Here is a 112,745-nt window from a genome sequence, read left to right on the forward strand (position 1 = left end):
TCGTTGAGGGCGTCGATCGCCGCCGCAAGCTTCGCCCGGTCCAGGTTGATCGACTTCGGGTACGTCTCCAGCATTGGCATCGTGGTGCTCGGCATTGAGGAATCCTTTCGTCGGGTTCCCTCGGCCCTACCCGAAGTCTCGCCCCGCACACGTCCGAGCACGGCCGGATGATCGTCAGGCCCGGGACGGACCGGCGGCCCGGTCGACCAGAGCCTGGGCCACGTCACGGACCTTGCGGTTGGAGTCCTGCGAAACCTTCGCCAGGATTGCGAACGCCTCGGCGGGGCCGCAGCGCCGCTCGGCCATGATGATGCCCTTGGCCTGCTCGATGACCGCCCGGTTGGCCATCGCCTCGCGCATCTGCCGGGCGAGGTTCGCGGTGCTGTCGTAGAGCTGGGCGTTGGACAGGGCAACCGCGGCGTAGGCGGCGAACGTCTCCAGCACCGTCACTGTGTCGTCGTCGAAGGCCTCGGGCGTGTGCGCGTAGACGTTGAGCGCTCCGACGACAGCCTCCTGGATCGGCAGGCCGATCGACACCGAACTGCCCAGGCCCTGCTTCCGTCCGCGGTCTGCCCACTCGGGCCACCGGTCCTCGGTGGAGAGATCGGGGACGGACACGACATCGCCGCTGGCGGCGGCGTCCAGGCACGGGCCCCGGCCCTGGGCGTACTGCCGCTCGTCCATCTCCCGGGCCACCTCGCTGGTGAAGGCAGCCGTATGCCCGACCCCACCACGAATCAACGTGACCGACACCTCCACCGGCATGGGCAGGACGCGTTTCGCGAGCTCGGCGACCCGTTGAAGGACCTCGTCGAGGTCGACTTCGGAGAGCTTGATGCTCCCGAGTTCGGCGAATGCGTTGGCAGGGTCCGACGGCAGGCGGGGCATGGGCACCAGATCCTCGGGGCCGGCGCACCTGCCCGGCAGCGGAGCCAAGGGGCGCGCGGATGGCAGCACACGCTTAGGCGGGCTGCTGCACAGACCCACTGGGGCAGACCTGGGACCCACGCCAATTTCTTGACGCCGGCTCGCCCCGCCCCATTCAGGGGCACGGGCTACAGAGTTTTCACCCTACTCCCCTGCCGTGGGACGTGCCGCGACGACGTTTTGCGTGGACGAGAGCGGCTCGCGAAGAGCTGAGCGGGCTCAGACGGGCCCCAGCAACGCGGCCAGCGCTTCGTCGCCCTGACCGAGCTGCGCTCCACCCGCCGGTGGCGCGACCAGGAAGCGTCGGCAGCCGTCGAGTTCCACGTACCGGTCGGGGCCGGCGGCGCCGTCCAGCGGGCGCAGCACCGCGAAGCGCGACGCCGGGGTCTGACACTCGGCCACCGCCCGGCGGTTGGCCAGCCCACGGAGCACGCCCGCCTGGCGCTCGGCCGGCAGCGGCCCGCCGTACACGAAATCGCCTGCCGGCTTGCCGCCACCCTGTTGCGACGCGGGCACCTGGTAGACGCAGAGGCGCAGCGGCCCGGCGGCCGCAGACGTGGCCGGCGCGGGTGGCCCGGGCCGTCCGTTGCTGGTCTCCACCCACACCATGTCCGCCCACCGTTGCGCGCATCCGGCGGCCTCGGCCGCCGGGGATTCGACCTGCCCGACGGTACGGGTGTCCACAGTGGTCCAGGACAGCCCGGCGAGCGCGTCGCTCACCTCGGCGCGCGGCCTGCCGCAGACGTTTGTCGGCAGGTACGGCCGCAGCCAGCGCCCCCGGTCGTCGAGCAGTGCCAGCCAGGGTGGGATGACCATGTCGAGGGTGCAGGCGATCTCCCCGTCGGCCTGCTCGTTGGGCAGGCGCAGTGCGGCGAGCAGCGGTGCGATCTCCTCGGCGCGTCGCTCCGTGGCGGTCTGCTCCTGGCCTCCGTTGACGCCCGGCCGGATCTCCCGCCCGCAGAGCACGGCGGCGACCGGGGTGAACGCGGGGTCGATGCGCCCGATCTTCGGCTCGGGCGCGGTCGGTGTCGGCGTCGCCGTGTTCGGCACCGACAACACCGCACCGGCCTGTGGTGCCGCCGTGGCGCAGGAGGTCCACGAGTCGACGATCTGCGCCGGGCCGGGCTCCTCGGCCGTGCCCGGCCCGGTGGTCGTGCCACCGCAGCCACCCAGCGCCATGCCGAGCAGTGCGAACGCCAGTACGGTCCGGGACGAGCGCATCCGGCTCACCACCTCTCCACCCGAGGATGGGACGGCCCACGGCCGCAACCGGTTCCCGCCAGGACACCTGACAGACGCGCGTGGATCACGCCCGAGCCGCCGCTGCGACGGCGCGCTGCGGCGTGATCCGGGCGACCGGCGGGGACGCCGTCAACCGGGTGCGACGTGCCCGGCGGCATGATGACCGGATGGCACATCTGGGACTCGTCGCGCTGGTGGTCAGGGAGTACGACGAGGCGATCGACTTCTACGTCGGCGACCTCGGTTTCGAGTTGGTGGAGGACACCGCCCGACCTGACGGTTCGCGATGGGTGGTGGTCCGCCCGGCGGGCGCCCGGGAGACGGCGTTGCTGCTGGCCAGGGCGAGCACCGCCGAGCAGCACGCCCGGGTTGGCGACCAGACCGGCGGCCGGGTCGGGTTGTTCCTGTACACCGAGGACTTCGCCCGGGACCACGCCCGGATGGTGGCCGCCGGGGTGCGTTTCCTGGAGGAACCACGCCACGAGGCGTACGGCTTTGTCGCGGTCTTCGCCGATCTCTACGGCAACCGGTGGGACCTACTCCAACCCCGCAACGCAGAGTGACACATTAGCGACACTCTGCGCACAACGGGGTCAACGTTCGACACCAGCCATGCTATTGTCCGATGTCGATCTCTACCGCACGGACCCGGACCGGGTCGTTGTCGGAAGGACACTTCCCGATGCCGGCCGTTGCCGCCCCGCCCGTGCCGCCGCCCACGCTGGACAATCCGGCCGGCGGCGCATTCGGCCTCATCTTCACCACGCTGCCGGCGCTGCTGCGGCTGACCTGCGGGTTGGTCGGCGCGTCGGTGGCCCTGTCGGTGCAGACCCCGCCGGTCGAGCCAGCCGTGTTGCTGCCCGGCGTCGCCGCGCTGACCGGCTGGTCGCACTGGTACGCGCACCGCGCGTTGCGCCACGGGATCACACCCAGCCTGGTCGCCGGTGACGTCGCGGTCACCGCGGTGACCTGCCTGCTCATCCCCGTCATGGTGGCACCCGGGGTCCTGCCCGGTGAGGGCAGTTGGATCGCCGTGCTGGCCAGCACCACGGTGATCAACACCCAGGCCACCGCCCCGGCGCGCTGGTCCATCCCGGCCGGCCTGCTCGTCGTCGCCACGTACGTGACCGGCGCGCAGTCGGCCGGCAATCCCACCGAGGCTCGGGCGCACGCGGCCACCCTGTTGGTGCAGACCGCCTGCACGGCGATGATGACGGCGGTGATGCGTCGACGGCTCGGCCGTGCGGACCGCGCCTTCGTCGAGCATCAATTGTTGACCCGGGAGGCGTTGGTTGCGCGAACCGCCCGCGAGGCGGAACGTCAGCAGAATCGCGACCTGCACGACACGGTGCTCGGCACCTTGACCATGGTCGGGCTGGGCGCGGTGTCCGGGCCCTCGACCGCCTTCCGCGACCGGTGTGCCGCCGACCTGCGTACTCTCGTCGCGCACACCGACGTCGGCCCGGTGGCCGGTGACGGCCCGGTGCCGCTGGACGGGCGGTTGCGGTTGGTGGCGGCCCGCCTGCCCGAGCTTCCGGCGCACCTTGACCTGGAGTCGTGTGCGGTCCCGTCCGGGGTTGCCGACGCCATCGGCGAGAGCGCCTACGCGGCGATGTCCAACGTGGTCCGTCACGCCCCGGGCGCGCGGGCCACGCTGCGGCTGAAACGGGACGCGATCGGCGTCGTGGTCGAGGTCGTCGACGACGGCCCCGGCTTCGACCCGGCCACCGTCCCACCCCACCGGTACGGGTTACGCGAGTCGATCGGCGGCCGGATGGCGGCGGTCGGCGGTCGGGCCGACGTGCACTCGGCACCCGGCACCGGCACCCGGATCCGACTGGAGTGGCCTGGTGTCGGCTGACCTCGGTGCGCCAGCGCACACCATCGGCGCACCGCAGGCACCGGACCGGACCAGCCTGCCGGCCCCCCGGGAGCCGGTCTCCGCCGAGGGGCTAGCCGCGCCGGCGGCCGTCGCGCAGGCCTCCGACCGGGGTGCCCGGATCGCCGCCGTCGCCATCGCGCTGGCCTGGCACGTCGCGATCGGGCTGCCGGCGGTGTGGTCCGCCCGCGCGGAGTTCGCCGCGCCGGTGGTGGTGCTCGGCGGGTGGGCGCTGGTCGCGGTGACCGGCGCGGTGGCCGGGATACGGCTGCTGCGCGGCTCACCGCTGCCGCCGTGGCCGTTGGCCGCGCTGCTGCTCGCCGTCGACGCGGCCGTCTTCGCAGCGGTCGGTGAGCGGCAGTTGTTCGCCGCGGCCAACTGGGTGTGGGGCACGCTCGGCTGGTTCTTCGTGCTGGCCCTGTGGGGTCGGCGGGTCGTGGGGCTGATCGCGCTGCTGACCACGCACGCGTTGATCGCGCTGGTCGCCGTGCTCGGGCACGGTCCCGACCCGGTCGACGTGGCCCGCTACGTGATGTACGTCTACGGCACGTTCTCGCTGCCGGTGGCGGTGTTCGTGGGCAGCGCGACGATCGTCTCGCTGGCGCGGGAACGCGCCGCCGTCTCGGCCGCCGGCCATACTATGGCGGCGGAGCGCGACGCCGCGGAGCGTGGCCTCCGCGACCGTCGGGACCGGCTCGCCCTGGTCAGCTCGGCGGCCGGGCGGGTGCTCGGGGAGTTGGCCGCCGGTCAGGCCGACCCCAACGACCCGGAGGTGCAGCGCCGCAGCGTGCTGGCCGCCGCCCGGCTACGCCGCCTGATCGCCGAGTCGGACGACGTGCCCGACCCACTGCTGCACGAGTTGCGGGCCGCCGCCGACCTGGCGGAACGCAACGGCCTACCGATCGACCTGGTCACCATCGGGACCCCGCCACCGCTGCCGGTGGAGATCCGACGCCGGCTGGCCGACCCGCTCACCGGCACCCTCGCCGACGCCGAGGGCTGGGCCCGGCTGACAGTGGTCTCCGGCCCGGACGAGGTGGTGGTCAGCCTGGTCACGCCGGACCGGGAGGGGCCGGAGGCGACCGGTCCGCCACCCGGGGAGTACGACGACGGGCAGGTGCAGCACCTCTACGAACGGGACGGGAACATCAGATGGGCGCAGACCCGGTGGCAGCGATGACCGGCGAACGGCCGATCGGTGTGGCGATCGTCGACGACCATCCCGTCGTGGTCGAGGGGGTCCGCGCCTGGCTCGCCACCGAGCCGCGGCTGACCGTGCTGGCCACCGGCGACGACCCGGACGAGGTGCTGCGGGTGGCGCCGGACGCCGACGTCGTCCTGCTCGACCTGAGGCTGCACGGGCGGATGGCGTTGGACAAGTTGGCCGAGCTGAGCACCGCCGGGCGTCGGGTGGTGGTCTATTCGGAGCACACCGACCCGCAGACCATGCTCGCCGCGCTCGACGCCGGGGCGGTGGCGTTCCTGGCCAAGCACGAGGGGCGGGAGCACTGCGTGGCGACCGTGCTGGCCGCCGCGAGCGACCGCCCGTACGTGCCGCCGGCGCTGGCCGGAGCCATGGTCGGCGACCCGCGACCGGACCGGCCGATGCTGTCCGACAAGGAACGTGAGGCGCTGCTGCTCTGGTTCCAGTCGATGTCCAAGGCGTCGGTGGCGCGCCGGATGCGGATCAGCGAGCACACGGTGAAGCAGTACGTCGACCGTGCTCGGATCAAGTACACCCGGGCGGGGCGGCCGGCCGCCACAAAGGCGGCACTACTCGCCCGCGCGATCGAGGACGGCCTCGTCCGCCCGGAGGAGATCGGCATCTACCGGTCACACGCGGCGCACGACCGGCCGACCCCCTAACAGGCGTCATGACAGCGGCCCGGCGATCCGACAGGCTTCACCACACAGCCAGCTGATCGGGAGGTCGTGACGATGCACGCCGACGCGTCCCCCTTTTTCATCGGTCCGCACCGGTTCGACGCCCCGGACGACGAAGTGGGGCCGACCCTGGACCGCCGTTACAACCTGCGTCCGGTACATGGTGAACGGGTCCTCGCCCGCCACCGTCTGCTGGTCGCGGGCTACCTGCTCGGGCCGAGCGAGACACGGCGCCGTTGGCAGCTACCCGAGCCCGTCGCGGTGACCGTCACCGACCAGCGGATCTGCTGGGTGGGCATCGGCTCCCACCTGTCGCTGGTCGCCGACGACCTGCCCCGAACGCGGCCATCCGCACGGCTGAGCGGCCTGATGAGTGGGCAGATCCGGTGGCAGTGGCCGTCCCGGTTGGAGCTGCCGGTCGCCGAGGAGGACGAGCCGTCGCAGCTGCTGATCGTCTGCGACGCGTTGCGCACCATTCAACAGCCGGCGTTGGCCCTCGGCGGTCCGGCGGGAGAGGTCGTGGCGTTGGCCCGGCAGGTCCGCCGGGCGGTCGCCACGTTCCGGCTCACCCGACCTGAACTGGTCGACCTGTCAGCTCAGGAGCGCGACGTGCTGCTGTTGCGGGCCGGCCCCGCCCTGCTCGCCGGGGCCACCCGGGTCACGCTGCCCGGCTCGTTGCCGGTGGAGTTCCACTCCCGGGACGACTACTACCGCTCGGGGCCGGAGCCGAGCTCGTGGCGCGGGCTCGCAGGCGGCGCAGCATCCGGGCATCGCTGAAGCCGACGGTCCGCGCAGCGGCTTCCACTGTGGTGCCGTGGCCGATCAGGTGCTCGGCACGTTCCACCCGCAGCACCTGCTGGTAGCCGAGCGGGGTGAGCCCGGTGGCCGCGCGGAACAGCCGGGTCAGCGTCCGTTCCGCAAGGCCGCCGGCAGCCGCCAGCTCGGCCAGTGGCAGCGTCTCGGCGTACCGGCTGTCGATCAGATCCTGCACCCGGTGCACCGAGTCGGACAGATGTGAACGGTGCCGCATCATCGCGCTGGCCTGCTGCTCGTGCCCGTTGCGGCGGGCGTAGACGACCAGCGTGCGGGCGATCTTCGCGGCGGTCGACGGGCCATGCCGGGTGGCCACCAGGTGCAACGCCACGTCGATGCCACTGGCGATGCCGGCCGAGGTGACCACCCGGTCGTCGACCACGTACAGGACGTCGCGGATGACCTGGGCCGCCGGGTGCCGGCGGGCCAGGTCGTCCTGCACCTCGTGGTGGGTGGTGCAACGTCGACCGTCGAGCAGCCCGGCCCGCCCGAGGGCGTATGCCCCGGCGCAGATGCTGGCCACCGTGCCACCGGCGCGATGGTGCTCGGCCAGCCGCCGCAGGTCGCCGGGCGACACCGGCCCTTGCGGCCCGTGCGCCGCCGGCCGCCAACCGGGCACGATGACCAGGTCGTCCGGGGCCAGCTCGGGCCACCGGGTGTCGGCGACCAGGGGTACGCCCTGCACCGTGGTCACCTGCTCCCGCTCGGCGACGTAGTGCAGTCGGTAGTCGAGACCGAGGTCGGCGGCGCTGGAGAAGACCTGGGCCGGCCCGGCGAGGTCCAGCAGGTGCAGCTGCGGGACCAGCAGGAAGACGACCCGGGTCATCGCGTCAGCTCCGGGTGCCGGCGAGGGCCGCGCCGGTCACCTCGTCCACGGTGCAGATGGTCGCGAAGCGGCCAGCCAGCGCGTACTCGGTGCGGGTGACGATTTCCTCGTTGGTGAGGGTGCGCGGGTCTGCCAGGATCTCCGCCACCGTGGCGGTCTCCGGCAGGTCCCGGTGTGGGATGGGGAAGGTCAGCGTGGCGTCGGTGACGAACGTCATCCGGTAGCCGAGGTCGGAGCCGACCCGGGCGGTGGTCTCCACGCACTGCTCCGTGCGGATGCCGCAGACGGTGATGTCCTGGATGCCCGCCTGGGTGAGCACCTGCTGGAGGTTCGTGGTGGTGAACGCGTTGTGCGCGGTCTTGACCAGCGTCGGCTCACCCTCGACCGGGACCAGCCCGTCGATCAGCTGCACGTGCCCGAGGCTGGGGTCGAACAACCCACCGGTGCCCGGCTCGGAGTGCAGGACCCAGACCACCTGGTCGCCGCGCTCGCGGGCCGCGGCGACCAGTCGTTCGACCTGGCGCACCAGGTCGGGGTTGGAGCCGTACGCCCAGATCGGGCGCTGACGGAAGGACTCCTGGACGTCGATCACGACGAGTGCTGCTCTGCTCATGCTCCGATCCTGACCGGATGAGGACCGCGCCGGCAGACACCATCACGCCCGGGTGCGGAACGATCCGGCCACGTCGGCGTCAGGCGCTGGGGGTGCGCTGCTCGGCGGCGGCGTCCAGAACGGCGGCCTCCTCCGGCGTGGGCGCGCTGCCGCCCAGGTGCGCGGGCAGCCACCAGGTGTCGTCCGGGCCGGCCGGGGCGTCCGGGTAGTCCCTCTGGGCCCGGTCGACGAGCGCGCTGAGCCGGGTGGTCAGCTCCTCGGCCAGCACGTTCGGGTCCGGGAAGTCCGCCGGGTTGATCGGCTCGCCGACCAGGATGGTGATCGGGGTGTGCCGGCGGGTGAGCGTGCGCGGGCGGCCCTTGGTCCAGAGCCGTTGGGTGCCCCACACCGCGACCGGCAGCACCGGCACCTTCGCCGAGCGGGCCATCCGGACCGTGCCGCTCTTGAGCTCCTTCACGGTGAACGACCGGCTGATCGTCCCCTCGGGGAAGACACCGACGACCTCGCCACGCTTGAGCGCGTCCACAGCGGCCCGGAACGAGGCAGCGCCGGCCTGCCGGTCGACCGGAATGTGCTTCATCCCGCGCATCAACGGGCCGCCGATCCGGTCCGCGAAGACCGACTGCTTGGCCATGAACCGGACCAGCCGTCCCGAGGGGTTCGCGCCCAGGCCGGCGAAGATGAAGTCGAGGTAGCTCACGTGGTTGCTGGCCAGCACCGCCCCGCCGGTGCGGGGTACGTGGTGGGCGCCCTCGATGGTGATCTTCAGGTCGAGAAGGCGGAACGCCGTCTTGGCGGCGGCGATAACGGGCGGGTACACGAGCTCCGGCATCCGCAGAATCTACCCTGCCAGCCTGTGGTTCGGCTGGGTGGTGACCGGCGGCGACGCGGGTTGCGCGCCGCCGCCGCCGGTTCGTCGGCCGATCGCTCAGTCGGCGAGCTTGTCCAGGTCCAGCCGGCCCCGGGCAAACGCGTCCACCCGGCCCCAGCGACCCGGGATGTCCAGCACCTCGATCCGCCCCATGCCCACCGGCAGCCGTGGCTCGACCGTCAGGTGACCCTCGTGTGGCTCCAGACCGAGCATGGTCCGCAGCAGCAGCAGCGGGGTGCCGGTCGACCAGGCCTGCGGGCTGCACGCCGTCGGATACTCCACCGGGAACTTGGTCAGCTCCCGGGGATAGCCGCCGAACGCCTCCGGCAACCGGCCGTCGAAGTACGTGGCCGCGTCCAGGATGCCGTTGGCGATGGTGGCGGCCTCCTCGGCAAAACCGTACCGGCGCAGACCCCAGGCGATGAAGGAGTTGTCGAACGGCCAGATCGTGCCGTTGTGGTAGCCGATCGGGTTGTACCGGGCCTCCCCCTCGGCGAGGGTGCGCACTCCCCAGCCGGAGAAGAGCCGCGGCCCCACCAGGTGGGCGGCCAGCTTCTCCGCCCGCTCGGGTTCGACGATCCCGCTCCACAGCAGGTGGCCGATGTTCGAGCTGAGGATGTCGCACTGGCGACCGTCCGGGTCCAGGGCCAGGGCGTAGAACTCGCCGTCGTCCACCCACCAGTCCCGGTTGAACCGCTCCTTCAGGGCTGCCGCCTCCCGCTCCAACTGGTCGGCGAACTCCGGGTCATCCCAGAACTCGCGGGCCATCCGGGCCCCGCGGACCTTCGCGTCGTACGCGTACCCCTGCACCTCGCAGGTGGCCCGCGGGAACGGCGGCAGGGTGCCATCGCGGTAGGAGATCGAGTCCCAGGAGTCCTTCCAGCACTGGTTCTCCAGGCCGGTGTCGGTGTTGCGCCGCTCGTACCAGATGTAGCCGCTGCCGACCAGGTCGGCGTAGTTGTCGATCCACTTCAGCGCCGCCCGGGACTCCCGCTCCAACTCCTTGACCAGCGCGACGTCCCCGGTCCACCGCTCGTACTCGTCGAGCAGCACGACGAACAGCGGCGTCGCGTCCACCGAGCCGTAGTACGGCGAGTGGGGTTGCTCCTCGAAGGCCGCGGTCTCGCCGTAACGCATCTCGTGCAGGATGCGCCCCGGGTCCTCGTCCCGGAAGTCGTCGAACCGGCTGCCCTGCAGGGAGGCCAGGATGCGCAGGGTCGTCTTCGACAACTGCGGGGTGAACGGCAGCGTCTGGAGGCAGGTGAGGATGCTGTCCCGGCCGAACATGGTCATGAACCAGGGCAGGCCGGCCGCCGGCAGAGTGGCGCCGCCCAGCGACAGCGGCGAGAAGCGCAGCGCCGCCAGGTCGATCAGGCTGCGCCGGTACGTGGCGGCCACTCGGCCGTGCTCACTGTTGACCTTCGGAGCGTCGGCGATCCACTGCTCCAGGTCGTGCTGGAGGGCGAGCCGCTCGTTGCCGTGCACCCGCAGCCCGAACCGCAGGTCCCGGCCGCCCGGGCCGACGGCGTGCGTCTTGACGTCGATCGAGGCTTCCCACTGCTCGTTGGGCTCCAGGTGCACCGTGTACGCGAAGCCCTTGCTGTCGTATCGGGGAGACATCGACGAGGAGATGACCGTCTCGCGTTGGAAGTTGCCCCTTCGGTATCCCAACCGCAGCCGGTCCGACTCGACCTCGGTGAAGATCTCGCCCTTCTTGTTCACGATCTCGTCCTTGACCTGGAACAGGTCGGCGAAGTCCGACGCCGCGTCCATCCGGACTTCCAGGTCGACCGGCTTCTCGTCGTGGTTGAGGATGGTGAGCTGCTCGCAGAAGCTGCCACCCACCGCGCGCTCGCGGATGATCGACAACTTCGCGTCCACGTAGTGCGTGGCCATCCCCGGGACGAGGAAGAACCGCGACTCGAAGTACTGGAGGTCGTCGAAGGAGAGCGAGTTCAGCCGCTCACCGTTGACGGTCAGCACCCAGGTCGACAGGAACCGGGTGTCGATGGAGAACAGCCCGGTCGGCTCGCTCGGTGTCGCCTCGATGTCACCGGTGTCCTCGCAGACGACGAACGTGTTGCCGTCCAGGATCCGGATCGTGTTGCTCTGCCCCATCAGTCCGCCTCCCCCACGAAACGCCGACGAGGTCCACGGGCGTCCGGGGAACCTGGGAAGATCCGCTCCACCTGTACGACGAGACGAGCGTCCCCGGACACCGTCATGTCCCCGCGCAACAGCGCGGCCAGGCCGTGTTCGCGGCCCGAGGCGATGTCGTCGAAGAGCACCGGGCTCGTCCCGATGACCGTGTCGGCCTCCTGGTCCTCCTGACTCACGTCCAGCCGGCCGTGGTCGATCCTCAGCAGCCAGTGCCGGGTCTGCGCCCCCTCGTGCAGGTCGATACGCACTGTCCCGGAGGTCTTGGCCAGCAGGGGTTCGTACCCCCGCCGGTCCAGGTCCTCGAAGAACCTCGTGGTCGCGTCCACCATCGGGTCCACTCCTCCCAGTTGCCGGGCCCGGGGTCCCATTCACCGCGCTCGCGTCGCGCGGCCGGCCGGCGTTGCACGTCCCCGCCCGGGTCCCCGCCGGTTCCCCGGTCAACCTCGCCCGGATCGGGTGAGCCGCCGGGCGGTGTCGGACCAGCGCGGTAGCGTCCCGGACGGGACGTGCGGGACGGGAGGCACATGACCGGGCAGACACCACCACAGGTCGACCGGCGGCAGGTGCTCGCCTACCGGGCGGCGGCCCAGCAGCTCGACCGCTCCGGCGGCCCTCGTCCGGGCGACCTGGCCGTTCTGGCTCTCGGCGTGCAGGACACGCCCTACGGCAGCGCCCGGCAGGCACTGGCGGCGCGCGGCGCGCCCGGGCCGGACGACCGCCTGGAGCTGGTCTGGTCGATGCGCGGCGCCCCGCACCTGCACCGCCGGGCCGAGTTGCCGGCGCTGGCCGCGGCGATCTGGCCGCTCAGCGACGCCGACGCCACCCGCCGCATCCCGGGCCAGATCGGCGCGGGTGCACGGCTCGGGCTGGCCGCCTTCCGGGCCACGGCCGAGGCGTTCCAGTCGGTGGTCACCACCGAGTTGGAGCGCGGCGTGGTGAGCCGTGCCGTCTCCGACCGGGTGCCCAGCGAGCTGACCTACGACTGCCGGGTGTGCCAGGCCCGGCACATCTCCGGTGCGGTCTTTCAACAGGCCGGGCTCGCCGGTGGGGTGCGCCTCGTGGTGTCCGGCCGCGCCGCCCGGCTCGCCCCACTGCCCGAGCGCACCGACCCGCCCACCGCCGCCGCGCACACCGCCGAGCTGGTCACGACATACCTGCGGCTGCTCGGCCCGGCCACCCCGGCCGACGCCGCCGGCTTCCTCGGCTCCTCGACGACTGAGCTGCGTCGGGCCTGGCCGACGGGCCTGGTCGAGGTGCGGGTCGACGGGCGACCCGCCTGGCTGCCGGCAGACGCGGTCGAGGCGCTGACCAACGCGCCGCCGCCCCGGCTGGTGCGCCTGCTGCCGCCGGGCGATCCGTTCCTCGCTGGTCGCGATCGTGACCTGCTGGTGCCCGAACGCGAGCACCAGAAGCAACTGTGGCGAGCCATCGGCAATCCGGGTGCGCTGCTGGTGGACGGGGAGGTGACCGGCACCTGGCGGGCACGGCAGGCCGGAAAGAAGCGACTGGAGCTGACCGTCACCCCGTGGTCCCCGCTGTCCGCCCGCGTCCGACGCGACGTCGACGCCGAGGCCGCGACGGTGGCCGCCGCTCGTGGGGTCACCGACGTGCGGCTCCAGTTCGACCAGTCCTGATCCCTCGATCTGGTCCCCGACACCGCAGCGCCGGCCCTCCCCCGAGGGAGAGAGCCGGCGCGCCCGCGGCGGACGGTCAGTTGTTTGGATCGTCGGCGCTGATGTCCGCGAGCACCGACTGCGGTTCACGCTCGACCGCGAGGTCACCCATCGAGATCAGGCCGACAAGACGCCCGTCGTCGATCACCGGGAGCCGGCGTACGGCGTACGTACGCATCAGGTCAGCGGCGGCCACCACGTCGTCGTACTGGCTCACCGTGATCACGTCGCGGGTGGTGATCTGGTTGAGCTGCGTCGAGCCCGGGTCCATGTTCTCCGCGACACCTCGGACCGTGATGTCCCGGTCCGTGACGATGCCGACCACGCTGTCGCCGTCGGTCACCACCACATCGCCAATCGCGCTGTCACGCATCTCCTGCGCGGCGGCGATGAGCGTGTCGTTGCCGTCCATCGTCACCAACCGGGTCGTCATGAACTCTCCGACCGTTGTCATGGTGCTCCCCTCTCGGTGTCGGCACGGCCCGTCTACCCGCCGCCCGGGACGGGGTAACGCCGACGGCTCGCCGGGCTATCCGTGGGGGTGCCGCAAACGCCGCAGTTCGTAGAATCCACTGCAGGTCACTGTGTAGAACATCGGCAACAGAAGGAAGATCACCAGCGCGAACAGCGGGCTGGCCAGGTATCCGACGAGAATCGCCAGCGCGTACCCCAGCAGGCCGACTGCGGCCCGCGCCCGTTCGGTCGGGAAGAGCTGCTGCTGCCTATCGTGGGCGGATGACGACGGGCGAGCAGGAGTTGCGGGAGTTGGTCGCCGGCTGCGCCTGGCTCACCCGGGCACTGACAGTGGTGCGTGACTCCGGGCTGCCGGACGCCTGGATCGGCGCGGGCGCCCTGCGCGACCTGGTCTGGGGCGAGCGGTACGGCGACGGGTTCGACCCGGCGACGGTCCGGGACGTGGACGTGGTCTTCTTCGACCCGACGAGGCTGACCCGCGACGACGACCACCGCGCCACCGCCCGCCTGACGGCGGCGTGGCCCGACCCGCCGTGGCAGGCACGCAACCAGGCGGCGGTGCACACCTGGTACGCGGCGAGGTTCGGCGGCGACCCGATCGAGCCGTACCGCAGCGTGGCCGAGGCGGTGGCCACCTGGCCGGAGTACGCGACGGCGGTGGTCGTCCGGCTGGACCCGGCCGACCGCCTGGAGGTCTGCGCCCCGTACGGTCTGGCGGATCTGCTGGGCGGGGTCTGGCGGCACAACCCGGCCCGGGTGGACGTGGCCCGATCCCGGCAGCGGTTGACCCGGCACCGACCCGCGCAGCGCTGGCCCGGGGTGACCGTGATCGAACCGGGCTGACCGGCAGCGACGGCGCGTCAGCCCCGGGGCGGCATCCCGTAGATGCGCTCCACGTGCAGGCGCAGCACCAGCCGCGCCTCGTCGACCATGGCCTGACGGTATTCGTCCCAGTCGGGGTGGTCGCCGCGCAGCCCTCGGTAGAGCGCCACCAACTCCTCGACGGTCTCGTCGCCGGGCTCGGCGGCCGGCGCGGTCAGCTCGGCGCGGCACTCGACCACCGCGTACGCCCAGCCGTCCTCGCTGCCGACGTGGAAGCTGGCCCGGGGGTCCCGGCGCAGGTTGGCGGTCTTGGCCCGGCCGCCGGTGACCGAGACCCGGATCAGGCCGGCGTCGCGGTCGAAGGAGTAGACCACTGTGGACAGCTGTGGCCGCCCGTCCCGCTTGATCGTGGCGAGGACGCCCATCGAGCGCCCGGCGACCAGATCGGTCAACGCCTGCTGGACGCGGTCATCCGGCACGGTTCCTCCAGGTGGGACGATCGATCGGCTTCGCCCCATCCAAGCACGACCGGCGGGTCGTCGCAGGAGGCTGCCAGGAACGGGACCGGGCCCCCGCCGACGTGCGGCGAGGGCCCGGTGACGGCGACGGTCAGCGGCGTTCGGCGGCGACCAGCTCGGCGATCTGCACCGCGTTCAGCGCGGCGCCCTTACGCAGGTTGTCGTTGGAGCAGAACAGGGCCAGCCCGTAATCAGCGGTCTCGTCGGCGCGGATCCGACCCACGTACGTCGGGTCCTGGCCGGCGGCCTGCAACGGCGTCGGCACGTCGGTCAGCGCCACACCGGGCGCGTCGGCCAGCAGCTCGTGTGCGCGCTGCGGGGTGAGCGGCCGGGCGAACCGGGCGTTGATCTGCAACGAGTGACCGGTGAAGACCGGCACCCGGACGCAGGTGCCGGACACCTTCAGGTCGGGGATTTCGAGGATCTTGCGGCTCTCGTTGCGCAGCTTCTGCTCCTCGTCGGTCTCGAACGAGCCGTCGTCGACGATCGAGCCGGCCAGCGGGAGCACGTTGAAGGCGATTGGCTGGGTGAACGAGCGCGGCGCGGGAAACTCCACGGCCGAGCCGTCGAAGGCCAGCCCCGCGGCGTGCTCGGCGACCTTGCGGACCTGCTCGTCCAGCTCGGCGACGCCGGCCAGCCCGGCACCGGAGACCGCCTGGTACGTGGAGACGACCAGGCCGATCAGACCAGCCTCGGCGTGCAGCGGGCGCAGCACCGGCATCGCGGCCATCGTGGTGCAGTTGGGGTTGGCGATGATGCCCTTCGGGCGGTCGAGGGCCGCGTGCGGGTTGACCTCGGCGACCACCAGCGGCACCTGCGGGTCCATCCGGAACGCCGAGGAGTTGTCGATCACCACGGCACCGGCCTCGGCGACCCGGGGTGCCAGCTCCCGTGCCGTGCCCTTACCGGCCGAGAAGAGCACGATGTCCAGGCCGGAGTAGTCCGCGGTCGCGGCGTCCTCGACTGTCACCTCACCGTCGCGCCACGGCAGCGTCCGCCCGGCCGACCGCGCCGAGGCGAACAACCGCACCTGCTCCGCCGGGAACTTCCGTTCCGCCAGCACCTGCCGCATCACGCCACCGACCTGGCCGGTGGACCCCACAATGCCGATCCTCATGCCCGCGAGGCTACCCAGCCCACCACCGCAACCGGGAGCCCTTTCCCACGCCCCAGTCCCGCATCACACCCACCGACCCCAAAACCCCCATCCCCGGAGCGCCCCACCACCCCTCGGTTCTGTCCCCCGTGATCAAGAGGTTTGCGTCAGAAATCGCGCTTGGGTTGACGCAAATCTCTTGATCGACGGCGTGAGAGGACAGGTGGGGGTGGGGGGTGGGGTGGGGCAGGAGGCGCGGGGTCAGGGGTTGGTGATGGTGATGAGGTCGCCCAGGGCTGCTGCATTCAGGTCGTCGCGGATGACCGCGGCGTCGCCTTCGATGACCAGGGTCAGCGCGTCCGGGTGCAGGTGGGTGGCCGCCGCTGCGGAGACCTGGTCCACGTCGGCCGCGAGCAGCGACTCCCGCAGACGGGCGTGGTAGTCGTCCGGCAGGTCGTGCACCACCAGCGTGGTCAACGCGGAGGCGATCGCCCGGGGGCTCTGCAACTCGACGGAGAGCTGCCCCGCCCGCCAGGACCGCGCCACCTCCAGCTCGTCCTCGGTGACCCCGCTGGCCTGGGTACGGGTGATCTCGCCGACCGCCTCGACCAGGGCCGGCGCGGTGACCGCCGTCTGCACGCCGGAGCTGACCGCGAACCGCCCGAACCGCCGGGACGACGCGAAGTCGCCCCGGATGCCGTACGTGTAACCGTGCACCTCGCGCAGCAGGTGGTTGAGCCGGGAGGTGAACGCCCCGCCGAGCACCGTGCCGGCGAGCGTCATCGGCACGTGGTCGGGGTGTGCCCGGTGCGGCGACGGGTGACCCAGTCGCAGCGTCGACTGCACCGAGCCGGGACGGTCCACCAGGATGATCCGCCGGCCGGTGTGCAGCGGCACGTCGAGCGGGCCGCCCCGCTCGGCCGGGCCGCCGCCGGTGCCGGCGAACGCCGCGGCGGCGAGCGCGTCCAGGTCGATCCGGTCCAGGTCACCGGCGACGATCAGGGTGCCGGGGCGCAGGAACCACTCGGAGTGGAAGACCGTGACGTCCTCCACGTCCAACCCGGCGACCGAGTCCGGGTCGCCGTGCATCGGCCGTCCCCAGCGGTTCTCCGCGCCGAACAGGTCCGCGCGCAGCGCGGCGTCGGCGCGCGGGCCCGGGTTGGCCCAGTCCATCCGGAGTGCGGTCGCCTCGTCGTCGCGGACCCGGCGCACATCGGCGGGGTCCAGCTTGGGCGTCCGCACCGCCTCGGCGAGCAGCTCCACGGCCGCGCTGAGCCGGTCCACCGGGATCACCACGCTGGCCTGGAACGAGTCCCAGTCCAGCCCGGTCATCAACGCGGTGCCGAGCCCCTCGACGGCGAGGGCGTACGCGGCGGCGTCCCGTTGCGCGGTCCCCTCCTCCAACGCCTTGGCCAGCACGCCGGACAGGCCCTCCTTGCCGACCGGCTCCTGGCCCGCGCCCACGTCGAGCAGCAGCAGCGCCACGGCGAGGTTCTGCCCGGGCAGGTGCGCGGCGACGACCTGGCCGCCGGCCACCGTGCGGCGGACCACCGGCGGAAACCGGTACGGGCGTGCGGCGCCCGGGCCGGGACGGTCGGCGATCAGCGTCATGAGGTCTCCTCGGGCAGGTAGGTCAGGACCACCCGGTCGGTGGCGAGCACCTCGGCGGCGGCCTCGGCGATCTGCTCGGCGGTCACCGCGAGCAGGCCCGGCAACTGGTCGGCGATGCGGGCCGGGTCGCCGAACTGCGTGGCGTACCGGCCGAGCAGATCCGCGCGACCGTCCACGGTGGACAGCTGACGCCACCACCCGGTGCTGAGCAGCGCCTTGGCCCGGTCCAGCTCCGCGGCGGTGACCGGCACGGTGGCCAGCTCGTCGACGACCTCGGCCAGCCCTTCGGCGAGCCGCTCGGCGCTCACTCCGGGGCGGGCGGTGGCGGTGGCGATCAGCGGCGCCGGGGCGTGCGCGAGGTCCACCCCGTACGCCCCGACCAGGTCCGGCTGGGCGATCCGCTCACCGTCGGCGAGCCGCTGGTAGAGCCGGCTGCCCCGACCGCTGCCGAGGATGGTGGCGAGCACGGTGATCACGTTGTAGCCGGGGGTGCCGAACGGGTAGCTGCGGTGGGCGATGTACACCCGGGGCGCCGGCACATCGGCGCTCACCGACTCGACGGCCGTCTGCCCGGTGGCCGGGACACTGCGGCCATCCGTGGCCGACGGGATGTCGTCGCGCGCGGGAAGGGCACCGAAATACTTGTCGGCCAGTGCGAACACATCCGAGGCGGTTGCGTCGCCGACCACGGTGAGCACCGCGTTGTTGGGCGCGTAGTAGGTCTGGTGGAACGCCTGGAAGGTGGCGAGGTCGGCGGCGTTCAGGTCGGCCATCGAGCCGATCGTCGCGTGATGGTACGGGTGCCCCGGCGGGTAGAGCAGAGGCAGCAACCGCAGCCAGGCGTCCCCGTACGGGACGTTCTCGTAGCGCTGCCGGCGCTCGTTCTTGACCACGTCGCGCTGGTTGTCCAGCGTCTCCTGGGTGAGCGCCGGGACCAGGCCGCCCATCCGGTCGGCCTCCAGCCAGAGAGCAAGCTCCAGGTGCTCGGCCGGCACCGTCTCGAAGTAGTTGGTCCGGTCCGGATTGGTGGTGGCGTTGAGCGAGCCGCCGGAGCCCTGGATCAGCTTCATGTGCTCGGTCTTCGCCACGTTCACCGAACCCTCGAACATCAGGTGCTCGAAGAGATGGGCGAAGCCGGTCTGCCCGGCCGGTTCGTGCCGGGAGCCGACGTCGTACCAGAGGTTGACGGCCACGGCCGGCGCCGTGCGGTCCTCACTCACCACCACGCGCAGGCCGTTGTCCAGTCGGGACGTCTCGATGGGCCAGGGGTAACCGCTGTCGGGCATGCCCCGACGCTATCCGATCTCACGGGCGGAAAGGTGACGTGCGGTCGGTCGGCGAGCCGACCCGCCGCATCGGTTCCGCCGCGCGGGGTAACGGAGGGGCATGACCGTCACCCCGCCCCCGTCCGCCGGCTGGGCCGCCACCGCCGTCGAACGCGCCAGCGCCGCGCTCGGCCGGCGGCGCCACGGCCGGCTGCTGCATCCGGCCGGTCACTCTTTCGCCGGCGAGACGATGATCTGGGGTACGCCCGGACCACCCATCGGTGTCGGTCTGCTGGACGAGCCCGGCCGGTACCGGGCCACCGTCCGGATCTCCAAGGGCACGCCGACGCCCGGCAGTTGGCCGGACGTGCTGGGTCTCGCGCTGCGCCTGCACCGGGACGGCGAGCGCCCTTTCGACCTGCTGGTCAGTTCCAGCGGCGCGGCCCCGCTGCTGCGCAACCTGCCGCTGCCCCGACGCCGCTTCACCGGGACGTACACCACGATCATGTGTTACCGCGTGGGCCGTCGCCGGATCTGGCTGGCCGCGCTGGCCGACCCCGACTCGGTCGGCCTGGGGCGCAGCCTGAGCACGGTGACCGCCGCGACCCGGGCGGACACGCCGCGTCTGGTGCTCGCGGTCGCGTCCGCCGTGGGGTCGTGGCGGCCGGTGGGGCAGGTCAGCTTCGGTGCGCAGCTCAGCGCCGAGGAGGACGCCGCGCTCGCGTTCGACCCGGTGCGCAACCTGCCACCCGAGCTGCGGGTGGCAGGTCCGCTGGCCTGGCTGCGCGAGCAGACCTACCGGGGGTCACGCCGGGCACGTGGTGCGGCAGCTCAGTCCGGCGGCTCGACCGCGACCACCGTCTGATCCGAGGTACGACGTTCCAGCACGGTGTCCGGGGCCGCGTTCTGGTCCGCCTCGCGGATGTCCGACTCGGCGAGGATCGCCTCCGCCTGCGCCTCCGGGTCGTCGCTGCCCACTGCCTCCTCCTCGGGCAGGAGGTGGTGGGCGCGGGACTCCACCCGGTCCTGATCGCTCTGCTCGTTGGTCATGGCACCCCTGTTACCCCGACCTCGTCCCCGGCACGCTGCCTCCGCCCCGCATCTTGGGACGACGGCCGGAGGTTCCCGCCCGGTCGGGTACGCTGGCCCGGTGACGCGTTCCTATCGATGGTTTAGGCAGCCGGCTCGCACGCCGGTGACTTCACCATGAACTGACGTCACCACGGACCGAGCCGGCTGGGCAGGAGCTGTCGTTCCTGCCCTTTTGCGTACGAGCAGCCGGCTCGTCCCGGGCACCGGCCCCGGGCACGGTCGGCGGAAGGATGCCCACCGTGACGACCCCGGAGACCAATCGGGTCAGCGATCAGCGGATCGACCGTGTCGTGCCGTTGACCACGCCCGCCCTCCTGCACCACGAGTTACCCCTGGACGCCCCGCTCGCCTCGGCCGTGCTGACCGGCCGCCGCGCGGTGGGTCGGGTGCTCGACCGCGAGGACGACCGCCTGCTGGTGGTGGTCGGCCCCTGCTCGGTGCACGATCCAGCCGCAGCCCTCGACTACGCCGAGCGTCTGCGCCGTGCCGCCGACCGGGTGGCTGACGACCTGCTGATCGTCATGCGGGTCTACTTCGAGAAGCCGCGCTCCACCGTCGGCTGGAAGGGCCTGATCAACGACCCGGGCCTGGACGGCAGTGGGGACGTCAACACCGGCCTACGGCTGGCCCGGGCGCTGCTGCTCGACGTGCTGCGTCTCGGCCTGCCGGTGGGCTGCGAGTTCCTCGACCCGATCACCCCGCAGTACATCGCGGACACGGTGGCCTGGGGCGCGATCGGTGCCCGCACCGTGGAGAGCCAGGTGCACCGGCAGCTCGCCTCCGGCCTGTCCATGCCGATCGGCATGAAGAACCGCCCCGACGGCAGCATCGGCACGGCCGTGGACGCGATCCGCGCTGCCGGGGTGCCGCACGTCTTCCCCGGCATCGACTTCTCCGGCACCCCGGCGATCATGCACACCCGGGGGAACACGGATGGGCACCTGGTGCTGCGCGGCGGCGGCGGCCGGCCCAACTACGACGCCGAGTCGGTCGCCGGCGCGCTCGACCTGCTGCGCGCAGCCGACCTGCCGGAGCGGCTGGTGATCGACGCCAGTCACGCCAACAGCGGCAAGGACCACCGCAACCAGCCGAAGGTCGCCGCGGACGTGGCCGCCCAACTGGCTGCCGGCCAGCGTGGGATCACCGGTGTGATGCTGGAGTCGTTCCTGCTGCCGGGCCGGCAGGAGCTCGACCCGACCCGGGAGCTGGAGTACGGCCGCTCGGTCACCGACGCCTGCCTCGGTTGGGACGACACCGCCGAGGTGCTCGACCACCTGGCCTCCGCCGTGCGGGCCCGCAGGGCCACCCTGCCGACGACGGTGTGACGGCTGCCACCCGAGGGCACGGAACACCGGCGGGGGTCGGCTCGTTGACAGGGGTGTCGGTGTGTCCAGTGTCCCCGGGCCTCACCTAAATAGCCTTCGCGGAATACCGTCCGGCTGGAGCCGCGTAGTGCCACTCGCCGAGAGGCGACCTGCACACCGACACCAGCGCCGCCCCCGACCCACAAGGTCGGGGGCGGCGCTGTCTGTGGGCGGGCCACCAGAGCCACGGGTGCGACAGGCCCCCGGCGTTACGTTTGACCGATTCCGCCCCGGGTAGCTGATCGAGGTGACCGACGACGCATCCGTGTCCGGCGAGCCGGACACCCGGGCCCTCGACGACCTGCTCGACGACATCTACCGGGCGCAGGAGCGGGTCACCCAGGCCGAGATCTACCGCCGGGCGGTGGCTGCCGAGCTTCCGCCGGACCTGCTCGCCCGCATCGACGCGCTGCCCGAGGGCGAGTACGCGGTGGACGAAGCCAGCGACCTGCTGGGCGGTTCGATCGGGTGAGCGACCGGAGAAGGGACACCGACATGACCGACCGCAAGGACCACGACGAGGAAATGCCGGCGCTGGGTCAGCCGCCGAAGGGCAGGGACACCACGCCTGAGCCCGACTTCGCCAACGAACACGACCGCACCGCCGTGGACCGGGACATCATCACCGGGGCGGACGAGGACGAACGGGAGCCGGAGTCGCCGCACGGCTGGTCCGGCATGCAGCGCTGAGACGTACGACATTCGACAGCGGGGGCCGGCATGCGCCGGCCCCCGCTGTCGTTGTCCTCGACTGCTCAGTCGTCGTCGTGCCCACCCTCGGCGGCCTGCTGCGCCGTCGCGTACGCCATCTGGAGGAAGTCGGACGCGGCGACCGCCGTCAGGGCGGTGGCAACCAGCCGGGTCAGCCGGGGCGCGAGCACAAGGCCGCCGGTCAGCCCGGTGGCCACCCAGACCGCCAGGCAGAACGGGCAGCTCAGCAACTCGCCGATCGCGTGCCGGGTCGGGCTGCCCGAGTCGCGGACCTGCTCCATCACCTCGCCGCTGCCGATCGGGCGGTCGTAACGGGTGAACGGCGCCCGCAGGGGGCTGGTCACCGCGTCCTTGGACAGCAGCCGGCTCAACTTGTGCGTGGCGATGGAGAGCAGCACCACGTCGGACGGGGCGGGACGCTCCGGCACCGGGCGACCGGTCACCTTGACCAGACCAGCGAGAGCGCCCGTCACCCCGGCGTAGGCGCCCATCGCCACCAGATAGCCGCCGAGCGGTCGGTGTTCGTGCGGCGCGTACGCCCGGCGCAACCGCGCCGCCTTTTGTCGCAGGCCAGTGTCGCTCACCCGGTCTCCTCAGATGTGTCGTGGTGGTACGGGAGTGGTGTCCCGCGTGGCCGGCTCAGCCGGCCTGGAGGTTGTCGGCGACCTCGCGTGCCAGGTTGGTGAGCGCTTCGTCGGCCAACTGGTCCGGGCCCGCCCCTCCCGAGCCGTCGGCCAGGTCGAGCTGGATCCGGGCGCCGCCGGAATCCGCGGCCTCAACCCGGATCTCGGCGGACCAGTCGTCGCCGTCGCCGTCACCCCAGCGGGCCCGCAACTCCTCGCCATTGATCTCGGCGGCGGGGCTGCCGTCGCCGCGCAGCGGCTCCGGCAGCCAGGCCGAGGCGCGGTCGGGGTCGGTGGCCGTGTTGAAGACCACCTCGGGTGGCGCGGACATGCCGCGCACGGCGCGCGCCGGCATCAGGCGTCCCGCAGGCGGCTGGGGTCGACCTCCCGGCCCGGGTGGCGGGCCAGGTACTCGGTCTCGAGCTCCGCCGTGCGTCGCAGGTGGTTGGCGAGCGCGGAGTCCGACGCGTGCCGCAGGGTGTCGAGGCGGGTGCGGTGCAGGCTGTGCATCTCGCGGATCAGATCCTCGTCGGTCAACTCCGTCGGGTCGATGCCGGGCAGATCGCCGTCGAGACCCGTGGAGCCGGCCGGGTCGGCGAGGTCGTCGCCGGCCCACTCGGGCACCCGCTGCTCCGGGCTCATATCGCTGCTGCCGCTGGACGCAAAGCCGTCCTCACGTACCGATCCGGTCATGATCGCCCCCCTTGATCTCGTTTGGGCTGGCGTCTAGACGATTGCCCAGGCGCGGGAACGCCAAACCCGCGTCAGCTACGACACGGTGTCGGAGACCGGCGCCGTCCCCGGTACCCTCGATGCCATGAGGCGGCTCTGGACCCCGGCGTGGATCGCGCGCCACGTGGCCATGGTCGTGCTGACCGTGGGTTTCCTCGGGCTGGGTTGGTGGCAGGTCAGCCGAGCCGCGGCCGGCAACAGCCTGAGCTGGGGGTACGCGGTCGAGTGGCCGATCTTCGCCGGCTTCGTGGTCTACGTGTGGTGGCGCGAGGTGAAGCTGGCCCGCAACCGGGCGGCGGAGGCCGACGCGCCACCGGCGGACCCGGCTGTCGCGCCGGAGCCGGCTGTCACCACGGGTTCCCGCCCGGCGGTGCGCCGACCGGTGCGGGTCTCCCGGGTGCCGGTCAGCGACGATGCCGTCCAGGACAACGACCTGGCCGCCTACAACCACTACCTGTCATGGTTGAACGCCAATCCGGGCGCCCGGCCCGGTGACTATCCCGGCTGAGCCGGGCTCGGAAGGACGGACGACGGTGGGCGCTGCCCTTACCCGGTACCGCGTGATCGCCTGGATCGTGGGCGTGGTGCTGATCATGCTGGTCGTGATCGGCATGCCCCTGAAGTACATGTTCGACAACGCGGTGGTGGTCGAGACGATCGGGCCGGCGCACGGCTTCCTCTACATGATCTATCTGGTGGCCGCGTTCGACCTGAGCCGCCGCGCGGACTGGCCGCTGAAGCGGATGCTCCTCGTGATGCTGGCCGGCACTGTGCCGTTCGTCTCGTTCTACGCCGAGCGCCGGGTCAGCTCCTGGCTGGCCGCGCCGCAGGAGCAGCGGGCTCCGGAGCCGGTCGCCCGCTGAGTGGCCGCTGGGCCGACGCCACCTCGGCGCCGGCCCACCGCCGTCAGGTCAACGACTGGGTCGCCACGGGTCGGCCGAGGCGAGCGGATCGACCCAGCCGCCGTACCGGTTGACTTCCCGGGCCCGTAACAGTGCCCGCGTGACCTGGCCGAACTGCCGTTCGTCGTCGGCGGTGAACAGCAGCATCTCCGTTCCCCGGTACCACCCCCACAGCTCGTAGGGCGGTGGGCGCCAGCGATCGCCCACCAGGGCGAGCGCGGCCGGAAGCAGGAACACCGCACCCAGGATGAGGTACGCCCCGGCGGTCAGGCGGTGCAGACCTCCGGTGAAGCCGAGCAACAGCCCGACACCGCCGAGCATGCTGGCGGTGATGACCACGGCCCGCACGGCGATCCGGTCGTGCGGGCCCCGGGTGGTCCGCAGATGGGTCAGGTCGGCGACCTGGTAGCTGGTTCGACCGGCGGTGAACCGGTCGACGGTCACGATGATGCCGGGCCGTGCGTACAGCAGGGTCGACCGGGCGCCCGGCACCGTTCGCGGCGGCGTCGTTCCTGCGCCTTCACGATTCACGGTTCCTCCCGCGGGGGACGGTTGGCCGAGATGACCCGCTGAATGACATCGCTACCGGTCGACGGGATTCCCGGCTCCGTTCACATTGTGTTGGGAGAACGCCAGCCGGCCTGGGCATTTGCGGACTCTCGACAGCTCCCCCAACCGCAGGACATCGCCGAGAAACAGCATCCATTTCAGGTTTTATCGGTTATGGGGGGCGGGTCTCCGGCGGCATACGCCCGGAACGACGAAAGTCATATTTCCGTCATTTAGGCACCAAAAGGGCGGTACGCCCTCCCCCTGTCAGGCGTCAACAGTCACGATGACGCCACCCACCGCAGGGGTACGACGGGCCACTTCGCCAACATTCGCCCCTGCTTCAACTGCGAGCAACATCCGTCCCGGGTTAGGTTGGGCGAGCCGGTCCGGCCCAGTGCCGTCCGCCCGGGTGGCCCCGGCCGGTGTCGCCGAGGGCATCAGCAGCCCCGGCGGCCGTGGGAGAGGGGCCTTCCGCTCTTGTCATCCCTGAGAAACCTGCTGCGCACCGTGGCGCTGGCCGGCATGTCGGCCGCGCTGATCGCCCCGACGGCGGTGGCTCGCGCCGAGCCGTCCCCCGCCGACCTGACCCGCCGGATCGAGACGTCCTCGACCGAGTTGGAACGGGTCGTCGAGTCGTACAACAAGCTGCGTGAGGAGATCAAGACCAACGAGGCCGCGGTGGCCCGATTACAGGACCGCATCGGCCCACTCGAAGAGCAGGCCAAGCAGAGCCAGGCCGACGTGGCCAAACTGGCCAGCACCGCGTACAAGACCGGCGGCCTGCGGACCGCGGACGCCCTGCTGCGCGCCGAGGGTGCCACCGCACTGCTGGACCGCCTCGGCACGCTCGACCAACTGACCCGCCAGCGGCAGGAGAGCATCTCCGGCTACACCGCTGACCAGCGGCGGCTGCTCGACGAGAAGTCCCGCCTGGACGCGACACTCACCCGGCAGGCCGCACAGGCCCGTGAGCTCGCGGCGGGCAAGAAGCAGATCGAGCAGGACCTGGCCAGACTGTACGAGCTGCGCGAGCAGGCGTACGGGGCTGCCACCGAGCGACCCGAACCCAAGGCCGCGGTGACCGAGGCCAGGAACGTGCCCGCGGTGGCAGGTGACGCTGGCGCCGCGGTGCGCTACGCGTTCGGCGCGCTGGGCAAGCCGTACGTCTGGGCAGCCGACGGGCCCAACGGCTACGACTGTTCCGGGCTCACCTCGGCGGCCTGGCGGGCGGCCGGAAAGTCGCTGCCACACAACACCCGGATGCAGTGGAGTGCCGTCGCGCACATCGGCCGGGGCGACCTACGCCCAGGCGACCTGGTGTTCTACAGCGGGCTCGGGCATGTCGCCCTCTACGTGGGCGACGGCCAGGTGATCGACGCGCCGAGCGCCGGTCGCAACGTGCTCAAGCGGGGCATGAACATGATGCCCATCCAGGGCTACGGTCGGGTCCGCTAGGCAGACGAATACGGCGAACGGCCGGCGTCCCCCTATCGGACGCCGGCCGTTCGCCGTAATTACTACCAGGTCAGGCTGCCTGGAGCCCCTCGGCCCGAGCCAGCTCACGCAGCCGACCGAGAGCCTGGATCTCCAACTGTCGGATCCGCTCGCGGGAGAGCGAGAACCGGGAAGCGACCTCGGTGAGCGAGTGCTCCCGGCCGTCCTCCAGGCCGTAGCGGGCCCGCATGATGCCCGCCGACCGGTCGTCGAGGTGGTTGAGCAGGCCCTCGATGCGCTGCCGCTCCAGACCGCTGAGGACGATGTCCTCCGGCGACGGCGCGTCACTGTCGGCGACCAGGTCGCCGAGCTTGGTGTCACCGTCGTCGCCCACCGGGGTGTCCAGCGAGACGGTGTCCTGCGACCAGCGGCGAAGCTCGTTGACCCGCTCGACGGTGACGCCGAGGGCGGCGGCGATCTGCTCCGGCTCCGGGTCGGCGCCCAGCTCACGGGTCAGCTGCCGGGCCACGTTGCGCATCCGGTTGACGTCCTCCACCAGGTGCACCGGCAGACGGACAGTGCGCTCCTGCTGGGCGATCGCCCGGCTGATCGCCTGGCGAATCCACCAGGTCGCGTAGGTGGAGAACTTGTAACCACGCTCATAGTCGAACTTCTCGACCGCCCGGACCAGGCCGGTGTTGCCCTCCTGGATCAGGTCCAGCATGGGCATGCCCGAGCGCACGTAGCGGCGGGCGATCGATACGACCAGTCGGAGGTTGGCGCGGATGAAGAGGTCCTTCGCCCGCTCTCCCTCGACGACCAGCCACTCCAGGTCGGCCCGGTCGACACCGGCGGGGAGGGCGTCCTCACCGAGCAGGTGCTCGGCGTAGAGGCCCGCCTCGATCGCCTTGGAGAGATCGACCTCCTTGGCGGCGTCCAGCAGTGGCGTCCGGGAGATCTCGTGCAGGTAGACGCCGACCAGGTCGCGCTCCTCGGCAACCTCGTCGGTTCGCATGCCGATGTTCTTGTCCACGTTGCCCACGGTCCCCTCGCTCGCGCCGGTTGCCCGGTTCCTTGCCATTCCCCACGTCCGTCAGCCCCTGGTAACTTCTGCTGTGCCCATCGGTGCTGACACCTACACAACAGATGAGACGTGTCGGGGATTCCGTCTCGTGAGTCGAAAGTGTCACGAATGCCTGAGTAGTAGCTGAGAGCACGGTCCATGTTTGCTGTCAGGACCCCGTCTGGCGGCTCTACGCTGGGCGCCACGCACGGGTCACCGACCATGGCAACACCGCCGGCCCGGGGGCACAGCGACCCGGGTCACCACCCTGCTGCGATCCTGGTCACTGGCTGATACGCACCGGCGGACCGGTCGGTTCATCCATCGGGAGTGTTATTACCCCCCGGCCTGATGAACAATCCGAAGCCCGGTTCGCTTCCCGGTGGGCCGGGCGGGGTCAGGAGGCGAGCAGGGCGAGGGCGCCGCGGACCTGGTCGGCGGAGCGGGCCAGTGCGGCTCGGGCGGCGTCCACCTCGGCGCCGGACACCAGGGAGACGAGCGCCGTCTTCAGGTCACCGTCGGCGGCGGAGAGGGCCTGCTGGGAGACCTGCTCGGAGCAGCCGGTGGCCTCGACCAGAATCGAGATCATTCGTCCCCGGAGCTTCGCATTGGTGGCGACCATATCGATCATGAGGTTCGAGTAGACCCGGCCCAGACGCACCATGACGGCGGTCGAGAACGTGTTGAGTACCAACTTCTGTGCGGTGCCCGCCTTCATCCGGGTCGACCCGGTCACCACCTCGGGTCCGGTGTCCACCCCGATGAACACGTCGACCGAGCGAGCGGCCTCCGCCTCCGGATTGGCGCAGAGCAGCACCGTCGAAGCACCCTTGGCCCGGGCCGAGGCGAGCGCCCCGAGGACGTACGGGGTGCGTCCGCTGGCCGCCAGACCGACCACCAGGTCACCGGCGCGCACACAACCGGCCGCCTCGACCGCGCCGCCCCGCTCGTCGTCCTCGGCGTCCTCCACGGCCCGCCACATGGCGTCCGGGCCACCGGCGAGGTGGGAGCAGAACCAGTGCCGGGGCGAGTTGAAGGTGGGCGCCAGCTCGGCCGCGTCGAGCACTCCCAGGCGGCCGGACGTGCCGGCGCCGAAGTAGTGCACCCGGTGACCGCCGCGCAGGGCCGCAACCGCCAGGTCGACGGTGGTGGCGATCTCGTCGAGCACCGCTGCGACCGCGGCCGGCACCCGCCGGTCCGCCTCGTTGATCACGGTGAGGACGTCCCGGGTCGACATCAGGTCGAGGTCGACGCTGAGCGGGTTGCGCCGCTCGGTGGGCGCACCCACCCGGACCGTCGGGCGGGCGGGCGGTGCTGGCACGTCCTCGTCCGGCTCCACCGCACCTGCCGTCATGCCCGCCTCCGGTTGGCACCCACCCGGTGCGACTGGACCGCCTCGGCGGTCGCCTCCAGTGCCTTGCGTGCCCGGGCCCGGTTGCGGGCGGCCACCCCCACGAAGAGGCAGTCGACGACGGTGAGCTGGGCCAGTCGGCTGGCCGTCGCGCCGGAGCGGTAGGTGGTTTCGCGGGCCGCCGTGGTCAACACGAAGTCCGCGACGTCGGTGATCGGCGAACGCGGGAAGTTGGTCAGTGCCACGGTGACGGCACCCCGGGTGCGGGCCTGCTCCAGCACCTCGATCACGTCGGAGGTGGTGCCGGTGTGCGAGATGCCGATCGCCACGTCGCCCCGGCCGAGGAGGGCGGCCGAGGTCAACGCGGTGTGCACGTCCGGGAAGTAGAAGGCGATCCGGCCGATGCGGTGCAGCTTCTGCTGGAAGTCGGAGGCGACGAAGCCGCTGGCGCCGGCGCCGTAGATGTCGATCCGACCGGCGCCACTGATCGCCTCGACCACCTGCTCACAGACGGCGGGGTCGAGCTGCTCGGCGGTCTCCTCGACCGCTCGGGCGTCGTTGAACGCGATGGTGGCGATGATCTGGGCGAGGTCGGCGCCGGGCGGGATGTCACCACCGACCACCCGGGCGTCCGGCGGCTCGATCCGGCGAGCGGCCTCGGCGGCGAGGCGGATGCGCAGTTGCGGGTAACCGTCCATGCCCACCGAACGGCAGAACCGGATGACGGTCGCCTCGGATGTCTCCGCTGCGGTGGCGAGGTCGGTGATGGTCCGCCGGGCCGCAGCGGCCGGATCGGACACGACCAGTCGGGCAACCCGCTGCTCGGCGGGCGACAGCGACGGCAACAGCCCGCTGATGTGGACGATCAGCCCACCGGGCTCCTGACTCGCAGAAATCTTCGGACTCTTCGCCACGGGTGAAACTTACTTTCACCAAGCGTGAGCGTCAACTATGACTGTCCGGTAGGGAAAGTGTCGGCTGCCGGGATCACCGGTCCCGCACAGCCTGCCACTCCCGCAGGACCACCGCCTCATCCGCCGGGTCGAGACCACCCTGCCGTACGGCGGCCGGCTGCGCTGCCATCCAGGACGCGGTCGCCCGAACGGTGTCAGGCAACGGACGGACCGCCAGCCCGGCGTCCAGAGCCGGTCGGGCGTCGCGGTCCATCAGGCCGCCGGACTCCGGCAGTCGCACCCACAGCGGCAGCGCCCGCTCCCCCGACCACTCGCGAACGTCGTGGGACGCCAGGAAATCCTGATCCACCCAGGTCAGGACGGGCTCCGGTGCGTCCAGCCCGGCCGCTATCCCGGCCAGCAGGTCCGCCCGTGTCATCGCCGACCCGATGCCGTCGTACGTGCCGCTGAGGCGGGTGCCGGCGGCGTGCAGCAACCAACCCGCCAGATCGGCGACGTCCACGAACTGCACCCGGTCGGTCGGCTGCCCGGGCGCGAGAACCTCTCCGCCGGCCGACAGGCGCCGCACCCAGTACGGAAAGCGGTCGCTCGGATCCTCGGCACCGACGATCAGGCCCGCTCGGCAGATGAACGAGCGGTCCACGCCCACCCGCTCCCGGACCGCCTGCTCGATGCTCACCTTGCACTCGCCGTACCAACGGTGGTCCGGGCCGACCGGACCGTCCACGTCCGCCGGGGCGGCCGGCAGCACCGGTGCGTCCGCGGCGGTCTGGCCGGGGGTGGTGTTGTCCGCGTACACCGAGATCGTCGACACGAAGGACCAGTGGCCCACCTGGTCGGCAAGCGCGGAGAGCGCGTGCCGCGCGTGACTGACCTGGCGGGTCACGTCGACCACGGCGTCGAAGCCGTCGTCGGCGAGCGGCACCAGGGCGTCCGGGTCGTCGCGGTCGACCGGCACGAACCGGACCCCAGCCGGCACGACGCCGGAGACGCCCCGGGCCGCGCAGGTCACGTCGTGGCCCTGGTCGAGGGCGAGCTGCGCCACCGCCCGACCGAGGAACCGGGTGCCACCGAGAATGAGGATCCGCATCCGCCGATCCTGCGCCGCCGGTAGGCGGTTCGGCCAGCCACTCTGCTCTGGGCAGAGCGTCGGCTGTGGAGCACCGGCAGGCGCCGGCCGGACGGGACGCTAGCGTGAGGCGCATGGCGGAGCGCAGCGTGTTGGTGACCGGAGGGGCTGGCGGGCTCGGCGGGGCGGCCGTCGCCGCGTTCGTCGAGGCGGGCTGGCGGGTGGTCGTACCGGAGCGGGAAGCCCGGCCCGGGTCGGAGCCGGCAGCGGGGGTGCTCCGGCTGGTCGCGGACCTCAGCGACCCGGCGGGCGCGACGCGGGCGGTCGAGGCCGCCGCCGGCGACCCGGCGGCGCCCCTGCGGGCCGTGGTCAACCTCGTCGGCGGGTACGCCAGCGAAGGTCTGGTGCACGAGACCCCGATCGAGGTCTTCGAGCGGATGCTCACCGTCAACCTGCGGCCCACCTACCTGGTCACCCAGGCCGCGTTGCCGCATCTGGTGGCGGCCGGTGGTGGCGCGGTGGTGTGCGTCTCGGCCCGCGCGGCGGTCGCCCCGTTCGCCGGCGCGGCCGGTTACGTGACGGCCAAGGCCGGGGTGCTGGCCTTCGCTAACGCGGTCGCGGTGGAATACCGGCCCCGCAACGTCCGCTGCAACACCGTTCTGCCCAGCGTCATCGACACCCCGGCCAACCGGGCCGCCCAGCCCGACGCCGACCACTCCCGTTGGGTCGCGCCGGCCGAGATCGCATCGGTGATCCGTTTCCTCGCGTCGGAGGAGTCGGCCCCGACCAGCGGTGCCACCGTTCCGGTCTACGGGCGGGCCTGAGTCACCAGCGGGGGCACCTCACCGGGTGCCGCCCTGGAAGGCGCTGGCAGCCAGGTCTCCAGGTGCGCCTGGATCTGCTCGGTGACCTCCTCGGCCGTGCGGCCCGCGTCCACCAGCACGAAACTCGGGTATTCGGGCAGGGCCCGGTAGGCGGTGTCCGCCGCGGTCAGCCAGCCCATCGTCTCGTGGTCGGTGCCGCGTTCCTCGATGCGCCGGTACGCCTCCGCCGGGTCCACGGCCAGCAGGAAGGTCACCTGCGGCGTCGGAAAGAGCCGGTAGCCGGCCCGTGCGAACCGTTCCCAGCGTTGCCCACCGTGGGCCCGGATGCTCGCGTACTGGCAGGCCGAGTAACGGTCCATCACCGCCGTCCGGCCGGTGAGCAGACAGCTGATCAGGGCTACGGCGATGGCGAGCCAGCGCAGCACGGACTCCACCGCCAGCACACCGTCGCGCCCGACCAGCCGCTGGGCGTCGGGCCGCCCGAGCCGGTTGGCGAGCCGGCCGAGCCAACGACGGCCGCTGGCGTTGCGGCGGTATTTCGCGGGGCGGCCGGCCGCGTTCAGCGCGTCGGCCAGTCGGTGAGCCTGAGTGGTCTTGCCCGAGCCGTCGATGCCGATGAGGGCGACAGTGCGCAACCGGGCCCTGCGTCGTCGCATCCCCGATGATCTGGCCACCCTCGACAGGTTATCCGACCCGCGCACCCGACCCGTGAGGTATGTGATGGTTTGTCCCTGTTGACACCCGACCGGGACACCCGCAGGTGTGGCCGACCGGAATGCCGGGTACCGGAGTTCGTATCCAACCGCCGGTCCACCAACACGACGACGGGAGAACCAGATGGCTGAGCGCGGAGACGAGAGTCTGGTGCACACCCTCAAGAAGGTCGCCGCCGTGCTCAAGCAGTCCGAGATCCCGTTCGCCCTGGGCGGCAGCTTCGCCGTCTACGCCCACGGGGGCCACTCCAGCGAGCACGACGTCGACTTCCTGATCCGGGAGGTCGACGTGGAGAAGGCACTGGAGGCCCTGGTCGCCGCCGGGTTCGTCGCCGAGCGCCCCCCGGAGGACTGGCTGGTCAAGGTCTTCGACGACGGCCGGATGGTGGATCTGATCCACCGGCCGATCGAGACACCGGTGACGGAGGAGACGTTCGCCGACACGGTCATCCGGCCGGTGGACGCGATCCAGATGCCGGTCCTGTCCGCCTCCCAGCTGATGGTGCACAAACTGCTCAGCTTCTCCCAGCACTACTGCGACTTCGCCCGCGGCCTGCCGCTGGCCCGCTCCCTGCGGGAGCAGATCGACTGGGAGCGGGTACGCAAGGAGACGGAGCACTCGCCGTACGCCGAGGCGTTCCTGGTGCTGCTGGACCGGCTGGAGGTGGTGCCGGCCGCCGGCACCCCGACCGGAGAGGGGACATCGTGACCCACCAACGCGACATTGGCGCCGGGCCACCGGACGAGTACGTCGAGGCGGAGATCCAACGGCTCCTCGCCGAGGACCCCGCCGTCGCCGAACAGGGGATCACCGTGGTGCGGCGGGAACGCGCCATCGTGCTCTACGGCGAGGTGGAGAGCCCACACCGACGCGAGGAGATCCTGCGCCGGGTGTCCGAGCGCTTCCCGGACGTCCCGATCACCAGCGACATCGGGGTGATCCGCGTCGAGGCGCCCACGGAGATCGAGCAACTGCCCTGAGGGAGGTTCCATGGTGATCCGGATCGCCGCCGTGGGCGACGTACATCTGGACGAGGACGTGGTCGGTCGGTTCCGTCCCGCGTTGGAGGAGTTGCCGGAGTGCGCCGACGTGCTGCTGCTGGCCGGGGACCTGACCCGGCACGGCACCGAGGCCGAGGCGCGCTGCGTGGCGGAGGAGTTCGGTGGGTTGGCCGTGCCGGTGGTGACCGTGCTGGGCAACCACGACCACCAGTGTGACCAGGTGCCGCAGGTGGTGAAGGTCCTCGAGGACGCGGGCATCACCGTGCTGGAAGGCAACGGCGTCGTGCTGGACTGCGCCGGCGGTCGGCTCGGCATCGCCGGCGTCAAGGGCTTCGGCGGCGGGTTCGCCGGGCGGTGCGCCAGCGACTTCGGCGAGCCGGAGATGAAGGCGTTCGTCCGGACCACCAACGAGAGCGCCGAGGCTCTCGGCACGGCGCTCCGTTCGCTGGACTGCGACATGCTGGTCGCGCTCACCCACTACTCCCCGGTGCCGGACACGCTGGCCGGTGAACCGTTGGAGATCTACCCGTTCCTCGGCTCGTACCAGTTGGGGCAGGCGATCGACTCGGCGCCCACGGCGCTGGCCCTGCACGGGCACGCGCACGCCGGCACCGAGCGCGGCACGACCCCCGGCGGCGTACGCGTCCGCAACGTCGCGCACCCGGTGATCAAGCAGGCGTACAGCGTCTTCCACGTCGGCGATCAACTCGACACCGACCAGGTTTCCCCGATCGGCCAGTCGGGTAGTCAGACGTCATGGAGCTGATTCTCTGGATTCTCGCAGTCGTACTCGTGGTCGCCGGCATCCTCGCGCTGTTCCGCCGGCAGATCCTGTGGGGCATCGTCCTCATCGTTGTCGGGCTGTTGGTCGGCCCGGGTGGTGTCAGCATCTTCAATTAGCGTGCGTACCTCCTAAAAAACCGGGACCCGCCGGGGTCGCCGCGACCGGAGCTCCGTCCTCCCGACAGGAGCACCGGCCGGGGCGATCCCGGCGCTTTCTTGTGGGCGCTCCCACGCTGTGATGGCGGCGCTGTACCGGACGCCCTACCGGCGGTTTGACCTGACGCTGGATGGAAATTATCTCGACCATGGAGACATCTCAGGACGCTCCGAGGACCTCCGGCCGGCGGCGGTGGTGGGCTCTCGTGGGCTTCGCGGCGGCCGTCTTCGTCGCGGCCGCGATCGGCGGTCTGGGGGTGCAGGGCACCACCGGCGAGTACGCGAGCCTCCAGCAGCCCAGCTGGGCACCGCCCTCATGGCTGTTCGGCCCGGTCTGGTCGCTGCTCTACGCACTGATCGCGGTGGCCGGCTGGCTGGTGTGGCAGCGGGTCGGCTTCGGCCCCGCACTCTGGGCGTGGACCGCCCAACTGGTGCTCAACGCCATCTGGACCCCGCTGTTCTTCGGCGCGGGGCAGTATGGGCTGGCGTTCGCCGAGATCGTGGTGATGTGGTTGGCGATCGGGCTCACCGTGGTGCTGTTCGCCCGGGTGTCACGGGTGGCGACGGCGCTGCTGCTGCCCTACTGGGCCTGGGTCACCTTCGCCGCCGCCCTGAACCTGTCGATCTGGCAGCTGAACTCCTGACCTGACCGGTCCCCGACGGCGGCGCCCGCCGGGGACCGTGGCCATCCCCGGGTCAGCAGCGGGGCACGCCGGGGATGTATCCGTCGGACCCGGTGTACACGTACGCGTCGGCGATGAACCGACCGCTGCCGATCCGGTCCCAGATCGAGCTGGTGCCGTACGTGCCGGTGACCGTGGTGCCGCTGGTCTGGCAGGCGATGGTCACCCGCGTGCCGTCGGCGACAGTGCCCACCGAGGCGTACCCGGTGCCGGGACCGGAGCGGACGGTCAGCGGGGTGCCGCTGGTGTCGACAGTGCCGTTGCCGCCGCCCGAGGAGCACCCGTTGTTGCTGGTGTAGGTCTTGGTGCCCCAGTACAGGGCGAGGGTGCCGTTGAAGCGCACCTTGATGTCGGCGCCGTCGAGGCGCTGCTCGTAGTGCAGGTGCGGGCCGGTCGACCCGCCCGTGGTGCCGACCCAGCCGAGCACCTTGCCGTAGCCGACCGTCTGCCCGACGGAGACGTTGAAGCCGTTGAGGTGGGCGTAGTAGGTGCTGTAACCGCCCCCGTGGTTGATCCGGACGTATTTGCCGTAGCTGGTGCCACCGAGGTCGGTCACGCGGTCGACGGTGCCGGGCGCGCTCGCCACCACCGGGTCGCCCTGATCGTCGGTGCGGTTGAAGTCGACGGCGTTCGCCGGGCTGTGACCCGATCGGGTCTGCCCGGACCAGGACTGGCCGCACGGGAACGGCACCTTGAAGGTCGGCGCGGCCAGCGCCGGGCTGGCCGGCGCCAGGACTCCTCCGACGAGCACACCCGCCACCAGCAGGCTGATCCACCGCTTTCGCATACAGCTCCTCCTATGTTGAAAACCTTCGATGGGGTGGCCCTAGCCTGACAGATATCGCCAATCTTCGAAAGAGTCGGGGATCCGCCCCGGGAGCGCGCCCACGAGGCAGCTCGCAGGTTTCCGGATTGTTACTCGCTCGTGTCTGACAGGGGGTGGACCGGACCGGATGCAAGCGCTTACATGTGTGCACGCCCAATCGGACCGGCGACGGGTCACCAGCACGACCGCGCCGGCTAGGAAGGAGGACGGCATGGCGGTCTTTACCAGACCACGCCAGGCCTTCGTGATCGCCGGCGTACTCGGGCTGGCGCTCAGCGCCACCGCCTGCGGTACCGGCGACGACAAGAAGAGCAACAACGCGGGCTCCGCGGAGTGCGCCGCATACGACAAGTACGAGGGCCACGACGGCAAGAAGGTCTCGATCTACGCGTCCATCCGTGACGCCGAGGCGGACCTGCTCGAGCGCTCCTGGTCGGACTTCACCAAGTGCACCGGCATCGAGATCGACTACGAGGGCAGCGGCGAGTTCGAGGCGCAGCTCCCGGTCCGGGTCGACGGCGGCAACGCCCCCGACATCGCCTTCGTGCCGCAGCCCGGCCTCGTGAAGCGTTTCGCGGACGCCGGCAAGCTGAAGTCCCTGAGCGCCGACACCAAGGCCCTCGCCGAGCAGAACATGCCGGCCGACTGGCTGAAGTACGGCACCGTCAACGGGACGCTCTACGGCGTGCCGCTCGGCGCCAACGTGAAGTCCTTCGTCTGGTACTCGCCGAAGACGTTCAAGGAGAAGGGCTGGGAGGTTCCGACCACCTGGGACCAGCTCATCGCCCTGAGCGACAAGATCGCCGCCAGTGGCATGAAGCCGTGGTGCGCGGGCGTCGAGTCCGGTGACGCCACCGGCTGGCCGGCCACCGACTGGATCGAAGACGTGATCCTGCGGACCCAGGGCCCCGAGGTCTACGACCAGTGGACCACCCACGGGATCCCGTTCAACGACCCGAAGATCGTCGACGCGGTCGACCGCGCCGGCACCATCCTCAAGAACGACAAGTACATGAACGGCGGCTTCGGCGGCGTCAAGAGCATCACCACCACCTCCTTCCAGGAGGCGGGCGTGCCGGTCACCAACGGCAAGTGCGCGATGCACCGGCAGGCGTCGTTCTACGCCAACCAGTTCCCCGAGGGCACCAAGGTGGCTCAGGACGGCGACGCGTTCGCCTTCTACTTCCCGGCCATCGACCCCGCCAAGGGCAAGCCGGTGCTGGGCGCGGGCGAGTTCGTCGTCGGCTACGCCGACCGTCCCGAGGTCCAGGCGGTGCAGACCTACCTGGCTTCGGCCGAGTACGTCAACAGCCGCGCGAAGCTCGGCAACTGGGTCACGGCGAACAACAAGCTGGACATCGCCAACGTGGCCAGCCCGATCGACAAGCTCTCCGTCCAGATCCTCCAGGACAAGAGCGGCACCTTCCGCTTCGACGGTTCCGACCTGATGCCGGCAGCCGTCGGCGCGGGAACGTTCTGGAAGGGCATGGTCGAGTGGCTGAACGGCAAGGCGACCGCCCCGGTGCTCCAGGGCATCGAGAGCAGCTGGCCTAAGTGATCCCGGCGGTGGCCCGGCCCGTGACCGCGGGCCGGGCCACCGACTGCGGTGGACCCGAGAGGGAGGGTTGATGGAGTTCGACTTCGCCGATCAGCAGCCGAAGCTCCTCATGCTGATGTACGGGCTGGTCGCCTTCGTCGTGGTGGTGGGCGGTCTGCTCCTGCTGCTCGACGTGGTGCCGGCCTGGTTCGCCCGGCGACGGGAGGCACAACTCGTCGCCGCCTCGGCGAGTGGAGCTCCACTCCCCCGCCGAACCAAGCCGCGGGAAGGGCTCTTCGCGCTCTTCTTCCTGCTGCCGACGCTGCTGCTGCTCACCATCGGCCTGGTCGTGCCGGCCATCCGCACCACGATGCTCTCCCTGATGGACGGGAGCAGCACCAACTGGGTGGGGCTGCGCAACTACGGCTGGATGTTCTCCGACGACTCGATCGTCCGGGTCCTGATCAACACGTTGATCTGGGTGCTCCTGGTCCCCCTGGTGGCGACCGGGTTCGGCCTCATCTACGCCGTACTCGTGGACAAGGCCCGGTTCGAGTCCGTGGCCAAGTCACTGATCTTCCTGCCCATGGCCATCTCCTTCGTGGGCGCCAGCATCATCTGGAAGTTCGTCTACGCCTACCGTGGTGAGGGCGACCAGATCGGCCTGCTCAACCAGATCGTGGTCAGCCTCGGCGGCGAGCCCAAGCAGTGGCTGCTCGAATCGCCCCTGAACACGCTGCTGCTGATCGTCATCATGGTCTGGATCCAGGCAGGTTTCGCCATGGTGGTGCTCTCCGCCGCGATCAAGGCGATCCCCGGCGACATCGTGGAGGCCGCCCGGCTCGACGGGGTCAGCCCGTGGCAGATGTTCTGGCAGATCACCATGCCGAGCATCCGGCCGGCGCTGATCGTCGTGGTGGTGACCCTCACGATCGCCACGCTCAAGGTCTTCGACATCGTCCGGACCTCGACCAACGGCAACTACGACACCAGCGTGATCGCCAGCGAGATGTACAACCAGGCGTTCCGGTACGGTCAGAACGGGCAGGGCTCCGCGCTCGCGGTCTTCCTCTTCATCCTGGTCATCCCGGTCGTGATCTACCAGATCCGCAACCTCCGTCAACAGCGGGAGGGCTGAGATGACGACCGCAACGCCAACTGTCGCCGCCGGCACCCAGAAGACCGACGGCACCCCGACCACCACTGCCGGACGGGTCCGCAAGCGGCTGAACAGCCGCACCGCCACCCTCGTCTCGGTCATCATCGCGGTGGTCTGGACCATTCCGACCTTCGGCCTGCTCGTGTCCTCGCTCCGACCGGAAGACGAGATCAAGACCACCGGCTGGTGGACGGCCTTCACCAACCCGCAGTTCACGTTCGAGAACTACCAGCAGGTCCTGTTCGGGCGGTCGTCGTCCTCCGGGCAGCTCGCCGGGTCCTTCATCAACTCCCTGGCGATCACCATCCCGTCGGTGCTCTTCCCGCTCGCCTTCGCCTGCCTGGCCGCGTACGCGCTGGCCTGGATCAACTTCCGCGGCCGGGACTGGGTCTACATCGCGATCTTCGCGTTGCAGATCGTGCCGCTGCAGATGGCCCTGGTGCCGCTGCTGAAGTTCTTCTCCACCGGCGTCACCCTCGGCGGCGTCACCCTGATGCCGGCCTGGGATCTGGTCGACGAGCAGAAGTTCGCCCAGGTGTGGTTCGCGCACACCTGCTTCGCGCTCCCGTTCGCCGTCTTCCTGCTGCACAACTTCATCTCGCAACTGCCGGGTGACCTGATGGAGGCGGCCCGCGTCGACGGGGCCACCCACCCGAAGATCTTCCGCACCATCGTGCTGCCGCTGATCACCCCGGCACTCGCGGCGTTCGGCATCTTCCAGTTCCTCTGGGTCTGGAACGACCTGCTGGTCGCGCTGATCTTCGCCGGCGGCGGCAACGAGACCGCCCCGCTCACCGTCCGGCTCGCCGAGATGGCCGGCACCCGGGGCAACGAGTGGCAGCGCCTCACCGCTGGCGCGTTCGTCTCCATCGTCGTACCGCTCATTGTTTTCCTGTCCCTGCAGCGCTTCTTCGTGCGAGGTCTGCTCGCCGGCAGCGTCAAGGGCTGACCCGCTTGCCCGCCGCCGCCTGGCCCCTCGGGCGGCGGCGGGCGCTCCGGGCACCGAGCGGGGGAACCGTGACGAGGATTGATGATGTGGCCCGGCTGGCCGGAGTGTCCACGGCCACCGTCTCGCGGGCCCTGCGCGGGTTGCCGACGGTCTCGGCCGCCACCCGACGCCGGGTGCTCGCCGCCGCCGAGCAGCTCGACTACGAGGTCTCCCCTAGCGCGTCCCGGCTGGCCGGGGGCCGGACCGGCACGGTCGCGGTGGTGGTCCCCCGAATCACCCGCTGGTTCTTCAGCACGATCGTCGAGGCGGTCGAGGAATACCTCCACGAGTCCGGCTACGACCTGCTGCTCTACAACCTGGGCGGCCGGGAGCAGGTCCGCCAGCGGGTCCTGCGTACGGCCAACCTGCACAAGCGGGTCGACGCCATCATGCTGGTCGCCACGCCACTGCGGCCGGCCGATATGACCGCGCTGGCCGCCCTGGAACTCCCCGGGGTGACCATCAGCTCGGGAAGCAGGGTGCCCAACTGGCCCTGCGTCCGCATCGACGACGTGGCCGCTGCCCGGGCCGCCACCCGGCACCTGCTCGACCTCGGGCACCACCGGATCGCGCACATCTCCGGTGACCCGGACGACGAGCTGGCCTTCACCACCCACCTCGACCGCCGCCGGGGCTACCAGGCGGCACTGCGCGCCGCCGGTCTGCGGCTCGACCCGACCCTGGACGTCGAATCCACGTTCACCATCGACGGTGGCACCCGGGCCACCGAGGAGCTGCTGGCCCGCGGCGAGCCGCCGACCGCGATCGTCGCCGCCTGCGACGAGATGGCGATGGGCGCGATGACCGCGCTGCGCGACGCCGGACTGCGGGTGCCGCAGGACGTCAGCGTCATCGGCATCGACGACCACGACCTGGCCGGCGTGCTCGGGCTCAGCACCATCGCCCAACCCGCCGCCGAGCAGGGCAGACTGGCCGCACGGATGTTGCTCGACCCGCTCGAAGCCCGACCTCCGGGCCCCCTCGTGGGTCACCAGGGCACCGACGGCGCCACGCCGGTGATCCTGCCCACTCGGCTGGTGGTCCGGGACTCGACCGCACCACCCCGGGCACACTGAAGAACTTCAACCATTCGCCGCCGGCCGGCGGCTGGCGGCGACGCAGCCGGCAGGAGCACCGCCGGCAGTCCACCCACAGCTCGACACGGGAGAAGACCCTGAACACCGATCCGACGCAGCAGACCCCCTCCGGTCACCCGGTCACCGGCTGGTGGACCGAGGCGACCATCTACCAGATCTATCCCCGCTCGTTCGCCGACTCGGACGGGGACGGCATCGGTGACCTACCCGGCATCACCGCCCGCCTCGACCACCTCGTCGAGCTGGGCGTGGACGCGGTGTGGCTCTCCCCGTTCTACCCGTCGCCGCAGGCCGACGCCGGCTACGACGTGGCCGACTACCGCGACATCGACCCGCTGTTCGGCACCCTCGCCGACGCGGACAAGCTGATCGCCGAGGCCCGGTCCCGCGGCCTGCGGGTGATCGTGGACCTGGTGCCGAACCACACCTCGTCCGCGCACCGCTGGTTCCAGGCCGCCCTGCCCGCCGCGCCCGGTAGCCCGGAGCGGGCCCGGTACATCTTCCGGGATGGCCTCGGCCCGACCGGTGACCAGCCGCCGAACGACTGGCAGAGCGTCTTCGGCGGCCCGGCCTGGACCCGGACGGTCGACCCGGACGGCAAACCCGGCCAGTGGTACCTGCACCTGTTCGACACCGGCCAGCCGGACCTCAACTGGGACAACCCGGAGGTCCACGCGGAGTTCCTGGACGTCCTGCGGTTCTGGCTGGACCGTGGGGTGGACGGCTTCCGGGTCGACGTGGCACACGGCCTGATCAAGCAGGCCGACCTGGCCGACTGGCAGGAGCCGCAGGAGATTCTCTCCGGCAACGAGATCGACAAGCCGCGCCCGCCGATGTGGGACCAGGACGGCGTGCACGACATCTACCGGCAATGGCGGCAGGTCCTGGACAGCTACCCGGGCGAGCGGGTGCTCGTCGCCGAGGCCTGGGTGGAGCCGGCCGAGCGGCTGGCCCGCTACGTCCGCCCGGACGAGATGCACCAGGCGTTCAACTTCGAGTACCTGCTGGCCGCGTGGACGGCACCGGCCCAGTACGCGGTGATCACCCGCTCGTTGGAGGCGACGGACTCGGTCGGCGCGCCGACCACCTGGGTGCTGTCCAACCACGACGTGGTGCGGCACGCCTCCCGGCTCGGCCTGGCGGTGGGCGGCGGCCGGCCCAACGGCATCGGCATCGGCGACCCGCAGCCGGACGCGGCCCTCGGCTTGCGCCGGGCCCGCGCAGCCACCCTGCTGATGCTCGCCCTGCCTGGCTCGGCGTACCTCTACCAGGGCGAGGAGCTGGGGCTGCCCGAGCACACCACGCTGCCCGACGAGGCCCGGCAGGACCCGACCTGGGAGCGCAGCGGGCACACCCAGCGTGGCCGGGACGGCTGCCGGGTGCCGATTCCGTGGGAGGCCGACGCCCCGTCGTACGGTTTCGGGCCCACCGACGCGAGCTGGCTGCCGCAGCCCGCGCTCTGGGCGGAGTACGCGCTGGACCGCCAGCGCGACGTGCCCGGCTCCACGTACGAGCTGTACCGCGCGGCGCTGCGGCTGCGCCGCGAGCACGGGCTGGGTCGCGGCACCCTGGAGTGGGTGTCCTCGGGCGACGAGACGCTGACCTTCCGCAACGGTGAGCTGACCGTGCTGACCAACTTCGGTGCGGCCCCGGTGCCGCTGCCGACCGGTGCCGAGGTGCTAGCCACCAGCGCACCCCTTGACGACGACAACGCGGTCCCGACCGACGTGACGGTCTGGCTGCGCTGACCCTGACCCCAGCCCGTGAGGGGCCAACATCAGGGATGTTGGCCCCTCACGCTCGACTGAGGCAGCACTTTCGGAGATGTTGCGCGGATCAGGGCGGTCGGTGGGGGCGGGGGCGGCGCGCGCGGGGTCAGAGGCGGTCGGCGCGGGTGTGCAGCAGGTCGTGCACGTTGTCGATGTCCTCGGGTGAGGTCCGCGAGGCGAGCCAGTACATGACACCGGTGGGGATGAAGAAGAGCTGGAACGCGGCCAGCCCGACGGCGAAGTTCAACGGCGGCGGGAATGCCGCTCGCAGCCCCTGGAACGCCACCCCGACCAACCCGTTGCCGGCCGCGCGACCAACCCCGTTGACCAGGTTGCCCAGGCTGTAGACCGTCCCCCGGTGCTCGGGTGGGTTGACGTCGGCGATCAGCGCGAACCAGTTCGGCGAGTTGGCCGAGGTCAGCGCGAGCGCGACGATCGCGGTGAGCAGGCTCAGCCCCACCGACGGCTCGGTGAAGACGCTGGCCAGCACCGCGCCGACGACCGCGCCGCCACTCGCGCCGTCCGGCACGTCGATGGTCACCGGGACGAAGAACAACACCAGGTAGAACGGCAGCGCCGCGAGGATGCCGACCGCGGCGACCAGGGCCCGCCCTCTCGGCGTACGCCGCTGCGCCGCGTCGCCGATCAGGCCGCCCACGATGGAGAGCACTCCGCCGAGCTGGAACAGTGTGGCGAAGACGCTGCCCACCACCACAGCTGTCGACGTCGAATATCCCTGGGCCTCGGCCCGTTCGGCGAAGAGCACCGGCAGCCAGACCAGCGAGCCGAAGGCGGCCTGCGCGGTAAGGCCCTGCAGGATCAGCCACCGGTTGGTCCGTCGGGCCAGGATGCGCGGTAGGTCGGCGCGGCTGATCCGATAGTCGTACTCGGCGCCGGCGTCGAGCCTGCCGGCCAGTTCCGGCTCGCTCTGGCCACGGCGGACGTCGTACGTGAACAGGTACGCGAGGGTGGCGGCCAGGCCGACGCCGGTCAGGAGCAGGAACGGTCGCCGCCAGTCAGCCGCCCCGAGCAGCCCGCCGACGAGGGTGCCGGCCAGGGTGCCGATCCCCTGGGACAGCCCCCAGAAGCTCATCACCAACCCGCGCCGGGTCGGTGAGATCAGGTCGGTGACCACCGAGAAGCCGACCGAGCCGACCGCACCGAGGCCGACCGCCGCGACCAGTTGTGCGGCGAGGAACGTGAGGTAGCCGCCGGCGAGCGCGCTGCCGCCGGTGCCCGCCGCCCAGAGCAGCGTGCCCACCATGAGCAGCGGCTTGCGGTTGGTCCGGTCGCCGACGTACGCCCAGCCGACCGCCGCCACGGCGCTGACCAGGAAGCTGACCGCGGTGACCAGACCGAGCAGCCGCCCCGACACGGCGAACGCGTCGGAGATCGGGCCGTACAGCGGCGGCACCAGCCCGATCGCCACGTTGTCCAGGGAGGCGAGCAGCACGAACACCACGACGCTGTACAACCGGTGGGCCGGGCCACCGCCCCGGCCAGGCGGGCGGGGGCCGGACTGCGCCCGCCCCTGGCCGGGCCCGCCACTGGTCACCGTCATGACCGGCAGCCAACCAGACTCCGTCGAGGAGGTCGTCACGTGGGTGGGTGCCGGTCACCGTCGACCGGCACCCACCCACGTCGATCCCAACGGTCAGCGCCGGTCGAGAACCAGTCCGCGGGCCGCGGCGTACTGCTCACGCACCGCGGGGACGGGCTCGGCGGCGTACTCCTCGGTGCCCTCGACCGCCCAGACCGGCGGCGTGGGACCGCCCAGGGCGACCCAGGCGGCCTGCCGGGCGGCGCCGTCGGCGACGTACTCCCCGGCTGGCGGGACGACGACCGGGCAGCCGAAGACCTGCGGCGCGATCCGACGGACCGCGGCCGACCTGGCTCCGCCGCCGACCAGGATGACCCGGCGGGCGGTGGCACCCTGCGCGGTCAGCGCGTCCAGGCCGTCGGCGAGGGCGCAGAGCATGCCCTCCACGGCGGCCCGGGCCAGGTGCGCGGGGGTCGACGTGCGCAGGGTCAGGCCGTGCACAGCGCCGGTGGCGAGCGGACGGTTCGGCGTTCGCTCACCCTCCAGGTAGGGCACCATGACCAGCCCGTCCGCGCCGGCTGGCGCGGAGAGCGCCAACTCGGCCAGCTCGTCCAGGCTGGCCCCGAGCATCGCGGCGGCGGCGTCCAGCACCCGGGCCGCGTTGAGCGTGGCGACCAGCGGCAGGAAGCGACCGGACGCGTCGGCGAAGCCCGCCACCGCACCGCTCTCGTCGGCGGCCGGCACGTCGGCGACGCTGAACACCGTGCCGGAGGTGCCGATCGAGACGATCACGTCACCGGGCCCGGCACCGACGCCGAGCGCGGCGGCGGCGTTGTCCCCGGTGCCCGCGCCGAGGAGCGCGCCGCCTGGCCCACCCAGCACGTCGGACAGCTTTCCCGCCGACTCCGCCGGACCGAGCACCTCGGGCAGCACCAACCGCCGGCCGAAGCCCCGCTCCAGCAGGTCCAGTCGGTATTGCCCGGTGGCCGGCGACCAGTAGCTGGTGCCGCTGGCGTCACCCCGGTCGGTACGCAGCGCGTCCAGCCCTGGTGCGCCGGCCAGCCGCCAGGTCAGCCAGTCGTGCGGCAGGCAGACGGCCGCCACCTGGGCTGCCCGCTCCGGCTCGTGTGTGGCCAGCCAGCGCAGCTTGGTGAGGGTGAAGCTGGCCACCGGCACGCTTCCGGTGGCCTCGGCCCAGAACCGACGCCCGGCCGCGCCGCCACCGGCCTCCTCGACGAGGTCGGCGGCGGCGTCGGCGGATCGGGTGTCGTTCCACAGCAGCGCCGGGCGGACCACCCGGCCGTCCTCATCGAGGCACACCATGCCGTGCTGCTGGCCGGCGACCGAGATCGCGGCCACGTCGGCCAGCCCACCGGCCTGGTCGGCGGCACTACGCAGTGCCTGCCACCAGGCTTCCGGGTCGACCTCGGTGCCATCCGGGTGCGGCGCCCGGCCCTGCCGGAGCAGGGCACCGGTCTCCGCGTCCCGGATGACCACCTTGCAGGACTGGGTGGACGAGTCGACGCCTGCGACCAACGGCATGGCGGGGCCTCAGCGGGCGCCGAGCAGGTGCTCGACGGCGAGCTGGTTGAGCCGGACGAAGGCGAAGCCCCGGGCGGCCACCGCGTCGACGTCGACATCCTCGAACGCGGACCGGTCGGCCAGGAACTCGTCGTAGCTCTCCCCCGCGCCGAGCGTCGGCGTGTTCAGCTCGCCGACCTTGCTGGCGGCAAGTGCCTCGACGACCTCGGGGTCGGCGCGGAACGCCGCTGCCCGCTCCTTGAGTAGCAGGTAGGTGCTCATGTTGGCGGCGGCCGAGGCCCAGACACCGTCCATGTCCTCGGTGCGGGAGGGCTTGTAGTCGAAGTGCCGGGGGCCGTCGTAGGTCGGCCCGCCGTTCGGGCCGCCGTTCTCCAGGAGGTCCACCAGGGCGAACGCGTTCATCAAGTCACCGTGGCCGAAGACCAGGTCCTGGTCGTACTTGATGCCGCGCTGGCCGTTGAGGTCCAGGTGGAACAGCTTGCCCTGCCAGAGCGCCTGGGCGATGCCGTGGGCGTAGTTGAGCCCGGCCATCTGCTCGTGACCGACCTCCGGGTTGAGGCCGACCATCTCCGGGTGCGCCAGCTGGGAGATGAAACCGAGCGCGTGCCCGATGGTCGGCAGCAGGATGTCGCCGCGCGGCTCGTTGGGCTTGGGCTCCAGGGCGAACCGCAGGTTGTAGCCCTTGTCGATGACGTACTGGGTGAGCAGGTCCACCGCCTCGCGGTAGCGGTCCAGCGCGGCGCGGACGTCCTTGGCGACGTCGTACTCGGAGCCCTCGCGGCCACCCCACATGACGAAGGTGCTCGCGCCCAGCTCGGCGGCCAGGTCGACGTTGCGCAGCACCTTGCGCAGCGCGTACCGGCGGACGTCGCGGTCGTTGCTGGTGAAACCGCCGTCCTTGAAGATCGGGTGGGTGAAGAGGTTGGTGGTGACCATGGGCACCACGAGGCCGGTCTCGTCGAGAGCCTTGCGGAACCGGGCGATGTGCTGGTCACGGGTGGCGGCGTCGGCGCCGAACGGGATCAGGTCGTCGTCGTGGAAGGTGATGCCGTACGCGCCCAGCTCGGCGAGCCGGTGCACCGCCTCGACCGCGTCGAGCTCGGGGCGCGTCGCGTCACCGAACGGGTCGCGGGCCTGCCATCCGACGGTCCAGAGCCCGAAGGAGAACTTGTCGGCGGGAGTGGGACGGGGTGCCATGAGCGACCTCCGGGTGGTGGTGTTGTCCGCTATTTGTTCAGCCATTGAATTATTTGCTCGACCTATGGCACTGTCAAGGGGTGAGCCTCACCCACGCCCCGGCCGGCGCAGTCCGTCAGGGCAGTCTGCGCGAGCTCAACCTCGCCTTGGTGCTCGGCCGCATCGCCGCAGCCCACCGTCCTCCGTCACGGGCCGACCTGGCAACCGCGACCGGCCTGACCAGGGCCACCGTCTCCGCGGTGGTCGAGGACCTGCTCGCCGGCCACCTGGTCAGCGAATCCGACCCGGCGCCCCGCTCCGGCGCCGGCCGTCCGGCACGCGGGCTGGTCCTGGCCGACCAGGGGCCGGCCGGGCTCGGCCTGGAGGTCAACGTCGACTACCTGGCGGTGTGCGTGGTGGACCTCGCCGGCCAGGTCCGCCATCGCACCGTGCACCGGGCCGACCTGCGCCCGGTGGCCCCCGCCGACGCGCTGGCCCAGCTGGTCGAGATGGCCGTGGCGGCCCGCGACGACGCCACCGAGCGGGGCCTCACCCTGGTCGGGGCCGCGCTCGCGGTGCCCGGCCTGGTGGACGACGCCGGGATGGTCCGGCTCGCGCCCAACCTCGGCTGGCGCGACGTGCCCGTCCCCGCACTGCTCGCCGAGCATCCGCCGCTGGTCGAGCAGGTGCCCGGTGTGCCCGTCCTGGTCGTGGACAACGAGGCCAACCTCGCCGCGCTCGGTGAGCTGCACTCCCGGCCACCCGGCCCGTCCAGCTTCCTGCACATCTCCGGAGAGGTGGGCATCGGCGCCGGCATCGTGCTGGACGGGGCGCTGTTCCGCGGCGTGCGCGGTTGGAGCGGTGAGATCGGGCACCTTCCGGTCCACCCCGAGGGCCGTCCGTGCCGCTGCGGCGGGCAGGGCTGCCTGGAGCAGTACGCCGGCCAGGAGGCGATCGTGACCGCTGCCGGGCTGGCCCGGGCGGAGCTTCCGGCGGACACCGCGACGGCGCGGCTGGCCGAGCTGGCCGAGGCCGGCGACGCCGACGCGCTCAGGGCGCTGCACGACGCCGGGACGGCGCTCGGCGTCGCGGTGGCCGGCGTCGTGAACCTGCTCGACCTGGACACCGTGGTGCTCGGCGGCGGGTACGCGGCGCTCGCGCCCTGGCTGTGCCCTCCCGTGCTCGCCGAGATCGCCAGCCGGGTGCTGACCGCCGCCTGGTCGCCGGTCACGGTCCGGCCGTCGACGCTCGGCGCGGAGGCCGCCGCGGTGGGTGCCGCCGGCTCGGTGGTCCGCCGGATCGTCGCCCAGCCCGCCGGGTGGCTGGCCCGCTCCGGCTGATCGACACTGCGCGCTGGGCGTCTGTCGGTGCGGATCGGTATCCTTGCCCCTCAGCAACGATGCCGTGTGAGGAGTCGAGAAGCAGCATGCGCACGAGTCGTCAGACGCGAGCCGGCGTGCGGCGGTGACCACGACCCGGCAACCCAGCGGCACTCCGCTGCCAGCCGACCCGCCGTTGGCCCGCGAGCTGCTCGACGGTCTCGCCGAGGCAGTCCTCACGACGGACGAGACCGGCCGGGTCACCCTGCTCAACGCCATGGCGGCGGAGCTGCTCCCGGAAATCACCGTCGGCACCGAGCTGTCCCGCTGCCCGGTGGCGGCCCTGGCCCGGGCGGTCGCCAGCGACGCCGACCGCTTCGACGCCGACCACCGCGGCCGACGACTGCGCGGTGCCCGGCGACAGCTCGCCGGCTCCCGCTTCGCGTGGTACGTGCGAGACGCCACCGAGGAGCACGCCCGCGCCGACGCCCTGCTCGCCGAACGCTCCCGCACCGCCTTCCTCGCCCAGGCCGGCAGCCGGCTCGGGCTGTCCCTGCACCGGGACCAGGTGCTCCTGGCAACCACCACCCTCGCGGTTCCCTATCTGGCCGACGTCGCCGTGGCCCTGCCCCGACCGGCCGCGCCAGCCGAGCCGCACGCCCGCTGGATCCGGTACGCCGACGGCGAGCCCGCCCCGGTCAGCGGGCTGGCCCCGGCGACGCTGACCCACACCGTGCCCGGGCTCGCCGAGGCGCTGACCGGCGACGTCACCGAGCCGAGCCGTTGGCGCGACACCGAGCTCGCCGACCTGGCCGCCATGCTGCCGCCCGGGTTCGGCCACCCCGGCATGGTGCTGGTCAGCCCGATGCTCGGCGCCGAAGGGTCGGTCGGCGCTCTGCTGCTCGTCCGACGGGCCGGGCGGGCCGACTTCGACCCGCGCGACATCGAGCTTGCCCGGGAGTTCGCCGCCCGGGCGGGTGCCGCGCTGGCCACGGCCGACCTCCATGGCGAGCAGGCCCATCTGGCCCGGGTCCTGCAGGCCAGCCTGCTTCCGCCCGAGCTGCCCTCAGTGCCCGGCGTGACTTTGGCCGGCGGCTACCGGGCCGCCGGAGACAGCCTGCGCATCGGAGGCGACTTCTACGAGGTGTTCCCGCACCCGCGCGGCGCCCTGTTCGCGCTCGGCGACGTGTGCGGCAGGGGCGTGGGCGCAGCCGTGCTGACCGGCCGGGTCCGCCAGTCGTTGCAGACGCTGCGGCTTGTCGAGCAGCGCCCGCTGGAGCTGATCGACCTGCTCAACCGGGCGTTGTTCGACGCGCCGGACGCGGCCCGGCGCAGCCAGCTCACCACTCTGCTGCTCGGTTCCCTCCAGCGCGGGCCCGACGGGGTGGACATCCGGATCGCCGGCGGGGGCCACCCGGCACCGCTGCTGGTCACCACGGACGGCACGGTCACACCGGTCCCGGTCGGTGGCATGCCGGTCGGGGCGCTGACGGCCCCACGGTTCGCCGAGACCCAAGTGCACCTTGACCCGGGCGACCTGCTGCTGGCGTACACCGATGGGGTGACAGAGGCGCGCGGGCCCCGCGACGGGGTGATGTTCGGTGAGGCCCGGCTGCGTGCGGCGGTCGCGGCGGCGGCCGGGCAGCCGCCGGCGGCGCTGATCGACCGGGTGCTCCGGGCGGTCGACGACTGGTTGGACGGGCAGGCCCACGACGACGTCGCGATGCTGGCCGTCTGTGCCTCGGTGCCGGCGTGAGTGGGTCCGGCCGGAATGTGCGCGACCCGCTCACGGCCGCACCAGCTCGGAGCGGCGCGATCAGGCGGTTCGCGCCACCGGTGGGCCGCCGGCCGGCCAGTCCCGGGTGGGGCCGACCGAGCGTTCCTGGTCGCCCGACGAGCCTGCCCAGGCCTCACGGGTCTGCAGGCCCGGATCAGTGGGCAGAGACCGGCCACCTGGCCGGTCCGGGCCTGGCCAGCCCTCCTGCTCCGCCGGCTCGCCCAGTGCCGACGTGGCGTGCGCCTGCTGTCGGCGACCGACCTCGTCGAATTCCCGCATCCCGCGCAGCAGCGCGTCGCGACCCTCCGGGCTCATCCCCGCCAGCACGGCCCCGAGCTGTTCCTGACGATCCGCCCGCAGCTCGGCGAGGAGCCGGCGGGCCTCCGGTGTGAGGTGCAGCGAGATCTCCCGCCGGTCGAAGCGGCCCGGCTCGCGTTCCAGCATGCCGGCGGCGACCAGCCGGTCACAGAGGCGACTGGCGGAGCTGAGCAACATGTCGAGCTGGGTGGCGAGCCGACGCAGGTTGATCCCGTCGGACTGTTCCACCACCATCACGGCCCGTAGCTGGGCGCCGGAGACACGACTGGCGGTCCCCTCCCGGGCAGATTCCCAGATGCCCAGCAGGCTTGCGGCCACCGCGTCCAGCGCGGCAGCCATACTCGTCTCGGGGTCCGTCGGACCGCTCACATCGGCCATGGTGGGCCGAGAATACTCCGAACCCGCTGGTGGTCGAGCTTTAGCAAGGGAGCGACGATGAGCGAACCGGTCAGTCAGGCACGGCGCGCCCTGAACCAGACACCGGCCGACCGGCTCGTCAGTGGCATCGGCGACGTGCTCGCCCGGTCGTACGGGATCACCGACGTCGAGCTGTACCAGGTCGACTACCGGCTCGCGGAGCTCCTGCCGCTCGACGACGGTGAGCCGATCGACAGCCCCGGGCACCCCGCCTGGCGTGCCTTCGACCACCAGTCACCGATACTCACCGACGGCAACGGGTGGTTCCCGGTCAGCATGCGTGGCGAGCGCCGGGGGGTGCTGTGCCTGTCGCCCGTCCCGGACGACCCGGACGTCCTCGCCGCGCTCGCCGAGATCGCCACGGCGCTCTCCCACGAGGTGGCGGCGGTATCCTCCGGTACCGACGTCTACCGGGCGGCGCGGCGCAGCCAGCGCCTCACCCTGGCCGCCGAGATGCAGTGGGACCTGCTGCCCGGCCGCAGCCGGATCCGACCCTCGTTCAGCCTGGCCGGGCAGTTGGAGCCGGCGTACACGGTGCGCGGCGACAGCTTCGACTGGTCCGACGACGGGGAGCGGCTCTGGCTGGCCACCATCAACGGCACCGGTGAGGGCGTCGCCGCCTCCCTGCTCACCTCGTTGGCCACCCACGCGCTGCGCAACGCGCGCCGGGCCGGGCTGAGCCTGGGCGACCAGGCCGCCCTCGCCGACCAGGCCATCTACGACCTGCACCGGGGCGAGCAGCACCTCTCCGCGTTGCTGATGGAGCTGGACCTTCGCTCCGGGACGATGGCCGTCGTCGACGCGGGCTCACCCCGGCTGGTCCTGCTGCGCGGCGGGGAGGTCACCGAGCAGCCCCTGGAGGCGCAGTTCCCGCTCGGCATGTTCGAGGCGACCGACTACCACGAGCAGAAGTTCCCGCTGGAGCGCGACGACCGGCTCTTCGTCGTCAGCGACGGAGTGCTGGAGGCCACCGGGCAGCACATGCGCTACGGCGAGACGGCACTGGACCGGTTCCTGCGCCGGACGGGGCCGATGGCGCCACTGGACGCCGTCCGGTCGCTGATCGGTGACCTGCGCGCGTTCGTGGCCGGTGACCTGGTCGACGACGCGGTGGTCGTCTGCCTGGACTGGTACGGCCCGCAACCGTGACCGGCGCGGTCAGTATGCCCCGCGGCCGTTCAGGACCACTCCGAAGGTCTTCCAGAGGATGGTGAGGTCGGCGGCGAGGGACCAGTTCTCCACGTAGTAGAGATCGAGGCGGATGCCGTCCTCCCAGCTCAGATCCGAGCGACCGCTGACCTGCCAGAGGCCGGTCATGCCCGGCTTGACCAGCAGCCGCCGGGCCACGTCGCCGTCGTAGCGGGCCACCTCCGAGGGCAGCGGCGGGCGCGGCCCGACCATGCTCATCTGACCCAACAGCACGTTGACGAGCTGCGGCAGCTCGTCCAGGGACCACTTGCGCAGCAACCGACCCACCCGGGTGACCCGGGGATCGTGGCGCATCTTGAACATCAGGCCGTCGGTCTCGTTGCGGGCGGTCAGCTCCGCGAGCATGGCGTCGGCGTTGACCACCATGGTGCGGAACTTGAACACGCCGAACTCCTGCCCGCCCCGGCCGACGCGGACCTGCCGGAACAGCACCGGACCTCGACTGTCCACCTTGATGGCCAGGGCGATGAACGCGATCAGCGGCAGCAGCAGCGCCAACACCAACGACGAGACGGACCGGTCGACGAGACCCTTCACCAGCTTGCGTGCCCCGCGGAACTCGGGGGCCTCGACGTGGATCAGCGGCAGGCCGGCGACCGGGCGGGTGTGGATCCGCGGGCCGGCGACGTCGGTCAACGCGGGTGCCACGACCAGGTCGACGCCGGTCCCCTCCAGTTGCCAGCCGAGGCGACGCAGTCGGGCCGCGGTCAGCTCGCCCGAAGCGGTCACCGCAACGGTGTCCGCGCCGATCGCGGTGGCCGCCTCCGGGATGCCCCGGAAGGACCCCACCACCGGTACGTCGCCCAACCTCTGCGCCACCGGTGCGAGCAGCACGTCCGGAATGCACGCCCCGACCACCTGGTAACCGGCGTACGGCTCGCGGCGCAACGTGTGCACCAACTCCAACACGTGGGCGGTGTCGCCGACCACCAGCACCTTGCGGGACCACCCGGCGCCCAACGAGCGGGCCCGGTGCAGGCGCTTACGGGCGGCGAACCGCGCCACCTCCAGCCCGACGGTGCCCACCGCGAAGGAGATTCCGAGGAAACCCCGGGACACGCCGAAATCGGCGATGTAGCCGACGATGGCGATCGCACCGGCCAGGCGCAGGCTGGCGGAGCTGACCCGCCGGTACTCGTCCGCCCCGTAGCCGATCACCCGGTCGTCGTAGCAGCCGAGAAACTTGAGCGAGATCAGCCAGGCCAGCACCAACCCGGGGGCGACCAACACGTACGGGACGTCCGAGTCGGTCGGCTCGTCGTGGCCGAAGCGGGTGACGTAGCCGACGAGCAGCGCGATGATGAGGATGGTGGTGTCCAGCACCACCAGAACCCGGACGTAGGACCGTTCGTCGGCGCGCGCCACCAGACCAGCAGGACGGCCTTTCGGCCCCGCCGACGTGGCGGGGGTCAACAGTGTCGCCGCGGTCACCGGCCCTCCCACTCTGTTCAGGATGGCCCCGGCGACGGGTCGGTCCGGAGGCGGACCGACTATGCCGGAACAGTCGACATCCTGCCTTGACAACTAGGACGGCCGATTGCTTCGGACGTATTACCGTCACTTTTGTTCAACACGGTGGCCAAAAAGGGCCTGCCACACCGGATCGGCGGTACGGCAGGCCCTCTGGCGTCTGAGCGCTGGATCAGCGCGGTGCCGGCGGACGCCGGGCGATGGCGCTGAGGAAGATGCTGCCGATCTCGCTCGGGTCCTTGGTGACGAAGACGTCGCCACCGGTCACCTTCGTGATCGACTCCAGCTCGGCCTTGCTGACGCCCTCGCCGATGCCGATCATGATGACCTGGACCGGCCGCTCCGGGTCGGCGATGTCCTTGAGCTTGGCGAGCAACTGCTGCTGGTTGAGGCCGTTGTCGTCCTCGTTCTTGCCATCGGTGAACAGCACGATCGAGTTGACCCGGCCGGGCTGCCAGTCCTCCTGCACGGCCTGGTACGCGGCCAGCATCGTGTCGTAGAGGCCGGTGTCGCCGCTGGAGGGCTTGATGGTGGCGAGCGCCCCCTCCAGCTGGGCCCGCTGACCGGAGAGCGGTCCGATCGGGATCAGCTGTCGGTAGTCCCGGTTGCCGACCAGCTTGGTGGAGAAGGTCCACAGGCCGATCGACCAGGAGTCGTCGAAGAGGCCGAGGCCGCGGCGTGCCGCGTCCACGGTGACCTCCTCCCGGCTCCGGTTGTTGGCGGAGGGCACCGGCTCCTTCATCGAGCCGGAGACGTCGATGACGGCCAGCATCCGACCGGACTGGGTGGCGATCGACCAGCTGGAGACGACCCGCTGGATCGCAGCCGGGTCGAGGCCACCCGCGGCGGTGCCACCGTTGGCCGGTGCGGTCGGCGCGCCGCCGGACGGGCTGGGGGCACCCTGCGGCGCCTTGAAGCCCTCACCCCAGTTGCCGTCCGGCGCGCGCAGCGACTGCGCGGCGAGCCGGTTGCGGAAGGTGGGGCTGGTGAGCAGCTCGAACAGCACCCGGGCCGCCGATGCCTTGCTCGGCTCGATGCCGGGCAGCACCGCGTACGGGTAGTCCAGCGGCATCGGCGCCGGCTCCATGTAGAGCGCGGCGAGCGGCACCGGTGGCTTCTTGCTGTTGTAGGCGATCACGTCTTCTTCGGACAGGGCCGCCGCGCCGAGACCGCTGGCGATGGAGGTCGCGTCGTTGGCGGTCGGGAAGCGGGCCAGCAGGTCGTTGCGGAGGGAGGAGCGCCCGGTGGCCAGTGCGCGAAGCGCGCCGACGGTGTTGCGCTCGGCGTCGTTTCCGCCGGCGCCGTTGGCTGCCGCCGTGAGCGACAGCAGGCCGGACAGGCCTGCCGCGTCGCGGGTCGGCTCGACGATCCCGGTCCGCAGCGGCGCGCTGGGGTTGTTGACCTGCTTGAGCAGGTCGGTCCAGTTGAACTTCTTGTCCGGCCAGCCCAGCCGGGTGGCGATCGGCTCGGGCATCGCAACGACGATGGGGCTGCGCGCGATGGACGCGCCGTTGGTCGGAGCGAACGCCGTCGCGTCCTTCTTGAAGCGCAGCAACCAGGTCGAGGAGTCGGGCACCCAGACGTCGGGGCTGACGGCGGTGCCGCTGGCCTGCCCCACACCGGCCAGGACCGCACCGTGCTTGGCCGCCACCACCGCGGCCACGTCCACCGGGTCGGAGGCGGAGACGTCCACCCGGATGCAGGTGGGGCCTACCGCGGCGCCGTCCTTGACCCACTGGGACGCGGCGGCGTCCACCGCGGGGGCCAGCTCGGAGGCGACCGCCACGGCGAGCCGGATCTCGCCCGAGCAGTTGGGCTGGATCAACTCCCGATAGCCGAACCACACACCGGTCGTGACGACGAGCACCGTCGCCGTCGCGGCGGCGGCTGCTAGGTGGAGTTTCGAACGCATGCGATGGCGGCCTGCTGACACGGTGACCATCTTGCGTACAAGGTGCCCTCTCTGCCACATCCGTTCGGACTAAAGTTACGCAGGAGAAACAGTTGACCTCCATTTAGCGACACAGAGTGACGCTCCGGCCCCAGGGCGTTGCCTAATCAGCGCCGCCTTCGCGTTTCGACGGCGCAGATTCAGGGGAGCACGCACGTCGGGCTCGGCACCAGCACCGGTTCCCCGACCGCCTCCGGGACACCGGTTTCGATGTCTCGCCGGAAAACGCGCACCATGTCTGCCCGCTCGTCGGCGACGTAGACGTGCTCACCGATCAGCGCGAAGTGCCGGGGCCACTCGCCGCCGGTGTCCACTTCAGCCACCAGCTCGGGCAGATCCCCGGCCAGGGTGAAGACCGCCAGGGTCCCCACCCCCCGGTTGGCGACATAGAGGAAGCGACCGTCCGGGGCCACCGCGACCTCCGACGGCTGGACATGACCGGACCGCTCGCTGGCCTCGACCCGACCGCGCTGGTGCAACGCGCCGTCGTCGGTGAGCTCGTACGCGGTGACCGAGGCGTCCAGCTCACCGACGAGGTAGCAGCGTCGTCCGTCCGGGTGTCGGGCCAGGTGCCGGGGCCCGGTGCCGGGTGCCGTACGGATGCGCGGCCCACGGGGCACCAGGCGCCCGCTCGCGTCGTCCAGGTCGTAGCGGTAGACCGAGTCGGTGCCGAGGTCCACAGCGAGGAGCGGCGCCCGGCCGGCACCTGGCGAGACCATGTGGGCGTGCGCGCCGTCCTGGCGCTCCGGGTCGGGGCCGTGCCCCTCGTGCACCACCAGGTCGGTGCGCTCGCCGGGCACGCCCTGCGCGTCGAGGGGGAAGACCGCGACGCTGCCGCTGCCGTAGTTGGCCGCCACCAGGTGACCGCCGTCGGGCAGCACCGCCAGGTGACAGGGCTCCGCACCGCCGGTCGACCGGCTGCCGAGCGGGTCCAGCCTACCCTCCGACCCGACCCGCCAGGCGCTGACCTCGCCGTCCGTCAGCTCGTTGACCGCGTAGAGCACCGGGTGGGTGGGGTGCCGCGCCAGGAAGGAGGGGGACGCGGTCACCGCCACGGTGCCGAGCGGGGTCAGTGCCCCCGTCGTCGGATCGCGGTGTGCCGCGACGATGCCGCTGCCCCGCCCACCGCTCTGCGCGGTGTAACCCCCGATGTGGACGATCTCACCCTGACCACTCACGTCCGACTCCTCCGCTGGCGTCCCCCGCTGATCCAATCAGAGGCTGCCCGCGTTGCCCGGCCCTTAACCGGCTTTCCGGCCCGGATCTCAGGCCGTGGGCACCGGCTCCCCACGCTGCCGGGCCACATGCTCGACCAGAGAGATCAACACCATCTTTCCGGACTGCCGGTCCCGGGCGTCGCAGAGCACCATCGGCACGTCCGGGTCCAGGTCGAGCGCCCGGCGTACGGTCTCCAGGTTGAACCTGCGCGAGTCGTCGAAGCAGTTCACGCCCACCACGAACGGGATGCCCCGCTGCTCGAAGTAGTCGATGGAGGGGAAGCAGTCCGCCAGTCGACGGGTGTCGGCGAGCACCACCGCCCCGAGCGCACCGAAGGCCAGCTCGTCCCAGAGAAACCAGAACCGGTCCTGACCGGGGGTGCCGAACAGGTAGACCTGGAGGTCCTCGTTGATGGTGATCCGGCCGAAGTCCATCGCCACAGTGGTGGTCGACTTGCCCTCCACCCCGGAGATGTCGTCGGTGCCGATCCCGGCGCCGGTCAGCACCTCCTCGGTCTGCAACGGGCGGACCTCGCTCAGGGCGCTCACCAATGTCGTCTTGCCAGCGCCGAAGCCTCCCGCGATGAGGATCTTCAGTGCCAGCGGGATCGTGGTGCTGGTGCCCACATGGTCATAGCGCACGGAGTCCACTGACCACCGCCTTGAGGATGTCGTCGTCGGGAAGGATGCCGGCGGCCGGCGGCTCGTGCACCGCGACCATGCCTTCGGTCAGGAGATCACCGAGCAGGACCCGGACCACACCGACCGCGAGGTCCAGCTCGGCTGCCAACTCGGCCACCGACACCGGTTGGCGGGACAACGCGATCAGCCGTCGATGCTCCGGGAGCAGGTGCGGATGGCTCGCCGCGTCGACGTCCGAGCCAGCCAGCACGAACGCGACCAGGTTGAAACCGTCGACGGCGGAGCGTACCCGCCCTCGGGTGAGGGTGTACGGCCGCACCACCGGGCCGGCGTCGCTGTCCAGCCACTCGTGCTGCGGCCCGGGCGGCTCAGTCCGCATCACCGGGTCCCACCGACGATCGGGCTGGCGCGGCGAGGCTCTCCCCCACCCGGATGACCAGCATCGCCATCTCGTACGCGACCAGCCCGATGTCCGCGTCGGCGTCACTCACCACCGCCAGGCAGGCTCCCTGCCCGGCGGCGGTGACGAAGAGGTACGCGGTCTCCATCTCCACCACGGTCTGGCGGACCGGGCCGCCGTCCACGTGTCGGCTGGCGCCTCGGGCCAGGCTGGAGAAGCCGGCGGCGAGGGCACAGAGGTGCTCTGCGTCGGAGCGCTCCAACTCGGCCGAGCAGCCGAGCAGCAGACCGTCGGCGGACAGCACCACCGCCTCCCGGGCGGCCGGGACCCGTTGCACCAGCTCGTCGAGCAACCAGTCGAGGCCGGCGCTCTGCTTCGTCGAATGCCGCACTAGGCGTCCCTCTCAGTCGCGGTTGGGGAGTTCGGCGGTCGTCGCCGGGTCGGTGGGGTCAGCCGTGGCCGCCGGGCCGTTCGGCGCCGCCGGGGTGATCACGGTGGCGCGTCCGCGTGCCGTGCCGGCCTGGAGGGCGGCCATCACTCGGCGGACCTCCTCCGGGGATCGGGGCGAGGGGGTGTCGTTGACGGTCGACCGGGGCTGGGCGACGGGAGTCTGGCGTCGCACCCGGCGGGGCAGGCCGTCCAGCTCGTCGTCGGTCGCCGCGGGGGTGGATTCCGGCCCCGCGTCGCCGGTCCCGTTCGGCGCGGACGGGTCCGAGGTCGACGCCCCTACGGCAGGCGCCAGGCCGCCTGCGGCAGCACCCCCGCCGAAGGCGGCCGGCGTCGCGACGGCGGCCGGCGCGGGCGGGGACTTGGCGGCGGGCGTGGACGTGGACGGGCGGGTGCGTGCGCGGGGCACGCTGCCCCGGCGTACCGGGCGCGCCAGCCGTCGGCCCGCGGCGGCCGAGGCGGCACCCAGGGTGGCCGGGTCGGGGCCGGCCGGAGGCTCAGCGGTGACGAGGTCGGTGGGGATCAGCACCACAGCGGTCATTCCACCCTTGCCGGAGGGCCGCAACCGCACCCGTACGTGGTGGCGGGCCGCCAGCCGGGCCACCACGAACAGGCCGAGTCGCGCGCTCTGCGCCGGATCGAACTCGGGCGAGCTGGCCAGTCGGGTGTTGGCGGTTTCCAGCGCCGCTTCGGACATGCCCAGCCCCTGGTCGGTGATCTCCAGGGCGTACCCGTTGGCCACCTGCTCACCGACGACGGTGACCCGGGTGTCCGGCGGGGAGAAGGCGGTGGCGTTCTCGACCAGCTCGGCGAGCAGGTGGATGACGTCGCCGACGGCCCGGCCCAGCACTCCGGCCGGCTGCACGGCGGTGATGTCCACCCGGTCGTACGCCTCGACCTCGGAGATCGCGCCGCGGATCAGGTCGACCATCGCGACGGGGTTTCGCCACCCGCGGCCGGGCGCGGAGCCCGCGAGGATGACCAGGTCCTCGGCGTGCCGGCGGAGTCGGGTCGCCAGGTGGTCGACCTGGAACAGCTCGGCCAACTCGTCCGGGTCCTCCGCGCGCCGCTCCATCCGGTCGAGCAGGTGCAGCTGACGGTGCACCAGGCTCTGGCTCCGTCGGGCGATGTTGAGGAAGACCTCGTTGAGCCCGCGACGCAGGGTGACCTCGTCCACCGCGGCCTGGACGGCGGTGCGCTGTACCTCGGTGAAGGCGCGCCCGACCTCGCCGATCTCGTCGTTGCCGTATTCCAGGGGTGGCGCCTCCCGGGCGACGTCGACCTGCTCACCTCTGCGCAGTCGGGCCACCACGTCCGGCAGCCGGTGCTCGGCCAGCTCCAGCGCGGCGGTGCGGACGCCGCTGAGCCGTCGGACCAGGGTGCGGCCGACCCGCACCGCCACCAGCACCGAGATCACCACGGCTGCGAGACCGAGCACCCCGGCGGCGGCCAGCCGGACCAGGATCCGGACCGCCATCGGCACCGAACGGTCGGTGAGACCGTCGGCCTCGGCCAGTTCGAAGTCACGCAGCTGCTGCTGGACGGCGTCGTGGCTGGCCTGCCAGGACGCCGCGTCCACCGGCGGCCGGCCGGGTCGGTTGGCCGCGACCAGCGCGTCCTGCATGGCGCGCAGACTGGTGAACGCCGGGCTCTCGGTCAGTCGCTGGTACGCGACGCGCCCGGCCTCGGGCAGGTCGGCCACGGCGCTCTCGGTAAGCCACCGCTGGTTGCCGATGGACTGCACGAGCTGGGCGTGTTCCCCGTCGGCGAAGCGGCCGACGGTCAGTACGCCGGCCAGCATGGCGTCGGTCTGGCCGAGCAGCTCCCGGGATCGGCCCAGCGCGGTGAGCGCCAGCGCCTGCCGGTTGAGGTCGGGATCGGACAGGGTGGCCATCGCGGAGAACGCCTGGAAGGCCGCTGTGACCATGCCGCTGTAGAGACCGATCGCGCCGGGGCGGTCCATCATCCGGTCGTCGATGAAGTCCCGGCCGGTCGGCAGCGCCGCCAGAGCGGTGACCAGCCGGTCGACGCGGTCCTCCAGCAGGTCGTCGGCGGCGTCGCGCAGCGCCTCTCCGTCGACCCGGCGGCGCAGCTCGGCGACCGCGCGATCGGTGCGCTCACGCTGCTCGACCAGGGCCGGCAGATCGGCGCTGCCGGCGAGCTGCACCACCGAGAGGCGGCGTTCCCGCTGCAACTCGGTGACCACCGCCTCGCCGGGGCGGCCCAGGTCGTACAGCAGGGTGCGGGCGGAGAGCAGATTGAGGGCGGGCCCGAAGGTCAACGTGGTCGCGAAGATCCACAACGCCAGGAGCGCGCTCACCGGCGCGACGACCAGGGCGGTCAGCTTCGAGCGGATCGGCCAGTCGCGGGTTCTCATCAGACCTCGCCCGTACAGGGGTGGCAGGAGGGGTGCCGGCACCGCCGGGCAACGCGTCGGCCGGTTGCGTGCCCGGCGTCGACGTCGGGCACCAGCGCGGGCGCCTTGGGCAGGATACGTAATCAGGGGCGGTTGCACTACCGCCCGTCGCCTCGGGATCGACGCTCCGAGACGCGCGGCGTCGAGATCGACGCTCCGAGACGCGCTGCGCCGGGGGCTGTGCCCTGCGGGCAGACGGCGAACGCCCCGCTGGCGGACCGGCGGGGCGTTCGTCGTGCTGGGGGCGGGTCAGGCGTTGTCGGCGATGCCGAGGCCCTCGGCGACCCGCCGGCCGTAGGCGTCGTCGCACTGGCTGAAGTGCCAGACCATCTTCTCCTGGATCTGCTTGTCGCACTGACCCAGCAGGTTGATCATGTTTTTCACCAGGTCGTCGCGTTCCCACTGCGGCATGGTGCGGAAGCGCTCACCGGCCTGGGCGTAGTTGTTCTGCCGCTCGATCGGCGCCCGCATGACCCGGCCCGAGACGAACGGCTGGTATTCCCGGTACGACTCGTCAGCCTGCTGCAGACCGGCCACCGAGGACGGCTCGAAGTTGATGTGGGGGTTGCCGCCCCGGCTGTCCACCCCGTACGCCATCTGACCACCGTCCTGATTGGTGTTCACCTGGACGTCCTCGCGGGGGGCGTTGATCGGCAACTGGAGGTAGTTCGGGCCGACCCGGTAACGCTGGGTGTCCGAGTAGGAGAAGGTGCGCCCGACCAGCATCTTGTCGTCGGAGAAGTCGAGGCCGTCGACCAGCACGCCGGTGCCGAACGCGATCTGCTCGTTCTCGTTGTGGAAGTTGCCGACGTTGCGGTTGAGGGTCATCAGGCCGACCGGAAGCAGCGGGAACACGTCCTCGGGCCAGGTCTTGGTGTCGTCCAACGGGTCGAAGTCCAGCTCCGGGTGCTCGTCGTCGCTCATGAGCTGGACGTTCAGCTCCCACTGTGGGTATTCGCCGCGCTCGATCGCCTCGTAGAGGTCCTTGGAGGCGTGGCCCAACTCGCGCGCCTGGATGGCGGCGGCCTGCTCCTCGGTCAGCGACTCGATGCCCTGCCGCGACTTCCAGTGGTATTTGACCAGCACGCCCTCGCCCGCGGCGTTGACCATGCGGTACGTGTTCACGCCGAAGCCGTCCTGCGTCCGGTAGTTGGCCGGGATGCCGCGCGGGCTGAACAGCCAGGTCAGCATGTGCATCGACTCGGGAGTGTTGGACATGAAGTCGAAGATCCGGTTCGGCTCCTGCCGGAAGGTCACCGGGTCCGGCTTCAGCGAGTGGATGACGTCGGGGAACTTGATCGCGTCCCGGATGAAGAAGACCGGCAGGTTGTTGCCGACGAGGTCCCAGTTGCCGTCCTCGGTGCGGAACTTGACGGCGAAGCCACGGGGGTCGCGGGTGGCCTCGGAGGAGTCCCGCCCGCCGATGACGGTGGAGAAGCGGAGGCTGACCGGGGTCTTCGTGCCCCGGGTCTGGAACAGCTTGGCCCGGGTGTAGGTCGCGGCCGGCTCGTCGCCGATCGTCCCGTACGCCTCGAACTCGCCGTGCGCGACGAAACCGCGCGCGTGCACCACCCGCTCGGGGATCCGCTCCCGGTCGAAGTGGCTGATCTTCTCCAGGAAGTGGTAGTTCTCCAGCGTCGCGGGCCCCCGGGAGCCAACCGTCCGCTGCTGCTGGTTGTTGTGCACGGGGTGACCCTGCCGGGTGGTGAGGATCGGCTTGCTGGTCTGTGGGTGCATCACCCCACCCAACCGCCTTTTCTGGAATGAGTCAAGTTTCAGCGGGACGGTGAGCTGCGTCTCTCGTCAGGAAAGTGTCCCGAATCGGGATTGGCGATCAGTGTGCGGAGGGAATACCAGGAGACGAAGGAGGAGCCCATGTCGCCCACTCAGGTAATCGTCATCGTGCTCGTCGTCCTGGTGCTCGTCGCGGCGGCCGCCGTGGCCGTGCGGCAGCTCGGCCGCCGTCGCGCGCTGCGCAGCAAGTTCGGGCCGGAGTACGACCGGGTGGTGGCGGAGCAGGACAGCCGGTCCGCCGCGGAGCGCGAACTGCGCGATCGGGAACGCCGGCACGCCGAGCTCTCGCTCACCCCGCTCAGCCCGGAGTCCCGGGCCCGCTACAGCGCCGCCTGGGAGGAACTCCAGGTCCGCTTCATCGATTCACCCGGCGAGACCGTCGGCGACGCGGACGAACTGGTCACCCGGCTCATCGAGGAGCAGGGCTACCCGACCGGCGACTTCTCCGACCAGATCGCCCACCTCTCCGTCGAGCACGCCCGCACGCTGAGCAACTACCGGGACGCGCACGACATCCACCTGCGCAACACCCGAGGCGAGGCCAGCACCGAGGAGCTCCGGCAGGCGGTCGTCCACTACCGGGCACTCTTCGCCGACCTGCTCGGCGAGGAACCGCTCGGGCAGCACACGCCCGACCAGCCCCACCACCCGGACCACGACGCCACGAGCCGCTGAGGAGGCCACCGATGCGCCAGGATGAGCAACAGGTGAGCAACGACCATCCGGAGGCCGTCCGGTCCGCACCCGTGCCGGTACCCCCGGCCGGTGACCGGACCAACCGCTCCGACGCCCCGGAGGACGCCCTCAACGAGCGGGACGCCCTCAACGAGCGGGACGCTGTCGACGAGCGGGACACCTTCGACGAGCAGACCACCGACCCGGACCGGACGAACGGCACCGAACGGGATGCCGCGTACGACCCGGTCGACGACGAGCGGGCCGACGACGTCGACCTGCGCCAGCGGCGGGACGACCGGTCCACCGACGAGGGCGGTTTCCACGAGCCGGGCCCGCTGCCGACGACGTTCGGCGCCACCACGGTGGCCGACGCGGTGGCCGCCTCCGCGCTGGCCAGCCCGCGCCCGCAGGACCAGCCGGACCCCCGCGCCGAGCGGACTGCCCAGCCGGGTGACGGCGCCGAGGACGGTGAGCGTGAGGGCCTGCGCGCCGACCCCACCGCCGAGCTGCACCGCCGCGACACTGATGTCGACGACGACGCGGACCTCGACGACCGCGCCGACGCGGACACCTCGTCGCGGACCTTCGTAGCGCCGGGGAGCACGGACGGCGCCCCCGAGCGGCGCGACGACCTGACCGGCGACCCGGACGTCACCGCCGGCTACGGCAGCGCCACGCCGGAAATGGTCGACCCCGACGCGGACGGCGAACCGGTCACCACCGACGGCACCAGCACCTCGCTGGAGTCCGCCGGGACGTCGCAGCCCGCCGGGTCGACCGTCGCGGCCGGGGCGGCCACGCTCCTGGACACGGACACCGCGCAGGGCTTCCGGGACCGCTGGCGGGACGTGCAGTTGCGCTTCGTCGACGATCCGCAGGCCGCGGCCGGCGAGGCGCAGTCGCTGGTGGAGGAGGCCATCCAGGCCCTTTCCTCGGCACTGGCCGCGCAGAAGACCACGCTGGGCGGGTGGCAGGACGCCGGCTCGGCCGACACCGAGCAACTGCGGATGGCGGTACGCAACTACCGGGACTTCCTGGACCGCGTACTGGGTCGCTGAGTCTCACGACCGACGACAGGGGGCGCTCCGGCCGGATGGCCGGGGCGCCCCTGTCGTCGGCAGCCTCTCGGACCGCCCGAACGGAGCCGAACACACCGGATCCCTCCAGGGGGATTGAAACCGCCCGTCCGGGGTAATACGGCGCGCGCGTACAGCCAGCGCGGACGTCGGCACGAGGGGTGACGGGATGGACGGCGACGGTCTCCGGCTCAACATGAACGGCCTGGACTACCTGATTCTGGCGCTGTACTTCGTCACCGTCCTCGGGGTCGGCTTCGCCGCTCGCCGGGCGATCCGGACCAGCGTCGACTTCTTCCTCTCCGGCCGCTCCCTCCCGGCCTGGGTGACCGGTCTCGCCTTCGTCTCGGCGAACCTGGGCGCGTTGGAGATCATCGGAATGGCCGCGAACGGGGCCCAGTACGGTGTGATGACGGTCCACTACTACTGGATCGGCGCCGTCCCGGCCATGGTCTTCCTGGGCATCGTGATGATGCCCTTCTACTACGGCTCCAAGGTCCGCAGCGTGCCGGAATACCTGCGGTTGCGGTTCAACCGCCCCACCCACCTGCTCAACGCGCTCAGCTTCGCCGTCGCCCAGGTGCTGATCGCCGGCGTCAACCTCTACGCGCTGGCCCTCGTCATGCAGGCGCTGCTCGGCTGGCCGCTCTGGACGGCGATCGTGGTCGGCGCGGCGATCGTGCTGGCGTACATCACCATCGGTGGCCTGTCCGGGGCGATCTACAACGAGGTGCTCCAGTTCTTCGTCATCCTGGCCGGTCTCATCCCGGTCACCGTGATCGGCCTGGTCAAGGTCGGCGGGTGGAACGGTCTGATGGACGCGGTCGGCGACACCAAACTCGGCGAGGCGGGCCTGCACGCGTGGCAGGACACCGGCAGCACCGCCAACCCGCTGGGCGCGCACTGGATCGGCATCGTCTTCGGCCTGGGCTTCGTCCTGTCGTTCGGCTACTGGACGACGAACTTCGCCGAGGTGCAGCGGGCCCTCTCGGCCAAGAACATGAGCGCCGCCCGGCGTACGCCGATCATCGCCGCGTACCCGAAGCTGTTCATCCCCCTGGTCACGATCATCCCCGGCCTGGTGGCCCTGGTGACGGTGAAGGGGCTCGGCGCGGAGAGCGGCGACCTCCAGTACAACAACGCCATCCCGCTGCTGATGCGCGACCTGCTCCCCAACGGCGTGCTCGGGGTCGCGGTCACCGGCCTGCTCGCCTCGTTCATGGCTGGCATGGCGGCCAACGTGAGTGGCTTCAACACCGTCTTCACCTACGACATCTGGCAGGCGTACATCCGCCGTGACCGGTCGGACGAGTACTACCTGCGCATCGGCCGGTGGGCGACGGTCGGCGCCGTGGTGATCGGGATCGGCACCGCGTTCATCGCGGCCGGGTTCAGCAACATCATGAACTACATCCAGGCGCTCTTCTCCGTCTTCAACGCGCCGCTGTTCGCCACCTTCATCATCGGCATGTTCTGGAAGCGGATGACCGCGCTGGCCGGCTTCTGGTCGCTGTTGCTGGGCACCCTGGTGTCGCTGAGCCTCTACCTGCTCTACAAGGGCGGAGTGATCGATTTCAACTCCGACCTGGAGGAGAGCTTCTGGGGCGCCGGCCTCGCCTTCGTCACGGCGGTGGTGGTCGCCGCGATCATCACCCCGCTCACCGCGCCCAAGCGGGACGAGGAACTGCGCGGGCTGGTCTACGGGATGGGCGGCATCGACCTGAAGGGCGACGTGCTCGCCGGCGACGCCGTCTGGTACCGCTCCCCCGTGCTCCTCGGCGTGATCGCGGTCGCGCTGGCCGCCCTCTTCTACATCCCGGTCTTCTAGGAAAGGGGTCGGCAGATGGACAACCACAGCCAGCCGGCACAGGACCCGCTGATCGACGAGTCGGAGGCGGAGCAACGGCGGTCCGCCGCAGCCCGGCTGTTCGACATCCGCCGGGTGATCGGTGGCCTCTTCGTGGCGTACGGGATCATCGTGACGTTGATCGGCATCTTCGACAGCCGGGCCGAGATCGACAAGGCCGAGGGTGTGCGGATCAACCTGTGGGCCGGGCTGTCGATGCTCGTCTTCGGCCTGCTCATGCTGCTCTGGCAGTGGCTGCGTCCCGCGGACCCGCCGGCCCCGAACGAGCAGTCCCCCGGGAGCTGACCCCTGGCCGCACGGCCTGACCGCACGGCATGCCGCACGGCCCGGCCTGACCGCCGGGCCGTGCGGCATGAGCGCGGCCCGAAGGGGTACGTGAGGGAATCCAGGCACCGTGTCGGACCCAGGAGGCAGCACCATGACCGATCGCGATCGCCAACCGCCGTTGGAGGACAGCCCGGAGGTGGCCTCGGCGGTGGATGATGACGCCACCGTGCCGCAGTTTCGCACCGGAGGTGGGCCCGACCAGGACACACCGGGCTTCGCCGAGCCCCGCAGCCGACCCGACGACCTCGCTCCGGACACCGACGAGCTGATCGGCGACCCGTACGCCGCCGGCACCGGGGCGACCGGGACGGGCACCGGCGCTGGCGGGGACAACATCCGCACCGGGAGCGAACAGCCCTGGGAGCCGGAGGACCTGGTGATGGCCCGCGGGCAGGACCTCACGCCGGAAAACCTGGAAAAGGCCCGCCGTGACCTGGCCGAGCAGGGCCGGGCGGCGATCGAGCGCACCGTGCCCTGATCGGGCAAGGGGGGTCCCCGGCCCGACCAGAACGGTCGGACCGGGGACCCGGGGGGAACCTGCCGCCGGCAGTGCCTCACCAACTGCCGGCGGCCGGTGGGTGTGAAGCGTTCCGGTCAGAGAGCCGGGTACGCGTTGCGCATGAGCTCCTGGAACTGGGCGGAGAACCACGCACCGGAGATCGGCGCGTCCGGCAGAGCCCCGGACGGGTTGTTGCCGTTGCGGGCGTTACCGCCGTAGGTCGGGTCGCACATCCGGTCGAAGCCCTTGCCCTCGTTGTTCGGGATCTCCTTGCTGGAGCCGTCCGACTCACCCGGCGGCTTCACCCAGACGTAGGCGTCGATGCCCGTAGCCGGGTTGGCCCGCGGCCGCTCGCCGAGGCCGGCGCCGGCCTGGTTGCACCAGTTGCCGAGGTGGGCCCGACGGTCGATGCGGCCTCCGTTGACGTACGTGTCGACGCTGGTCGTGGCGCCCGGCCCGGTGGGCCGCGCGGAGCCACCCCACCCGTTGCGGGAGGTGTCGATCAGCATGCCGATGTTGGAGTTGAAGCCGACCGAGACCAGCTTCGTGCGGAACGCCTGGGCGAAGGACAGCTCGTCGACGTAGAAGTTCCAGTCGACCCACTTGGACTGCCGCACCGTCTGACCGTTCACGTTGTCCGTGACCTTGAAGTAAGGCTCAGTCAGCGCCGAGTAGTTGGCGGTGTTGGTGATGAAGCCGTGCACGTTGTTGACAGTGCTGCCGGAGGCCACCGCGGCGGTCTTCAGGATGTCGGCGGTCGGGCCGAAGTTGGAGTCCCAACCGAGCCAGCCGTGGTGACCGGCGTCGATGTAGTTGTAGACGTTGCCGATCGCGCCCAGCTTGGCGAGGGCGTAGCCGACGCCGTTGACGTACGCGCCGTTGGCCTTGACCGTGTCGCACATGACAGTGCCGCCAGGCTGACCGGACGTGTTGGTGACCAGGTTCGGCAGCGAGTCGATCTCGATGACGTTGATGATCCGCAGGCTGCTGTACTTCGACTCACCCTGGATCGCGGCGATCGGGTCGATGTACTGGGCCTTGTACTTGGGCAGCTCGTCCGGGCCCAGCTCACCGTTGGAGGCGAGCGCGGAGCAGTCCCGGCCGGGCAGGTTGTAGATCACGAACTGGATGTAGCCGGCGCCCTGACGCAGCGCCTCGTCCAGGTGCTCACGCACACCGAAGGCGCCGTTGGAGCTGCTGTCCGGCGTGCCGTTGATCGCGGCGATCCGGTCCAGCCAGACGGCGGTGGGGTTGTTGGAGACCCGGCTTCCGCCGGCCTCGGCGTCCGCCTTGGCCTTCCACTCCGGGTTCACGTAGCCGCGCACCCCGGCATAGGGGTTGTCGACCTTGGTGCCGGGCGGCGGCGTGGTGGGCGGCGGGTCGGTGGGCGGAGGCGTGGTCGGCGGGGGCGTGGTCGGCGGGGTGGTGCCACCGTTGCAGACCACGCCGTTCAGGGTGAACGAGGTCGGCTTCGGGTTGCTGCCGCTCCACGCGCCGTTGAAGCCGATGCTCGTCGACGCGCCGGTGGCGAGGGTGCCGTTGTAGGACAGGCTCTTGGCGGTGACCTGGCTGCCGGACTGGGTGAACTCCGCCGACCAGCCCTGCTGCACGCGCTGGCTGGAGTTGGGGAAGGTCCAGCCCAGCGTCCAGCCGTTGAGCGGGTCACCGACGTTCTTGATGGTGACACTGGCGGTGAAGCCGCCGGGCCACTCGTTGCTCGTGTAGGCGATGTCGCACTGAGTCGCGGCCTGCGCCGCGGTGACCGGAATCGTCACCAACCCGCCGGCGACCAGGACACCCGCGCCGGCGAGCGCCATGGTCCGGCGTGGGCCGGACAGCCTTCTCCACACATTCATGCCACTGATCTCCTTGGGCGAGACCGGACCCGCGTACGGCCCGGCGAGACGGCCCGGCGGGCGTCCTGCACGGACGGCCTCCGGCGCCAACGGGATTCTTTGGGGGCGCCCGACCCGGACGGGCGATGGTGGTGGTGGTGCGCGGCCGATGCGTCGGCCGGTCGATCGGCGGCGGGACGTCGCCCGGTGAACCGGTGCCCTCGACTCCCAGCCTGCGCGGTGTGGCTCACCTAACCGCGTTGGACGATTCTCGCATGGGAGCGCTTCCATGGCAATGGCTCGATGCGTTGCGCGCGCCGGCCGCCCCTCGACCCGTTTCGGACGATACCCCCGAGTGCGCTCGGGCAGCACGTTGCCGACCGGAGCCGCCGCGACCGGGATGACCGGCGCGGGTCGGGCACGGGGAGGCTGGAACGCCGTGCGCCGCACGCAAGGGCGTCCCGCACCTGAGACGACACTGAGCGCGGCGAAAGCCGCGTAGCACCCCTTCACCTCTTACTTGGACCAAAGGTCAAAACGCGAATCTTTCACTTCATAAGTCATGAAACCGTCTAACGTCGGTCTTAGCTCGGTTGTCGCCGGGCACAGGACAACAGGGATGGAGTGACGCAGGTCATGGCTAAGAAGATGCTCGGGAAGGTCGTTGCGGGCGCCGCGCTCGGCGGTGCATCGCTCCTGGTGTTCGCGCCGGGGATCGCGTTCGCGGACGGCCACGACGACGCCAAGGACCGCGACGGCAAGGTCTACGCCAAGCCGCACGTCGTCAAGGCTGGCGAAGAGGTCAAGCTCCTCGAGATCTGCCCGGATCGGCAGGAGCACGCGTACGTGTGGTCCAAGGTCACCGGCAAGGTCAAGCTCAAGCCGGCCCACGAAGACCGGGGCGAGGACCGCGAGTGGCGCGAGGAGGAGAACTCCTCGGACCACGACAAGGGCAAGGACGAGCACGGCAAGGACGACAAGGGCAAGGACGAGCACGGCAAGGACGACAAGGGCAAGGACCACGAGGGCAAGGACGAAAACGGCAAGGACGAGCACGGCAAGGACGACAAGGGCAAGGACGACAAGGGCAAGGACCACGAGGGCAAGGACGAAAACGGCAAGGACAAGCCGCAGCCGCCCGCCGACGGCGCCCAGCCCGGTGGCCAGGGTGGCGGCGCTGCCGCCGACGCCTACGGCGACGAGGGCAGCAAGGACTGGAAGGGCGAGGAGCACGGCCAGGACGCGGACGACAGCCGCGACAAGAAGGACTGGGACTCCAAGGACGAAGGCAAGAAGGACTGGGAGTCCAAGGACGAGCACGGCTCGGACGAGTACGGCTCGGACAAGGGCTGGGAGTCCAAGGACGAGCACGGCTCCGGCGAGTACGGCTCCGACAAGGGCTGGGAGTCCAAGGACGAGCACGGCTCCGGCGAGTACGGCTCCGACAAGGGCTGGGAGTCCAAGGACGAGCACGGCTCCGGCGAGTACGGCTCCGACAAGGGCTGGGAGTCCAAGGACGAGCACGGCTCCGGCGAGTACGGCTCCGACAAGGGCTGGGAGTCCAAGGACGAGCACGGCTCCGGCGAATACGGCTCCGACAAGGGCTGGGAGTCCAAGGACGAGCACGGCGGTTACGGCTCGGAAGAGGGCCGTTCCGACGAGCGCGACTGGGACAAGGAGCGCGAGTTCGTCTACTACGGCGAGGCCAAGGTCGACAAGGACGCGAAGCCGGGTCGCTACGAGCTCAAGGGCTCGTGCGGCGAGGGTGAGCTCGTCGTGCTGCCGCACGGCGGTGTCGACGGTGGTGACGGTGGCGCCAGCACCGGCACCGACCGTGGCCTGGCCACCGGCGGGGCGGGCCTGCTCGGCGCTGCCGCGCTGGGCGGAATCGTGCTGATGCGTCGCCGGCGGACCGATGGTTCGCTCGTCTGACGTGACGACGACACGGGCCGGCGGCCGTCACGGGAGACCGTGGCGTGCCGCCGGCGCGGCCGTCGTCGTCACCATGGCCATGATCGGCGCCGGGATGATCGGCGCCAGTCTGAAGGACACACCCGCTCCCCGACCGCCGCAGCCGTTGGCTCAGGCCGGTCCCGAGGTCACCGGGTCGGCGAGCACCGCCGACGACGCCCCGCCGGTCGACGGGCAGCCGGTCGGAGACGCGCCGGCGGGACTGGCCCGTTCGGCGCCGACCAGCATCGAGATCCCCCGGATCGGTGTCGACGCGACGATCATGTCGTTGGGCACCAACCCGGACGGCACCGTCCAGGTTCCTCCGCTCGACCAGGCCGACAAGGCCGGTTGGTACGAGCCGGGTGCGAGTCCCGGCGAGACGGGCAACGCGGTCATCGTCGGGCATGTGGACTCGGCGGTGCTCGGTCCGGCCGTCTTCTTCGACCTCGGCGCGCTCACCCCCGGTGACACCGTCACCGTGCGCCGGGCCGACGGGGTGCCGGCCACCTTCACCGTCGACTCGGTGAAGTCGTACCCGAAGACAGCCTTCCCCACCGAGTTGGTGTACGGGCCCAGCGACCGGCCCGGCCTGCGGGTGGTCACCTGCGGCGGTCAGTTCGACGCGGCCGCCAAGAGCTACCCGGACAACATCGTCGTCTTCGCCAGCCTGGTGGCCTGAGCGGGAACGAAACGAAACGCGGTCCGGCCGGTCGGGGTCACCCGATCGGCCGGACCGCGTCCGGTGTGCCTGACTCAGGCGGCCGCGGAGGTCCGCACCAGGGTGCGGATCTGGCGCAGCAGCACCGAGAGGGCGGCGAGGTCCGCCCGCGACTCGTCGAACTCCCCCATCGCCCGTCGAGCGCGGTGGATCGAGGTGGCGTTCGACTGCTCCCACTGCTGCACCCGCTCGTGCGGCGGCAGGTCGCCCGGAGTGGAGTCGAGCACCTCAGCGGTGAGCGCGGCCAGCGCGGCGTACAGGTCGTAACGCAGCGCCATCCGGGCCAGCGTCTGCCAGCGGTCCTCCCGCGGCAGCAGGGAGATCTTCGACAGCAGCGAGTCCACCCGGAACAGGTCGGACAGCACGAAGTAGACCGAGGCCACCTCGCCGACGTCCCGTCCGCTGACGTTCGCGGTCTCCACCACGTCCATCAGACCGAAGCTGTACATCAGTCGGGTCGCCCGCTCGGCCAGCTCGCGGGGCAGCCCACGCTCGGTCATCGAGTCCATGTGCGAGGCGATGCCCTGCCGCTCGTCGCCGTAGAACAGGTCCTCGAGACCCGGGAGCAGTCGGGTCACCCCGTCCCGCAGCCGGGCGATCTCGGCCGGCACGTCGATCGGCGAGCGGCGGTTGGAGACCAGCCACCGCACCGCCCGGTCGAGCAGCCGGCGGGTGTCCAGGTAGACGCTGGTCTGCAACTCGGGTGCGACCTTGTTGTCCAGCGCCTCCACCGCGTCCCACAGGTCCCGCAGGCCGAACACCTCGCTGACCACCACGTACGCACGGATCACGTCCGCCGCGCTGGCCGCGGTTTCCTCGACCACCCGGAAGATGAACGAGATGCCACCCCGGTTGATCGCCTCGTTGACGAGCACTGTGGTGACGATGTCCCGGCGCAGCCGGTGCCGGCCCATCCGGTCGGCGAACCGTTCGCGCATCGGCGTCGGGAAGTAGTTGACCAGGACCTCGGTCGTCCACTCCTCGTCGGCCAGCCCCTCGGTGAGGATCTCCCGCTCCAGGACGATCTTCACGTACGCGAGCAGCACCGCGAACTCCGGCGCGGTCAGGCCCGATTCGCTGCGGACCGCCAGCTCCTCGTCCGGAGGAAGCGCCTCCAGCGCCCGGTCCAACCCGCCCGACCGCTCCAACTCGTTGATCATCCGGCGGTGCACCGGCAGCAGCGAGGCGGCCTGGGCCTGGGCGTTGTTGATCGCCCGCGCCTGGTCGTAGTTGTCCCTCAGCACCAGCTCGGCGACCTCGTCGGTCATCCCGGCCAGCAGCTCGTCCCGCTCGGCCGTGGTCAACTCGCCGTCGGCCACCGCGGTGTTCAGCAGGATCTTGATGTTCACCTCGTGGTCGGAGGTGTCCACCCCGGCCGCGTTGTCGATGAAGTCCGTGTAGATCCGGCCACCGGTCAACGCGTACTCGATCCGGCCGAGCTGGGTCCAGCCCAGGTTGCCGCCCTCGCCCGCCACCCGGCAGCGCAGGCTGCGCCCGTCCACCCGGATCGCGTCGTTGGACTTGTCGCCCACCTCGGCGTTGGTCTGGGTGGACGCCTTGACGTAGGTGCCGATGCCGCCGTTCCAGAAGAGATCCACCGGGGCGGTCACGATCGCCTTCATCAACTCCTGCGGCGACAGCTGCGTGACGTCGTCTTCCAGGCCGATCGCCGCCCGGACCTGCGGCGTGATCGGGATGGACTTGGCGGTACGCGGGAAGATGCCGCCGCCTGCCGAGATCAGCTCCGGGTTGTAGTCCTCCCACGACGAGCGGGGCAGATCGAACAGCCGCCGCCGCTCCGCGTACGAGGTGGCCGCGTCCGGGTCCGGGTCGAGGAAGATGTGCCGGTGGTCGAAGGCGGCCACCAGCCGGATGTGCTCGGAGAGCAGCATCCCGTTGCCGAACACGTCGCCGGACATGTCGCCGACGCCGACCACAGTGAAGTCCTGGGTCTGGGTGTCCAGGCCCAGCTCCCGGAAGTGCCGCTTGACCGACTCCCAGGCGCCCCGGGCGGTGATGCCCATCTTCTTGTGGTCGTAGCCCGCCGAACCGCCGGAGGCGAACGCGTCGCCCATCCAGAAGTTGTGGGTCTTGGAGATCTCGTTGGCGACGTCGGAGAACGTCGCCGTGCCCTTGTCGGCGGCCACCACCAGGTACGGGTCGTCGCCGTCGTGCCGGACCACGTCCACGGGAGGCACGATCTGCCCGCTGACGATGTTGTCGGTGACGTCCAGCATCGCGCCGACGAACTCCTGGTAGCAGGCGACCGCCTCGTCCCGGTCACCCGGCTTCTGCTTCAGCACGAAGCCGCCCTTGGCACCCACCGGCACGATCACGGTGTTCTTCACCATCTGCGCCTTGACCAGGCCGAGCACCTCGGTCCGGAAGTCCTCCCGACGGTCGGACCAGCGCAACCCGCCCCGGGCCACCGGCCCGAACCGCAGGTGCACACCCTCGAAGCGGGGCGAGTAGACGAAGATCTCGAACTTCGGTCGCGGCGCCGGCAGGTCCGGAATGGCCTGCGGGTCGAGCTTGAACGCCACGTACGCCTTCGGCCGCCCGTCGGCGCGCTTCTGGTAGAAGCTGGTCCGCAGGGTCGCCTCGATCAACGTCAGGTACGAGCGCAGGATCCGATCCTGGTCGAGGCTGGCCACGTCGTCCAGCGCCTCCCGGATCATCTCCACCAGCTCACCGCTGCGCTGCTGCCGCTGCTCGGTCGTCTGCTCGCCCGGCGCGAACCGGGTCTCGAACAGATCCACCAGCAACGCGGCGATCTTCGGGTACGCGACGAAGGTCTGCTCCATGTAGTCCTGCGAGAAGACCGTGCCGGCCTGTCGCAGGTACTTCGCGTACGCCCGCAGCACCACCACCTGCCGCCAGGTCAGCCCGCCGCGCAGCACCAGCTCGTTGAACCGGTCCACCTCGGCCTCGCCGCGCCACGCCGCCGCGAAGGCGTTCTCCACGTGTGGGCGCACCTCGGACAGCTCGTGGTGCCCCTCGGGCAGCAGGAGGCCGAAGTCGTACAGGTAGACCCGACCGTCGATCCGGTCCACCTCGTACGGGTGCTCGTCGACCACCCGTACGCCGAGTGAGTGCAGCACCGGCAGCACGGCGGAGAGCATCATCGGTTCGCCGTACCGGTAGACCTTGAACCGGACGTCCATGGCCTCGGCGAGGTCCGCACCGGGCACCCGGGTGCCCGGCCGGGGCGCGAGCTGCTTGCGGAACAGGTGCATCTCCAGCTGGCCGGGCTCCTCCAGCAGCTCCAGCTTCGCCAGGTCCTTCATCGCCTCGTACGGCGTGTGCCCGTCCTTGTAGCCCTCCGGGAACGCGTCGGCGTACCGGGTGAACAGGTGCTTGGCCTGCTCGTCGCCGAGCTTGCGCTCCAGCACCAGCCGGTAGTCGTCGTCCCAGAGCCGGGTCGCGTCGGCAAGCTCCTCGGCCAACAGGTCGGCGTCGATGTCGCCGGGCGGACGGGTCGGGTCGGTGCGGACGATGAAATGCACCCGGGCCAGCATCGACTCGGTGACCCGGGTGGTGTAGTCCACCCCGACACCGTTCAGCTCGCGCAGCAGGATGTCCTGCATGCGAAGGCGGTTCTGCGTGGTGAACCGGTCCCGGGGCAGGTAGATCAGGCAGGAGATGAACCGCCCGTACGCGTCCCGGCGTAGGAAGACCCGCAGCTGCCGGCGGCCCGCCATCCGCAGCACACCGACCACCGCGTGGTACAGGTCGTCGGTCTTGATCTGGAACAGCTCGTCGCGCGGGTACGTCTCCAGAATCTGGATCAGATCCTTGCCGGAGTGGCTGCGCTGACTCAGGCCGGAGCGGTCCAGCACCTCGGCGACCTTGCGGCGTACGACCGGCAGCTCGCGGACACTGGTCCGGTACGCGGCCGTGGAGAACAGGCCCAGGAACCGCCGCTCGCCGATCACCGCGCCGTCCGAGTTGAAGATCTTGAAGCCGATGTAGTCGAGGTAGGCCGAGCGGTGCACGGTGGCCCGCGAGTTGGCCTTGGTGATGATGAGAAGGCGCTTCTCCAGCACCTTCTCGTGCGCCTCGGGCGTCATCGACGACAACGACCGCGCGTCCGGCGAGTCCGAGCGCAGGATGCCCAGCCCGGTGCCGAGCACCGCCTCCAACGCCTTGCCGTCGACCGGGTCGGTGGCGTCACTCCCGGGGGCGTCCACCAGTCGGTACTCGCGGTAGCCGAGGAAGGTGAAGTGGTCGTGGGCGAGCCACCGCAGCAGCTCTACCGAGTCCGTGATGTCCTTCTCCGGCACCGGTGGGCGATTGTCCGAGGTGCGGGCCGAGGCGAGCTCGTCGGCGAGCGCGAGGGCCCGCTGACGCATCTTCGGCCAGTCCTCGACAGCCTCCCGCACATCGGTGAGCACCCGCTGCAACTCGCGACGCAGCCGGTCCCGCTCGGCCGCGTCCCGGACCGGGTCGATCTCGATCCGCATCCAGCTCTCGATGATGTCGCCGGAGATCGCGTCATCCGGCTCCACGTCCGCGGAGACCTCGGTGAGCCGCCCCAGCGGCTCACGCCGGACCACCACGAGCGGGTGCACCAGCAGGTGCACGTCGAGGTGGTACGAGTTGAGCAGCGCGGTGACCGAGTCGACCAGGAACGGCATGTCGTCAGTGACGATCTCGACGACGGTGTGGTGCTGGTCCGCGTGCGGTTCGTGGATCCGCAGCTTCAACTCGCCGGGAACCCGCTGCTGGGCGAGGTCCCGGTGTGCCCGGGCCGCGTCGAGCATCTCCTCTGCCGTGAAACCGACCAGTTCCTCGTCCGGGGCGAACCGCCAGAAACGGCCGACAAGTGTCGCCGCGTCGTGGTCGTCCCCGGCGAGCGCGACAGCCTGGGCCACCAGGCGCTCCGCGTTGGGAACTGGTTCGTCGAGCTCGGCGTCCTCCACGTCGTCGGCCAACGCCTCGGTCGGCAGGCCCAGATCGTAGATGGTGTCGATGCTCGACCCGGTCAGCCCGGTGACCCCCGTGTCGAGCCGGCCGTAGCCGTCCCCGTCGGTAGCCGAATCGAAGCTGTCGTCGTCCCGGCCGGAGTCATCCTGCCGGAGGTCGGGTTCCGGTTTGATCGCCGGACGCCGGTCCATCGGTGCCACTCCCCTCGACCCACCGCGTTGTGGGTCACTCTGCCGCCCAGCCTAGGCCCTGCCGTTCTTCGCCTTCGTCGGCGGACCACTGGCCAGACGTCCGGATCGGGACTTTGTCCTTTCACCCGTTGCGGGTCCGAGGTTGGCCGGCTGCGGGATACCCCGCCACGCGATGTTCATCACACGGGCGCGGCCCTCTTTACCCACGCTCGCGCGCCCACGGGACGTTGGGGACGGCGTCGGCGTACTACCGTGCGAGGGCAGTCCGAGATCGGAAGGACCAGCTCCATGCCCTTGTCGTACCCCCGGCCCCACCGGCCGAACCACGCCCGCCGCCTGACCGCCGCCCTCACCACGGCGCTGCTCACGGCCGGTGTTCTCGCCGGCTGCTCGGGTGACGACGGGCCGCAGAGCAGCGTCGACGCCTTCCTCAGCGGTTGGCGCAGCGGTGATCTCCAGGCGGTCGGTCTGATCGACCCGACCGGCAACAAGCTGCCGTCGGCCGAGGTGACTCGCGAGATCAAGGAGCTCTCCGGTGAGCTGGCGGCCACCCCGCCCACGCTGAAGCGGCGCGGCGAGCCGAAGGTCACGAAGGACATCGCGACCGCGACGGTCCAGGTGGAGTGGAACCTGCCCGGTCAGACCCGCTGGGCGTACGACCGGGAGTTACGCCTCGCGCACGGCGATGACGACCAGTGGCAGGTGATCTGGGAGCCCAGGGTGGTGCACGAACAGCTCACCAAGGGTGACCGGTTGGCGCTGCGCCGCGACGCCGGTGCCCGGGCCGCGGTGTTGGACGCCGCCGGGCAACCGCTCGTGACTCCGCGCCCGGTGGTCCGGGTGGGCGTGCAGCCAGACGGGGTCACCGACATCAAGAAGCTGGTCAAGGACCTCGACGGGGCGTTCAAGGCGATCCGCCCGGCGCTGGTGCCCGCCGTCGACCTGGCCGACCTGCCCGAGCGGGTCGCCAAGGCCGAGCCGGGTGCCTTCGTCGAGGTGGTGTCGCTGCGCGAGGAGGCGTACCTCCAGATCAAGCCCCGGATCTACGACCTGGACGGCACCAAGTTCATCTCCGCCAAGGTCGACCTGGCGCCGACCCGGGAGTTTGCCCGGGCGGTGCTCGGCACTGTCGACCCGGCGCAGGCGGACGACCTCACCGCACACCCGGACCGGTACGTCGCCGGTGACCTGGTCGGGCACGGCGGGTTGCAGGGCCGCTACGACGAACGGCTGCGCGGCGCGCCCGGGCTGACCGTGGTGGTCGAGCGGCCGGCCGAGGGCGGCAAACTGGAGTCCACCGGCACTGAGCTGTTCCGTCGGGAGCCGCAGCCCGGCCAGACGCTGAAGACCACGCTGGACGTCGCCGCCCAGAACGCGGCCGACGGGGCGCTGCGCGCCGAGTCCCGCCGCTCCGCCCTGGTGGCTCTCCGGATCAGCGATGGCGCGGTGCTCGCCGCAGCGAACGGTCCCGGGCCGGCCGGGGAAAACCTGGCCTTCACCGCCCAGGTGCCGCCGGGTTCCACGTTCAAGGTGGTCAGCACGCTGGGTCTGCTGGACCGGGGCGCTGTCACTCTGGACGGGCCGGTGGCCTGCCCGAAGACCTTCACCGTCGACGGTCGGTCCTTCAAGAACTCCGACAACTTCGAGCTGGGCTCGGTGCCGTTCCGCACCGACTTCGCCAAGTCCTGCAACACGGCGTTCGCCTCGCTGGCCCCGAAGCTCGGCGGTGACGGGCTGGCCGCTGCCGGCCGCGCGTTGGGCCTGGAGGGTCAATGGGACCTCGGCACCGACGCCTTCACCGGCAAGGTGTCCACGGGCGGCAGCCCGGCCGAACAGGCCGCGGCATCGTTCGGGCAGGGCACCACGCTGGTCAGCCCGCTGGCCATGGCCGGTGCCACCGCCGCCGTCGCCCGAGGCCGGTTCGAGCAGCCGAAGCTCCTGCTCGACCCGGCGCCGGCCAAGCCGGCCGCGGCGGGTGAGCAGCTCAAGCCGGAATCGGTCGCGGCGCTGCGTTCGATGATGCGCGAGGTGGTCACCAGCGGCACCGGCAGCGCGCTCAAGGATGTGCCGGGCGAGGTGTACGGCAAGACCGGCACCGCCGAGTACGACGACAACCCGGCCCACACCCATGCCTGGTTCGTCGGCTGGCGGGGCGACGTGGCGTTCGCCGTGTTCGTGGAGAAGGGCGGGGCCAGCACGGCCTCGGCCGTCCCGATCGCCGAGCGCTTCCTCCGCGCCCTCCCACAGTCCTGACACCCGCGCGACGAGCGCACCCGCAGCGAGCGGCTCGAAGCAACGCGCACCACGAAGGCGTTGATCGGCCCGGAGGGGCCGCCAGACGGGTCAGGCCGTGTCGGCTTTGTGGTGGTCCGAGGGGCCCTGGGCCGGTGAGGAAGGTCGCCGCAGCAGGCCTGGGCCGGCCGACGCGGGCGGACCGACCGGCTCCGGTTCGACCAACTCCCGCTCGACCAGCTCCCGCTCGACCGGCTCCCGCTCGACCAACTCCCGCTCGAACGTGGCGGCGATGTCCGCTGCGACGCTCGACTGCTCGGAGCGGGCCTGACCGTTGGTGACTGCTGGTTCCGCCTCGGCCACGATGTCGTGCGGCGTTGCGCCCCCGAAGAAGCGGCCGTCGGAAGAACCAACGCCGGCAGACCCGAGGCCCGAGGGTGCGTCGCCGGCAGACCCGAGATCGGAGGGTCCGGCCTCCGCGAGCGACCTGGCGTCGACGGACGGGTCCCACGGGGGGACGTCGGCGTACGACTCCTCGCCATGAGTCGCGCTCGGCAGCGCATCGAGCCGCTCGGCAGCAACGAGCTCGTCGAACCGCTCGCCCCGCTCCAGCCCGTCAGGGCGCGCACCACGAACGAGCCCATCGAGCTGGACGGCACGATCCAGCCCGTCGAGCCGCTGGGAGCGGTCGGGTCGTTCGGTGGTGCCCGGGGTCCGGCCGTTGCCGCGCCGGGGGCCGGGGGTCAGCCGAGCCGAGAGCAGTCGGGGCGGCACCGCTTCCGGTGCGCTGACCGGGGCCAGGCCGGCGACCACGGTGTTGACGATCTCGGCAGCGTACGAGCCGTCCGGGTCGTAGTCGGGGTCGAAGACGGTCAGCTCCACGCCGAGGCAGTGCGGGGTGTCGACCAGGCCGGCGAGCAGGATCTCCAGCTCGGCGAAGGCGATGCCACCCGGGTCGGGAGCGTCCACGGCGGGCATCACCGCGGGGTCGAGCACGTCCACGTCGATGTGCACCCAGTAGCCCGCGCAGTCGGCGAGCTGCTCGTGCGCCCACTGGGCCGTGCGGGCGGCACCTTCGGCGCGCAGCGCGGGGACCGGCCGGGTGGTGATGCCGGCGGCCTGGAGGTCGAGCCGGTATTCGTCCTGCGCGCGGATGCCGAGCACCACCACGTCGATGTCGCGGAAGTAGGGCCGGCGGCCCTCCAGGGCGGCCAGGTCGGCCTGCCCACGCCCGGTGACGAGGGCAAGGTCCTCACCGGCGGCCGCGCCGACGTAGGAGGCGTTGCCGGGGTGCCGGAAGTCGGAGTGACCGTCGACGAAGACCAGCCCGATCCGCCCGCCGACGGCCTCACCGAGGCGGTGCATGGCCAGCGCCGAGCCGAGCAGCACCGAGCAGTCGCCGCCCAGCACCACCGGGAACTCCCCCCGGTCGATGATCGAGCCGATCCGTTCGGCGAGCGCCAGGGAGTAGTCGGCGATCTCCCGGGCGTGGCACACGCCGTCGCCGGGCCGCCAGTCGCCCGGGTCGTACCGGGGTGGGGTGATGCAGCCGGCGTCGCGGGCGCGCAGCCGGGCCAGCAGGTCGTGGTCGCGCAGCGCGCCGGGCGCCTTGCCGCAACCGGGGACCGACGTGGACGTCGGTGGCCGCAGGCCAAGGTTTGTCGGCGCGTCGAGGACGGCGATCCGGCGCATCATGAGCTCCCGTCCTCGGTGGTCGGGCGGGCCGGCCGGAACGCCGGCCCGCGCTGGCGTGCTACGAACTCAGAACAGGGCGCTGGCCAGAGCCCGGCGTGCCGAGGCGACCGCCGGATCGTCCGGGCCGGCGATGGAGAAGAGCGAGACCAGGTGCTGGCGGACGGTCTCGCGGTCCTCGCCGGCGGTGCGCCGGACCAGACCGACGAGCCGGGCGTACGCCTGCTCGGCCAGGCCGCTGAGCACCTCGATGTCGGCGGCCAGCAGCTGGGCGGCCACGTCGTCGGGGGCGCTCTCGGCGGCGGCCATCGCGGTGGTGGGGTCTGCGCCGGCCACTCGGCGGGCCACCCCGACCTGGGCCAGCCCCGCGGTGGCCGCGGCGTCCGCGGGCGCGTCGGCCAGGATCTTCCTGTACGCCTGCTCGGCGGCGTCCAGATCCCCGCTCATCAGCGCGTCGTCCGCCTCGTCGAGGCGGGGGTCCTCCGGCTCGGCCACGGCCACGCCGCCGGCCTTGAGGACGGCCTGGAGCCACTGCCGAAGCTGCGCCTCGGGCACGACCCCGGAGAAGGCGTCGACGGGCTGCCCGCCGACGACCGCGTAGACCATGGGAATGCCCTGGACCCGGAACATCTGGGCGATTCGCGGGTTTTCCTGCACGTCGACCCGTGCCAGCACCCAGGTGCCGTCGCCCTCGGCGTTCAGCCGCTCCAGCACCGGAGCGAACTCGTCGCTCTCCGGGAAGCCGGCGGCGCCGAAGAACACGACGACGGGCATGGCCATCGACCGTTCGAGCACGTCGGACTGGATTGTCGCCTCGGTGACGTCCACGATGGCGGTGTTACCGCCTGCGGTGGGCGCGCCCGGGGCGCCGTTGGACGGGCCGCCCTGCGGGGGCGTGCCGGGGCGGGGACTTGCTGGTGCGGGGCCACGCAGCGTGCTGAGGTCGACCGCGCCGCGGGTGAAGATCGACGAGGTGATCCGTGGGTCGCTCATGGTTACCTAGTCTCGCACGTGAGCCCCCGATCTCAGCTCACCCGCAACCCCGACGTTGCAACTCTCACGCCCCACCCCCACCCCCGGCGATCGGCCATTTCTGCCGCCCGGAAGCGGGCAGCGGATGCGTGATCGACGGGGGTGGTGGTATGGGTCAGAAGCGGGCGGGTTCGCGGTAGGTGCCCCATTCGGCGCGGAGCGCGTCGCAGATCTCCCCCAGGGTCGCTTCGGCGCGGACCGCGTCGAGCATGGCGGGGATCATGTTCTCGTCGGTGCGGCTGGCGTCGACCATCCGGGCCACCGCCGCGCGGACCGCCGACTCGTCCCGGGCGCCCTTGCGCTCGGCGAGCACCCGGCGCTGCTCCAGCTCCACCTCGTGCGAGATGCGCAGGATCTCCAGCTCCTTGGCGACCGTGCCGGTGTGGCAGTTGACCCCGACGATCTTCTTGTCGCCCTTTTCGAGGGCCTGCTGGTAGACGAAGGCCGACTCGGCGATGTGCCCGGTGAACCAGCCGTCCTCGATGCCGCGCAGGATGCCCGAGGTCATCGGGCCGATCTGGTGCGGCCCGTCCCCGCCGAGCTGCCGGATCCGGGCGAAGATCTCCTCCGCCTCGGCCTCGATCTTGTCGGTCAGTGCCTCGACGTACCAGGAGCCGCCGAGCGGGTCGGCCACGTTGACCACACCGGTCTCCTCCATCAGCACCTGCTGCGTACGCAGGGCGATCTCGGCGGACTCGTCGGTGGGCAGCGCCAGGGTCTCGTCCAGCGCGTTGGTGTGCAACGAGTTGGTGCCGCCGAGCACCGCCGCGAGGGCCTCGACGGCGGTGCGTACGACGTTGTTGACCGGCTGCTGCGCGGTCAGCGACACACCGGCGGTCTGCGTGTGGAACCGCAGCCAGAGGGCCTTCTCGCTGGTCGCGCCGTAGACGTCGCGCAGCCAGCGGGCCCAGATCCGGCGGGCGGCCCGGAACTTGGCGATCTCCTCGAAGAAGTCGAGGTGCGAGTCGAAGAAGAAGCTCAGCCCGGGCGCGAAGACGTTCACGTCCAGCCCGCGCGAGAGACCCAGCTCCACGTAGCCGAAACCGTCGGCCAGCGTGTATGCCAGCTCCTGCGCGGCGGTCGAGCCGGCCTCACGGATGTGGTAGCCGGAGACCGACAGCGGCTTGTAGCGCGGGATCTCGGCGGCGCAGTATTCCATCAGGTCGCCGATCAGGCGCAGGTGCGGCTCCGGGTCGAAGAGCCACTCCTTCTGCGCGATGTACTCCTTGAAGATGTCGGTCTGCAGCGTGCCGTCCAGCTTGGACAGGTCGGCGCCCTGCCGCTCGGCGGCGACCAGGTACATGCAGAACACCGGCACGGCCGGGCCGGAGATGGTCATCGAGGTGGTGACGTCGGCCAGGTCGATGCCGTCGAAGAGCGCCTGCATGTCGGTGGCGGTGTCGATGGCGACGCCGCAGTGGCCGACCTCGCCGAGCGCCTGTGGGTCGTCCGAGTCGCGGCCCATCAGCGTCGGCATGTCGAACGCGACCGAGAGGCCGCCGCCGCCGGCGCCGAGGATCATCTTGTAACGCTCGTTGGTCTGCTGGGCGTTGCCGAAGCCGGCGAACTGCCGGATCGTCCAGGTCCGTCCGCGGTATCCGGTCGGATACAGACCCCGGGTGTACGGATATTCGCCCGGCCAGCCGATCCGTTCGAAGCCGGGATAGGTGGCGCCCTCCGGCGGCCCGTAGACCGGTTCCACCGGCATGCCGGAAAGCGTGGTGAAGTCGGCGTCCCGCTTGCGCGCGGCGTCGTAGCGGGCCTGCCAGCGCGCGCGTCCGGCGTCGATCTCGTCGGCGTCCATGAGCAGGGCTCCTCCTCGGTTCCTCGACAGCACGTCGAGTGTAAGGCCCTCACCTGAACGATCGCTAAGTCACGTCGTACCGACGGGTAACGTGCGCTGGGCCGATTCCGGGGCGGCGGCAGGCCGAGTGCGTGGATCGCCGGCGTCCAACTCTCGCCCGGTTTCGGTGCGGCGGTGGCCGTTGCCACCGCCGCACCGGCACGAGGGGACCCCGGTGGCACGACGGACGTCCGTCATTCCCCGCGACGGGCACCTGCTGCCCGCCGCCGCCCGAGGTCACGAGACTGATCTCAGTAACGGGTCTTCACGAGGAACTGGTAACCAACCACCACGGTGCCGCTGTTGTTGTACATCGGCCAGCACTGCTGGGGCGACGTCCACGACGAGACGTACGTCGGGCGGGCCGCCTTGCACGCCGACATCGTCGGGTACATCGGGCTGTTGTAGTCCGCGAGAGCGGGCGACGCGGTGCCCAGCACGATGCCGCCGGCCAGGGCGGCAGCAGCAATGAGGGTGCGGCGGCGCGGACGACGCAGAATCTTCGGCATCTCTACTCCATTCCGGTGGACCCTCTACTGAGGATCTTGACGTCAGGAGCTTAGGGCACCCAGCGGAGCGCGCTCAGGTCAGACCGTCGGAGCCGACGGTGCACCCATCGCCACGTCGTCGACCCGGATGTTGATCTCGTCAACCCGCAGCCCGTACGCCTCGACCGCCTCGGTCACCCTCGCCCGGACCGCGTCGGTCACCTCCGGCACCGGACGGCCAGCGTCGATCACGATGACCAGGTTGATCACCGCCGCACCGTTGGTGACGTGCGCTGAGCAGCCGCGCCGGGCGTCGCCCACCTGGTCGAGCCCGATCTTGTCGAGCACCGTGTTGAAGAACCGGGCCACGTCGCCGCCCAGCTCGGCCACCCCGGGCACCGCTCGGGCGGCGGCCGCCGCGATCTTCTCCACCACCTCGTCGGAGACGTGCGTGCTCCCGCCCGCCACCGCGTCCGGGGTCACCGACAGCTCCTGGGTCGCGTCGTCAGCCATGCTCTCCCACCCACCCGTCGCACCGGCCCCGCGCCGGCGGCGTGGGGGCCGTGCGAGCGTACTAGGGCGAGGTCCGCTGTGGACGCCCGGTCGGTGCGGCACGCCCCGTTCGCTATCTTGCCCAGATGACATCGATCCTTGCCGCCGGCCTCGTGGGCTCGGCGGTGGTCCTGCTGGTCGCAGTGTGGCTGATCCTGGTCTACAACAAGCTGGTCCGCATGCGCAACCAGGTCGATGCGTCCTGGTCCCAGATCGACGTGCAGCTCAAGCGACGGCACGACCTGGTCCCGAACCTTGTCGAGACCGTCAAGGGATACGCGTCGCACGAGCGCGGCACCCTGGACGCCGTGGTGGCGGCACGCGGTGTGGCGATCGCGCACAGTGGCGGCGACGCGGGGCGGGCCGACGCCGAGAACGCGCTGAGCCGGGCTCTGGGTCGTCTCGTCGCACTCGCCGAGGCATATCCGCAGCTGCGGGCGAGCGAGAATTTCGCGGCGATGCAGAGCGAGGTGGCCACCACCGAGGACAAGATCGCCTACTCACGGCAGTTCCTGACGTACGCCGTCCAGCAGTACAACACGGCGATCGAGAGCTTCCCCACGAACCTGGTCGCCGGCATGCTCGGCTTCCATCGGCGTGAGTTGTTCGCCGTGCCCGACTCCGACCGTGCCGTGATCGCGATCGGTTTCTAGGCCGTGCCCGACCTCCTCCTCGCCGGTGCCGCTCTCGGGCTCTGGCTCCTCGCGTACGCGGCTTGCCGGGTCGCCACCCGCCCAGTGCCGCCTGCCGCCCTACCTGCCACCATGGATCTCGGCCCGGAGCCGCCCGCCGTGGCGGGCTTGCTGGTCGACGGCGGGTCGACTCACGCGGGCACGGCGGGTTCGACGCTGCTCGACCTGGCCGCGGCCGGCTACTACGAGCTGCGACAGCCGGACGCCGACCCCTATGGGACCACCATCCATCTCGCCGGGGAGCATCCCGACGAGGGCGGCCTACGGCCGTACGAACGGCAGGTGCTGGCGCGGGTTCGCGAGCTCGCCGTCGACGGTGTGGTGCCGCTGACGGCGTTGACCTTCCGGGACGACAACGAGTCCAGGACCTGGAACAGCCGGCTGCGCGCCGCCGTGGTCGCCGATGCCCGCGCGGCCGGGCTGTCGCAACGCCGATTCGGGCCGACGATGATGACCGCGCTGTACCTCGGGGCACTCGCGGTCGGCGTGGTCTGCGGCGTCGTGGCTGTGCACCGCACCCACCTCCGCTGGACGTTCCTCGTCTCCCTCACCGTCGCCGCTGTGCTCGCGGGCCTGGTGCAGCGCATCGGCGAGCGCGCCACGCCGGCCGGGTCGGAAGCCACCGCCCGCTGGCTCGGGGTGCGGGCCTGGCTGCGAAACCACCAGCAGTTCGCCGAGCTGCCGCCGTCGGCGGTGGCGATCTGGGACCGCTACCTCGCGTACGGCGCCGCGCTGGGCGTGACCCGGCAGGCCAGCGACGTCCTCGACCTCGGCGCCGGTGTCCGGCGCAACCTCTGGTCGACCTACCACGGCGGTTGTCGCAGGATCCGGGTGCGCTATCCGCGAGGACGACCCTGGTACGGCAGCGGCACCCCAGCCCTGTTCCTCCAGGCGCTGCTGGTCGTGCTGGCGGGAACGCTCGTGCTGACCGTGGCCGGCCCTGCGGGCTGGTACGCGCTGCCGGGGTACGTGCTGCTCACCGGCGGCGTTTACCTGCTGATCCGCACGCTGGTGGACCGGACGCGGTCCGTGACCATCACCGGCCGGGTGCTCGCGCTCCACCTGCGGCGGGCGCAGGGCAGCCCACGAGTGAGCCACCTCGTGATCGACGACGGGACCGCCGACGAGACCACCGCCTGGGCGCTGCCCCACGAGTGGGGCGACAGCTGCCGGCAGGGCGACGTCGTGACGATCACCGTTCGGCCGTGGAGCCGACGCGTCATCGCGGTCAGCGCGCACGCACCGGCAGACCCGGGCCCCCGGCCGTCGGCCGGATCCGACAGCGAGCTGACCGGCCCGTTGGTCACCGACGTCTTCGGGGAGGTACGTCATGTGCGGGCCGGGCCGCTTCCGGTGTCCGTCGAGGACGTCGCGCGGTTCGTCGGTCAACCCGTACGCGTGGAACGCCGCCCGCAGCGCGTCGACTTCCGCTCCGAGCTCGACGACACCACTGTGCTGCGGGCCGCGTGGGCGGACGGTACGGCGGGAAGGATCGCCTGGCGGGCCAACGCGCGCGGCGTCGCCACCCCGCTGCCGGGCATCGGCGACGAGGCGTACGCCAGCGGCAACCGGGTGGTGATGCGCGTCGGCGACACCACGCTGGTCCTCACCGCGCTCGGCGGCGGGCGGATGGGCGTCCCGCACCTTCCGTGGCTGCTCAGCAGGTGTGAACGGGACGCCCTCACACGCACCTGACTGCCAGCACCTCGCCGGACGCCGCCGGGACGCGACCCGCCGGGTCGTTTTCGGCTGAGCAGACCGCGCGAGACGGCGACCAACGAGCGGGCGGGTCAGCGGGCGAGCTGGGCGAGCAGGGTGTCCGCAGCCGCGTACGGATCGAGGCCGCCCTCGGCCACCTTCGCGGCGAGCGTGGCCAGCTCCGTACCGTCGCGTAGTGAGCCGATCCGGGCCCGGAGGATGCCGAGCGCGATGGCCTCGACCTCGGCGGCGGCCCGCGCCTCCTGGCGGCGGCGCAGCTCGCCGTGCTCGACCAGCCAGCCCCGGTGCTTGTCGATGGCGGCGGCGATGTCGTCGATGCCCTCGCCCCGCGAGGCGACCGCGCGGACCACCTGCGGCCGCCACTGCCCGGGGCCGCGCTCACCGAGCGCGATCATGCCCTGGATGTCGCGGACGGTGGCGTCGACGCCGTCGCGGTCGGCCTTGTTGACCACGAAGACGTCGGCGATCTCCAGGATGCCGGCCTTGACCGCCTGGATCGCGTCGCCCATCCCGGGTGCGAGCAGCACCAGCGTGGTGTCGGCCAGCGACGCCACCTCGACCTCGGCCTGCCCGACGCCGACGGTCTCCACCAGCACCACGTCGCAGCCGGCGCCCTCCAGCACCCGGACCGCCTGCGGCGTCGCCGCGGACAACCCGCCGAGATGCCCCCGGCTGGACATGGACCGGATGTAGACGCCCGGGTCGGTGGCGTGGTCCTGCATCCGCACCCGGTCGCCGAGGATCGCGCCCCCGGTGAACGGGCTGGACGGGTCCACCGCCAGCACGCCGACCCGGTGCCCACGTGCGCGCAGTGAGCGGACCAGCTCGTTCGTGGTGGTCGACTTGCCCACCCCGGGTGAGCCGGTCAACCCGACCACCTGGGCCTGCCCGGCGTACGGTGCCAGCGCCGCGGCGACCGCCGGCAGCAGCGGGTCGCCGTTCTCCACCAATGTGATCAACCGGGCCACCGCGCGGGGGTCGCCCGCGCGGGCCCGCTCGACCAGCTGCGGTACGTCCCGACTGCGGCGCACCGACGTGCTGCCCGCTGCCGGGACCTGCTCGGCCGCCTCGCTCACAGTGCCGTCTTCGTTCGCGACTGCGGGGTTCGCAGAACCGGCTCGCTCCTCGCGCTCACCGGTCCGCCGCTGCGCTTCCCGGCACGTGGATGATCAGCGCGTCGCCCTGGCCACCGCCGCCGCAGAGGGCCGCCGCGCCGGTGCCGCCACCGCGCCGCTTCAGCTCCAAGGCGAGGGTGAGGACGAGACGCGCGCCGGACATGCCGATCGGGTGCCCCAGCGCGATCGCGCCGCCGTTGACGTTGACCTTGTCCGGGCTGATCCCGAGGTCCCGAGTGGACTGCACGCCGACCTGGGCGAACGCCTCGTTGATCTCGATGAGGTCCAGGTCCGCGACGCTCAGGCCGCCCTTCTTCAGAGCGTGGTTGATCGCGTTGGACGGCTGCGAGTGCAGGGAGTTGTCCGGGCCCGCCACGTTGCCGTGCGCACCGATCTCGGCCAGCCAGGTCAGCCCCAGCTCGATGGCCTTGGCCTTGCTCATCACGAGCACGGCGGCGGCGCCGTCGGAGATCGGCGACGAGCTGCCGGCGGTGATGGTGCCGTCCTTGGCGAAGGCGGGGCGCAGCTTGGCCAACGACTCGACGGTGGTGTTCGGGCGGATGCCCTCGTCCTCGCTGATGACCAGCGGGTCACCCTTGCGCTGCGGGATCACCACCGGGGCGATCTCGTCGGCGAAGTGGCCGTTCTTCTGCGCGGCGGCGGCCCGCTGGTGGCTGGCGGCGGCGAAGGCGTCCTGCTCTTCGCGGGTGATGCCGTGCCTGGTGCCGAGGCGCTCGGTCGACTCACCCATCGAGCAGCAGTCCCAGGCGTCGCTGAGCCCGTCGTGTGCCATGTGGTCCTTGACCACCACGTCGCCGTACTTGTAGCCGGTGCGCTGGCCCATCAGCAGGTGCGGGGCGTTGGTCATCGACTCCATGCCGCCGGCCACCACGATGTCGAACTCGCCGGCACGGATCAGCTGGTCGGCCAGGGCGATCGCGTCCAGGCCGGAGAGGCAGACCTTGTTGATGGTCAGCGCCGGCACCGACATCGGCACGCCAGCCTCGACCGCCGCCTGCCGCGCCGGGATCTGACCGGCGCCGGCCTGGAGCACCTGCCCCATGATCACGTACTGGACCTGGTCCGGGCTGACGCCGGCCCGCTCCAGCGCCGCCTTGATGGCGATACCGCCGAGCTTCGTGGCCGGAAGGTCCTTGAGGTTGCCCAGCAGCCGCCCCATCGGGGTCCGCGCGCCGCTGATGATCACCGAAGCCATGCCTGCCTCCGAAGGGGGTGCCGAGCTGTTCGAGGGGGGTGCCGAGCTGTACGCCTTAACGCTTGTTCGGCCAGACTAACGCCATGACTGAGAACTCCCCCGCCGAGCCCGGTGAGGACTACGTCACGGACATCGGGCTTCGCAAGATTGACCACGTCGGGATCGCGGTCGCCGACCTGGACGCCGCGATCGACTTCTACCAGCGGACGTTCGGGATGCGCTGCGTACACGTCGAGACCAACGCCGAGCAGGGCGTGCGGGAAGCGATGCTGTCCGTCGGTCCGACCACCGAGGGCGGCTGCGTGCAGTTGCTCGCCCCTCTGACGCCGGAGTCGACGATCGCCAAGTTCCTGGACCGTAACGGGCCGGGCGTGCAGCAGGTCGCGTACACCGTGGCTGACATCGACAAGGCCTGCACGGCACTGCGCGAGCGGGGAATGCGGCTGCTCTTCGAGACCCCGCGACGCGGCACCGCGAACAGCCGCATCAACTTCGTACACCCGAAGGACGCCGGCGGCGTCCTGGTGGAACTGGTAGAACCCGCCCCCGCCCCCCACTGACCCTCTACCCCCCACCTCCCCCTGCCCCCACCTCCCCCGCACGCCCCGTTGATCAAGAGGTTTGCGTCATCCTGCGGCTCGCAGGTGACCGAAAGCTCTTGATCAACGGGGCGTGCGCTTGTGGGGGGTGGGCGCTTGTGGGCTTCGGGGGCCCGGTTGCGTGTCGGGGCGCACGTCAGTGCTCGGTTGGTGGGGTGGCCGGGCAGCTTCACGCATCGGCGGATGCAGTTTTTCACACAGGACTTCCGGCTTTAGCTACCGTTCAGTAACGTCCGCCACACAGGAGCGCGACCGGGGTCGGATGTGTCGAATGCCGACATGGTGGTCGTGCCCCACCGGCGCCGACGATGGCAGCACCCCGGCCCATTCGGGTGCGGACGAACCGGAGGTCACCGTGCAGGACATCCTCGAAGCGATCATGGCGGCGGAGGAATCGAACGACCCGGACCGCGAGCTCGCCGGCGTCGCCGGGCTGCCCGTACCGGAGAGCTACCGGGGTGTGGTGGTGCGCGCCGAGGAGTCCCGGATGTTCGACGGCATGGCCACCCGGGACAAGGACCCGCGCAAGGCGCTGCACGTGCAGGAGGTGCCGACGCCGGAGCTGGCGCCGGGCGAGGCACTGATCGCGGTGATGGCCAGCGCGATCAACTACAACACCGTGTGGACCAGCATCTTCGAGCCGGTGTCCACCTTCAAGTTCCTCCAGCGCTACGGCCGGCTCTCCGAGCTGACCCGCCGGCACGACCTGCCGTACCACGTGGTCGGCTCGGACGCGGCCGGCGTGGTGCTGCGCACCGGCCCCGGGGTGACCCGGTGGGCACCCGGCGACGAGGTGGTCGCGCACTGCCTCTCCGTCGAGTTGGAGGACGCCGCCGGGCACGACGACACCATGCTCGACCCGCAGCAGCGGATCTGGGGCTTCGAGACCAACTTCGGCGGGCTGGCCGAGATGGCGGTGGTCAAGGCCAACCAACTGATGCCGAAGCCGCGACACCTGAGCTGGGAGGAGGCGGCCAGCCCGGGGCTGGTCAACTCCACCGCGTACCGGCAGCTCGTCTCGCACCACGGTGCCAACATGAAGCAGGGCGACGTGGTGCTGATCTGGGGCGCCTCCGGTGGCCTCGGCGGGTACGCCACCCAGATGGCGCTCAACGGCGGCGCGATCCCGGTCTGCGTCGTCTCCTCGCCGGAGAAGGCCGAACTGTGCCGCCGGATGGGCGCGGACCTGGTCATCGACCGGGCCGCGGAGGGCTTCCGGTTCTGGAAGGACGAGGAGACCCAGGACCCGGACGAGTGGAAGCGCCTGGGCGAGCGGATCCGCGAGCTGACCGGCGGCGAGGACCCGGACATCGTCTTCGAACACCCAGGTCGGGAGACCTTCGGCGCCAGCGTCTACGTGGCCCGGCGCGGTGGCACCATCGTCACCTGCGCGTCCACCAGCGGTTTCCAGCACCAGTACGACAACCGCTACCTGTGGATGCACCTCAAGCGGATCGTCGGCAGCCACTTCGCCAACTACCACGAGGCATGGCAGGCCAACCGCCTGGTCGCGCTGGGCAGGGTGCACCCGACGGTGTCCCGCACCTACCCGCTGGAGCAGACCGGTCAGGCCGCGTACGAGGTGCACCGCAACGCCCACCAGGGCAAGGTCGGGGTGCGCTGCCTGGCACCGACCGACGGCCTCGGCGTACGCGACGGGGAGTTGCGGGCCCAGCACGAGGACGCGATCAACCGGTTCCGGGGGCACTGACCGGCGCACGGCCGGTCCCGGGGGCACTGACCTGGACACCAACCGGACGGATGAGCGGTGGATGGCCAATGCGGTGATCGGCCATTGTTCTTCCAACCCGATTAGCGTGCGGTTGCTCGGATCGAACAAAGGGCCTCGGGGTAACCCCGGGGCCCTTTTTCGGATCACGCGGCATGGCGCCCGTCCCGCCCGGGACCTGCCAAGATCGCCGATTGGTCCGGCTCCGCCGATCGCGGAAGTTGACCATGCAAAGAGGGCACGAAAGCTCCGCACCGCTCTTGCGAAGCACCCTGGGGCGTCTGCCAGTATGTCCCAATGCCCCAGCAGCAGTCCTCCCCTCTCGCGTTCTTCGATAACGCGAACTCGCAGCCAGATTTCACCGTAGGCCTACGCGGATACAACACTCACCAGGTCGACGACTTCCTCGGCCGGATGACCGCCGCGCTGACCCAGTCCGAGCAGGCCCGTGCCGAGGCCGAGCAGCGGATGAACGACGCCCAGCGTCGGCTCCGCCAGGCCGAGCAGCGCATGAGCGCGCTGGAGCAGAAGCTCACCGACACGAACAAGCAGCTCGAAGAGAACAGCCGGCCCACCCTCTCCGGGCTCGGCACCCGGGTCGAGCAGATCCTCCGGCTCGCCGAGGAGCAGGCCAACGACCACCGCAACGAGGCCAAGCGCGAGTCGGAGGGCATCCTCTCCGCCGCCCGCCTCGAGGCTCGCGAGATCACCGACAAGGCACGTGCCGAGGCCGCGGCCATGAAGGCCAGCGCCGAGCGCGAGGCCGGCAACCTGCGTACGGCCGCCGAGCGCGAGGCCGCCGAGGTCCGGGTGCAGGCCCGCCGCGAGGCCGACACGCTGCGCGCGGACGCCGACCGCGAGACCAAGCAGCTTCGCACCGTCACCGCGCACGAGGTGGCCGAGCTGAAGTCGACAGTCGAGCGGGAGGTGGCCACCCTCCGCGCCACCGCCGAGCGCGAGATCACCCAGCAGCGGGCCAAGGCCGCCCGCGAGGCTGAGGAGAAGCGCGCCGAGGCGACCAAGCTGCTGACCGACGCGCGGGACAAGCGCGACAAGGACCTTCAGGCCCTGGAGCTCCAGCTCGCCGAGCGGCGGGAGAAGGCCGAGCGCGAGGAGTCCGAGCGCCACGCCGCCCAGGTCGCGCAGACCCAGAAGCTGGTCAGCGAGGCCGAGCAGCGTGCCCGGGCCGCGCAGGAGCGTGCCAAGGAGATCGAGCAGCGCGCCGAGGCCCGGCGGGTCGAGTCGGAGCGCAACGCCGCCGAGACGGTCGACAAGGCCAAGGCGCACTCCGAGAAGACGCTCAACGAGGCCAAGGCCGAGTCGCAGCGCCTGCTCACCGAGGCCCGCACCGAGGCCGAGCTGACCACGCAGGCCGCCCGCCGCGAGGTCGATGACCTCACCCGTCAGAAGGACGCGGTCACGTCGCAGCTGGGCCAGATGCTCTCCGGGCTCGCCGGCATCGTTCCGGGCATGCCGGCCGCTGCCGCTCCCGCGGCCAAGCCGGAGGCCAAGAAGACCGAGGGCGGTCAGGACCGGGTCCCCGCGGAGTCCGCTGGCTGACGCGAGGCCGTCAGGTCGGGGCATCGAACGGCGCGAGGTGACACCGGGTAACCGGTTCCACCTCGCGCCGTATGCGTTTCCCAGTTCGTGGAATCTCCCGCTCCCAAACGGAGTGAAGTAGCTCGCACAAGGCCCGTCCGTATCGCCCCAGCAGGGCCCGTTGCGTGTGAGGATGGGGGCATGTCGCACGGCGAGGAACTGTTCGCTCTCGGCGGGGACGTGACGACGGAGCCCAGCTTCGAGTCCGCTCTGCGGGGGTACGAGAAGAAACAGGTCGACCGGTATGTCGCGCGTGCCGAGCACGAGATCGCGACCCTCGCCTCCGAACGGGAACAGGCGTATACACAGATCCACAAGCTCGCCGGCCAGGTCGAGGTGCTGCAACGCGACCTGACTCAGGTGCGCAAGCAGATGAACGTGGTGGACCGCGCCTCGTTCCGGCACCTCGGTCCGCGGGTCGAGTCGATCCTCACTCTCGCGGAGGAGCAGGCCGAGCAGATCCTGGCCGATGCGAACGGGGAGATCGAGGCCCGCCGCAACGCCGCCGAGCACATCATCGAAGAGGCCCGTGAGCAGGCATCGCGGGCTCTGAAGGACTTCGAGATCGCCCTCGCCGCGCGCCGCGCGGAGGAGGAGCGGCACAGCACCGCCAAGCGGGCCGAGGCGGACGCGACCCTGCGGGCTGCCAAGGACGAGTCGGCACAGCTGCGTAAGGCGGCGCAGGACGCGCTGGCGAAGGCCCAGCAGGAGGCCACCCAGCTACGCGACTCCGCCAAGGAGATCCACACCCGGGCCCAGCAGGAGTCGACCAAGCTGCGCGAGTCGGCTCGCGAGGCACTGGTCAATGCCCGGCAGGAGGCCAGCGACCTGCGCGAGGCGGCCAAGGAGGTGCACGCGAAGGCCCTCCAGGAGGCCAAGCGGCTCACCGACACCGCCACCGAGGCCGGCCGGGCCACCCACGCCAAGGCGCAGCAGGAAGCCAAGCAGATCATCGACGACGCGTCGATGGCTGGCCGTGCCACCCGCGCAAAGGCCCAGCAGGAGGCGGAGCGGCTGACCACGCAGGCCTCCGAGTCGGCCAAGCGCAACCGCGCCGAGACCGAGGCGTACGTGCAGCGGATGCGCGCCGAGACCGAGGAGTACGTCAAGCACGCCCGAGCGCAGACCCAGCAGGAGCTGGGCGCGTGGCGGGCCGGGGTGGAGCAGGAGGTCAACTCCCGGCGGGAGGCGGCCGACCGGGAGCTGGCGCAGCGGCGGGCCACGGCCGAGCAGGAGTACGCCAAGCGCCGCGACGAGCTGGAAAAGCAGCACAAGTCCCGCCAGCAGGAGCTGGAGACCGGGTTCACCAGCCGCCAGCAGGAGATGGAGACGGCTTTCACCGCTCGCCGCGACGAGCTGGATGCCGAATACTCCGGCCGCAAGAACGAGCTGGAGACCGAATACACGGCCCGCAAGAACGAGATCGAGCAGGGCGCAGCCGGGATCCGGCAGGCGGCCGAGCAGGCCGCGGCGGCGCTGCGCCAGCGGTCCGAGGCGGAGGCCGCCGAGCTGCTGCGCCAGGCCGAGACCGAGGCCGGCAACAAGCGCCGCCAGGCCGACGAGCATGTCGCGGCCTCCCGCCGGCAGTTCGAGGAGTACGCGGCCACCACCCAGCAGCATCTGGCCACCACCCAACAGCATCTGGCGGCCACCCAGCAGGAGTCGGCGGCGGGCCGGCAGCAGCTCGCCCAGGTGATGCTGGAGATCGCCCAGGCCCAGCAGCAGCTCGCTGACCTTCGGCAGGAGACGTGGAAGTCCCGGCAGGAGTCCGACGAGCTCCAGCGGCAGATGGCCGAGCTGCGGTTGCAGAGCGTCGCGGGGCCGATCGACGGCCCGACCGCACCGGCCGCCGGTGACGGTGCGAGCCGGAGCGCGGCCGACGACGGGGACGACGGCGCGACCGTGTCCGGCGCGGCGACCGTCCCGGAGGCGGTGACCATCGATGCGGGCACGCCGGCCGGGTCGGGTGCGGCTACCGGCCTCAAGACCGAGCCCGCCGACACCCGGCAGCCGGTGAACGCCGGGGCCGAGGGTGCCGGGCAGTCCACAACCCGACCGGTGGCCGAGCCGGTGACCACCGTCGACGGAGGCGCGGCCAGCGCCGGGGTGGACGGGGAGCCCACCGTGGCCGCCGTTCCGGGCGAGGGTGGCCGAGGCGCCAAGCCGACCAAGATCACCAGCACCGGTGAGAACGGCAAGCGGCCCAGCAAGCCGACCACCGACGAGCGCAGCGCCAAGCCCAGCAAGGTCACCATCGAGAAGGACTGACGGCCGGCGTCGCCAGCCGCACGACCCACGCGAGAATCGAGATCTTGGACAGTTTCCGCCCCGCTGACGGAAACTGTCCAAGATCTATTTGTGCGTCGGGCGGCGCCGGGATTGGGTGGGGCTCCAGCCGGCTGCGACGAGGGCCCGCCGGACGGTGTCGGCGACCTCGTCGGGGCGGGCGCGGACCAGCCAGGCCGGAAAGCGCAGGATCCGGTCGCCGCTGGTCCAGACGTCGTTCTGCCGACGCATGTCGTCCGCCCACTGCCGGGCGTCCATGTGGTGCGCGCCGTCGATCTCGACCTGCACCCGCCACTGTCGCCAGTACGCGTCCAGCCTGCGGTTGCGGCCCGCCGCGTCGACCCGATGTTCCTGAAGATCAGGGACGGGCAGCCGATGCCGGCGACAGAGGCGCAGGAAGTCGATCTCGGAGAGCGCCTGCGCGCCGCCGGCGATGTCATCGACGGTCTGTTGGATCAGGTGCCGGCGCGGTGCTCGGGGGAGGACGTCGAGCACCGCCTGCAACTCCTCGGGCAGCACCCGCCGCTGCTGACAACCGGCCGCCAGCACTCCCTGCGACTCGTCCACACGGACCGCCCATCCCGCCGCGTCGACGAGTGCTCTGGCCGTCGTGGTGCGCGGTGGACGGGCGAGTTGCCGATGCGAGTTCGGCAGCACCGACGTGCGATGCACCAGCACTGCGGGCATGTCGATCGGGAGGCGACGCAGCGAGGTCCGCGCAGCACGGCGGACGGCCGGCACCAGCACGTGCAGTGGCTCGCGGCGCAGCCCTCGTACCCCGGCTTCGGTGGCGGCGGTCACCCCCGCCAGCATCGCACCCGGTCCAGCTGCCAGCACCGCGACCCAGAGCTGTTGGTCGCGGTTCAGGCGACCGTTACCGGTCAGCAGGACGCCGCGGCAGATCGACCGCCACCGGCCGGAGCGGATTCGCCCGCGCACCGTCCCCTCGCTGAGCAGGCCGGACACCTGCGCGGTGGTCAGCACGCCCGCCTGCTCGAAGGCGAGCCAGTCGAGTGCGTCAGCGTCGTCGGCGGGCAGCATCCGAACAGCTTTCACCGCCAGGAAGCCACCACACCACCAGATCTTGGACAGTTTCCGTTACGCGCTAACGGAAAGTGTCCAAGATTTACGCGCCGGCGGGAGCTAGATGATCTCGGGTGGTAGGTCGAGGCACGGACGGCGGCTGGTCGGGCACCTGGAGCACGAGGTTGACGGCCTTGTGGTCGATAGCGACCATGAAGTCGCTACGCTGCTGACGCGCTGAGAGATGATCAGAAACAGCCGTCGCTGCCGCCGGTTGTCCGACGGCCTGAGCCGGGAGGCCCCTGGTGCCACAGCACGACCCGTCGGCTGGCGATCCGGACGCGACGCCCGATCCCCCGTCGACCGAAACCGCACCGGTCGACACACCACCGCCGGTGCCGGTCCCCGCTCCGGGAATCGACCCGGACGAACCGCCGGCCGTCCCGTCCGGAAAGTTCGGCACTCCGGGGCGCCCGCTGCGCCGCAGCAGCTTCCTGATCGGCTTCACCGGCGCGTTGGGCGTGCTGCTGGCGTACACCCTTTATCTGGGGATTCGAAATGCCGGCGGCATCCTGGTGCTGGTGGTGATCGCGCTCTTCCTGGCGGTCGGTCTCAACCCGGCGGTGGTCCGACTACGCCGCTGGGGCGTGCCGCACGGCCTGGCGGTGGCGGGGGTCGCGTTGACCGTGGTGCTGCTGCTTTGCGGCGGCGTGGTCGCGCTGGTCCCGCCGATCGTCACCCAGTCGGGGCAGTTCATCGACCAGATCCCGAGCCTGCTCGACGAGTTGCGCCGCAATCCAACGGTCAACGACCTGGTGGAGCGGTACGACGTGGTGGAGCGGGTGCAGGGCGCCGCCAACGCGCAGACCATCGGGCGGGCCCTCGGCGGGGTGCTCGGCGGTGCTCAACTGATCTTCGGCACGGTGTTCCGGACGCTGACCGTGCTGGTGTTGACGATCTACTTCCTGGCCTACTTCAACAAGTTGCGCTCGCTGGGCTACTCGCTGGTGCCCCGCTCTCGGCGGGAGCGGGTGCAGCTGATCGGCGACGAGATCCTGGCCAAGGTCGGCGCCTACATGGTCGGGGCGCTGAGCATCGCGGTGCTGGCCGGCGCGACCACCTTCGTGTTCGCGTTGATCGTCGGCCTGCCGTACCCGTTCGCGCTGGCCGTGGTGGTCGCGGTGACCGACCTCATCCCGCAGATCGGCGCCACCCTGGGCGCGGTGATCGTGAGCCTGGTCGGCTTCGCGTCCGACCTGCCCACCGGCATCGCCTGTGCGGTCTTCTTCCTCATCTACCAGCAGGTGGAGAACTACCTGATCTACCCGAAGGTGATGCGGCGCTCGGTGGAGGTCAACGAGGTGGCCGCCCTGCTCGCCGCACTGCTCGGGGTGGCGCTGCTGGGCGTGGTGGGCGCGTTGATCGCCATCCCCACGGTGGCCGCGCTGCAACTGATCCTGCGCGAGGTGGTGCTGCCCCGCCAGGAGCGGCGCTGAGCCGTCAGTCGCCCGGCTGCGGCACGGGCGTGTCCGCGAACGAGGCCACCGTCCGGTCGGCGTACGCGCTGACGTCGCCGGCCTCCATCGGGCCGTCCCAGGTCGTCGGGAGCGGCACCTCGACGGCCGGGTTGACCCGCCGGACGATCTCGTCGAGCACCGTCTCCGCGTCGCCCACCCAGAGGTGCTTGGCGCCCGGGACGCCGACCACCTCGGCCTGCGGCACCGCAGCGAACCGCTCCCGCGCCTCGGCCGGGCGCAGGTAGTCGTCGAACTCCGGCACCAGCGCCGTCAAGGGTCGCCCCGAGGCGGCCCAGGTGGCCAGGTCCTCCGGGGCCGAGAAGCGCAGCGGCGGGGAGAGCAGGATCGCACCGGCGATCGCCGGGTCGCAGCCGTACTTCAACGCCAGGTCGGTGCCGAACGACCAGCCGACGAGCCAGATGTTGGGCAGCTCGGCGAACTCCGCGTACTCGATGGCGGCGGCAACGTCGTACCGCTCCCCCACCGCGCCGTCGAAGGCACCCTCGCTGGTGCCGCGCATGCTGCTGGTGCCGCGGGTGTTGAACCGCAGCACGGCCAGGTCGGCCAGCGCGGGCAGCCGCCAGGCCGCCTTGCGGAACACGTGGCTGTCCATCATCCCGCCGTGCGTGGGCAGCGGGTGCAGGCAGACCAGGGTGGCCACCGGCGGCCGGTCGGCCGGCAGGGCCAACTCGCCGACCAGCCGCAGACCATCGGCGGTGTGCAGCTCGATGTCCTCCCGGCGGCCGGGCAGGATCGACGACGCGCGGATCGCTGTGCTCACCGCCCAAGTCTGGCGCGAAGTCGCCGCCACCGCCCGCCCAGGCCGTAACAGGGTGATCCAGGTCGCTCAGCCGTGGCGCGGGGCGCCCCGCGCTCAGCCGTGGCGCGAGGCGCCCCGGGGCAGTCGCTCAGTAGCGTGGGGCGCCCCGGCCGCGCTGCACGGCCGGGCCGCGTCGCTCCCTGGCACGCCAGCAGCCGCTGTGCCAGTGCCGCCGGTCGGTGAGGTCACCCAGACCGTCTGCCGGCCAGGCCACCAGGTGCGCCACCCCGGGTGGGATCTCCTGGTTACAGCCGGGGCAACGGTACGTCTTGACCGACGCGCCCGCCCCGATCCCGCGCACCTGCCAGGCGCCGTCGGTCCACTGCTGCACCGAGGCGACGCCCTGCCGGACGCGGTCGGCGTCCAGGTTGGCGTTCTCGTCCCGGCGAGGGCGATTGCGACGGGGGCTCACAGTCACCAAGCGTACGGTCCGTCGGAGCGGACGGCCCGGGGGCGGTCACCAGGTGTCGGGCTGGTCCAGGTGCTCGGCCACCTGCGCCCCGCCCAGCACGGTGGCCGCGTCCTCCTCGGTGTACCCCTGCGCCGGCCAACCGAAGTCGACGCTCAGATGAGAAGCCTCGGAGAGGCTCAGCAATTCGAGGTAGTCGCCCTGGGGAGAGCGGTAGATCGGTTTGCCGCCGATCGTCCGGTTGCCCTTTTTGCGGCTCGCGGCGACGCCGATCGTGTGACCCAAATCGACCCGGATCCCGGGCTCGCTGCCGCGGGCGACCATCAACACAACGGTGAGCCGGGCCGGAATCTCTCCCACCCACGCCTCACAGGCGGTGATCTGGGTGCCCGGTGGCAGCGCGGTGAGCCGCATCGGCCCTCCGCAGCGATACGCCTGGTCGAGCCGCAGCGCGGCGGCGACGTCGAACAGGTCACTCTGGTCCTTGGCGACCACGCCCGCCCGGGCGTACACCCCGGGGGCTGGCTGCCAGTGCCGCAGCCAGATCGGCACTCCGTTGAGTCCATCGTCGCGCGACACCGCCCCGTCGAAAACGGCGTTCCTGGACAGCTCTGGCACCATCGCCGACACGCCCTGGGCGCCGCTTCGCAGTACGTCGGCCGACGCGGACAGCTCCAGGGTGACCGTTCGCCCGCCTACGTCGAGTTCCGCCGTCTCCACACCGTCCCGCACCGACCAGGTGAGGTACCGGGGCCCATTCGGGGCGAACCCGAAGTGCAGCACGCCCGCGTCGGCCCCAACCAGGTCCGGACGGTCAGCCGCTCCCGCTACGCCGTCGGCACGGGGCGGCATCGCGGCAACCACGGCGTCGGCCGGTCGGCCGAGCCCCGGCGGGACGTCGTCCGAATCCGAGCCGTGGAGCCCCATCGGACCGACGGCCACGCCCGCACCGAGCACGGCCACCATGCCCAGCGCGGTGCCGACGGCGGCACGCCGACGGCGGACCCGTACACGGCCCCGGGAGACCGCGCCGGCCAACAGCAGGCCTGCATCGACGCTGCCCTCGGCGCGCTCGCGAAGCGTCTCGTTGATCCGCTCGTCGAGGTCTGTCACGGTCGGCTCCCGTTCGTGGCCGGGGCACCGCAGCGCTCCCGGAGGTTGGCGAGCGCCCGCATCGCGTGGGTGCGGACGGTGACCGGCGAGCAGTCCAGGATCTGGGCGATCGTCGCGTCGTCGAGGTCCTCGTAGAAGCGCAGCACCAGCACCGCCCGCTGGCGTTCGGGCAGGCCGAGGATCAGGCGCCACATCTCGTCCCGGTCGGCCGCCTCGCGGCCGAGGTCGCCACGCTGCGCCCGGTCGGCGAAGGTGTCGACGACCAGCTCACGGTTGGACCGGCGACGCCACCAGGAGTTGTTGGCGTTGACCAGCATCCGACGTACGTACACGTCGGGCCGGTCGGCCCGCGAGATCTTGCGCCAGTGCACGTACGCCCGGGACAGCACCTCCTGGGTGAGGTCCTCGGCCCGGTGCTCGTCACCGGTCAGCAGCCGCGCCAGCCGGATCAGGGCCGGGCCGCGGCTGCCGACGTACTCCTCGAAGGTCACATCCCTCAGACGCGGCCGGGCCCCTCCGGCGTTGACCCCCGTCAGCGGTGCGAGTGGTCGCGGAAGCCGCGGCGGGTCTTGCGGCCCAGGTAGCCGGCGGTGACCAGGTGCTCCAGCAGCGGCGCGGGCGCGAAGCCCGGCTCGCGCAGCTCCAGGTACAGCTCGCGCTGGATCGCCAGCGACACGTCCAGCCCGACCACGTCGAGCAGTTCGAACGGGCCCATCGGGTAGCCGCAGCCCAGCTTCATGGCGTGGTCGATGTCGTCGGCCGTCGAGTAGCTGGCCTCCAGCATCTTCACCGCGTCGTTCAGGTAGGGGAAGAGCAGCGCGTTGACGATGAACCCGGACCGGTCGCCGCAGACCACGCCGGTCTTGCCGAGGGTGGCGCAGACCGCGCGGGCGGTGGCGGTGGCCTCCGGGGACGTGCGGATGGTGCGGACCACCTCGACCAGCGGCATGACCGGCGCCGGGTTGAAGAAGTGCAACCCCACCACGTCGGCCGGCCGATGGGTGGCCATCGCCACGTCGATCACCGGCAGCGAGGAGGTGGTGGTGGCCAGCACGACGCCCGGCTTGCAGATCTCGTCGAGGCTTGCGAAGAGGGCCTTCTTGACGCTCAGCTCCTCAACCACCGCCTCGACCACCAGGTCGACGTCGGCGAGGTGGTCGAGCGTGGCCGACCAGCTGATCCGGCCGAGCGCGGCGTCCCGGTCAGCCTCGGCGAGCTTGCCCCGCACCACGCCCTTGTTCAGCGAGGTCTTCACGGCCTCGCAGACCTTCGCGGACTTCTCCATCCCGCGGGTCACCGAGACGACCTCGTAGCCGGCCTTCGCGAAGACCTCGATGATCCCGGTGGCCATCGTCCCGGAGCCCACCACGCCAACCTTCGTGATGGCCCGCGCGCCGTCGGCGACCGCGGCCTCCGTGGCCAGCGGCGTCGCCTCGTCCGGTACGACCACCGGCGAACCGGGCCGCTCGTAGGTGTAGAAGCCCCGACCCGACTTCCGGCCGAGCAGCCCCGCCGTGACCATCTGCTTGAGCAGCGGCACCGGGGCGTGCCGGCGGTCCCGCCCGCCGCGCCGGTACATGGTGTCCAGGATCTCGTACGCGGTGTCCAGGCCGATCAGGTCCATCAGCGCCAGCGGGCCCATCGGCAGGCCGCAGCCGAGCTTCATCGCGGCGTCGATGTCCTCCCGGGTCGCGTAGTGCGCCTCGAACATGCCGACCGCATGGTTGAGGTAGCCGAACAGCAGCGCGTTGGCGATGAAACCGGCACGGTCGTTGATGGTGACGTCGACCTTGCCGAGCCGGGCGCACAGCGCCTCGACGTCGGCGACCACCTCGGGCGAGGTGACGACAGTGCGGACCACCTCGACCAGCTTCATCACCGGCGCGGGGTTGAAGAAGTGGATGCCGATCACCTGGTTGGGCCGGCTGGTGGCCACCGAGATCTCGGTGACGCTCAACGAGGAGGTGTTGGTGGCGAGGATGGTCTCCGGCCGGCAGACCCGGTCCAGCTCCGCGAAGATCCGCTGCTTGAGGTCCAGGTGCTCGGGCACCGCCTCGATGACCAGGTCGACGGAGTGCAGCGCGTCCAGCCCGACCGCGAAGTGCACCCGCTCGTGCAGTGCGTCGCGGTCGGCGGCGGCGAGCTTGCCCTTGGCGACGGCACGGTCGGTGGAGCCGGCGAGGGTGGCCCGGCCGCGCTCCAGCGCCGGCTCGGAGATCTCGACGGCCACCACGTCGATGCCGTTACGGGCGAAGACCTCGACGATGCCGGCACCCATGGTGCCCAGCCCCACCACGCCAACGGTGCTGAAATCGCGCGCCACGACCGGCCTCCCCAGAGACTCCGCACGGCCACTGAACGGCCGCTAAGGTTATGCGCGCGAGTCTGCCACGTGACGCTGGGTTGTCGAGACGCCGTGGGATATTTCACCCACACCGCCGCAGGGTGCAGGGACGCGGCGGGCCTGGTGCTCAGACCGCCGTCAGGCGGTGGGCACGGTGGTCAGGGCCAGCAGCTCCGCGACGAACTCCGCCGGGCGCTCCAGGTGCGGGCTGTGACCACAGCCGGGAAGCACCACCTCGTGGTACGCGCCGCCGGCCGCCGCGTACCGCTCCAGCACCGCCCGGGTCTGGCCGACCATCGGCTGCGGTGGGCAGGCGTCCTCGCCCGGCCAGCCGGGCACGAGACCCAGCGAGCCCAGGTACGCCAGGTCGAACAGCGAGGTGTCCGAGACGATGACGTCGGCGTCGCCGCGTACCCAGGTGACCGGGGGCTTCTCGGCGACGGCCACCAGCTCGTCGGCGAGCCGGAAGTAGGTCGGCGCGAGCGCGTTGAGCACGCCGCGCTCCCCCGGTGCGGTGCCCGGCCAGTTCTCCGAGGGCACCGCCGTGCCCGGGTAGTTGTCGTCTCCGGTGGAGGTGGAGAGCACGGTGTCCAGCAGCAGATCCTCGTCCTCGACCAGCGAGGCGGGATCGGCCACGTAGGTGGCTCGCAGCACGGCACGGGGGCTGGCCGGGGCGTCCGCGCTGCGGTCACCGGCCGCGAGCCGGGCGACGAAGTCCGGGTTGGCCGTGCCGGCGCCGGTGCCGGCGAAGTCGGGGGTGGTCGGCGTGCCGGTCAGGTCACGGGTGCCGCCGAAGCCGTACGGAGAGACCGGTGCCGCGAGCAGCAACGCTCCCACCCGGTGCGGATGGTCGACCAGCAGTCGCATCGCCACCCCGCCACCGAGGGAGTGCCCGACCACCACCGGGCGGGCGTCGGCACCGAAGAGCGTCGGGTCGTCCAGCAGGGCCGCCACGTCGTCGGCGAAGTCGCGCAGGCCCCGGGTGGCGTCCACCGGTGCCGTCTCGGAGTCGCCGTACCCCCGCAGGTCGGGGGCGACCACCCGCAGCGTCGGCGGCAGCCGCCGCACCAGCGGCTCCCAGAACAGCGCTGACGAGCAGTTGCCGTGGATCAGCAGCACCGGCGTGCCGTCCGGCGGGCCGGCCACCCGTACCGCCTGGGTGATGCCGTTAGCCGTCACGGTCCGCTGCTCGGTCTCCATCCGCGGCATGCTGCCACGCGGGCCCCCGCCGGTCCAGGTGTCCGGCAGACACTCGGGGCGCGCACCGGGTGTGGGCCGCACTCAGCCCGACTCCCGTCTCAGCGACGGCCGCTCGGCGGCGCGGCCAACGGCAGCGGCAGCGTCGGTCGAACGTCCCGCCGCGACGGCCCGAAGCTGAGCCCCACCGGGTCGGTGAGCGCCACACCGGGATCGAACAGGCGCAGCTCGGTCCGGCCGAGCCGGATCACGTCGCCGTCGGAGAGCAGCTCGACCTCGCTGATCCGTCGGTCGTTGAGCCAGGTGCCGTTGGTGGAGCCCAGGTCCCGCAGGGACGGCCCCTCCGGGGTCAGCCACACCTCGGCGTGCCGACGACTCAGATGCGGGTCGGCGATGACCACGTGGCCGGTCGGCGCCCGACCGATCACCTGCGGCTCGCCCCGTAGTCGAAAGCTCGCGCCGCGCATCGGCCCACCCGCGACCGTCAACAGCGGCATCAGTTCCGGATGTTCCTCCATGGACAGTCAGCCCTCCACCCCACACCGTCACTCCGCGCGTCAGCCTGCCATCAGACGGTAATCGTCAATACCGACCGGCCGGTCAGCCTCTCGTCACCTCCCGGCCAGCTGCCGTTCGACGATTCGGGCGGACCGCACCGGCCATCGCTGCCCTGACCTGCACTGATCAACGATCGGTCGGGGTGGAGCGACTCCCGTCCCGCCGCCTCGGATCGGACACCTACCAGCGAGTAGTTCTCGGGTCTAGACTTCCGTCATGACGGCTGTGCATGTCCCGGGGACCCCGGTCATCGAGGAGGGCCAGCTGGTTTCGACCAGCCCGGCCACCGGCATCGAGGCCGGTCGCCTCCCGATCGCCACCGACGACGAGGTCCGACAGGCCGTCGACCGCGCCCGGGCCGCCGGCGAGTGGTGGGCCGGGCTCGGCTTCACCGGCCGCCGCGACCGGCTGCTGCGGTGGCGCGCGCTGCTCGCCAAGCGGATCGAGCAGTTGGCCGAGCTGGTGCACGTCGAGGGCGGCAAGCCGGTCGCCGACGCGATCGTCGAGATCGTCACCGCGATCGAGCACATCGACTGGGCCGCCCGCAACGCCGGCCGCGTGCTCGGCCCACGCCGGGTGCGGTCCCGGCTCATCCTCGCCGAGTTCTCCGGTCACCTCGAATACCAGCCGCACGGTGTGGTCGGCGTGATCGGGCCGTGGAACTATCCCGTCTTCACGCCGATCGGCTCCGCCGCGTACGCGCTGGCCGCCGGCAACGCCGTGGTGCTCAAGCCCAGCGAATACACGCCCGCCGTCGGCCAGTGGCTGGTGGACAGCTTCGCCGAGGTGGTGCCCGAGCACCCGGTGTTCACCGCCGTGCACGGGCTGGGCGACGTGGGTGCCGCTCTGTGCCGCTCCGGGGTCAACAAGGTGGCCTTCACCGGCTCCACCGCGACCGCCCGCAAGGTGATGGCCGCGTGCGCCGAGACGCTGACCCCGGTGCTGATCGAGGGCGGCGGCAAGGACGCCATGATCGTCGACAGCGACGCCGACCTGGACGCCGCCGCGGAGGCCTGTGTCTGGGGCGGCATGACCAACGCGGGCCAGACCTGCATCGGCATCGAGCGGGTCTACGCCGTCGACTCCGTCTTCGACGCCTTCGTCGACAAGGTGGTGGCCCGCGCCGGTCGACTGACCGTCGGGCCGGAGGGCACCGACATCGGCCCGATCACCATGCCCCGGCAGATCGACGTGATCCGCCGGCACATCGACGCCGCGATCGACTCCGGTGGGCGCGCCGTGCTCGGTGGCCCGAGCGCCGTGCAACCGCCGTACGTCCACCCGACCGTGCTCGTGGACGTGCCGGAGGAGTCGGCCGCCGTCCAGGAGGAGACCTTCGGCCCCACGTTGACCATCAGCCGGGTCCGCGACGCCGACGAGGCCGTCACCCGCGCCAACGCCCTGCCGTACGGCCTGGGCGGCTCGGTCTTCGGCCGACGGCGCGCGGTGGCCATCGCCCGGCGGCTGCGCTCCGGAATGGCCTCGGTCAACTCCACCCTGACCTTCGCCGGCATGTCCACCCTGCCGTTCGGCGGGGTGGGCGACTCCGGCTTCGGGCGGATCCACGGGGAGGACGGGCTGCGCGAGTTCGGTCGGGCCAAGGCGATCACCCGGCGTCGTGCCCGGTCGCTGCTGCCGTCGATGACCTTCGAACGGACGCCGACCGACGTGGCCCGGCTCGTCAAGGCGATCAAGGTGATGTACGGAAGGTGAGTGTCAGATAGTCGATCTTTCAGACGTATCGGGAGCTGGAGCCGCTCAGAACAGCGTCAGCTCGTCCTTCTCGATGCCCCGCAGCTTGTCGTAGTTCACGACCACACACCGGATGCCCCGGTCGGTGGCGAGCACCCGGGCCTGCGGCTTGATCTCCTGCGCCGCGAAGACCCCGACAACCGGGCTGAGCAGCGGGTCACGGTTCATCAACTCGAGGTACCGGGTCAACTGCTCCACCCCGTCGATGTCGCCACGACGCTTGACCTCGACGGCGACCGAACCGGAGTTGGCGTCCCGGCACAGCAGGTCGACGGGGCCGATCGCGGTCATGTACTCGCGGCGGACCAGCGTGAACCCCTCGCCCAACGCGCTGGGGTTGGCGGCCAGCAACTCCTGGAGGTGCGCCTCCACCCCGTCCTTGCGCAGGCCGGGATCGACACCCAGCTCGTACGAGGTGTCCTGGAAGATCTCCTCCAGGGTGATCCGCAACTCCTCGCCAGCCTTGTTGACCACCCGCCACACACCGGGGGCCTCCTCCAGCCGACATGGCGGGCTCATCCAGTTCAACGGCTTGTACGCCCGGTCGTCGGCATGAATCGACACCGACCCGTCCGCCTTCACCATCAGCAACCGGGTGGCCAGCGGCAGGTGAGCCGAGAGCCGTCCGACGTAGTCCACCGAGCACTTCGCAATGACCAACCGCACCCGACGAGGGTAGCTGAGCACCCCCCGGTCGCCAGCGAGCGGCACTGGCGCGTCGATGCCATGCTGAGACCGTGTTCGAAGTCCTCACCGGCACTGGCCTCGCCGCATCCGCGGGCCTGAACGCCTACATACCCCTGCTCATCCTCGGTCTCCTCGGCCGTTACACCGATCTGATCGACCTGCCCAGTGGCTGGACCTGGCTCGGCAACGGCTGGGTCATCCTCATCATGGCGGTGCTGCTCGCCGTCGAGATGGTGGCGGACAAGGTGCCCGTCGTCGACCACATCAACGACATGGTGCAGACCGTGGTCCGGCCCACCGCCGGCGGCCTGGCCTTCGGCGCCGGTTCCTCGTCGGAGACCGTGACGGTCAGCGACCCGGGGAGCTTCTTCTCGTCCCACCAGTGGGTGCCGGTCGTCACCGGCGTGCTGCTGGCACTGGGTGTGCACCTGCTCAAGTCCGCGGCACGACCCGTCATCAACGCGACCACCGCCGGGTTCGGCGCCCCGGTCGCCAGCACCGCCGAGGACGCCACCAGCGTGGTGGTCTCCCTGGTGGCGATCATCCTGCCGGTGTTGGTGCTGGCCTTCCTGCTGGGCCTGGTGGTCTTTATCTTCTGGTTCTTCCGGCGACGCTCCGAGCGCCGCCGGGAACGCGAGGCGGCCCGCGCCGCCGGCTTCCGCGTCTGACGCCTGATCGACGGGTCAGGGCAGGTCGTTGGCGCGGCGGATGACGGTGACCAGGTCGTCGATGATGCCGGTGAGGGCGAAGTCCTTCGGGGTGAAGACCCGGGCCACCCCGGCGGCCCGGAGCGTGTCCGCGTCGCCGGCGGGAATGATGCCGCCCACCACCACCGGCAGGTCCGCCCGGCCGGCGGCGCGCAGCCCGTCGAGCACCGCCGGCACGGCGGCCAGGTGCGACCCGGAGAGCACGGACAGCCCGACCAGGTCGACGTCCTCCTCGACGGCGGCGGCGACGATCTGCCCCGCCGTCAGCCGGATGCCCTGGTAGACGACCTCGAACCCGGCGTCGCGGGCGCGTACGGCGATCTGCTCGGCGCCGTTGGAGTGCCCGTCCAGGCCGGGTTTGCCCACCAGCAGCCGCAGCCGGCCGCTGCCCAGCTCGCGGGCGGTGGCGGCGACCCGCTCGCGGACGGCGGCCAGGCCGGGGTCGCCGCCGCTGCCGGTGGCGCCGGCCAGGCCGGTCGGTGCGCGATACTCGCCGAAGACCTGGCGCAGCGCGCCGGACCACTCGCCGGTGGTCACCCCGGCGCGCACGCACTCCAGGGTGGCCGGCATCAGGTTCGTGGTGGTCGCGGCGTCCGCGCGGAGCCGGGCGAGGGCCGCGTCGACGGCGGCCGTGTCCCGATCGGCCCGCCACCGGCGTACGCCCTCGGTGGCGGCCGCCTCGACCGCGGGGTCGACCTGCTCGACGGCTTCCGCGCCGGCGGCAGTCAGCGGGGAGGATTCGGTTTCGGTGTACCGGTTGACCCCGACCACCACGTCGGCACCGGACTCCATCCGCCTGCGGCGTTCGGCCAGCGACCCGACCAGCGCGCTCTTGAGGTAGCCGGTCTCCACAGCGGCGACCACGCCGCCCAGCTCCAGCACCTTGTCCAGCTCGACCCGCGCCCCGGTGACGATCTCGTCGACCAGCGCGGTCATCACGTGCGAGCCGGCGAAGAGGTCGGGATATTCGAGCAGATCCGACTCGTACGCCAGGACCTGCTGCATCCGCAACGACCACTGCTGGTCCCAGGGGCGGGGCAGGCCGAGCGCCTCGTTCCAGGCGGGCAGCTGCACCGCGCGGGCGCGGGCGTCGCGGGACATCGTCACGCCGAGCATCTCCAGCACGATGCGCTGGATGTTGTTCTCCGGCTGCGCCTCGGTGAGGCCCAGCGAGTTGACCTGCACCCCGTAGCGGAACCGGCGTTGTCTGGCCTCGGTGACCCCGTACCGGTCCCGGGTGATCTCGTCCCAGAGCACGCCGAAGGCGCGCATCTTGGCGATCTCCTCGACGAAACGCACCCCGGCGTTGACGAAGAACGAGATCCGCTGGACCACGTCGCCCATCCGCTCGGCCGGCACCTGGCCGGAGTCACGGACCGCGTCGAGGACGGCGACCGCGGTGGCCAGCGCGAAGCCGACCTCCTGCACGGGCGTGGCTCCGGCCTCCTGGAGGTGGTACGAGCAGATGTTGACCGGGTTCCACCGGGGCATCTCCCGCAGCGTGTACGCCACCACGTCGGCGGTGAGCCGCAGGGACGCCGCTGGCGGGAAGATGTACGTGCCCCGGGACAGGTACTCCTTGATGATGTCGTTCTGGGTGGTGCCCGAGCAGCGGGCCAGCTCGGCACCCTGCTCCGTCGCCACGGTGCCGTAGAGAGCGAGCAGCCACATCGCCGGCGCGTTGATGGTCATCGAGGTGTTCGTGTCGGCGAGCGGGATGCCGTCGAAGAGCGCCCGCATGTCGCCGAGGTGCGCCACCGGCACGCCCACCCGGCCGACCTCGCCGGAGGCCAGATCGTGGTCCGGGTCGTACCCGGTCTGGGTGGGCAGGTCGAAGGCGACCGAGAGGCCGGTCTGGCCCTTCGCCAGGTTGCGTCGGAAGAGGGCGTTGCTCGCGGTCGCCGACGAGTGGCCGGCGTAGGTACGCATCACCCACGGGCGGTCCCGCTCGGGCAGCCGTCCCGGAAATGCCGTCTCGTCCATGGCCGGAGTTTAAGTTACCGACCAGTAAAAGGGGCTGTGGAAAACCACACAGGTCCATGTCGGGGACATCCGGGTGCGAAGCACCCGCAGTGGCGCGCACCGCCACACCCCGGGCACCGGGCCAGCAGGGTCAGGACGCACACTGGACGGCATGGATGACGAGCTGGCCATCTCCGTCCGAGGGCTGCGCAAGGCGTACGGCGACAACGTGGCGGTGGCGGGCGTGGACCTCGACGTGCGACGCGGTGAGGTGTTCGCGTTGCTCGGCCCGAACGGTGCCGGCAAGACCACCACGGTGGAGATCCTGGAGGGCTACCGGCACCGGGATGCCGGCGAGGTCTTCGTGCTCGGCGCGGACCCGGCCCACCCGGACGCCGACTGGCGCTCCCGTGTCGGCATCGTGCTCCAGGGCACCGGCGAGTTCGACGAGCTGACCGTGGCCGAGGTGATCCGGCACTTCTCCGGCTTCTACCCCGCCGCCGACGACCCGGACAAGGTGATCGAGCGGGTCGGGTTGGGCGCCAAGGCGAAGGCCCGTACGCACACTCTCTCCGGCGGGCAGAAGCGCCGCCTGGACGTCGCGCTGGGCATCATCGGTCGCCCCGAACTGCTCTTCCTCGACGAGCCGACCACCGGCTTCGACCCGGAGGCCCGCCGGGAGTTCTGGGAGCTGATCCGCGACCTCGCCGCGGCCGGCACCACCATCGTGCTGACCACGCACTACCTGGACGAGGCGGAGGCGCTCGCCGACCGGGTCGGTGTGATCGCCGGTGGCCGGCTGGTCGAGGTGGCCGCCCCGAACCGGCTGGGCAATCGGCAGGAGGCCCTCGCGACGGTCTCCTGGCGTACCCCGGAAGGGACGCTGGAGAGCGCGCAGAGCGCGACGCCGACGGCCCTCGTGGCGGACCTGGCCGCGCGCTACGGCGGCGAGGTTCCCGGCCTCACGGTGACCCGGCCGACCCTGGAGGACGTCTACCTCACGATGATCGGACACGCGCGATGACCACCACGACACGGCCGGCGACGCCGGCCACCGCGACCCGCAGCCGTCGGACCGGTGCCGGCGCGCTCGCGCTGCGCCAGGGCCGGCTGGAGATCACCCAGTTCCTGCGCAGCCGGGAGTCCGTGGTCTTCACGATGGGCTTCCCGATCATCATGATCCTGATCTTCGCGTCGATCTTCAGCGGGGAGATCGGTGGCGGGGTGAAGTTCACCCAGTACTTCATCACCGGCATGATCGCGACCGGCCTGATGACGGTGAGCTTCCAGAACCTGGGCATCTGGATCCCGGTCGAGCGGGACCGGGGTGTGCTCAAGCGCTACCGGGGCACGCCGATGCCGAAGTGGGTCTGGTTCGCCGGCAAGGTGCTCATGGTGGTGGTGATCGGCGTCGCCGAGACGGCCCTGCTGCTGGCCTTCGCCGTCGCGCTGTTCGACCTCGACCTGCCCGGCACCGCCGGGAAGTGGTTGACCTTCGGCTGGGTCGCCGGGCTCGGGGTGACCGCCTGCACCCTGTGCGGCATCGCCATCTCGTCGCTGGCCCGCACCGCCCGCAGCGGGTCCGCCGTGGTCACCCCGGTCTCCCTGGTGCTCCAGTTCATCTCCGGGGTGTTCTTCGTCTTCACCGACCTGCCCACCTGGATGCAGCAGGTGGCGGCGCTGTTCCCGCTCAAGTGGATGTGCCAGGGGCTGCGGTCGGTGTTCCTGCCGGAGAGCTTCGGCGCCCAGGAGCCCGGCGGCTCGTTCGAGCTGGGCCGGGTCGCGCTGGTGCTGGCCCTGTGGTGCGTCATCGGCGTGGTGCTCTGCCTGACCACCTTCCGCTGGACCACCAAGCGCGACGGCTGACGCGGAGAAGGGGGCGGACGCTGTGCGTCCGCCCCCTTTCCATGTCCCGCTCAGTACGTGTAGAAGCCCTTGCCGGTCTTGCGGCCCAGGTCGCCCGCGGTGACCATGCGCTGGAGCAGCTCCGGCGGGAAGAACTTCTCGTCGGCCGTGTCGGTGTAGATGTTCTTCGAGGCGTGCAGCAGCACGTCCACACCGGTCAGGTCGGTGGTGGCCAGCGGACCCATCGCGTGCCCGAAGCCGAGGCGGCAGGCCGTGTCCAGGTCCTCGGCGGACACCACGCCGGATTCCACCAGCTTGACCGCCTCCATCACCAGGGCGGAGATCAGCCGGGTCGTGACGAAGCCGGCGATGTCCCGGTTGACCACCACCACCGTCTTGCCGATCTCCTCGGCGAAGGCTCGTGCGGTGTCCAGCGCGGCGTCGCTGGTCTTGTAACCGCGTACCAGCTCGCAGAGCTGCATCATCGGCACCGGGGAGAAGAAGTGGGTGCCGACGACCGACTCGGGTCGCTCGGTCACCGCCGCGATCTGGGTGACCGGGATGGCCGAGGTGTTGGTGGCGAGCACAGCGTCGGCCTTGCAGATCTTGTCCAGGGCACGGAACACCTCGTGCTTGATCTCCAGCCGCTCGAAGACCGCCTCGACCACGATGTCCGCGTCCGCCGCCGCCTCCAGGTCGGTGGTCGGGGTGATCCGGGCCAGCGTCGCCTCGACCTCGGACGCCTCGATCTTGCCCTTCTCGGCGAACTTCTCCAGCGACTTCCGGATGCCGCCCAGCCCCCGGGTGGTGGCCGCGTCGTCCAGGTCGCGCAACGTCACCTGCCAGCCGGCCTGCGCCGCCACCTGAGCGATGCCGGAGCCCATCAGCCCGGCCCCGACGACCGCGAGTCGACCCGCCATCTACTTCTCCCTCGCTGCGATTGAGTGCCTGCAAACACCCTAGTCGGCGAGCCTGAACGATGGCTAAGGGGCGTCCGGGAGATGCCTCCCGGCAAGGAGGCGGTCCGGCGGCGTTGCCCGGGCCTGACGTACGGCCTCCCGGCGGGTCAGATCTCCAGCGACGGTTCCTCCGGTGCGGTGCCCCGCTCGATCGCCACCCCGAGTGCGCGCAGGTCGGCCACGAAGTCCGGGTACCCCCGGTCGACGTGGTGCACGTGGGAGACCTCGGTGACACCCTGCGCGCAGAGCCCGGCGATGATCAGCCCCGCTCCGGCGCGGATGTCGGTGGCCCGCACCGGCGCACCGGAGAGCCGACCCCGCCCACGGACGACCGCGTGATGCCCATCGGTCTTGATGTCCGCACCGAGCCGCATCATCTCGTTGGCGAACATGAACCGGCCGTCGAAGATGTTCTCGGTGATCAGAGAGGCGCCGTCGCTGACCGCGGCCAGCCCGATCGCCATCGGCAGCAGGTCGGTGGCGAAGCCGGGGTACGGCAGCGTCACCACGTCCACCGCCCGGGGCCGCTCGTCCATCCGTACGCGGAAGCCGTCCCCCCTGGTTTCCACCAGGCCACCGGCCGCCACCACCTTGTCCAGCGCGACCTCCAGGTACGCGGGGTCCAGCCCCGTCACCGTCACGTCTCCCCGGGTCATCGCCGCGCCGAACGCCCAGGTGCCGGCGACGATCCGGTCCCCCACCGTGGCGTGGCGCACCGGGCGCAGACCGGGGACCCCGGTGATCCGCAACGTGGACGTGCCCGCGCCGACGATCCGCGCGCCCATCTCGTTGAGCATCGTGCAGATGTCGACGATCTCCGGCTCGCGGGCCGCGTTGTCGATCATCGTGGTGCCCTGGGCGAGCACCGCCGCCATCACCAGGTTCTCGGTCGCCCCGACGCTGGGGAAGTCCAACACGATGTCCGCGCCGCGCAGCCCGTGCGGGGCGGAGGCGATGACGAACCCGTGCTCACCGGAGATCTCCGCGCCCATCCGGGTCAGCCCGGAGATGTGCATGTCCAGCCCCCGTGATCCGATGGCGTCGCCGCCGGGGTGGGCCACCCGCACGTACCCCCGGCGGGCCAGCAGCGGGCCGAGTACACAGATCGACGCGCGCAACCGCCGGACCAGGTCGTAGTCGGCCTCGGCGCCTGGCTGCTCGGGCACGTCGATGGTCACCGAGCGGGACCGGGCCACCCCACCGCGGGCGACCATCGGGTCAACCGGGTCGTCCGCGTCGAACCGGACGTCGCAACCCAGCCGGCGCAGCACCTCCCCCATGATCGCGATGTCGGTGATCCGCGGGACGTTCGTGATCACGCTGCGGCCCGGCGCG

104 protein-coding genes and 1 pseudogene (2 of these 105 running past the window's edge) are annotated in these 112,745 nt (G+C 71.4%); 47 read left to right on the top strand and 58 right to left on the bottom strand.

Going from position 1 to position 112,745, the window contains the following annotated elements:
- The 3 genes from AC3CF1_RS13225 to AC3CF1_RS13235 form a co-directional block, all read right to left on the bottom strand.
- A protein-coding gene (locus tag AC3CF1_RS13225; protein ID WP_099848054.1) for a four-helix bundle copper-binding protein crosses the window boundary here: on the bottom strand, window positions 1-95 show its 5' end (the start). 313 nt of this gene lie to the left of the window's left edge; the window shows 95 of its 408 coding nt (coding positions 1-95); its start codon is at window positions 93-95; the stop codon falls past the left edge of the window.
- 79 nt (window positions 96-174) lie between these two features.
- Window positions 175-888, bottom strand: coding sequence for a GAF and ANTAR domain-containing protein (locus tag AC3CF1_RS13230; RefSeq protein WP_488450574.1), 714 nt, complete (start codon window positions 886-888; stop codon window positions 175-177).
- A 258-nt stretch (window positions 889-1,146) separates the two neighbouring features.
- Window positions 1,147-2,148, bottom strand: coding sequence for a hypothetical protein (locus tag AC3CF1_RS13235; RefSeq protein ID WP_488450575.1), 1,002 nt, complete (start codon window positions 2,146-2,148; stop codon window positions 1,147-1,149).
- A 188-nt stretch (window positions 2,149-2,336) separates the two neighbouring features.
- On the opposite strand from AC3CF1_RS13235, the gene AC3CF1_RS13240 reads away from it, so the two are divergent.
- The 5 genes from AC3CF1_RS13240 to AC3CF1_RS13260 all read left to right on the top strand — a co-directional run bounded on the left by AC3CF1_RS13240 (window position 2,337) and on the right by AC3CF1_RS13260 (window position 6,709).
- Window positions 2,337-2,732: a VOC family protein gene (locus AC3CF1_RS13240; protein ID WP_488450576.1), complete on the top strand. Its 396-nt coding sequence runs from the start codon at window positions 2,337-2,339 to the stop codon at window positions 2,730-2,732.
- 119 nt (window positions 2,733-2,851) lie between these two features.
- Window positions 2,852-4,030, top strand: coding sequence for a sensor histidine kinase (locus AC3CF1_RS13245; RefSeq protein ID WP_488450577.1), 1,179 nt, complete (start codon window positions 2,852-2,854; stop codon window positions 4,028-4,030).
- A gap of 22 nt (window positions 4,031-4,052) precedes the next feature.
- A complete protein-coding gene (locus AC3CF1_RS13250; protein WP_488452077.1) occupies window positions 4,053-5,228 on the top strand; it encodes a hypothetical protein in 1,176 nt (391 codons plus the stop codon).
- On the top strand, window positions 5,201-5,914 hold the full coding sequence (locus AC3CF1_RS13255; RefSeq protein WP_088949813.1) for a response regulator transcription factor: 714 nt from the start codon (window positions 5,201-5,203) through the stop codon (window positions 5,912-5,914). The genes AC3CF1_RS13250 and AC3CF1_RS13255 overlap by 28 nt, the downstream gene beginning before the upstream one ends.
- Window positions 5,915-5,986: 72 nt before the next feature.
- Window positions 5,987-6,709 (top strand): hypothetical protein, encoded by a 723-nt coding sequence (locus AC3CF1_RS13260; protein WP_354982279.1) that lies wholly within the window; start codon window positions 5,987-5,989, stop codon window positions 6,707-6,709.
- Here AC3CF1_RS13260 and AC3CF1_RS13265 read toward each other — a convergent pair.
- From AC3CF1_RS13265 to AC3CF1_RS13285, 5 genes are all read right to left on the bottom strand, one after another.
- Entirely contained in the window at window positions 6,591-7,571 is a 981-nt protein-coding gene (locus AC3CF1_RS13265; protein ID WP_354982280.1) for a GlxA family transcriptional regulator, read from the bottom strand. The genes AC3CF1_RS13260 and AC3CF1_RS13265 overlap by 119 nt on opposite strands.
- A gap of 4 nt (window positions 7,572-7,575) precedes the next feature.
- Window positions 7,576-8,184, bottom strand: coding sequence for an isochorismatase family protein (locus tag AC3CF1_RS13270; protein WP_488450578.1), 609 nt, complete (start codon window positions 8,182-8,184; stop codon window positions 7,576-7,578).
- Window positions 8,185-8,263: 79 nt separating this feature from the next.
- Window positions 8,264-9,016: a lysophospholipid acyltransferase family protein gene (locus AC3CF1_RS13275; RefSeq protein WP_141910877.1), complete on the bottom strand. Its 753-nt coding sequence runs from the start codon at window positions 9,014-9,016 to the stop codon at window positions 8,264-8,266.
- Between the two features lie 96 nt (window positions 9,017-9,112).
- Entirely contained in the window at window positions 9,113-11,173 is a 2,061-nt protein-coding gene (locus AC3CF1_RS13280) for an amylo-alpha-1,6-glucosidase (protein WP_210794869.1), read from the bottom strand.
- Complete coding sequence (locus AC3CF1_RS13285; RefSeq protein WP_099848068.1) at window positions 11,173-11,544, bottom strand: SCP2 sterol-binding domain-containing protein; 372 nt, start codon at window positions 11,542-11,544, stop codon at window positions 11,173-11,175. The genes AC3CF1_RS13280 and AC3CF1_RS13285 overlap by 1 nt, the downstream gene beginning before the upstream one ends.
- 195 nt (window positions 11,545-11,739) lie before the next feature.
- Here AC3CF1_RS13285 and AC3CF1_RS13290 point away from each other — a divergent pair, with 195 nt between their 5' ends.
- Window positions 11,740-12,849 carry a winged helix DNA-binding domain-containing protein gene (locus tag AC3CF1_RS13290; protein WP_355159826.1) on the top strand — a complete coding sequence of 370 codons (1,110 nt, stop codon included), beginning with the start codon at window positions 11,740-11,742 and terminating at the stop codon, window positions 12,847-12,849.
- 76 nt (window positions 12,850-12,925) lie between these two features.
- Here AC3CF1_RS13290 and AC3CF1_RS13295 read toward each other — a convergent pair whose 3' ends face one another.
- The gene (locus tag AC3CF1_RS13295; RefSeq protein WP_088949820.1) at window positions 12,926-13,342 is read right to left on the bottom strand and encodes a CBS domain-containing protein; all 417 of its coding nucleotides are present in this window, start codon (window positions 13,340-13,342) and stop codon (window positions 12,926-12,928) included.
- 281 nt (window positions 13,343-13,623) lie between these two features.
- Between AC3CF1_RS13295 and AC3CF1_RS13300 the strand changes: the two genes are divergently transcribed.
- Window positions 13,624-14,205 (top strand): nucleotidyltransferase family protein, encoded by a 582-nt coding sequence (locus AC3CF1_RS13300; RefSeq protein ID WP_488450579.1) that lies wholly within the window; start codon window positions 13,624-13,626, stop codon window positions 14,203-14,205.
- A 17-nt stretch (window positions 14,206-14,222) separates the two neighbouring features.
- On the opposite strand, the gene AC3CF1_RS13305 is transcribed toward AC3CF1_RS13300, so the two are convergent.
- From AC3CF1_RS13305 to AC3CF1_RS13320, 4 genes are all read right to left on the bottom strand, one after another.
- The gene (locus tag AC3CF1_RS13305) at window positions 14,223-14,663 is read right to left on the bottom strand and encodes a PPOX class F420-dependent oxidoreductase (protein ID WP_179780658.1); all 441 of its coding nucleotides are present in this window, start codon (window positions 14,661-14,663) and stop codon (window positions 14,223-14,225) included.
- 130 nt (window positions 14,664-14,793) lie between these two features.
- The gene (locus AC3CF1_RS13310) at window positions 14,794-15,819 is read right to left on the bottom strand and encodes an aspartate-semialdehyde dehydrogenase (RefSeq protein ID WP_088949823.1); all 1,026 of its coding nucleotides are present in this window, start codon (window positions 15,817-15,819) and stop codon (window positions 14,794-14,796) included.
- A 240-nt stretch (window positions 15,820-16,059) separates the two neighbouring features.
- Window positions 16,060-17,409 (bottom strand): M16 family metallopeptidase, encoded by a 1,350-nt coding sequence (locus AC3CF1_RS13315; protein ID WP_088949824.1) that lies wholly within the window; start codon window positions 17,407-17,409, stop codon window positions 16,060-16,062.
- The gene (locus tag AC3CF1_RS13320) at window positions 17,406-18,695 is read right to left on the bottom strand and encodes a M16 family metallopeptidase (RefSeq protein WP_488450580.1); all 1,290 of its coding nucleotides are present in this window, start codon (window positions 18,693-18,695) and stop codon (window positions 17,406-17,408) included. The genes AC3CF1_RS13315 and AC3CF1_RS13320 overlap by 4 nt, the downstream gene beginning before the upstream one ends.
- Window positions 18,696-18,795: 100 nt before the next feature.
- Here AC3CF1_RS13320 and AC3CF1_RS13325 point away from each other — a divergent pair, with 100 nt between their 5' ends.
- On the top strand, window positions 18,796-19,539 hold the full coding sequence (locus tag AC3CF1_RS13325; RefSeq protein ID WP_488450581.1) for a phosphodiesterase: 744 nt from the start codon (window positions 18,796-18,798) through the stop codon (window positions 19,537-19,539).
- Here AC3CF1_RS13325 and AC3CF1_RS13330 read toward each other — a convergent pair.
- Window positions 19,506-19,724, bottom strand: coding sequence for a hypothetical protein (locus AC3CF1_RS13330; protein ID WP_088949827.1), 219 nt, complete (start codon window positions 19,722-19,724; stop codon window positions 19,506-19,508). The genes AC3CF1_RS13325 and AC3CF1_RS13330 overlap by 34 nt on opposite strands.
- Window positions 19,725-19,996: 272 nt before the next feature.
- Between AC3CF1_RS13330 and AC3CF1_RS13335 the strand changes: the two genes are divergently transcribed.
- The 3 genes from AC3CF1_RS13335 to AC3CF1_RS13345 all read left to right on the top strand — a co-directional run bounded on the left by AC3CF1_RS13335 (window position 19,997) and on the right by AC3CF1_RS13345 (window position 21,820).
- On the top strand, window positions 19,997-21,091 hold the full coding sequence (locus tag AC3CF1_RS13335; protein ID WP_354982289.1) for a 3-deoxy-7-phosphoheptulonate synthase: 1,095 nt from the start codon (window positions 19,997-19,999) through the stop codon (window positions 21,089-21,091).
- 277 nt (window positions 21,092-21,368) lie between these two features.
- Window positions 21,369-21,602 (top strand): hypothetical protein, encoded by a 234-nt coding sequence (locus AC3CF1_RS13340; RefSeq protein WP_218907803.1) that lies wholly within the window; start codon window positions 21,369-21,371, stop codon window positions 21,600-21,602.
- A gap of 23 nt (window positions 21,603-21,625) precedes the next feature.
- Window positions 21,626-21,820, top strand: coding sequence for a hypothetical protein (locus AC3CF1_RS13345; RefSeq protein WP_488450582.1), 195 nt, complete (start codon window positions 21,626-21,628; stop codon window positions 21,818-21,820).
- Between the two features lie 65 nt (window positions 21,821-21,885).
- On the opposite strand, the gene AC3CF1_RS13350 is transcribed toward AC3CF1_RS13345, so the two are convergent.
- The 3 genes from AC3CF1_RS13350 to AC3CF1_RS13360 are packed head-to-tail and all read right to left on the bottom strand — an operon-like array spanning window position 21,886 to window position 23,160.
- Window positions 21,886-22,425 carry a DUF1360 domain-containing protein gene (locus AC3CF1_RS13350; RefSeq protein ID WP_088949833.1) on the bottom strand — a complete coding sequence of 180 codons (540 nt, stop codon included), beginning with the start codon at window positions 22,423-22,425 and terminating at the stop codon, window positions 21,886-21,888.
- A gap of 55 nt (window positions 22,426-22,480) precedes the next feature.
- Window positions 22,481-22,819, bottom strand: a complete 339-nt coding sequence (locus AC3CF1_RS13355; protein WP_354982290.1) for a hypothetical protein — start codon at window positions 22,817-22,819, stop codon at window positions 22,481-22,483.
- A complete protein-coding gene (locus AC3CF1_RS13360) occupies window positions 22,819-23,160 on the bottom strand; it encodes a DUF6158 family protein (RefSeq protein WP_374223661.1) in 342 nt (113 codons plus the stop codon). The genes AC3CF1_RS13355 and AC3CF1_RS13360 overlap by 1 nt, the downstream gene beginning before the upstream one ends.
- Before the next feature lie 121 nt (window positions 23,161-23,281).
- On the opposite strand from AC3CF1_RS13360, the gene AC3CF1_RS13365 reads away from it, so the two are divergent.
- Entirely contained in the window at window positions 23,282-23,704 is a 423-nt protein-coding gene (locus tag AC3CF1_RS13365; RefSeq protein WP_185755406.1) for a hypothetical protein, read from the top strand.
- Window positions 23,705-23,729: 25 nt separating this feature from the next.
- Entirely contained in the window at window positions 23,730-24,059 is a 330-nt protein-coding gene (locus tag AC3CF1_RS13370; protein WP_488450583.1) for a DUF3817 domain-containing protein, read from the top strand.
- A gap of 48 nt (window positions 24,060-24,107) precedes the next feature.
- On the opposite strand, the gene AC3CF1_RS13375 is transcribed toward AC3CF1_RS13370, so the two are convergent.
- A complete protein-coding gene (locus AC3CF1_RS13375; RefSeq protein WP_088949838.1) occupies window positions 24,108-24,629 on the bottom strand; it encodes a DUF6232 family protein in 522 nt (173 codons plus the stop codon).
- A gap of 498 nt (window positions 24,630-25,127) precedes the next feature.
- On the opposite strand from AC3CF1_RS13375, the gene AC3CF1_RS13380 reads away from it, so the two are divergent.
- Entirely contained in the window at window positions 25,128-26,105 is a 978-nt protein-coding gene (locus AC3CF1_RS13380; protein ID WP_488450584.1) for a C40 family peptidase, read from the top strand.
- Between the two features lie 70 nt (window positions 26,106-26,175).
- Here the strand turns inward: AC3CF1_RS13380 and AC3CF1_RS13385 are convergent, their stop codons facing one another.
- The 4 genes from AC3CF1_RS13385 to AC3CF1_RS13400 all read right to left on the bottom strand — a co-directional run bounded on the left by AC3CF1_RS13385 (window position 26,176) and on the right by AC3CF1_RS13400 (window position 30,502).
- Window positions 26,176-27,165 carry a sigma-70 family RNA polymerase sigma factor gene (locus AC3CF1_RS13385; protein ID WP_088949840.1) on the bottom strand — a complete coding sequence of 330 codons (990 nt, stop codon included), beginning with the start codon at window positions 27,163-27,165 and terminating at the stop codon, window positions 26,176-26,178.
- A 379-nt stretch (window positions 27,166-27,544) separates the two neighbouring features.
- Window positions 27,545-28,501 (bottom strand): N-acetylmuramic acid 6-phosphate etherase, encoded by a 957-nt coding sequence (gene murQ, locus AC3CF1_RS13390; protein ID WP_088949841.1) that lies wholly within the window; start codon window positions 28,499-28,501, stop codon window positions 27,545-27,547.
- The gene (locus tag AC3CF1_RS13395) at window positions 28,498-29,412 is read right to left on the bottom strand and encodes a MurR/RpiR family transcriptional regulator (RefSeq protein ID WP_088949842.1); all 915 of its coding nucleotides are present in this window, start codon (window positions 29,410-29,412) and stop codon (window positions 28,498-28,500) included. The genes murQ and AC3CF1_RS13395 overlap by 4 nt, the downstream gene beginning before the upstream one ends.
- Window positions 29,413-29,485: 73 nt before the next feature.
- Entirely contained in the window at window positions 29,486-30,502 is a 1,017-nt protein-coding gene (locus AC3CF1_RS13400; RefSeq protein ID WP_488450585.1) for an NAD-dependent epimerase/dehydratase family protein, read from the bottom strand.
- A gap of 113 nt (window positions 30,503-30,615) precedes the next feature.
- On the opposite strand from AC3CF1_RS13400, the gene AC3CF1_RS13405 reads away from it, so the two are divergent.
- Entirely contained in the window at window positions 30,616-31,305 is a 690-nt protein-coding gene (locus tag AC3CF1_RS13405) for an SDR family NAD(P)-dependent oxidoreductase (RefSeq protein ID WP_141910890.1), read from the top strand.
- Here AC3CF1_RS13405 and AC3CF1_RS13410 read toward each other — a convergent pair.
- Window positions 31,290-31,961 carry a dTMP kinase gene (locus AC3CF1_RS13410; RefSeq protein ID WP_488452078.1) on the bottom strand — a complete coding sequence of 224 codons (672 nt, stop codon included), beginning with the start codon at window positions 31,959-31,961 and terminating at the stop codon, window positions 31,290-31,292. The two genes, AC3CF1_RS13405 and AC3CF1_RS13410, sit on opposite strands and share 16 nt — an antisense overlap.
- 181 nt (window positions 31,962-32,142) lie before the next feature.
- Between AC3CF1_RS13410 and AC3CF1_RS13415 the strand changes: the two genes are divergently transcribed.
- The 5 genes from AC3CF1_RS13415 to AC3CF1_RS13435 all read left to right on the top strand — a co-directional run bounded on the left by AC3CF1_RS13415 (window position 32,143) and on the right by AC3CF1_RS13435 (window position 34,603).
- Window positions 32,143-32,727 carry a nucleotidyltransferase gene (locus tag AC3CF1_RS13415; protein ID WP_088949846.1) on the top strand — a complete coding sequence of 195 codons (585 nt, stop codon included), beginning with the start codon at window positions 32,143-32,145 and terminating at the stop codon, window positions 32,725-32,727.
- Entirely contained in the window at window positions 32,724-32,999 is a 276-nt protein-coding gene (locus AC3CF1_RS13420) for a BON domain-containing protein (protein WP_088949847.1), read from the top strand. Before AC3CF1_RS13415 ends, AC3CF1_RS13420 begins: the two co-directional genes overlap by 4 nt.
- Window positions 33,000-33,009: 10 nt before the next feature.
- Window positions 33,010-33,786: a metallophosphoesterase family protein gene (locus AC3CF1_RS13425; RefSeq protein ID WP_488450586.1), complete on the top strand. Its 777-nt coding sequence runs from the start codon at window positions 33,010-33,012 to the stop codon at window positions 33,784-33,786.
- Window positions 33,777-33,920 carry a GPGG-motif small membrane protein gene (locus tag AC3CF1_RS13430; protein WP_007464364.1) on the top strand — a complete coding sequence of 48 codons (144 nt, stop codon included), beginning with the start codon at window positions 33,777-33,779 and terminating at the stop codon, window positions 33,918-33,920. Before AC3CF1_RS13425 ends, AC3CF1_RS13430 begins: the two co-directional genes overlap by 10 nt.
- Before the next feature lie 188 nt (window positions 33,921-34,108).
- Window positions 34,109-34,603 carry a TspO/MBR family protein gene (locus tag AC3CF1_RS13435; protein ID WP_099848095.1) on the top strand — a complete coding sequence of 165 codons (495 nt, stop codon included), beginning with the start codon at window positions 34,109-34,111 and terminating at the stop codon, window positions 34,601-34,603.
- 52 nt (window positions 34,604-34,655) lie between these two features.
- Here the strand turns inward: AC3CF1_RS13435 and AC3CF1_RS13440 are convergent, their stop codons facing one another.
- A complete protein-coding gene (locus AC3CF1_RS13440) occupies window positions 34,656-35,429 on the bottom strand; it encodes a M23 family metallopeptidase (protein ID WP_088949850.1) in 774 nt (257 codons plus the stop codon).
- Between the two features lie 250 nt (window positions 35,430-35,679).
- On the opposite strand from AC3CF1_RS13440, the gene AC3CF1_RS13445 reads away from it, so the two are divergent.
- The 5 genes from AC3CF1_RS13445 (at window position 35,680) to AC3CF1_RS13465 (ending at window position 41,997) form a co-directional block, all read left to right on the top strand.
- Window positions 35,680-37,026 carry an ABC transporter substrate-binding protein gene (locus tag AC3CF1_RS13445; protein ID WP_354982295.1) on the top strand — a complete coding sequence of 449 codons (1,347 nt, stop codon included), beginning with the start codon at window positions 35,680-35,682 and terminating at the stop codon, window positions 37,024-37,026.
- A 70-nt stretch (window positions 37,027-37,096) separates the two neighbouring features.
- A complete protein-coding gene (locus tag AC3CF1_RS13450) occupies window positions 37,097-38,143 on the top strand; it encodes a carbohydrate ABC transporter permease (RefSeq protein WP_179780683.1) in 1,047 nt (348 codons plus the stop codon).
- Between the two features lies 1 nt (window position 38,144).
- The gene (locus AC3CF1_RS13455) at window positions 38,145-39,113 is read left to right on the top strand and encodes a carbohydrate ABC transporter permease (protein ID WP_179780684.1); all 969 of its coding nucleotides are present in this window, start codon (window positions 38,145-38,147) and stop codon (window positions 39,111-39,113) included.
- Window positions 39,114-39,181: 68 nt separating this feature from the next.
- Entirely contained in the window at window positions 39,182-40,228 is a 1,047-nt protein-coding gene (locus AC3CF1_RS13460; protein ID WP_141910896.1) for a LacI family DNA-binding transcriptional regulator, read from the top strand.
- Between the two features lie 98 nt (window positions 40,229-40,326).
- On the top strand, window positions 40,327-41,997 hold the full coding sequence (locus tag AC3CF1_RS13465; RefSeq protein WP_488452079.1) for a glycoside hydrolase family 13 protein: 1,671 nt from the start codon (window positions 40,327-40,329) through the stop codon (window positions 41,995-41,997).
- A gap of 127 nt (window positions 41,998-42,124) precedes the next feature.
- Here the strand turns inward: AC3CF1_RS13465 and AC3CF1_RS13470 are convergent, their stop codons facing one another.
- The 3 genes from AC3CF1_RS13470 to xylA form a co-directional block, all read right to left on the bottom strand.
- Window positions 42,125-43,579, bottom strand: a complete 1,455-nt coding sequence (locus tag AC3CF1_RS13470; protein ID WP_354982296.1) for an MFS transporter — start codon at window positions 43,577-43,579, stop codon at window positions 42,125-42,127.
- A 93-nt stretch (window positions 43,580-43,672) separates the two neighbouring features.
- Complete coding sequence (gene xylB / locus AC3CF1_RS13475; RefSeq protein WP_354982297.1) at window positions 43,673-45,100, bottom strand: xylulokinase; 1,428 nt, start codon at window positions 45,098-45,100, stop codon at window positions 43,673-43,675.
- Window positions 45,101-45,109: 9 nt separating this feature from the next.
- Window positions 45,110-46,297, bottom strand: a complete 1,188-nt coding sequence (gene xylA / locus AC3CF1_RS13480) for a xylose isomerase (RefSeq protein WP_141910899.1) — start codon at window positions 46,295-46,297, stop codon at window positions 45,110-45,112.
- Window positions 46,298-46,377: 80 nt separating this feature from the next.
- On the opposite strand from xylA, the gene AC3CF1_RS13485 reads away from it, so the two are divergent.
- Window positions 46,378-47,616: an ROK family transcriptional regulator gene (locus AC3CF1_RS13485; protein ID WP_185755407.1), complete on the top strand. Its 1,239-nt coding sequence runs from the start codon at window positions 46,378-46,380 to the stop codon at window positions 47,614-47,616.
- A 124-nt stretch (window positions 47,617-47,740) separates the two neighbouring features.
- Window positions 47,741-49,351: a PP2C family protein-serine/threonine phosphatase gene (locus AC3CF1_RS13490; RefSeq protein ID WP_488450587.1), complete on the top strand. Its 1,611-nt coding sequence runs from the start codon at window positions 47,741-47,743 to the stop codon at window positions 49,349-49,351.
- Window positions 49,352-49,411: 60 nt separating this feature from the next.
- Here the strand turns inward: AC3CF1_RS13490 and AC3CF1_RS13495 are convergent, their stop codons facing one another.
- Window positions 49,412-50,059, bottom strand: a complete 648-nt coding sequence (locus tag AC3CF1_RS13495; RefSeq protein ID WP_488450588.1) for a MarR family winged helix-turn-helix transcriptional regulator — start codon at window positions 50,057-50,059, stop codon at window positions 49,412-49,414.
- A 66-nt stretch (window positions 50,060-50,125) separates the two neighbouring features.
- On the opposite strand from AC3CF1_RS13495, the gene AC3CF1_RS13500 reads away from it, so the two are divergent.
- Window positions 50,126-51,256, top strand: a complete 1,131-nt coding sequence (locus AC3CF1_RS13500) for a PP2C family protein-serine/threonine phosphatase (protein WP_488450589.1) — start codon at window positions 50,126-50,128, stop codon at window positions 51,254-51,256.
- A gap of 9 nt (window positions 51,257-51,265) precedes the next feature.
- Here AC3CF1_RS13500 and AC3CF1_RS13505 read toward each other — a convergent pair whose 3' ends face one another.
- The 8 genes from AC3CF1_RS13505 to AC3CF1_RS13540 all read right to left on the bottom strand — a co-directional run bounded on the left by AC3CF1_RS13505 (window position 51,266) and on the right by AC3CF1_RS13540 (window position 61,596).
- Entirely contained in the window at window positions 51,266-52,747 is a 1,482-nt protein-coding gene (locus tag AC3CF1_RS13505) for a sugar transferase (RefSeq protein WP_435794545.1), read from the bottom strand.
- Between the two features lie 211 nt (window positions 52,748-52,958).
- Window positions 52,959-54,719: a substrate-binding domain-containing protein gene (locus AC3CF1_RS13510; protein ID WP_354982301.1), complete on the bottom strand. Its 1,761-nt coding sequence runs from the start codon at window positions 54,717-54,719 to the stop codon at window positions 52,959-52,961.
- A 158-nt stretch (window positions 54,720-54,877) separates the two neighbouring features.
- The gene (locus AC3CF1_RS13515; protein WP_354982302.1) at window positions 54,878-55,915 is read right to left on the bottom strand and encodes a lactonase family protein; all 1,038 of its coding nucleotides are present in this window, start codon (window positions 55,913-55,915) and stop codon (window positions 54,878-54,880) included.
- An 87-nt stretch (window positions 55,916-56,002) separates the two neighbouring features.
- On the bottom strand, window positions 56,003-56,605 hold the full coding sequence (locus AC3CF1_RS13520; RefSeq protein ID WP_099848118.1) for a GTP-binding protein: 603 nt from the start codon (window positions 56,603-56,605) through the stop codon (window positions 56,003-56,005).
- Complete coding sequence (locus AC3CF1_RS13525; protein ID WP_354982303.1) at window positions 56,586-56,975, bottom strand: DUF742 domain-containing protein; 390 nt, start codon at window positions 56,973-56,975, stop codon at window positions 56,586-56,588. Before AC3CF1_RS13525 ends, AC3CF1_RS13520 begins: the two co-directional genes overlap by 20 nt.
- Window positions 56,965-57,387 (bottom strand): roadblock/LC7 domain-containing protein, encoded by a 423-nt coding sequence (locus AC3CF1_RS13530; protein WP_327646055.1) that lies wholly within the window; start codon window positions 57,385-57,387, stop codon window positions 56,965-56,967. The genes AC3CF1_RS13525 and AC3CF1_RS13530 overlap by 11 nt, the downstream gene beginning before the upstream one ends.
- Window positions 57,388-57,399: 12 nt before the next feature.
- Window positions 57,400-59,820: a sensor histidine kinase gene (locus tag AC3CF1_RS13535; RefSeq protein ID WP_488450590.1), complete on the bottom strand. Its 2,421-nt coding sequence runs from the start codon at window positions 59,818-59,820 to the stop codon at window positions 57,400-57,402.
- A gap of 288 nt (window positions 59,821-60,108) precedes the next feature.
- Window positions 60,109-61,596: a catalase gene (locus AC3CF1_RS13540; protein ID WP_088949866.1), complete on the bottom strand. Its 1,488-nt coding sequence runs from the start codon at window positions 61,594-61,596 to the stop codon at window positions 60,109-60,111.
- A gap of 138 nt (window positions 61,597-61,734) precedes the next feature.
- Here AC3CF1_RS13540 and AC3CF1_RS13545 point away from each other — a divergent pair, with 138 nt between their 5' ends.
- The 5 genes from AC3CF1_RS13545 (at window position 61,735) to AC3CF1_RS13565 (ending at window position 66,079) form a co-directional block, all read left to right on the top strand.
- Window positions 61,735-62,328 (top strand): hypothetical protein, encoded by a 594-nt coding sequence (locus AC3CF1_RS13545; RefSeq protein ID WP_099848125.1) that lies wholly within the window; start codon window positions 61,735-61,737, stop codon window positions 62,326-62,328.
- A gap of 11 nt (window positions 62,329-62,339) precedes the next feature.
- Entirely contained in the window at window positions 62,340-63,389 is a 1,050-nt protein-coding gene (locus AC3CF1_RS13550; protein WP_488450591.1) for a hypothetical protein, read from the top strand.
- A 187-nt stretch (window positions 63,390-63,576) separates the two neighbouring features.
- Complete coding sequence (locus AC3CF1_RS13555) at window positions 63,577-65,235, top strand: sodium:solute symporter family protein (protein WP_088949869.1); 1,659 nt, start codon at window positions 63,577-63,579, stop codon at window positions 65,233-65,235.
- A gap of 15 nt (window positions 65,236-65,250) precedes the next feature.
- The gene (locus AC3CF1_RS13560; RefSeq protein WP_488450592.1) at window positions 65,251-65,559 is read left to right on the top strand and encodes a hypothetical protein; all 309 of its coding nucleotides are present in this window, start codon (window positions 65,251-65,253) and stop codon (window positions 65,557-65,559) included.
- 133 nt (window positions 65,560-65,692) lie between these two features.
- Window positions 65,693-66,079: a hypothetical protein gene (locus AC3CF1_RS13565; protein WP_354982305.1), complete on the top strand. Its 387-nt coding sequence runs from the start codon at window positions 65,693-65,695 to the stop codon at window positions 66,077-66,079.
- A gap of 116 nt (window positions 66,080-66,195) precedes the next feature.
- Here the strand turns inward: AC3CF1_RS13565 and AC3CF1_RS13570 are convergent, their stop codons facing one another.
- On the bottom strand, window positions 66,196-67,956 hold the full coding sequence (locus tag AC3CF1_RS13570; protein ID WP_328381429.1) for a glycoside hydrolase family 6 protein: 1,761 nt from the start codon (window positions 67,954-67,956) through the stop codon (window positions 66,196-66,198).
- A gap of 615 nt (window positions 67,957-68,571) precedes the next feature.
- Between AC3CF1_RS13570 and AC3CF1_RS13575 the strand changes: the two genes are divergently transcribed.
- Window positions 68,572-69,867: a hypothetical protein gene (locus tag AC3CF1_RS13575; protein ID WP_488450593.1), complete on the top strand. Its 1,296-nt coding sequence runs from the start codon at window positions 68,572-68,574 to the stop codon at window positions 69,865-69,867.
- Between the two features lies 1 nt (window position 69,868).
- The gene (locus AC3CF1_RS13580; RefSeq protein ID WP_354982307.1) at window positions 69,869-70,567 is read left to right on the top strand and encodes a class F sortase; all 699 of its coding nucleotides are present in this window, start codon (window positions 69,869-69,871) and stop codon (window positions 70,565-70,567) included.
- A gap of 74 nt (window positions 70,568-70,641) precedes the next feature.
- Here the strand turns inward: AC3CF1_RS13580 and AC3CF1_RS13585 are convergent, their stop codons facing one another.
- Window positions 70,642-75,723: an NAD-glutamate dehydrogenase gene (locus tag AC3CF1_RS13585; protein WP_488450594.1), complete on the bottom strand. Its 5,082-nt coding sequence runs from the start codon at window positions 75,721-75,723 to the stop codon at window positions 70,642-70,644.
- Between the two features lie 288 nt (window positions 75,724-76,011).
- Between AC3CF1_RS13585 and AC3CF1_RS13590 the strand changes: the two genes are divergently transcribed.
- Entirely contained in the window at window positions 76,012-77,976 is a 1,965-nt protein-coding gene (locus tag AC3CF1_RS13590; RefSeq protein WP_488450595.1) for a penicillin-binding transpeptidase domain-containing protein, read from the top strand.
- Window positions 77,977-78,066: 90 nt separating this feature from the next.
- Here the strand turns inward: AC3CF1_RS13590 and AC3CF1_RS13595 are convergent, their stop codons facing one another.
- The 6 genes and pseudogenes from AC3CF1_RS13595 to AC3CF1_RS13620 all read right to left on the bottom strand — a co-directional run bounded on the left by AC3CF1_RS13595 (window position 78,067) and on the right by AC3CF1_RS13620 (window position 83,523).
- Window positions 78,067-78,318 carry a hypothetical protein gene (locus AC3CF1_RS13595; RefSeq protein ID WP_488450596.1) on the bottom strand — a complete coding sequence of 84 codons (252 nt, stop codon included), beginning with the start codon at window positions 78,316-78,318 and terminating at the stop codon, window positions 78,067-78,069.
- Between the two features lie 343 nt (window positions 78,319-78,661).
- Window positions 78,662-79,650: pseudogene (locus tag AC3CF1_RS13600) on the bottom strand (arginase family protein); the annotation flags it as partial.
- Window positions 79,651-79,716: 66 nt separating this feature from the next.
- Window positions 79,717-80,640, bottom strand: a complete 924-nt coding sequence (locus tag AC3CF1_RS13605; RefSeq protein WP_088949877.1) for a tetratricopeptide repeat protein — start codon at window positions 80,638-80,640, stop codon at window positions 79,717-79,719.
- Window positions 80,641-80,794: 154 nt separating this feature from the next.
- Window positions 80,795-82,483 (bottom strand): coenzyme B12-dependent isobutyryl-CoA mutase large subunit, encoded by a 1,689-nt coding sequence (gene icmA / locus AC3CF1_RS13610; protein ID WP_088949878.1) that lies wholly within the window; start codon window positions 82,481-82,483, stop codon window positions 80,795-80,797.
- Window positions 82,484-82,773: 290 nt separating this feature from the next.
- Window positions 82,774-83,031, bottom strand: coding sequence for a hypothetical protein (locus tag AC3CF1_RS13615; protein WP_088949879.1), 258 nt, complete (start codon window positions 83,029-83,031; stop codon window positions 82,774-82,776).
- Window positions 83,032-83,109: 78 nt separating this feature from the next.
- Window positions 83,110-83,523 carry an Asp23/Gls24 family envelope stress response protein gene (locus AC3CF1_RS13620; protein WP_088949880.1) on the bottom strand — a complete coding sequence of 138 codons (414 nt, stop codon included), beginning with the start codon at window positions 83,521-83,523 and terminating at the stop codon, window positions 83,110-83,112.
- Between the two features lie 125 nt (window positions 83,524-83,648).
- On the opposite strand from AC3CF1_RS13620, the gene AC3CF1_RS13625 reads away from it, so the two are divergent.
- Together AC3CF1_RS13625 and AC3CF1_RS13630 are read left to right on the top strand one after the other, a co-directional pair.
- A complete protein-coding gene (locus tag AC3CF1_RS13625) occupies window positions 83,649-84,215 on the top strand; it encodes a LemA family protein (RefSeq protein ID WP_488450597.1) in 567 nt (188 codons plus the stop codon).
- Between the two features lie 3 nt (window positions 84,216-84,218).
- Window positions 84,219-85,949 carry a DUF2207 family protein gene (locus tag AC3CF1_RS13630; protein ID WP_488450598.1) on the top strand — a complete coding sequence of 577 codons (1,731 nt, stop codon included), beginning with the start codon at window positions 84,219-84,221 and terminating at the stop codon, window positions 85,947-85,949.
- Between the two features lie 95 nt (window positions 85,950-86,044).
- Here the strand turns inward: AC3CF1_RS13630 and meaB are convergent, their stop codons facing one another.
- On the bottom strand, window positions 86,045-87,049 hold the full coding sequence (gene meaB / locus AC3CF1_RS13635) for a methylmalonyl Co-A mutase-associated GTPase MeaB (protein WP_088949883.1): 1,005 nt from the start codon (window positions 87,047-87,049) through the stop codon (window positions 86,045-86,047).
- Between the two features lie 55 nt (window positions 87,050-87,104).
- Window positions 87,105-88,304, bottom strand: coding sequence for an acetyl-CoA C-acetyltransferase (locus tag AC3CF1_RS13640; RefSeq protein WP_141910917.1), 1,200 nt, complete (start codon window positions 88,302-88,304; stop codon window positions 87,105-87,107).
- An 83-nt stretch (window positions 88,305-88,387) separates the two neighbouring features.
- Between AC3CF1_RS13640 and mce the strand changes: the two genes are divergently transcribed.
- From mce to AC3CF1_RS13660, 4 genes are all read left to right on the top strand, one after another.
- Complete coding sequence (mce, locus tag AC3CF1_RS13645) at window positions 88,388-88,864, top strand: methylmalonyl-CoA epimerase (RefSeq protein WP_328381417.1); 477 nt, start codon at window positions 88,388-88,390, stop codon at window positions 88,862-88,864.
- A 394-nt stretch (window positions 88,865-89,258) separates the two neighbouring features.
- Complete coding sequence (gene ccrA, locus AC3CF1_RS13650; protein ID WP_088951981.1) at window positions 89,259-90,614, top strand: crotonyl-CoA carboxylase/reductase; 1,356 nt, start codon at window positions 89,259-89,261, stop codon at window positions 90,612-90,614.
- A gap of 315 nt (window positions 90,615-90,929) precedes the next feature.
- Window positions 90,930-92,192, top strand: coding sequence for a DivIVA domain-containing protein (locus AC3CF1_RS13655; RefSeq protein ID WP_088949886.1), 1,263 nt, complete (start codon window positions 90,930-90,932; stop codon window positions 92,190-92,192).
- 180 nt (window positions 92,193-92,372) lie between these two features.
- Window positions 92,373-94,499, top strand: coding sequence for a coiled-coil domain-containing protein (locus tag AC3CF1_RS13660; RefSeq protein ID WP_488450599.1), 2,127 nt, complete (start codon window positions 92,373-92,375; stop codon window positions 94,497-94,499).
- An 84-nt stretch (window positions 94,500-94,583) separates the two neighbouring features.
- Here AC3CF1_RS13660 and AC3CF1_RS13665 read toward each other — a convergent pair whose 3' ends face one another.
- Entirely contained in the window at window positions 94,584-95,558 is a 975-nt protein-coding gene (locus AC3CF1_RS13665; RefSeq protein WP_488450600.1) for an endonuclease domain-containing protein, read from the bottom strand.
- Window positions 95,559-95,956: 398 nt separating this feature from the next.
- On the opposite strand from AC3CF1_RS13665, the gene AC3CF1_RS13670 reads away from it, so the two are divergent.
- A complete protein-coding gene (locus AC3CF1_RS13670; protein WP_088951982.1) occupies window positions 95,957-97,036 on the top strand; it encodes an AI-2E family transporter in 1,080 nt (359 codons plus the stop codon).
- 4 nt (window positions 97,037-97,040) lie between these two features.
- Here AC3CF1_RS13670 and AC3CF1_RS13675 read toward each other — a convergent pair whose 3' ends face one another.
- The 7 genes from AC3CF1_RS13675 to AC3CF1_RS13705 all read right to left on the bottom strand — a co-directional run bounded on the left by AC3CF1_RS13675 (window position 97,041) and on the right by AC3CF1_RS13705 (window position 103,458).
- On the bottom strand, window positions 97,041-97,838 hold the full coding sequence (locus tag AC3CF1_RS13675; RefSeq protein WP_099848156.1) for an alpha/beta hydrolase: 798 nt from the start codon (window positions 97,836-97,838) through the stop codon (window positions 97,041-97,043).
- Between the two features lie 127 nt (window positions 97,839-97,965).
- A complete protein-coding gene (locus tag AC3CF1_RS13680; protein WP_088949890.1) occupies window positions 97,966-98,295 on the bottom strand; it encodes an ATP/GTP-binding protein in 330 nt (109 codons plus the stop codon).
- 39 nt (window positions 98,296-98,334) lie between these two features.
- Window positions 98,335-99,399, bottom strand: a complete 1,065-nt coding sequence (locus tag AC3CF1_RS13685; RefSeq protein WP_354982315.1) for a hypothetical protein — start codon at window positions 99,397-99,399, stop codon at window positions 98,335-98,337.
- A complete protein-coding gene (locus AC3CF1_RS13690) occupies window positions 99,396-99,890 on the bottom strand; it encodes a SigE family RNA polymerase sigma factor (protein WP_141910922.1) in 495 nt (164 codons plus the stop codon). The genes AC3CF1_RS13685 and AC3CF1_RS13690 overlap by 4 nt, the downstream gene beginning before the upstream one ends.
- Window positions 99,891-99,931: 41 nt before the next feature.
- Window positions 99,932-101,722 carry a 3-hydroxyacyl-CoA dehydrogenase family protein gene (locus tag AC3CF1_RS13695; protein ID WP_210795273.1) on the bottom strand — a complete coding sequence of 597 codons (1,791 nt, stop codon included), beginning with the start codon at window positions 101,720-101,722 and terminating at the stop codon, window positions 99,932-99,934.
- Window positions 101,723-101,881: 159 nt separating this feature from the next.
- Entirely contained in the window at window positions 101,882-102,952 is a 1,071-nt protein-coding gene (locus AC3CF1_RS13700) for an alpha/beta hydrolase (RefSeq protein WP_435794781.1), read from the bottom strand.
- 89 nt (window positions 102,953-103,041) lie between these two features.
- Entirely contained in the window at window positions 103,042-103,458 is a 417-nt protein-coding gene (locus AC3CF1_RS13705; protein WP_088949895.1) for an FHA domain-containing protein, read from the bottom strand.
- A 256-nt stretch (window positions 103,459-103,714) separates the two neighbouring features.
- Here AC3CF1_RS13705 and AC3CF1_RS13710 point away from each other — a divergent pair, with 256 nt between their 5' ends.
- Window positions 103,715-105,211 carry an aldehyde dehydrogenase family protein gene (locus AC3CF1_RS13710; protein ID WP_354982319.1) on the top strand — a complete coding sequence of 499 codons (1,497 nt, stop codon included), beginning with the start codon at window positions 103,715-103,717 and terminating at the stop codon, window positions 105,209-105,211.
- Between the two features lie 45 nt (window positions 105,212-105,256).
- Here AC3CF1_RS13710 and nucS read toward each other — a convergent pair whose 3' ends face one another.
- Window positions 105,257-105,916, bottom strand: coding sequence for an endonuclease NucS (gene nucS / locus AC3CF1_RS13715; protein WP_088951983.1), 660 nt, complete (start codon window positions 105,914-105,916; stop codon window positions 105,257-105,259).
- A gap of 71 nt (window positions 105,917-105,987) precedes the next feature.
- On the opposite strand from nucS, the gene AC3CF1_RS13720 reads away from it, so the two are divergent.
- Entirely contained in the window at window positions 105,988-106,605 is a 618-nt protein-coding gene (locus tag AC3CF1_RS13720; protein ID WP_354982320.1) for a DUF4126 domain-containing protein, read from the top strand.
- 15 nt (window positions 106,606-106,620) lie between these two features.
- Here AC3CF1_RS13720 and AC3CF1_RS13725 read toward each other — a convergent pair whose 3' ends face one another.
- On the bottom strand, window positions 106,621-108,627 hold the full coding sequence (locus AC3CF1_RS13725; RefSeq protein WP_488450601.1) for a protein meaA: 2,007 nt from the start codon (window positions 108,625-108,627) through the stop codon (window positions 106,621-106,623).
- A gap of 151 nt (window positions 108,628-108,778) precedes the next feature.
- Between AC3CF1_RS13725 and AC3CF1_RS13730 the strand changes: the two genes are divergently transcribed.
- Both AC3CF1_RS13730 and AC3CF1_RS13735 read left to right on the top strand, forming a co-directional pair.
- Window positions 108,779-109,630, top strand: coding sequence for an ABC transporter ATP-binding protein (locus tag AC3CF1_RS13730; protein ID WP_488450602.1), 852 nt, complete (start codon window positions 108,779-108,781; stop codon window positions 109,628-109,630).
- Window positions 109,627-110,472 carry an ABC transporter permease gene (locus AC3CF1_RS13735; RefSeq protein ID WP_488450603.1) on the top strand — a complete coding sequence of 282 codons (846 nt, stop codon included), beginning with the start codon at window positions 109,627-109,629 and terminating at the stop codon, window positions 110,470-110,472. Before AC3CF1_RS13730 ends, AC3CF1_RS13735 begins: the two co-directional genes overlap by 4 nt.
- Before the next feature lie 50 nt (window positions 110,473-110,522).
- Here the strand turns inward: AC3CF1_RS13735 and AC3CF1_RS13740 are convergent, their stop codons facing one another.
- Together AC3CF1_RS13740 and murA are read right to left on the bottom strand one after the other, a co-directional pair.
- Entirely contained in the window at window positions 110,523-111,371 is an 849-nt protein-coding gene (locus tag AC3CF1_RS13740) for a 3-hydroxyacyl-CoA dehydrogenase family protein (RefSeq protein WP_088949905.1), read from the bottom strand.
- 146 nt (window positions 111,372-111,517) lie between these two features.
- Window positions 111,518-112,745: the 3' portion of a UDP-N-acetylglucosamine 1-carboxyvinyltransferase gene (gene murA / locus AC3CF1_RS13745; protein ID WP_088949906.1), read on the bottom strand. The gene runs 215 nt beyond the window's last position; 1,228 of the gene's 1,443 nt are visible here — the last part of the coding sequence; its start codon lies beyond the right edge, outside the window; its stop codon occupies window positions 111,518-111,520.

This window comes from Micromonospora sp. MGP-C2, assembly GCF_057766525.1.

Bases quoted from the DNA above. Each gene is read 5' to 3' on its own strand.
- AC3CF1_RS13230 (WP_488450574.1), bottom strand. From the start codon at position 888: ATGCCCCGCCTGCCGTCGGACCCTGCCAACGCATTCGCCGAACTCGGG.
- AC3CF1_RS13235 (WP_488450575.1), bottom strand. From the start codon at position 2,148: ATGCGCTCGTCCCGGACCGTACTGGCGTTCGCACTGCTCGGCATGGCG.
- AC3CF1_RS13240 (WP_488450576.1), top strand. From the start codon at position 2,337: ATGGCACATCTGGGACTCGTCGCGCTGGTGGTCAGGGAGTACGACGAG.
- AC3CF1_RS13245 (WP_488450577.1), top strand. From the start codon at position 2,852: ATGCCGGCCGTTGCCGCCCCGCCCGTGCCGCCGCCCACGCTGGACAAT.
- AC3CF1_RS13255 (WP_088949813.1), top strand. From the start codon at position 5,201: ATGGGCGCAGACCCGGTGGCAGCGATGACCGGCGAACGGCCGATCGGT.
- AC3CF1_RS13260 (WP_354982279.1), top strand. From the start codon at position 5,987: ATGCACGCCGACGCGTCCCCCTTTTTCATCGGTCCGCACCGGTTCGAC.
- AC3CF1_RS13265 (WP_354982280.1), bottom strand. From the start codon at position 7,571: ATGACCCGGGTCGTCTTCCTGCTGGTCCCGCAGCTGCACCTGCTGGAC.
- AC3CF1_RS13270 (WP_488450578.1), bottom strand. From the start codon at position 8,184: ATGAGCAGAGCAGCACTCGTCGTGATCGACGTCCAGGAGTCCTTCCGT.
- AC3CF1_RS13275 (WP_141910877.1), bottom strand. From the start codon at position 9,016: ATGCCGGAGCTCGTGTACCCGCCCGTTATCGCCGCCGCCAAGACGGCG.
- AC3CF1_RS13280 (WP_210794869.1), bottom strand. From the start codon at position 11,173: ATGGGGCAGAGCAACACGATCCGGATCCTGGACGGCAACACGTTCGTC.
- AC3CF1_RS13285 (WP_099848068.1), bottom strand. From the start codon at position 11,544: ATGGTGGACGCGACCACGAGGTTCTTCGAGGACCTGGACCGGCGGGGG.
- AC3CF1_RS13290 (WP_355159826.1), top strand. From the start codon at position 11,740: ATGACCGGGCAGACACCACCACAGGTCGACCGGCGGCAGGTGCTCGCC.
- AC3CF1_RS13295 (WP_088949820.1), bottom strand. From the start codon at position 13,342: ATGACAACGGTCGGAGAGTTCATGACGACCCGGTTGGTGACGATGGAC.
- AC3CF1_RS13300 (WP_488450579.1), top strand. From the start codon at position 13,624: ATGACGACGGGCGAGCAGGAGTTGCGGGAGTTGGTCGCCGGCTGCGCC.
- AC3CF1_RS13310 (WP_088949823.1), bottom strand. From the start codon at position 15,819: ATGAGGATCGGCATTGTGGGGTCCACCGGCCAGGTCGGTGGCGTGATG.
- AC3CF1_RS13315 (WP_088949824.1), bottom strand. From the start codon at position 17,409: ATGACGCTGATCGCCGACCGTCCCGGCCCGGGCGCCGCACGCCCGTAC.
- AC3CF1_RS13320 (WP_488450580.1), bottom strand. From the start codon at position 18,695: ATGCCCGACAGCGGTTACCCCTGGCCCATCGAGACGTCCCGACTGGAC.
- AC3CF1_RS13325 (WP_488450581.1), top strand. From the start codon at position 18,796: ATGACCGTCACCCCGCCCCCGTCCGCCGGCTGGGCCGCCACCGCCGTC.
- AC3CF1_RS13330 (WP_088949827.1), bottom strand. From the start codon at position 19,724: ATGACCAACGAGCAGAGCGATCAGGACCGGGTGGAGTCCCGCGCCCAC.
- AC3CF1_RS13335 (WP_354982289.1), top strand. From the start codon at position 19,997: ATGCCCACCGTGACGACCCCGGAGACCAATCGGGTCAGCGATCAGCGG.
- AC3CF1_RS13345 (WP_488450582.1), top strand. From the start codon at position 21,626: ATGACCGACCGCAAGGACCACGACGAGGAAATGCCGGCGCTGGGTCAG.
- AC3CF1_RS13355 (WP_354982290.1), bottom strand. From the start codon at position 22,819: ATGCCGGCGCGCGCCGTGCGCGGCATGTCCGCGCCACCCGAGGTGGTC.
- AC3CF1_RS13365 (WP_185755406.1), top strand. From the start codon at position 23,282: ATGAGGCGGCTCTGGACCCCGGCGTGGATCGCGCGCCACGTGGCCATG.
- AC3CF1_RS13385 (WP_088949840.1), bottom strand. From the start codon at position 27,165: ATGGCAAGGAACCGGGCAACCGGCGCGAGCGAGGGGACCGTGGGCAAC.
- murQ (WP_088949841.1), bottom strand. From the start codon at position 28,501: ATGACGGCAGGTGCGGTGGAGCCGGACGAGGACGTGCCAGCACCGCCC.
- AC3CF1_RS13400 (WP_488450585.1), bottom strand. From the start codon at position 30,502: ATGCGGATCCTCATTCTCGGTGGCACCCGGTTCCTCGGTCGGGCGGTG.
- AC3CF1_RS13405 (WP_141910890.1), top strand. From the start codon at position 30,616: ATGGCGGAGCGCAGCGTGTTGGTGACCGGAGGGGCTGGCGGGCTCGGC.
- AC3CF1_RS13410 (WP_488452078.1), bottom strand. From the start codon at position 31,961: ATGCGACGACGCAGGGCCCGGTTGCGCACTGTCGCCCTCATCGGCATC.
- AC3CF1_RS13415 (WP_088949846.1), top strand. From the start codon at position 32,143: ATGGCTGAGCGCGGAGACGAGAGTCTGGTGCACACCCTCAAGAAGGTC.
- AC3CF1_RS13425 (WP_488450586.1), top strand. From the start codon at position 33,010: ATGGTGATCCGGATCGCCGCCGTGGGCGACGTACATCTGGACGAGGAC.
- AC3CF1_RS13430 (WP_007464364.1), top strand. From the start codon at position 33,777: ATGGAGCTGATTCTCTGGATTCTCGCAGTCGTACTCGTGGTCGCCGGC.
- AC3CF1_RS13435 (WP_099848095.1), top strand. From the start codon at position 34,109: ATGGAGACATCTCAGGACGCTCCGAGGACCTCCGGCCGGCGGCGGTGG.
- AC3CF1_RS13440 (WP_088949850.1), bottom strand. From the start codon at position 35,429: ATGCGAAAGCGGTGGATCAGCCTGCTGGTGGCGGGTGTGCTCGTCGGA.
- AC3CF1_RS13445 (WP_354982295.1), top strand. From the start codon at position 35,680: ATGGCGGTCTTTACCAGACCACGCCAGGCCTTCGTGATCGCCGGCGTA.
- AC3CF1_RS13450 (WP_179780683.1), top strand. From the start codon at position 37,097: ATGGAGTTCGACTTCGCCGATCAGCAGCCGAAGCTCCTCATGCTGATG.
- AC3CF1_RS13455 (WP_179780684.1), top strand. From the start codon at position 38,145: ATGACGACCGCAACGCCAACTGTCGCCGCCGGCACCCAGAAGACCGAC.
- AC3CF1_RS13470 (WP_354982296.1), bottom strand. From the start codon at position 43,579: ATGACGGTGACCAGTGGCGGGCCCGGCCAGGGGCGGGCGCAGTCCGGC.
- xylB (WP_354982297.1), bottom strand. From the start codon at position 45,100: ATGCCGTTGGTCGCAGGCGTCGACTCGTCCACCCAGTCCTGCAAGGTG.
- xylA (WP_141910899.1), bottom strand. From the start codon at position 46,297: ATGGCACCCCGTCCCACTCCCGCCGACAAGTTCTCCTTCGGGCTCTGG.
- AC3CF1_RS13500 (WP_488450589.1), top strand. From the start codon at position 50,126: ATGAGCGAACCGGTCAGTCAGGCACGGCGCGCCCTGAACCAGACACCG.
- AC3CF1_RS13525 (WP_354982303.1), bottom strand. From the start codon at position 56,975: ATGCGGACTGAGCCGCCCGGGCCGCAGCACGAGTGGCTGGACAGCGAC.
- AC3CF1_RS13535 (WP_488450590.1), bottom strand. From the start codon at position 59,820: ATGAGAACCCGCGACTGGCCGATCCGCTCGAAGCTGACCGCCCTGGTC.
- AC3CF1_RS13540 (WP_088949866.1), bottom strand. From the start codon at position 61,596: ATGCACCCACAGACCAGCAAGCCGATCCTCACCACCCGGCAGGGTCAC.
- AC3CF1_RS13545 (WP_099848125.1), top strand. From the start codon at position 61,735: ATGTCGCCCACTCAGGTAATCGTCATCGTGCTCGTCGTCCTGGTGCTC.
- AC3CF1_RS13550 (WP_488450591.1), top strand. From the start codon at position 62,340: ATGCGCCAGGATGAGCAACAGGTGAGCAACGACCATCCGGAGGCCGTC.
- AC3CF1_RS13555 (WP_088949869.1), top strand. From the start codon at position 63,577: ATGGACGGCGACGGTCTCCGGCTCAACATGAACGGCCTGGACTACCTG.
- AC3CF1_RS13560 (WP_488450592.1), top strand. From the start codon at position 65,251: ATGGACAACCACAGCCAGCCGGCACAGGACCCGCTGATCGACGAGTCG.
- AC3CF1_RS13565 (WP_354982305.1), top strand. From the start codon at position 65,693: ATGACCGATCGCGATCGCCAACCGCCGTTGGAGGACAGCCCGGAGGTG.
- AC3CF1_RS13570 (WP_328381429.1), bottom strand. From the start codon at position 67,956: ATGAATGTGTGGAGAAGGCTGTCCGGCCCACGCCGGACCATGGCGCTC.
- AC3CF1_RS13575 (WP_488450593.1), top strand. From the start codon at position 68,572: ATGGCTAAGAAGATGCTCGGGAAGGTCGTTGCGGGCGCCGCGCTCGGC.
- AC3CF1_RS13585 (WP_488450594.1), bottom strand. From the start codon at position 75,723: ATGGACCGGCGTCCGGCGATCAAACCGGAACCCGACCTCCGGCAGGAT.
- AC3CF1_RS13590 (WP_488450595.1), top strand. From the start codon at position 76,012: ATGCCCTTGTCGTACCCCCGGCCCCACCGGCCGAACCACGCCCGCCGC.
- AC3CF1_RS13605 (WP_088949877.1), bottom strand. From the start codon at position 80,640: ATGAGCGACCCACGGATCACCTCGTCGATCTTCACCCGCGGCGCGGTC.
- icmA (WP_088949878.1), bottom strand. From the start codon at position 82,483: ATGGACGCCGACGAGATCGACGCCGGACGCGCGCGCTGGCAGGCCCGC.
- AC3CF1_RS13615 (WP_088949879.1), bottom strand. From the start codon at position 83,031: ATGCCGAAGATTCTGCGTCGTCCGCGCCGCCGCACCCTCATTGCTGCT.
- AC3CF1_RS13620 (WP_088949880.1), bottom strand. From the start codon at position 83,523: ATGGCTGACGACGCGACCCAGGAGCTGTCGGTGACCCCGGACGCGGTG.
- AC3CF1_RS13625 (WP_488450597.1), top strand. From the start codon at position 83,649: ATGACATCGATCCTTGCCGCCGGCCTCGTGGGCTCGGCGGTGGTCCTG.
- AC3CF1_RS13640 (WP_141910917.1), bottom strand. From the start codon at position 88,304: ATGGCTTCGGTGATCATCAGCGGCGCGCGGACCCCGATGGGGCGGCTG.
- mce (WP_328381417.1), top strand. From the start codon at position 88,388: ATGACTGAGAACTCCCCCGCCGAGCCCGGTGAGGACTACGTCACGGAC.
- AC3CF1_RS13655 (WP_088949886.1), top strand. From the start codon at position 90,930: ATGCCCCAGCAGCAGTCCTCCCCTCTCGCGTTCTTCGATAACGCGAAC.
- AC3CF1_RS13660 (WP_488450599.1), top strand. From the start codon at position 92,373: ATGTCGCACGGCGAGGAACTGTTCGCTCTCGGCGGGGACGTGACGACG.
- AC3CF1_RS13665 (WP_488450600.1), bottom strand. From the start codon at position 95,558: ATGCTGCCCGCCGACGACGCTGACGCACTCGACTGGCTCGCCTTCGAG.
- AC3CF1_RS13700 (WP_435794781.1), bottom strand. From the start codon at position 102,952: ATGCCGCGGATGGAGACCGAGCAGCGGACCGTGACGGCTAACGGCATC.
- AC3CF1_RS13705 (WP_088949895.1), bottom strand. From the start codon at position 103,458: ATGGAGGAACATCCGGAACTGATGCCGCTGTTGACGGTCGCGGGTGGG.
- AC3CF1_RS13710 (WP_354982319.1), top strand. From the start codon at position 103,715: ATGACGGCTGTGCATGTCCCGGGGACCCCGGTCATCGAGGAGGGCCAG.
- AC3CF1_RS13725 (WP_488450601.1), bottom strand. From the start codon at position 108,627: ATGGACGAGACGGCATTTCCGGGACGGCTGCCCGAGCGGGACCGCCCG.
- AC3CF1_RS13730 (WP_488450602.1), top strand. From the start codon at position 108,779: ATGGATGACGAGCTGGCCATCTCCGTCCGAGGGCTGCGCAAGGCGTAC.
- AC3CF1_RS13735 (WP_488450603.1), top strand. From the start codon at position 109,627: ATGACCACCACGACACGGCCGGCGACGCCGGCCACCGCGACCCGCAGC.
- AC3CF1_RS13740 (WP_088949905.1), bottom strand. From the start codon at position 111,371: ATGGCGGGTCGACTCGCGGTCGTCGGGGCCGGGCTGATGGGCTCCGGC.